The following is a 110639-nucleotide window of genomic DNA, read 5'->3' as shown; positions in this document are numbered from 1 at the left end:
AACCACCTTCTAGCGGAGCACGCACCGGACGGCCAGGCCGTGGTGGGAGCGCCGGCGCACCTTCGCCGGCGCTCCGATCGCCGCGGGTCCCCTCACGGAGAGGGCAACGGTCCCGTGGAACTCGAACGGACCTGGAGGGTGGTCTGAAGCACCACCGTCTGATGAGGCCTGTCCTTCCCGGCGATACGTTCCAGCAACAGACCGACGGCTGTCCGGCCCAGGTCGTACGCAGGCGGCTCGACCGTGGAGAGCGACGGTCCGACCAGGGACGCCCAGGGCACGTGACCGAAGGACAGCACTCCGGTCCGCGGAGGCTGCCTGTCCGCCGCTCGCAGCGCCTCGAGGACGCCGACCGCCATGAGGTCGTCCGTCACGAACACCGCGTCCGGTGGCTCCTCCATCGCCAGCAGGTCGTCCATCGCGTCCCGGCCACCCTCCGGCCCGGAGGCGTACCGGATGAGATCACCCGACCGGGCCTGAGACTCGCCCCGTTCGCGCCGGTGCTCTCCCATGGCGACGCGGTATCCGGTGAGACGCTCCTCCGCGGCGAAGGTGCCTTCCGGCCCGGTGATGCACGCTATGCGGCGGTAGCCGCTGCGCAGCAGGTGCGCGGTGGCCTGCTCACCACCGTGCTCGTTGTCGATCACGACCGCGTCGACCGCGGCCCCCAGAGGCCGCCGGTCGACCGCCACCACGGGCATCCCGGCGAACGGGGACAGGTCGGTGCGGCTGCGAGAGGCGGCGGCGATGATCACGCCGGCCATCTGCTCGGCCAGTGCGGTGTCGAGGTAGCGGCGCTCCTTGTCGAGGTCTTCGTCGCTGTTGCACAGGACGACCGAATGGTTCTTCGACTGTGCGGCGTCCTCAACGCCACGCGCGAGCGAGGCGAAGTAGGGGGTCTCGATGTCCGGGATGATCAGGCTGATCACGCTGGACCGTTGCATCCGCAGGGCCCGGGCCACCCGGTTCGGGGCGAAGCGCAGTTCGGCGGCGGACCGCAGGACGCGCTCGGCGAGCTCGGCGGTGACCCGCCCGCCGTTGAAGACCCGGGAGACGGTCGCGGCCGACACCCCGGCGGCTCGTGCCACGTCATTGATCGTTGCCACAGCGGTGGAGAGCCCCTCATCCGGGCGCGGGAGTCGACCGCGCGCACCATGTGTAGTGTCCAGGAACTGTACGGGCGGAACCCCCGGTCGTGGTACGCCGGCGCCGGATTGCAGGCAGCCAGAACCGCGATCCGACATGGCCGGCCCCGGACCTCACCTTCGGGTCGGCCAGTGCCTGGCCTCAGGTCCTCGAGCAATGACCCAAAGCGGCCCGCCACAGCGGTGGACCCTTGTGACGGCTTCTCTCGCGCCTGCTCGAAAGCCGGCCCGACGCCGCGCGCGAACGGGAGCCGGTCGCAGCTGTCCGTGATGCCGACGGACCCCTACCGGGAAGGTGACACGTACGTGATCGCGCCATCGGCACCGCGGACACCGCGGGCACGCCCGTTCCCGGCTCGCTGCGGTCTCCGACATCGACTGCAGAGGCCGGACCGCTGGCGGCATGCGCCAGGTGCGGCGCTCAGGGCGCTTCGCCACAGATGCGATCACCGGCGTCGCCGAGCCGGAACCGGCCCTCGGACGTGCTGCCGTCGTGCCGCAGCGACAAGGCGATGCTGCCCTTGGTGTAGTCCGGGAACCACACGGCGTAGAGCGTTCGGGCACCGTTCGCGACGGAGCCGACCCGGCGGACTTCCAGGAGTACGCCGCCACAAGTCGCGGACGCCACCTCTTGGTGGTCGGCAGTGAACAAGCGCCCCCAGCCGCCGCCGAAGAGGGTGCCGATATCGGTCACTCCTCTGGGAGTGTCGACGGGCGGGTCCAGAGGCTCGGTCATGCAGGCCCGCTCCCCGACCACAGAGCCGGAGACCGTGGCCCAGCAGAGCCGCTGATCGCGGGTTTCCCAGGCGTGGGCCGCGCCGGTCGGCCATGCCTGGACCAATAGGAAGCCTTGCGCGCCGGGGGCATCCGCGCTTCCGCCGGCCTCAGACCTCGCCACGACGGAACGGGTCCGCTCGATGACCTCGGTCAGGTCCTGAGGCGAGGGAGACGGCGCCGACATGACGGACGAGCTGCCAGAAGGGGCCGGCGCCGCAGAAGCTCCCGCTCCCCCCGAGCAGCCCGTCAAGAACGTGAACAGCAGTACCGCTGCCCCACCGGCAGCCCGAACTTCGTATCGCATGAATCCCCCCGCGTGTGCCCCAAGGCTGAGGCCGTGCCCAGGATTACAGCAGTCGGCCGGGGCAGCTATGCCGTCCGCCGACTAGATTCCTCACACGGTAAACCGGGTGCGCTATGGCCTCCCGGCGGCTAGAACACCTGTTATGACGATCTTCTTCTGCGCGGAATGTGGCGCGGTGCTGACACCTCCACTGGTAGCTCTCCCCGCAGTCCCGGAGCCACCGCCGTACGAGCAGGGGGAAGGTGAATCGCGGAGGTCGCAGCCAACCATGCCCCGGGGGTGCTACGCGATCGAAACCGAGCCGTGGGGCGCTCCCTACGTGCCGTACCTGGACAGTGAGGAAGCCGGTCGAGCGCAGCCTCGCTCCAACTTGAAGGCAGACATGAGGGGATTTCTGAAATCTGCCGGCCCGCGCAATAACATCGTGCTCCACCCCGAGGACGCCATGGACCTGGAAATGGTGGTGGAGGCGAGCATGGGCTGCTGCTCCGGTCCGATCGGTGATCTCGGCCTCAATCGTGCATGCCGCTGCGGCAAGCCCGTCGCCACCCTCTCAGCCGACTGCAGCACGGTCTACGAGCTGCACCTCGACGCCGCATGCGTACGAGCCCAGGAGACGAGCAGCTGAGGCCTCGATCGGAGTCTCGGCCGGTCGACGGCCTGTTCGTCGGAGTGCCGCAGCACGTGTCCGGGATGCTGTCGGCGCTCTTACCGAGGGCGTGTACTCGGACTTGACGACGTAGACCTCCCACGGCTCCTCGCCGGGGGCCGGTCACCCACACCGCGGTGACGTCCTCGATGGGGGCGACGTTGACGCCGAGGTGGTCCAGGCCGGTGTCCTCGTCGGTTTCACCTTCGACGAGGACCAACGTTGAACGCGCCGCCTGGCGCCGCGCTACACCTGCCGGACGACGTGGTAGATCGTCTGGGAGGCGGGGGCCGGGCACGGGGCTTCATTCCAGCCGGAGGTTGCGCGCTGTGCCGGTTTCGGCGTTTCGGCCCTGCGGACGGGGCTGCTGGCCGATACTCGTGGCCCTGGGGCAGGCATCCACAGGTGCGGGCAGTTGGGCCGCTCGTGGGACGTCGGATTTCGGTCTGGGGGAGGTTCGGTGACGGGCATTGAGCTGCCGGCGGGCGCCGCAGTCGGGTACCTGGTGCGCGAGCTGCGCCGCGTGGGGGGACGAGCTGACGCGGAGGTCGATCAGGTCTTGGACGTCGGATTGGACGCCCTCCACGATCTGGTGACCCGGCAGCTCTCGGGCGACACGGCCTTGGAGACCCTGGTCACGGAGGTCCGGCACGGTGACGGCGAGGTCAGCGAGCGGACCCTGCGTCGCATGAGTGACGCGGTGGCCGAGCAGGCCGAGCGCGATGCCGGTTTCACCAACCAATTGAAGCGCCTGGTCGACGAGATGGACAGCCGCGCGACGGGGTCTCACGCGGCCGCCCGGACGATCCACCAGTCGGCCACCGCGTCCGGGAGCAGCACGGTGACCCAGGCCGGCGGGAACATCACGGTCCACCGGAACCAGTGGCCTTGAGCGGGGCGGGGTGGCCCGGTCCCGATGAGCCGGGTGCCGCCGGCCGGGCCCGGCAGCGTGCTGTCGCGTCCGGATTCGGCCGGGTGTTCCAGGCTGCGGGCGACATGGTGGTGTACGAGGGCGGCGAGCCGTACCGGCTCGCGCCGTGGCCGCTGCCCGGGACCGGTGGCGGGGTGCCGTCGGGAGCAGCCCGCGGTGGCGGTGCGGTGCAGCCGAGTGCACTGCTGCAGGCAGGCGGCGCGGTGGTGGACTTCGCGGGCCGCACGGCCGAGCGGGAGCGGGCGCGCCAGTGGCGCGACGCGGCGGGGGCGCTGCGCGTGTGTCTGGTGCACGGGCCGGGCGGACAGGGCAAGACGCGGTTGGCGATGGAGGTTGCGACCGAGTGGCGTGCGCAAGGCTGGGTGGCCTTGGGGGCCTTCCATCGCAGAGACCGGCAGGCTCCGCCGGCCTTCAACGTCCCGGAAGGCCTGGACACGGCCGCGGGCGTGCTGGTGGTGGTGGACTACGCGGAGCGGTGGGACACCGATGACCTGCTGACGTTGCTGGATGACACGAGCGCGGGTGCGAGGCGGGACATCCGGGTTCGGGTTCTGCTGCTCGCCAGGCCGAGCGGGGTGTGGTGGCAGAGCGTCGCCTACCGCATGGAGCACGACCTCGGCGTCCACGCGGAGCGTTTCGAACTCCCGCCGTTGGAGAGCGACCCGACGGTCGACCGGGCGGGACTGTTCTCGGCCGCGCGGGACCGGTTCGCCGAACTGCTGGACGTCCCCCGCGCCAAGACGGCAGGGCTCCCGGCGGGCCTTGCGGTCCGGGAGGAGTACCAACTCGTCCTGGCCGTGCACATGGCCGCCCTGGTCGCCGTTCTCGCGACACGCCAGGGCGATGTGCCGCCGAGCGACCCCGTCGAGGTCTCGGCGTATCTGCTGGCTCGGGAACGCGACTACTGGCTCTCCCTGCGCCACCGCCGTGAGGACCCGCTCGCGGTGACGGCGGACGGCATGGGGCAGATCGTCTACACCGCCACGCTCACCGGCCCGCTCGGTTACGTCGACGGGAAGCGGGCCGTCGTCCGGGCGGGCATCGAGAGCTCGCAACCGCCGGGAGCGATGCTGAAGGACCATGCCCGCTGCTACCCGGCCGCCGCGCAACCGGGAGCGGCAGGCACGGTGCCGGCCACCGTGCTGGAGCCGCTGTACCCGGACCGGCTGGGCGAGGACTACGTCGCCCTGCTCACCCCCGGCCATTCCCACGACCACCCTGCTGACCCGTGGGCCGACGGGGCGCCCGCGCGTCTGCTGGCTCCCGCGGACGGTACTGGCCCGGAAGCCGCAGGCGACGGCCCGGTGTGGACCCGTCGAGCGCTGACCACCCTCGTGGAAGCCGCCGCCCGGTGGCCCCACCTGGCACACACCCAGCTCTATCCGCTGCTCCGCACCCGGCCCGCGCTCGCGCTGCAAGCCGGCGGGGCCGCGGTGGTCGCTCTTGCAGCCCACCCGCACATCGACCTGGATGTCTTGGAGGCCATCGACGAGCTGCTTCCCGAAGAAAGCAGACTGTGGGCTCCCGCCGCGGCCGCTGTCGCCGACAGGCTGCTGGACCACCGCCTGGCAGCAGCGGCCGACGATGCCGAGAAGCGTGCGCTGATCCGCGGAGACCTGGCCAACCGCGTCGCGAACGTCGGCCAGCACGACCGGGCTCTGGCTCTCACCGAGGAAGCCTTCATGTTCTTTCGCGGGTTGGCGAACCGCGAGCCGGCCGCGTCCATGCTGCCTTCTCTCGCGTACGCCGCGGGGAACTATGCCGTACGCCTGGCCCAGGTCGGGCGCGTCGAAGATGCGTTGGCCCGGTCGAATGAGGCCATGCTCTGGTTGTCGATCCTGACGGCGCAGGATCGGGACAGATACCTTCCCGAGCTGGTTCGGGCGACGCGCAACCACGCGGGCCGGCTGGCAGAGGCGGGACACGACGAAGAAGCGCTCAGCTGGTCCGAGGACGCCCTTCACAAGCTGCAAGAACTCGCGGTGCTGTCTGACGGCGTGTTCCACGCCGCCTACCTGGTCGACTTGTTCTCCGACATGTCAGCCCACGCGCAGCTGCTCGTGAAGGCGAAGCGCGATGCGGACGCCCTCACCTGCTCCGGGCTGGCCCTGGGAGCGCTCAGGGACCTCGTCCGGCTGGACCGCGCAACGTTCCTGCCCGACCTTCCGGCGGCCCTGAGTGGCCATGCGACGCTGCTGGAACAGAGCGGACGGCCGCTCGACGCCCTGCCCCACTCCGAGGAAGCGATCGCAGTTCACAGGGAGTTGGCGAGCCTGGACCGGGACGTCCACCTCGCAGCCCTCGCGCACGGGCTGGGGAGGCATGCGGTGCTGCTCTCGGATCTCGGGCGCGAGGCGGAAGCGCTGTGCGTGTCCGAGGAGGCGGTACTCACCTGCAGGGAGCTGGCCGACCAGGACCGCGACGTCTACCGGGCTGCGCTCATCGACTTGGTGGCGCTGCACATGGTGCTGCTGGAAGAGGCCGATCGTCCCGCCGAAGCCTTCGTCTGGTCCGCGGAAGCGGTCGCCGTGCGCCGCGAGAAGGTCGGTCGCGATCACGACTCGAGCAGCCTCGCAGACCTGGTCCGCGCATTGGTCCCGCACGCGACGCGCCTGATGCGACTGGGACGTTTCGACGACGCCCTGGCGTGTTCGCTGGAGGCGGTGTCCGGCGGCCGCGAACTGCAGGGCGGACTGGCCGACACGCTGGGCCTTCCCATCGCCGCAGGCTTCCACGCCTTGTGGCTGGAAGAGGCAGGGCGGCTCGATGACGTCCTCACCTATTCGGCGGAGGCCATCGAGATCGCGCGGGGACGCGTCCGAGCCGACCGTGACGCCAATCTCCCCGATTTGGCGGCCACGGTGGGCAACCACGCGCTGAGGCTCGCGGACGCGGGACAGCAGTCGGACGCGCTGGAACACTGCCGCCAGTCGACCGAAATGTTCGCGGAACTCTTCGAGCGGGACCCCGATGCCCACCGGGTCGGCTACGTACGCAACATGGTGTGCTTGGGCCACATCCTGATCAAGGCCGGCCGGTTCACCGAAGCCGTCATCCCGCTCCTCTACGCCCTGGGCATGGCACCGCAGCTCAAGGAACACGAGCACCCGATCGGAGCCTGGATCACGGATCTCGTACGCGCTGCTCATGCCGGCGCTCCGGACAGTGTCAGGCGTGCGTACCAAGAGTTCACCGGTCACACGATGCCGGACTGGTTCCGGAGACCGCCGGCCGAATGACTGTCAACGACACACCAGACCAGCGATCCGGTGATCTGAAAACAACGGACTGCCCGCCCCCGGAACCAAAACCCGCCGCGTGCCTTCCTCGTGCCGTCACTTCTTGCAGGTGTCCTGATAGGGCACGCCAGATGCGTACCGGGTCGTCCAGTCGTCTTGGGAGAGGCCGGTGCCGACGATCTCGCAGGCCAGGCCGGTGAGGTCGGTGACGGTGGCGGGGAGGTCGCCGAGGTGCCACAGCCGGACGTTGGCGCCTTGCCCGGACACCACGGCCAGGGTCCTGCCGTCGGGGCTGAAGCGGATGTCTTCGGCCGCGGTCTCCTCAAGCGTCGCCGCGCGGGCGGGTCGGGCAGGCTCGGAGACGTCCCAGATACTGACCGAGCCGGCTGCCTCGGCGGTGGCGACGAGGCGGCCCCCGGGGTGGTACGCCACCCGGTGTGCGTCCTTGACCGGCATGGAGCCGACCGGGGCGTGGCCGACGTCCTGACCGACCGGCCACTGGAGGACCTTTTCCCCCTTGAAGTCGTCCGTCACCAGGCGGTGTCCGTCCGGGCTGAAGGCCGCCTCTTCCATCCCCAGCAGCGAGTCGCCGACCGAGGCGCGGGCGTCGGCCGGCGGCTTGGCATGGTGGACCCGGACGGGCGCCGACGGGTTCGAAACGTCCCAGAGGGAAGCCGGCAGCGCGAGCAGCCGGCCGTCCGGACTGAAGACGGTCGGGGTGGTGCCGAGGATGTGGTGTCCCGCCACGGACGCCGACTCGTCGGTTTCGCTGAGCAGTTGGTTGAGTGATTCCTGCAGGTACCGCCGGCCGGGCACGGGCGTGCTCGTGTCCCAGAGGCCGACCCAGGTCTTGCCCACCGGGAGTTCCATGCCCGAGGCGGCCAGCAACGCCGTGCGAGGACTGAACGCCAGCGACGTCACCCCCGTCGGAGTGGCCAGCACGGCCCGCTGCCGGGGCCGGTCGGGGTCCGACACGTCCCAGAGCACGAGCTCGCCGCGTGCGGACCTGGCATCCGCGATCGTGCCGACCGCCAGGGTCGTACCGTCCCGGTCGAAGGCCAGGGCTTTTACCGGATGGTCGGACCCGTTCGTCAGCGGAGGCAGCGGGCGCGGCCGGGCCGGGTCCCGGACGTCCCACTGGTACACGGCGCCTTTGGCCCCGCCCACCACCAGCCTGCTGCCGTCGGGGCTGAAGGCCGCTTCGGCAAGGCCCACATCGCCCGTCGGGAGTTCCGCCGAGGGGCTGGGCCCGGTGCGTAGGGTGGCCCGCCAGCGCGAGACCGAGCGTGAGCCGTCGGCGACGAGGACGTGCTCGCCGTCCGCGCTGTACGTGAATCCGGCGGGCTCGGCGGCACCGGAGAGCGGGGTGGGTCCGGAGGGGCGGGCCGGGTCCGCGATGTCCCACAGCTGGGTCCGCCCCCCTCCGGACGCCGTGACGACGGCACGACCGTCGGGCCGGAAAGCCACCCCGCTGACCTGGGTCGGATGCCTCAGTACGCCGAGCTTTTCGGGAGAGGCCGGGTTCGTGAACCGCCACAGGGCGAGCTCGTGCCCGGAGGCGACGGCCAGCACGGGGGCGGTCGGACTGACGGCGAGGGTGCCCGGCGAGAAGCCCCGTACACGGGACACGGCACGGGGGCGCTGTCCGTCCGTGACGTCCCAGAGCTGCCAGCCGGAAAAATGCGTGATGGAGTCCGGTTCGAACGAGGAGTCCTTCATGGCCAGGTCGGAGGCGGTGATCAGTGTGTGCCCGTCGGCACTGAACCGTACGGTTTCGGCATCGGTCGCCGGGGTCGGCGCGGAGAGTTGGCGTGGCATGACCGGATCGCCGACGTCCCACAGGGTCAGCGTGCCGTCGGCGCCGCCGGCTACGACCGCCAGAGTCTTGCCGTCCGGGCTGAAGGCGGCATCCTGCACCTCTTCCAGGCCCGTACGGAACGGTAGTCGGCGGGGGCGCCGGAGGTCTGCCAGGTCCCACAGGGACAGCTCGTAGACGGGCGAGAGGCCGACGATGTCGCCGGTGAGGACGGCGAGCGTCCGCCCGTCGGGGCTCAGCGAGACATGGGCGACCCTGTCGGGTAGCCCGGTCAGGGTGGCGAGCCGCTGCGGGCGCACCGGGTCCGCGGTGTCCCACAGGTCGACGGACCGGGCGCGGTCGCCGCTGGTGGCGAGCAGGGTGCCGCCTCGGAGGAAGGCGGCGACATCGTTCACCGGCCCGAGGGCCCCGTCGGGTGACGCGCCGTCGAACCGGGTCCGCTGAAGGGTGGTGAGCAGTCCCTGCCGGCCCTCGGGAGTGGGGTCGACCCGCTGGGCGGCGAGGCTGAGCCGCAGTGAGGTGCGGGGGTCGCTGTCGCGCAGGCTCTCGGCCTGCGCCCGCAGGGCCCGGCCCACCGCCAGTACGCGCTGCTCTTGCGCCGCCGTGTCCGACCGGTCGGCGCGGCGGCTCTGTATCTGTGCGGTGACCGTGCCGGCGACGGCGAGGAGTGCGAGAGCCACCAGCGCCGCCAGCGAGCCGCGCACGAGCACGAAGGCCCGTCGGTCCTGCCGGTGCGACGCGTCGAGGAAGCCGGTGGCGGTGGCGGTGGGGGAGAGGCTGTCCCGTCCCTCCCGGGCCGCCCAGTCGCGGGCGGTCTTCAGACGGCTGCCCCGGTACAGGTGGGCGCGGTCGTGGTTGCCGGCGGCCCAGCCGGCCGCGTCCTCCTCTATCTGCTGGCGCAGGAGGTTGTCGGCGCGCCGGACGTTCACCCAGTCCCGTAGCCGCGGCCAGGCACGCAGGAGGGCCTCGTGGCTGATGGCGGCCGTGCCCTGTCGCAAGGTGAGCAGCCGTCCCGCGGTGAAGCCGGACATCACGGCCTCGGCCGCCCGGGTGTCCAGTCCGTCCGTCAGCTGCGCGGTGGGTACGGTCCGCCGTGTGTCGTCGACGCCGTCACCGATCCGGACCAGGCGGCGGAACATGACTTCAGCGGCTTGCCGGCCGAGCGGGTCCAGTCTGCGGTAGGCGTCTTCGGCGCTGTTCGAGACGGCCCGGTGAATGCCTCCGGTGGCCCTGTATCCCGCGACGGTCATGAGGGAGCCGTCTCGTTGCTGCCAGGTCAGCCGCAGCGCGTGGGCCAGGTGCGGCAGCAGCCCGGCGTCGTGTCCCTCCTTGGTGCCGACCCCGCCGGCCGCGTCGACCGCGCCCCCGAGATCGGTCAGCAGCAGTTCGACGAGCCCGCCCTCGAGCCGCAGGCCGACCGCGCGGGCCGGGAAGAGGACGGCCTCGCGCAGCTGCGTCCGGTCCATCGCACCGACGAGGACCTGCCGGTGCTGCAGAGCCTCGGCCAGCGGCGGGTATGCGGCGCACTGGCCGTAGAAGTCCGCCCGCAGGCCGTAGACGACCAGCGCGGGGCCGTCCGCTCGGGCCAGGACGTCGAGCGCGGTGACGAACCGGTGCCGTTCCTGCTCGTCGCTCACCAGGGTGAACAGCTCCTCGGCCTGGTCGACGACCACGACCAGCCGTCCGGCCTCGAGCTCGGCGAGCGCGGCCCGCAGGCGAGCGGCCGACTTCTCCGGCTCGGCCCCGAGTTGACGCTCCATCTCCTGCGGACTGTCGCCGGTCAGCGCGGCCAGGTGCCTGGCCAGCTCGGCTACCGGCCGGGCGGTCGGGGTGAGCACCAGACAGGGCCAACGCCTCGACCCCGGCAACGCGCCACCGGCGAGATCGGGTACGAGGCCGGCCCGCAGCAGCGAGGACTTGCCCGCACCGGAGGGGGCCACCACGGCCAGCGCCCCGCCCTCGCGCAGGCAGTCGTCCAGGAGGGCCGTGAGGCGGGCGCGTAGCTCGTCCCGGCCGAAGTACCAGCGTGCCTGCTCGACTCCGAAAGCACTCATCCCGGGATAGGGGCACTCGTCCCCGGCGTCGGCGTTCGGACCCGTCTGGATCCGGTCCACCCGGTGGCTGCCGTCCCAGTAGTGCAGGTGCAGATCCCGGTCGGCGATGTACTGGTCGCCCCCCGCCATGTAGATGGTGCCGGACCCGGATGCGTAGGCCTCCATCCGGACCTCGGGCCCGCTCTCGTCGTCCGTCGCGGAGCCCGTCACGGGCCGGTGAGGTGCATGTCGCCGCCGGACACGTAGATCCTGGCAGAAGGCGCCAACGGGGGCAGCTCGGCGAGGAGGGCGCGGAGCTCACGCTCCGGCGACGGGTCGCCGGCCAGGAGCCGACGCAGCCGGGCGCGCCACTCCACCGTCAGCTCTTCCTCGGCGCTGCCGTCACCGGCTTGCCGGGCCGTCAGCAACTCGGTGCGGGTCGTGACCAGTTCGCCCTCGATCGCCTCGGCTCGTTCCGGGCGGGCCCGCTGCCACAGCGCGGTGACCGCCACCTTGGCCTGCTCCCAGGCGGCCGTCGCCGGCAGCCCGACCACCGTGGTCGCGGCCGAAGAAGCCGGCACCACCAGTTCCGAATCCACGCCCAAACCCCTCGTCGGTGTGGCGTTCATTGTGTGAGCGAGACGCCCCAACGGCCTCTGGATCAGGCCATTTTGGCTGGTCAAAAGGTCTGGCGAACGCCTCCCCGCATGGAGTTGGACCATCGTGATCGAGGTACTGTCGCCTGGCCTCGCCTCGCCTCGCCTCGCCTCGCCTCGCCTCGCCTCGCCGTCGCCGTCCCGCCGACGGCCTGGCCGCTGGACGCGTGGGACTGCCGTACGGAGAGGACCGCAGCCGTGGGCCGGCTGCCCGGATCGGGGTGCCGTACCTGCTCTACAGGCTCCTAGGCCTGCCGGGCGACCCCAAGGTGCCGCCACGAGAGAGCTGGACGGCTTCCCATGGACCACCCCGTCAGCTCGGCCCTGCCGACGCCCCTGTCCCCACGGGCGCTGCCGCGGTGGGAGGCGGGTTCTCGGCGTGACGCGGCGAAGCAGGCGCTGTCTCCCTGCTGCCGTACGTGCACGCTACGTTGCCCAGAGTCAGTGACGTGGGCGCCCCGGAGAGGTTCGCCGCGCAGCGGGTGCCTGCCCGTCTTCCATCTCCTTCCACCTCCGCCAGTGACGGGTGCTGGCCGTGAGGTCGGCCCGAGGGCGCGGGCCGGGGCCGGCGTGCCGACTGTTGCGTACGCTGGCGGGTATGCAGATGCGCCCCACTCTGAGCTGGACGCCTCCCGCGGGCCTACGGCCCGGCACCACCGATCCGGAGCCGATCGCCGACGCCCTGCGCAACGGCGACGTGCTGGTGCTCAGCGGGGCGGGCATCTCCACGGAGTCCGGCATCCCCGACTACCGGGGCAAGGGCGGGAGCCTGAGCCGGCACACGCCGATGACCTACCAGGAATTCACCGCCGGCGCCCAGGCACGCCGCCGGTACTGGGCGCGTAGTCACCTCGGCTGGCGTACGTTCGGCCGGGCCCGGCCCAATGCCGGGCACCGGGCCGTGGCGGCGTTCGGGCGGCGTGGCCTGCTCTCGGGCGTGATCACCCAGAACGTCGACGGGCTGCACCAGGCCGCGGGCAGCGAGGCCGTGGTGGAACTCCACGGGAGTCTGGAGCGAGTCGTCTGCCTTTCCTGCGGCACCTTCGAATCGCGGCGGGAAGTCGCCAGGCGACTCGAGGACGCCAATCCGGGGTTCGAGCCCGTCGCCGCCGGACTGAACCCGGACGGTGACGCCGACCTCACCGACGGGCAGGTCGGGGACTTCCGCGTGGTGCCGTGCGCGCGATGCGCCGGCGTTCTCAAGCCGGACGTGGTGTTCTTCGGCGAATCCGTTCCGCCCCGGCGCGTCGAGCACTGCCGCGAACTGGTCGGTGAGGCGAGCTCGCTTCTGGTTCTGGGCTCCTCGCTGACCGTGATGTCCGGGCTACGGTTCGTCCGGCAGGCGGCCCGGGCGGGAAAGCCCGTACTGATCGTCAACCACGACCCCACCCGTGGCGACGAGCACGCGCTCACCCGTGTCGCGCTCCCCTTGGGCCCGACCCTCACGGCCCTGGCCGACCGACTGGGTATCCCGGTCGACGACCGGGCAGCAACCTGAGACGACCGGGACGACCCTTCGGTCACCTGCAGCCGTCCGCACATAGCCGGGTTCGCCGGAGCCTTCCCGGGCCACCGGTTCCGCATCGACGACGTACTCGAGCACCACGACCGGTCGCTCGCACGGTGGACCCAGCTCGGCGAGCAGGGCGAGCCCGCCATGGCGGGCGTCAGCACCGCGCTCCACCGCGACGGCCGGCTCGCCGACATCATCGGGTTCTTCCTGCCCGCCTAAACGGTCCCGCAGCCTCGCCGAGCTCCTTGCCGATCACCTGGCGCTGCCGCTCGGCGAGGTCGCCATCCACGGCCACTGGAACAGCTAGCCACTGCGCGGCCCCGGTATCGAGCTCGCGATGGTGAGGGACACCCGCTACCTCCGCGTCGACGGCGCGGCCTGCGCCTCCCACAAGAAGGGCACGGCCGCCGCCACCACCTACTTCACCACGTACCGAGTCGACGGCTACTCCGAAGGCTTCGTGCCGCCCCGGCCCCCGGTTCAGGTGGGGCACTACGAAGACACGTTCCGCGAGGTGGACGGCATCTGGCTGCTCGCTACACGGACCCTGTTCCTCTCCTTCGCCGGCCCCACGGAACGCCTCGACGGACCTGGCCAGTCGTGATCCTCAGGTGCCGGGCTCCGAGTCCCCGGAGCCCGGCACATCGCGGGCCGCAAGCGTCCTGCGCCACGGAGAAGGGCATGCGGAATCGGTCACGGGACAGCCTGTCGTACGCAGGTCGGGGCGTTGCAGCAGCGGCCTGACCCGGAGGTGCAGGCACCTTTGCCGAGTGAGTCAGAGGTGGCCTGCGAAACGCCTCCAGGGGGATGGTCGAAAGCGCCGGCCCTGTGCGGTTCTCTGCGCCCCCTGACGGACAGCTGCCCCTTACGGTGCGTTTCCGGCTCTCAGTTGAAGATGTCCAAGAGGTCCAGCCAGGATCCGTCGTCGTTGGAGGAACGGGCCCGCATTGGGCGCGGATCCGGGTAGGTCTGCGCTGAAGCCCTCGCACGGACGATTTCCGGGCCGCCGCACGCCGCTACCGCGAAGGCGCCGAAAACCTTGGCGAACGCGGCCGGGTCGCGGAACTCCACGCCGAACGCCCGGCCGTCCCGAAGCGGCACCCACACCACCCGGTCGAATCGCGGCCACTCCAGCACCGGCTGGTCGTCCGCGGTCGACCGACCCTCCAGCCACAGGCGTGCCACGTGCAGCAGGTTCACCTTCTCCATGGACAGCCGCTTGCGCCGCACCCGCAGTTCACGCGTCGTGAGCGCGACACGCTGGTCCTTCTTCGGGTACCAGACGACGCCGATCCCGAACGGCACCCACAGCAGGATCCCGATCATCGGCCAGACCAGAGCGTCGCCCCACGATCGGAGCAGCCCGCCATCCAGCAGGTACAGGGCCCCGAAGACCAGAGCCCACTTCGCCGTCATCCGCCAGAACCCGGTGCCCTGCCGGTACAGGACCCGCCGCTTGCTTGCCGTTGCCATGCCCGCACGCTATCCGCAGCCGTACCTGCGTGCTTCGACGTCGGCGCCGTAGTGGGCGGGGGGCATGCCGATGCCTGGGAAAGCCAAGCAGCCGCGCCGGGAACATCCGGTCCGGCCGGCGTCGTTGCATCGACCGGGGGTCTGGCGCTGCGGGGGCGGGAACAATGGCATCCGCCCCGGCAGGGTCCGGCCTCCCGGGATCGCGGAACGCCCGCCGCGCACTCGGACCCATACATGTCTCTGCAGGAGGACTCCTTCATGACTGACCGGCCCTTGACGCTCATGGCAGTGCATGCCCACCCCGACGACGAGGCCACCGGAACCGGAGGAGTCCTCGCGCGGTACGCGGCAGAGGGCATCCGGACGGTTCTCGTGACGTGCACCGACGGCGGTTGCGGTGACGGGCCGGGGGGTGTCAAGCCGGGGGATCCCGGGCACGATCCGGCGGCCGTCGCCTTGATGCGCCGACAAGAACTTGAGGCGAGCTGTGACGTCCTCCAGGTCAGCGATCTGGAGATGCTGGACTATGCCGACTCCGGGATGATGGGCTGGCCGAGCAACGACGCCCCTGGCTCTTTCTGGAAGACCCCCGTCGAGGAAGGCGCTGCCCGACTCGCGGCCCTCATGCGGCAGTACCAGCCCGATGTGGTCGTCACCTATGACGAGAACGGCTTCTACGGCCACCCCGACCACATCCAGGCCCACCGCATCACGATGGCGGCGCTCGAGATGACCGCGCTGACACCGAAGGTGTACTGGACGACCATGCCGCGTTCGGCGATGGAGCGGTTCGGCAAGATCATGCGGGAGTTCCATGAGGACATGCCGGAGCCGGATCCTGCCGAGGCCGCCGCGCTGGCCGAGATCGGCCTCCCCGACGATGAGATCACCACGTGGGTGGACACCACCGCGTTCAGCGGTCAGAAGTTCGACGCGCTGGCCGCACACGCCAGCCAGGGCGAGAACATCTTCTTCCTCAGGATGGGCAAGGAGAGGTTCGGCGAGTTGATGGGTACGGAGACCTTCGTACGTGTCCAGGACGCCACCGGTGCGGCCCTCCCCGAGAACGATCTCTTCGCCGGCCTGCGCTGACGGCACGCGGTGGCGCTCCTGGTACGACGCCCTGGGCCGGCGTACCGCCAGGCAGCGTCCGGCTCCGGCAGGTGCGGTGCCCGAGGTAGTGGAGGAGACCGTCTCCACCTGGGACGGCACCACGCTGTGCGAGCTGAGCACGATTGCCGGCCGGACACTCCATGGCTGTGACCCTCAGCTGGAACCACGACGGCCGCCATCCGCTGACCCGGACGGAACGTATCGGGGACGCCTGACAGAAGGCGGTGGACCGCCGAGGGAGCTGGTCGGAGAGGACGGGAAGATCGCCTGGCGCACCCGCTCGACGGTATGGCGCGCCACCACCTGGAACCGGGACGCGACGGCCTACACGCCGCCGCGCTTCCCGGGCCAGTACTTCGACGCGGAATCCGGCCTCCACCACAACTACTTCCGCGCGTACGACGCGGAGACGGCCCCCTGTTTCCACCGGACCCGCTGAGCCTGCGCCCGGCGCCCCCTCCGGTCGCTTACGTCGGCAATCCGCTCACGTGGTTCGACTGCTCGGTCTGGCTCCGCGTCGGGGCTGCGAAGAGCGCCCCACGGCCCAGGGAACCGTTGCCGGCTCAGTCACGGGTCAGTCCGATCCATCGCCTGATGCGCGGAGTGACTGGCCCAGCGGCGTGAACGTGAACATTTCCTGCAGCAGCGTGCCCCCGACCCGGGCAGCGAGCAGGGCCGGCAGGGGACGGCCGGAGTCGTAGTCGTTCCAGAGGTGCAGAACGAGCATGGGGTTCTCAGGGCCGGCGGTGGCGTAGGCGAGAGCCTTGCTGGTGCGAGGGTTCGGGCCGCCGAAGACAGCGGAAGGTTCTCCGAACGCCGCGACGACGTCAGGCCAGTCCCGGTCCACTGCGCACCAGCCGGGCAGTGCGTCCCGCATGGACTGGTACTCCGCCTCCGACAGCACGCGGTCGAGGGTGAGCCACCCGCGGCGGTGGGCGAACTCCGCGTGGACGGAAGCGGTGTGCGTATCGCGGGCCGGGTCCTGCGGCAGCAGCCTCTCGAAGACGCTCTGGACGCCGTCCGTGTACCAGGCGCCGCACTCGGCGAGGCGAGACTGCTCTTCCGGCCATGCGCCGGCGTCCCGTTCGGACATGAGCAGATGATCCATCAGGAACCAGACGGCAGTATCGAGGTCGCCGTATGCGGCTGGGCGGCGCAGGACGCTCCCGAGCTGCTCGAGGAAGTGAGCTCGTATCTCATGGGACGAGGCAAGGCGTGGAGTGCTCGGCATGGGTGTGAGTGTGCCGGTTCGCTGCGGCGAGCGCGCACGAGCACACGGTGACTGGCCCGGGTGGTGAACTTGCCGGGGACGTGCGGGGCGGTGCCGGCGGCCGGCGGTGTGCGCGCGGCTGGACCGGTGGACTCGCGCCGTGCTGCCCCGGCCGGGGGCACGGCGAGGCGTGAGCCGCGACGGAATCGCCTCTCCCCAAGCGGCCTGCTGTACTTCTTCGGAAGCGGTCTCGTGCCGGCGGCACGAGTTTCTCCGATCATCTGTCACGTTCCGGTGCCCGGGTCCGTCAGTGAGGTGTCGCTGACCGAAAGATGGAAGGACAACACGTTGCTGACCAGCATCATGTACGTGACGCTCTATGTCACCGATCAGGACCGGGCGCTGAGGTTTTACACCGAGCAGCTCGGCTTGGAGAAGCGCATCGACTTCCCGAACCCCGGCGGGCGCTTCCTCACCGTGGGCGTCCCCGGCAGTCCGGTGGAGATCCTCCTGTGGGCGCACGGCGCGGCGGCGGGGCAGCCGGCCGAGCTGGTGCCGGGCGCCACGCCGGGTCCGGTCATCCTGGAATCGGACGACCTGAGGGCGGACTTCAAAGCGTTCCGCGACCGCGGGGTGACCTTCGACCAGCCTGAACCCGAGGACTACGGATTCGGCGTCCGCATCGAGACGGTGGACCCGGACGGCAACCGCATCTCGCTGCGCGAGCGCAGCCGCGCAGCCCGGGCCAACGGCTGACCTTTCGCAGACCCGGTGCGGCGGCCCGGGCCCCGGCTTCGAGCCGCGACCGCCGCACCGGCATGCCCCGGCGGCGGGTCTTGGTGGTGGCAACGCATGCACCGCGCCGCCGCTCACCCGGTGCGGGCATTCGTCGCGGGCAGCCCGGGGGTGGGTCACGTATGCAGGCGGCTGTTGGCGCCGACCACACTGATCGGCCCGTCCGGGTCGTCTTCGGGCAGGACGAAGGCGACCCCTGGGTTCGGTCCTTGAGCTGCTTGCGTTGCAGTTCCGTGTTCTCCAGCCATAGACGGTCGGGGGCGGCTCGGGCATCGTCGCGTGTGCGGCGGCCGTCCGCGGGTGTCACTCCGCGGGCGTGATCCGCCAGCTGCCGTGACATACATCGAGCGTTGCGGTGAGGTCGGCCCGCTGGGGGAACGTGACGCCCAGCCGCCACGGGTCTGGCAGGGCGGCCAGTCGGATGGTGACCAGATCCTCGGTGACGTTGCCGAGGGTTCCGATCCAGTGAGGTGCGGCGGCGATCAGCTGCTCGGGTAGCCGGGGCCCGGGCTCGGGAACGCGCGAGAGCGGCTCCCCAGCGAGTTCGGCGAGGGCGGAGCCGGCCAGCAGAGTCAGCAGCCGCGCCAGGACTGCGGCCGGCAGGGCGGGGTCGCGGGTCTGCAACATCACGTAACAGTCGTCGTGGCCCGAGAACCAGACCCGGGAGTCTTCCAGGCGGCTCAGGAGCGGCTCGTCAATGCCGGTCGTACCGAGCACGAGGGCGAGCTCGTCGAGTTGCTCCGGGGTTGCGTCGGCGGGTACGTCGATCACAGTCAGCTCGTACGGCGACCAGGTGCCGTCGAGGAGACGGGGGAGGAGGCCGCGGTCCATCACCAGGAACTCCTCCGAGAGTCCGTTCGTGCCGGACGCCCAGGACCCGAGGGAGTGGACCGTGCACGGCACGTCGAGCTCGGCCGCGATCAGTGAGGGTCGCAGCGGATGCCAGTGCTCATCCAGGTAGGAGTTGGTCTCGAGTGACACCACCGCCACGGCGTCGTTCGCCACGGCCGCGAGCAGGTCGACCAGCTCGGCCGCCTGGGCTGCACCGGCGCTCACCTGCCACAGGCCCTCGGTCTCACGGATGCTGAAACTCAATGGGAATGGCTGCCGCTCCATGCCGACACTGTTCACGCTGAACGCGCCGTGCTGCCCGACCTCGATCACTGCTCCACCCCCGAGAACCCGCCGGACGCCACTGCCCAGCCGCCGTCATCCATCAGCGCTGGTCAGTGGGGTGGGCCTGACATAGCCGGCCACCCGCGTCCGCCACCAAGCAGCAATCCTCGCCGGCACACTCATCTGGTTCGACAAATGACCGACAAGACGCCGCACAACTCCCGAGGCTTCAGCGGAGCGGGTGGGACCGCTGATGCCGACCAGGCGGGGCGAAGCTCAGCGCGTTCTCGTCGAGAGCATTGCAGACGGTCACCCGACTCGTCTCGAACTCGAAGCTCACGTCGACGTTTCCCTGCGCCAGATCCCTTCCTGTCCACTCGAGCAGTTCGACCCCTTTGAGAGACAGGCCCCGCAGAGCCTTCAGTTCGGGAAGAGGGTCGGAACGCCACTCCAGGTGGAAGCCGGGCCACCGGACGGGGGCACTGGGGTCGATCGTGTTCCACGTGAGGGAAAGGTCGTCGAACTTGTGATGATTGATCTCGACCCGCTCACCTTCGAAGTCGAACAAGAGCGGGCATTCACAGAACCACTCATCATCCTGGCGGTCCCAGACCATCCAGGCTCTCGTCAGGGTCCGGCCGGCAAGACCACGCAAGCGCTGCGCATGCTCCCGCACGACGTCAATGCGGCGGTTCAACCACACCGGCTGATAGCCCGCGATGCCAAAATCGAACATTGCGTCATCTTGTCAGAGCCGCCTCCCGTCGGTTCGACGCAGCCCGAGCGACGGCCGACCGACCACTTCCCAAACACCCCTGGCGGGACAAAACGCTCTTTGAGGACCGGCAGGCCCAGACTCTGCTCACGTAAGCCGAAGGTCAACTGACGGAACAGGCAGGCCCGGCAGGTCCGTCCCGGCTCTGGTGCACAGGGGGTGGCGTGCGCGAGGATCGCGGCCTCGCCACGCGATCATTTCCTTACAGGAGGACGTCCATGGTTCGCCGCATACCCCGCGGTCTCGTCTGTGCGGGCACCGCCACCGCAGCTCTGTTCGCCCTGGCCGGTCCCGTCTCGGCCCTGCCCTCGGCGGCCCCCGCCCCGGCGCCGCTTCCCCGCGCCCGCGTCTTCATGGTCAACCCCGTCCAGTCCTCCGGCGACCAGACGCTGACCGACGGCAAGGACGGCGCCGACACCGTGCCCTCCTCCGCCTACACCGTGGCTGCGCTGCGCAACCTGGACGGCAGCGGTTCGCTCTCCGGGAAGTGGGCGTACGTCCGCTCCGACACCGGCGCGTCCGCGAAGACGGCGGACGCCGCCGGCTACACCCGCGCCGACGACCAGTTCGAGCAGGTCATGGCGTACTTCTGGGTGAACGAGGCGCAGGAGTACCTTCAGGGCCTCGGATTCGGCAGCGAACTGCCGGGAGCCAACGACCGCGCACAGCCGCTGCGGATCAACCAGTGGGGCGCCGACAACTCGTTCTTCTCCGACAAGAAGGCCGAGATCCGCTTCGGCAAGGGCGGTGTGGACGATGCCGAGGACGCCGAGGTGATAGTCCACGAGTACGGCCACGCGGTGCACAACGCGCAGGTCCCCGGCTTCGGCACCTCCCCGGAGGCGGGCGCCATCGGTGAGGCGTTCGGCGACTACCTCGCGGTCGAGGTGGGCGCGCACGCGGACGAGGTCTACGGGTGGCCGCGCAAGGCGGACCTGGCGTGCGTCGCCGACTGGGACTCGACCGGTTACAGCGCGGCTCCGCACTGCCTGCGGCGGATCGACGGATCCAAGGTGTACGCCGACCGGGTCGGGGAAGTGCACGCGGACGGGGAGATCTGGTCGCGCGCACTGTTCGACATCCGCGGCGCGTTGGGCGCCCGGACGGCCGACCGGATCATCGTCAACGCGCAGTTCGGATTCCGAGCCGACACCGATTTCGCGGACGCCGCACGGACGACGATCTCGACGGCGCAGCGCATGTACGGCACGGGCGCGGCAGATGCCGTGCGCGCCGCGTTCGCGGCACGGCAGATCCCCGGGATCGCGTAGCCGCCGCACCGCGTGCGCAACGCCACCGCCCCGGGCCGTCGTCCCGGGGCGGTGGCGGGCCGGCTTCCCCGGCCCGGCTCCCCGGCCTGGATCATGGCGCCGCTGCGGCCATGACGGAGCCGTCGCCGGGTGCCTCCGCGGTGTCGAGGGGGTGCTGCAGGAGGGCGAAGGCGGAGTCCAGGCAGTCCGCGGCGCGGGCCGGGTCGGAGTCGACCTTCCGCATGATCTGCAGGCCCTGCACCAGGTTGAGCAGCAGCCGAGCGCCTTGCCGCGGGGTGACGGCCGCAGCGAGCTCCCCGTCCTGCGCGGCCCGCTCCAGCTGCGCGGTGAACGCCTCCTCGGCGTACCGGAGGTTCCGCCGGGCCAGCTGGGCGACCTCCTCGTCGTGCGGCAGCAGTTCGGCGATGCTGTTGACGCTGAAGCACCCTGCGTTTCCGGAGGCGGCGTCGGCGGCGAGGAGCCGGCCCAGGACGTCCCGAAGCTGGGGCAGCGCAGGCCCCTTGTCATCGAGCGCGGTGCCGAGCAGCCGGGTCTGGTGGTCCAGGTAGCGGCCGAGGGCCCGGACGAACAGCTGGTGCTTGTCCCCGAACGCCGCATAGATCGATCCGCGGCCCAGCCCCAGCTCCTCCACGAGGTCGCTCATCGCGGTCGCCTCGTAGCCCTTGCGCCAGAACAGGATCATCGCCCGGTCCAGGATCGCTTCTTCGTCGAACGTGCGTGGTCTCGCCATGCACCCCACGGTAGCGAAGGTCGGCGGCCGAGTCAGCACGTGGTTGACCGCTCGTTCCATAATCGGCTACGTTATGGAACGAGCGGTCCGGAACTCCCGAAGCGGAGCCGGGCCCACCCGTGAGACTGATCCGTCAGGAGCGAGCGTCGTGAAGGTCGAGATCTATTCGGACCTGGTGTGTCCGTGGTGCTACATCGGCAAGCGCCGCTTCGAGAAGGCCCTGGCCGCCTTCCCGGAGGCCGCGGGCGTCGACGTCGTCTACCGGCCGTTCCAGCTCAACCCCGCGGCCGCCGAGACGACGGAGCCGTCCGCACACGTCTACGAGCGCAAGTTCGGTCGCCCCGCCGCGACCATCTTCGGCCCGCTGACCGGTGCTGCGGCCGCCGAGGGGATCACGTTCCGGATGGACGACGCCCTGGCCACCAACACCTTCCAGGCGCACCGCCTGCTCTGGTTCGCCCGGCGGCACGGGCGCCAGGCCGAGGTGAAGGAGCGCCTGCTGGCGCACTACTTCACCGACGGCGGGAACCTCGGCGACCGCGAGGCCCTCGCGGGGCTCGCCGAGGCGGCCGGCCTCGACCGCGCCGCCGCGCTGGCCTTCCTCGCCTCGTCCGAGGGAGCGGACGAAGTCCGCGCCGAGCTCGCCGAAGCCGCCGATCTCGGCGTCACGGCGGTCCCCACCTTCGTGATCGACGGCACGTTCGTGCTCCAGGGCGCCCAGAGCCCCGAGGCCCTGCTCGACGCCCTGGAGAGGGCCGCGGCCGACCGCAACCCCGCGACCACCGCCTGATTTCTTGCCCAGCCCCACCCCACCCCTCACAGACTTGATCAAGGAGCATCTCATGAAGGCAGCAGTCATCGACCAGTACGGCCAGGTCCGCGACGTCGTGCGCGTCACCGACATGCCCGTCCCCGCCGTCGGCCCCCGCGACGTGCTCATCGAGGTCCGCGCAGCCGGTGTCAATCCGGTGGACCACCTGATCGTCAAGGGCTTCCTGAGCGCGGGTGCGCCGACCGGGCCGCTGGTCATCGGCAACGAGCTCGCCGGTGTGGTGACCGAGGTCGGCGGCGAGGTCACCCGCTTCGCGGTGGGCGACGAGGTCTTCTCCCGCGTCGACCCCCGCCTGGGCGGCGCCTTCGCCGAGTACGTCGCCGTGGACCAGTCGCTGGTCGCCGCCAAGCCGGCCGGCCTGACGTTCGAGGAGGCCGCCTCGCTGCCCCTGGTCGCGCTCACCGCCCTCCAGGCCCTGACCGAGCAGGCCGACGTACGGGGCGGGACGCGCGTGCTCATCCACGGCGCCGCCGGCGGCGTGGGCTCCGCCGCCGTCCAGATCGCCAAGCAGCTCGGCGCCGAGGTCGTGGCCACCGCCAGCGCCGGCAGCGTGGAACTGGTCCGCGAGCTCGGTGCCGACCGGGTGATCGACTACCGGGCCGAGAAGTTCGACGAGACCGTCTCCGGGGTGGACGTCGTCCTCGACACCATCGGCGGCGAGACGCAGGAGCGGTCCTTCGCCGTGATCAAGCCGGGCGGCACGCTGGTCTCGATCGTCCCGATCGCGGACGCCGAGGCCAAGCAGGCCCAGTGGAACGTCCGGGCCCGCAGCTTCTTCATGCGCCCGCACGGCGAGCAGCTGGCCCACCTCGCCGGCCTGGTGGAGTCCGGCCAGCTCCGGCCGATCCTCGAAACGGTCTTCCCGCTCGACGAGGCCTCCGAGGCCCTGCAGAAGGTCGAGCGAGGCGGTGCCCGCGGCAAGACCGTCATCGGTGTCCGCGCCTGACCGCACCCCCGCTCCCGGAGGCCGCCGCCCGCCCCACGGCCGGCGGCCTCCGTGACCTCGTCCAGCCCGGCCTGCATCTGCCCCGCTTCGACGTCTCGCGCAACGTCCTGGGCCAGCAGCATCCGCAGCACACACACGATGGGCGCGACCCCAAGGACGGCCAAGCAGAAGGGCCCGAATCCTTTGAGGATCCGGGCCCTTCTGGGCAGTAGCGGGGACAGGATTTGAACCTGCGACCTCTGGGTTATGAGCCCAGCGAGCTACCGAGCTGCTCCACCCCGCGTCGGTGAACCCCACCCTACGCTACCGCCCGGCCCGCGTTTGACCGGCTTTTCGTGCATGGTGCCGGCGCACAGGTTCCTCCGGGGCGAAAGCAGCCTTGCGGATGGCGCGGCGCAGCTCCTCGTCGCCCGGCCTGCCACCCGGCGCGGGCAGTCCGTCAGGGTCTGCGAACGGGTGCCGCATTGCGGTAGGCGGCCCTGGCGGCCTGGATCCGGCCCGAGGCGGTCTACGGCAAGCGGCGCATCGACGCCGTTTCGCGCGCCGAACCAATCAGCTGCGTACCGCGTCCCCATATCCGCCGTGGGGCGGGCGGTGGCACGGGTGTGACTGAGGGCGACACCTGGCTCCGTCCAAGGGCCGCGGGCGTTCCTACAGGTCGGGAGTCGCGGTTCCTACGAGGGCGGTGTGGATTCCTGCGGGACCGGCGGGTGGGATGCGGCGCGGGTGTCGTCTTCCTCCGCGCGCGGCCAGTATCGGCCTTCGAGGGCCTCGGCGCTGCGGTTGAGCCGGACCAGGACGTCCTCCAGCTCCCGTACCTCCTCAGGGGACCAGTCGGCGACCACCCGGGCCAGGCAGGACTGGTTGGCCTCACGGTCTCCGGCGAGACGGCACCCGCCTTCAGCGGTGATGCGCAGCTTGCGGGCGATGCCGCCGTCCGGGTCCGCGACGCGCTCGGCCAGTCCGCAGCGCAGCAGCGCGGCCGTCTGGCGGTTCACGGTCGAGGTGTCGAGCCCGAAGGCCTCTGCCAACTGTCCGATGGACATGGGGCCTTGTGTTTCGATCCGGCTGAGCAACAGGTACGCCGACCGCTCGAGGCGTTCGGGGTCGCGCTCGCGCCGGGCAAGCACCTGGTGCCGCGAGAGCAACATCAGCTCCCGCTCCAGTTTCTCCATCACTGCGCCTCCCGCTCCTTTCGGCGCTCCATTATCGCCGACCCGTGGACCGGCAGAGCTCTGCCGGGGGGTCTGCGGACGGCTCCGCGCGCGGGCGCGGGCCAGGTCCGCGGCGATATGCATTATGCATAGCGTGTGTACTATGCACTCCTCGTTGTCACCCCGACGAGCCACAGCTCAACCCGGAGGACCCGCATGACCGTCACCACGTCCACCGCCTCCCGCGCGGCCGAGATCCTGTCCCGGCCCGTCACGCTGAACGGCCTGACCGTCCCCAATCGCATTGCGATGGCTCCGATGACGCGGATGTTCTCACCCGGCGGCGTGCCGGGCGAGGACGTGCAGGCGTACTACGCCAGCCGGGCCGCCGCGGGTGTGGGCTTGATCGTCACCGAGGGCACTTACGTCGGCCACGAGTCCGCCGGGCAGAGCGACCGGGTGCCGCGGTTCCACGGCGAGGACCAGTTGGCGGGGTGGGCGAAGGTCGCCGCGGCCGTGCACGAGGTAGGAGGCACGATCGTGCCTCAGCTGTGGCACATAGGCATGGTGCGTAAGAAGGGCGAGGCACCGTACGCCGACGCGCCCGCCGTCGGCCCCTCCGGCGTCCGCGTCGACGGCACCGAGGGGACGGGCAAGGCGATGACCCGCGCCGACCTCGACGACGTCATCGGCGCGTTCGCTGACGCCGCTGCGGAGGCCGAGCGGATCGGCTTCGACGGTGTCGAACTGCACGGCGCCCACGGCTACCTGCTCGACCAGTTCCTGTGGGAGCGCACCAACCGCCGCACCGACGCCTACGGCGGCGACGCGGTGGCCCGTACGAAGTTCGCCGCGGAGATCGTGGCCGCGATCCGCGAGCGCGTCCCGGCCGACTTCCCGGTGATCTTCCGCTACTCGCAGTGGAAGCAGGAGGCCTACGACGCCCGGCTTGCCCAGACCCCGGAGGAGCTGGAGGCGATCCTGGCCCCGCTGGCGGCGGCCGGCGTCGACGCGTTCCACGCCTCCACCCGGCGCTACTGGCTCCCGGAGTTCGAGGGCTCGGACCTGAACCTGGCGGGCTGGACCAAGAAGCTCACCGGCCGGCCGACCCTCACCGTCGGCTCGGTCGGCCTCGACGGCGACTTCCTCCGCGCCTTCGTCGGCGAGGGTGCAGCGCTCGGCGACATCGACAACCTCCTGGACCGCATGGAACGCGAGGAGTTCGACGTGGTCGCTGTCGGCCGGGCGCTGCTCCAGGACCCGCACTGGGCGGCGAAAGTCCTCGGCAACCGCTTCGACGAGCTGAAGCCGTACGACGCGGCGGCGCTCAGGTCGCTCAGCCGGTAGCCGGCCGACCGGTCAAAAGACGGACGGACTGACCGTACGGTTCGAAGGCGACAGCGTGGCAAGGGAGCTGGCTCGTGCACTCCCGCCGCGGGCCGATTCGCCGGCGAGCTGTACGGCATCCCGGGCGCGCGGTTCTCGCCGGCGTCGCCGGAGGGCATCACGATGATCTGGCTGGGCACACCAGCCCGCATGCTCCTGACCGGGATCTCCCCGATGCCCATGCGGGGTCCCGTGTCCACCGACTGGTGGACACGGGGTCCACCGGTCGGGGCTGCCGGGGGAACGGCGCTGCGGACGAGCATCTGAGGCATGAGAAATCGCCCAGTGCGCATGGCCCGTTGGAGCGCCCGACACCCGTGGAGCGCGATCATCGGATGGTTCGTATTCGTCCTCCTGTGCCTCGGCGCCGGCATCGCGACCGGCAGCAACGCGGCGACCACCGAGGACTTCCGGGTCGGGGAGGCCGGGCACGCCGAGTCGATGGCGACCGACGGCGGTCTCCAGCGCCGGCCCACCGAGCACGTCCTGATCCGCGCGAGGTCCGGTCGTCCGGACACGGAGTCGGCCGCTTCCGCGGCCCGTGAGCTGACCGACCGGATGGCCGGGCTGCCCGAAGTCGACGACGTGGCCGCCCCGGTCCGTTCGCAGGACGGCAGCACCCTGCGCGTGACCGTGGTCCTCAAGGGCGCCGAGCTGGAGGGCAGGAAGAACGTCGTCCCGCTCCTCGAACAGACGGCGAAGGTGGCTGCCGGCCATCCGGAGCTGGTCGTGGAGGAGACCGGCTCGCCCGCCATCAGCAAGGGCGTCAACGACCAGCGCGCCGACGACCTCGCGCTCTCCGAACGCCTCACGCTGCCGGTCACCCTCGTCATCCTGCTGATCGTCTTCGGTTCCGTGGTCATGGCCGGTGTGCCGCTGGTGCTGGCGCTCTCCTCGATCGCCGCCACCCTGGGCCTGGCCATGGTCGCCTCCCACGTCCTGCCCGACCCCGGGGTCGGGACCAACATGATCCTGCTCATCGGCCTCGCCGTGGGCGTCGACTACACGCTCTTCTACCTCAAGCGCGAACGCGAGGAACGCGCCCGTGCGGAAGGCCGGCTCAGCCCCGAGGCACTGGTCGAGCTCGCGGCGGCGACGGCCGGCCGGGCCATCGTGGCCTCCGGCCTCGCGGTGATCGTCTCCACCGCGACGCTCTACCTCGCCACGGACGTCATCTTCTCCTCGCTGGCGACGGGCACGATCCTGGTCGTGGCGGTCGCCGTGGCCAGCTCCCTGACCGTGCTCCCCGCCCTGCTCGTGAAGATCGGCCACCGGACCGAGCGCCGGGCCGCCAAGAGGGCCGCGCGGCGGGCGCGCCGGGGCGGGCCGGTCCGTACCGAGCCGGGGAAGGCGCAGAAGCCGGAGAACGGCAGGGTGTTCGCCGCCCTGCTGCGCCCCGCGCGCCGCCATCCCGCGATCACCCTGTGCGTGTCCGTCCTGCTCGTGCTCGGCATGGCGGCGCCCGTACTCGGCATGAAGCTCATCGACCCGGGCAAGGACACCTTCTCCCGCGACATCCCGGCCATGCGGGTCTACGACCGGCTGACCGCAGCCTTCCCGGAGCTCCTGGTCAAGCACGAGGTGGTCGTCTGCTCGGCCCCCGACCAAGCCCCCCAGGTACGCGAGGCCCTGGCGGACCTGGGCCGTCTGGCGCTGGCGGACCCGCTGTTCGCCCGGAACGCCGAGCCGGTGGTGCGCACGTCTGCCGACGGCCGGACCAGCGTGCTCGAACTGGCCGTCCCGTACCCCGCGCCCTCCGGCCCGGCGATCGAGTCGCTCGACCACCTCCGCGGGGCGTACCTGCCCGCCACCGTCGGCGCGCTGCCCGGTGTGGAGGCAGCGGTGAGCGGCGACGTGGCCCGCGGCCGGGACTACGTCGAGCACGAGAGCGGCAAACTGCCGTTGGTCATCGGATTCCTCCTGCTGCTGACCTTCGTGATGACGGTGTGGGCCTTCCGCTCGGTGGTCATCGCCCTGGTCGGCGTCCTGCTCAACCTGCTCTCCGCCGCCGCAGCGCTCGGCGTGCTGGTCCTGGTCTTCCAGGGGACCTGGGCGGAGGGGCTGCTGGACTTCGACTCCCTCGGTGCGATCGCGTCCCGCGTGCCGCTGTTCCTCTTCGTGATCCTCTTCGGGCTGTCGATGGACTACCAGGTGTTCGTGGTCAGCCGGATCAAGGAGGCGAGGGACCACGGGATGACGGCCCGCGCGGCCGTGCTGGACGGCATCGGCCGGTCGGCCAAGGTGGTGACGAGCGCGGCCATGGTGATGGTCACGGTGTTCGCGGCCTTCGTCTTCCTGCACCTGACCGAGATGAAGCAGATGGGCTTCTGCCTGGCGGTGGCGGTCCTGCTCGACGCCGTGGTCGTCAGGATGATGATCCTGCCGTCGGTCCTGCTCCTCCTCGGTGAGCGGGCATGGTGGCCACGGCGCCCCGAACGGCAGGCCGGGACCGCCACCGGGCCCGTCTTCCCGGTCGCCACTCCCTCCACCCGCCCCGTTGGCTAGTCTGACGATCATGCTGCAACGACCTCAGCGCGGTGACCCGTTGTGGATCTGGGCCCTCCACGGGTGGGAGACGCTGTCCTGGGCCCTCATCGCCCTGGTCACCCTGATCACCCTCGTGGGCGGTGCCCCGGCCGCGACGAAATACGGGGTGGCGGCGCTGGTGGCCGTCCTCGCCCTCGGCTACGCGCTCGTGCGCTGCCGTCCCGGCAACCCGGTGCTGCGCCCGTCCGGCTATCTGTGCCTCCTCGTGGCGGCGCTGGGCGGTCTCTCGTACGTCGGGGACGGCTTCGGGGTCTTCTACACCGTGACGCTCGCGCAGTTCGTCATCCACGCGGGCGGCCCCAGGGCAGCGGTCCTTTCCATGGGTCTGGGCGCGGTGGCGATCACGGCGGGCGGCACGCTGCGGGAAGGGCCCAGCCTCGACGTCCTGACCACCAACACGATCTCCTCCCTCGCGGTGTTCGCGGTCGGCGTGCTGATCGCGGTGGTGACGCCCCGGGCCCTGGCACTGCGGGACGAACGGGCCCGGCTGCGGGCGGAGTTGAATGCGGCCCAGCTGGAGCTGGTCGAGGCGTACCAGCGCCAGGGCGCCGCGGAGGAACGCGAGCGCCTCGCCCGGGACATCCACGACACCCTCGCTCAGGGCTTCGCCTCCATCATCGTGCTGGCGGAGGCGGCCCGGTCCGGGCTCGCCGTGGACCCCGGCCGAAGCGCCCGGCAGCTGCAGTCCATCGAACAGACCGCCCGGGAGAACCTCGCCGAGGCGCGCGTGCTCGTCGGTGCGGCCCCCCGCAGCGGCGTGGCCGCCGGATCGGTCGCGACGACGCTCCGCCGCACCTTGGACCGGTTCACCGAGGACACCGGGCTCACCGTCACGGCGGAGCTGGCGGACATCGCGTGCGACCAGCCGACGAGGGTCGTGCTGCTGCGGTGCATGCAGGAGTCCTTGGCCAACATCCGCAAGCACGCGGACGCCTCCACGGTGAGCGTCGTCCTCGCCCGCCACCCGGCCCACATCGAGCTGGAGATCACCGACGACGGACGCGGGTTCGTGGTCGAGGAAGCCGAGGGCTTCGGTCTGGTCGGAATGGGCAAGCGCCTCGCGGAGTCCGGCGGCGGCCTCACCGTCACCAGCTCGGTGGGCGACGGCACCCGGATCCTCGCCGTGATCCCCGTGAACCCGATGGTCCGCACGAACGGTCAGGTGTGACATGACGACAGTGCCCACGGCCCCCGCCACGACACGAGGCCACCGCCTGCGCGTCATCCTGGCCGACGACCATACGGTGATGCGTGCCGGACTCGTCGCGCTGCTGGCCTCCGAGCCCACGATCGACGTCGTCGGCGAGGCCGGGGACGGCCGCGAGGCGGTGCGGCTCGTCGAACGGCTCGACCCGGACGTGGCGCTCCTCGATCTGCGCATGCCCGTCCTCGACGGCGTGGGTGCCACCACCGAGATCGTCGCGAGTGGCGCCCGCACCCGCGTCCTCATCCTGACCACGTACGACACCGACGCGGACATCGAGCGCGGTGTCGAGGCGGGGGCGACCGGCTACCTCCTCAAGGACGCCACCCGCGACCAACTGGTCGAAGCCATCCACGCGGCCTCCCGGGGCGAGACCGTCCTCGCCCCGCGCGTCGCGCAGCGGCTGGTGGCGAAGATGCGCCGACCCGTGCCCGTGGCGCTCACCGCGCGCGAGGCCGAAGTACTGGGCGCGGTCGCCGACGGGTTGTCCAACGCGGAGATCGGACGGCGACTGTTCATCGGAGAGGCCACGGTGAAGACCCATCTCCTGCGGATATTCGCGAAGCTCGACGTCAGCGACCGCACACGCGCCGTGGTCGTGGCGATGAACGACGGGTTGCTCCGACAGCGCTAGGGCACGGTTCTGCCGGTCAGGCCGCGGTGCGGGCGGCTTCTGCTGAGCAACCTGGAGATCGGCACGGCAGGGAACGCAGAAGGGGCTGGCAGGGGCGCTCTACCTCGCGCAGGGCTGGTGGCACCGTGCGCAGGGTCGGGTCTGGCTGGGTGGTGCGGAGGAAGTTCGATCACGCTGGCCAGGGGCTGAGGGGCAGCCGGGAAGCGATCACCTGGCAGGCACCTCCCCCTTCGGAGCCGCCGCAGGCGGCTGGCGGAAGCGCCGGGGACCGGTCAGGCTCCAGAGTGCTGGTACGGCTGCTGCGCCTGCCCGTACGCCTCACCGCCGGGAGCGCCTGCGGCTTGCGCCTGCGACTGCTCGGCCCACTCCTTGGGCACTTCCTGCTCCATACCGCAGAACGTGCACTGAGTCGCAAATTTCGTCGAGATGGGGAACAACGGCACGAAGAACAGCGTGAACTTGGTGACGTACTTCCTGACCGCATGCGCGACAGGGTTGCCGCAGTGACGGCACGTCAGCATGAGGATCGCGAGCTGGTACACGTATGCCGTGGTGCCGAAGATGATCATGCGTGGAGTCCTTAAAACTGGGGCGGGCGGAGGAGGCTGGGGTGAGGCGGCGGGTGTCCGCTCTCCGTGCCGTGTGGTGATTCCATTACGCCCTGGGTGGGGGGTCTGGGTCATGGCCCGGAAACTCGCGGCTTGACAAAGCCGTCACGAAGACCGGCGCAGGCCGGGGCCGGGCGACCGGACCGGTTGCGCTGTGGGGCAGCCACAGTCCTCGACGGGAAGCGCCGAACCTTGATCACGTGCCGTCGAATCTTGACGGACGCGAGGTCGCCCGCAATCCTGAGCCCGGACTCTGACCTGCGGTTTTGTTGAGACTAGCGGAGCTACCCTCTGGTGCTCGACAGTGCGGAAACGCCTCCGGCCGGAGGGCGAGCCGGGTCGTCGTCGCGGTGCGCGCCGTCGAGGTGACGCAGGCCGCGGTGTCGGTGTGGGCGCCAGAGTGTCGTCGCGGGGCCCCGCGCCTGCCGGCCAGGCGCAAAGGGCCCCCGGGGCGGGAAGAGGGGGCAGCTGCGGCCCGGCCGTCGGCGGTGCGGGCCGGGGGAGACCTCGGTGGCCTGGGTAGCCGATCCTGCAAGCGGGGCGACCTCGAGGGAGGCCCCGGGATGGTGGTGCGGCCCCGGTTGATCCGATGCTTTCGCAGGCCGCGAAGTCGAGGCCGGGCTCCGGTGTGCTGGGGGGTGGCGCGGCTTTTGGGCAGAAGTTCGACGGGCACCGTGCGCTGCTGTTCACCCGGGCCGACCCGGGCGGCCGGGTGCTGCTCCAGACCCGCCGCGGCTCCCTGCGCACGCCTTGTACAGCGGGTCCTCGAGGGGTGGCCGTGTGGTGCACGAGGCGTGCGTAGAGGTTGATGCAGCTCAGCAGCAATGCGCTCGACATGGGCAACGGGATCGACCTCGACCCGGCTGTCGCCATCCCAGGCCACGGCGGACGAACCGCCGCCGACACCCGCCAGGGATGAGCGCGGAGCGGTGGTAGTACAGGGTCTGGGGCGAAGCCGTCTGCCGAGGCTTCGCCCCAGACCCACTGGTCATGGCCGGGCGGTCAGGAGGGCAGGGCCCCCTCCGCCAAGACCCGCTTCCCGGCGGGATTCGCGGCTTGCTACCTGTCGACGGCGTCGGTTACGCGCTGCCAGCTGTCCAGGTCTGCGATCCGACCCTCCAAAGCCGGGCGCATGCCCGTCGTGCTGGAGGCGCCAAGAGCCAGGCGCAGCGGCGGGTTGGGGCTGTCGACAGCGGTCCGGATGCCTGTAGCGATCCGCGCCGCGGTGGAGAACGCGGACGCCGGCAGCTCTCCGATGCCCTTCTGGACCTCGCGGACGGTCTGGTCGTAGTCGCTCAGGCCGGCTGCGACATCGAGGTTGGCAAGGAAGGGGGTCGCGGTCAGCCCGGGCTGGATGATCGTGACCTTGATCCCGAGCGGTGCGACCTCGGCCGCCAACGCGTCCGACAGCCCCTCGACCGCGTACTTGGTGGCGGCCAGCAGACCCACGCCGGGATGGGCGGACTGCCCGTAAACCGACGAGCCCTGGAGGATGTGCCCGGACCGCTGGGCGCGGAGCACCGGCAGCGTTGCGCGGAGCACGTTGAGCACTCCGAAGACATTCGTGTCGAACACGGCACGGACCTGCGTGTCGGATGCCTCCTCGACGGCTCCGAACAGTCCGTATCCCGCGTTGTTGGCCACGACGTCGATACGGCCGAACCGTGCGAGCGTGCCTTCCACTGCGTCCCGGACGGCTCGCTCGTCGCGCACGTCCGCCTGGATGAGAAGCAGGCGCTCACCGTGCGCTTGCGCCAGTTCGTCCAGGGAGGAGGTGTCGCGGGCGAGGGCCGAGACGGTGTCGCCGTTCTCCAGTGCCTGGAGCGTCAGTTCGCGGCCGATGCCGGACGTCGCGCCGGTGATCAGCCATGTGCGGAGGGGGGTCTGGTGGTTGGATTTTCCGTTCATGTTGCGACCGTAAGACGTTAGCTCGCAACGAGTCAACCTAGATCGACGGGGAAGTTGCCGACTAGTTGAATTAGCACCGCTCGCCCTGATGTACTGTGGGAGGATGATCACTGCGGCAGCCGGAACTCCCAAACCCAGCCCCCGCACCGTCACGCCGACGGTGGAGACCGTTCTCGCGTTCGTGAACACGCGCGCGGACGGATCGGGCCGCCGAGAGTTGTTCGGGGACGGGGACTCGTTCGCGGCGTGGCTGGCGGAGCGCGACGAGTTCGGTGGCGAAACCGTGGTGACCGACGCTGACGCCGCGGTCGCGCGCGAGCTGCGTGATGCGCTGGTGACCGTGCTGCTCGCGCACTCGGGCGATGAGGAAAGTCTGGGTGAGCCGCTGCTGCGTGCCGAGCGGCACCTGCGACGTGTGGGTTCGCTCTACCCGCTGGCGACGGTGGTCACGGCCGGCGGTGTAGAGCTGGCCTCGCCGCAGACGGGGGTGCCGCGCGTGTTCGGAACCGTACTGGCTGCGGTGACGACCTTCGCCCAGAGCAGCGACTGGGGACGCATCAAGGCGTGCCGGAACCCCCCGTGCCATTTCGGTTTCTTCGACCGCACCCGCAATGGGGGAGGGCTGTACTGCAGTACTGGCTGCGGTTCTCAGGTGTCCATGCGCAAACACCGCCAGCGGCAGCGCCATGGCAGTGGTACGCCGTCCGAAGCGTGAGTCCGCCCTTCCAACGAGGAGGGCGATCACCCCCACCGGCAAGCGAAAGAGTCAGAACCCTGGCCTGGCCGGCCTCTACCGGGCACTCGCCGAGCACGAGAAGTGCCGGGCGCATCCCGGAGCCGTCGAATCGGCCCGAGACCGGAGTGGAAGATCTTGAACTTAGAACGTGCCTGGCCCGAGCCGACTGGCTGGACGCACCCGTCTCAACGTGCGCGAACCCGAACCCTGACGGCTACCACCTAAGTCGGCCGCGGCGGGGGGCTGATAGACCGGCGGCCGTACGATGACCGCATGACCGCCGCGCAGTCGAGGAGCCGGCGCCCTGCCGGGCGCGGTTTCGTGCTGCTCGTCCTCGTGGTGCTGGCCGGTGTCCTGGGCATGCATGCCCTGGCCCCGAGCCCCTTGCCGACGGCGCACGCCGGCACCGGCCACACCATGGTCATGGCGCACGCGGAGGCTGGCTCGGTCACGGCGGGGGACTGCTCGCACTCGGCCGGTGGATCGCATCATCTCGATCACGCGGACGGTACGTGCGCCGCCGCCGGGGTGGGCTCCTCCTATGCTCCGCCGGCGCTCAGTGCCGCCTTCGGCGAGGTTCCCGCCGCCGTAGTTCCGGCCGCGGTGGCGCCGGAGGCGGCGGTGAGGCGGGCGCCGCCTGACCTTTCCGAGCTGCAACTCCTGCGGATATAGAGCGGCCCGCACGGCACTCACTGGTCCGATGACCGGTGCCGTGCTCCCGGCACGCCCTCTACATCCGTACACGCACGCCCTGACGCGGGGCTGCGCATCAAGGAGTTGCATCACCATGAACCGCAACCGTTCCCTCATCCGCCGTACCGCCGCCGTCGCGGCCGCCGCGGCGGCCGCCCTGGTACTGGCCGCCTGCGGCAGCAGCGACAGCGAGGCCGGCCACGAAGGCCACACCTCCGCCTCCCCGTCGGCTTCCGCTCCCGCTGCCCAGGGGCAGCCCAACGCGGCCGATGTTGCGTTCGCCACGGGAATGATTCCCCATCACCGGCAGGCCGTGGAGATGGCCGACCTGGCCCCGACCCGGGCGGACTCGGCCGAGGTGAAGAAGCTGGCCGAGGAGATCAAGGAGGCCCAGGACCCGGAGATCAAGACGCTCTCCGGGTGGCTGACCTCCTGGGGCGAGCAGGTGCCCGCCGAGGGCGCCATGGACCACTCCATGCACGGCTCGGACGGCGGCATGATGACCGCCGAGGAGATGGACGACCTGAAGAAGGCTTCCGGCAAGGCGTTCGACGCCGCCTTCATGGAGCTGATGATCAAGCACCACCAGGGCGCGGTCGCGATGGCCAAGACGGAGCAGAAAGACGGCTCCTACCAGGGCGCCAAGGACATGGCCGGCGCCATCATCACCTCCCAGGCCGCCGAGATCACCCAGATGAACAAGCTCCTCGGCAAGAACTGACCCCTGTCGGCGGGTCTCCCGTCTGGCCCTCCGGTGACACGGAGGGCCAGAGGCCGTGCACGGCTGTCGCTGGCGAGGTGGACGCTCGCGCTCATGCCGCCACGGGACCGTCCGAGCGCATGGTCGACAGGTTCGGACTCGGCGCCCCTTCTTCCTGGTACCGACGACGTGTTGACGGGCGACCTTGACCATCGCCTCAAGCTCGAACTCCACTGGAACCGCCCCGCGTTCCATGCGCGATACTTAGCTCTGTGCCTTGCCCGTCGCCGCTGCCAGCGCAGCCTGCTTGACGCCTGTCGCGCGGCGCCGCTCTCCGATTCGCGAGCCCAGCATCCGCTGCCGCGAAAATATCTCCGTCACCCCGTCCCCTTCCTGGCGGTCGTGTGTCTGTGGAGACTGCGGTTTGGGCCTCAGTACCGGCCATGGCCCGTCGCCAGTCTGGCAGCGGTTGTCACTGACCAGCGGCCAGTCGGCGGGCGGTATGGCCGGTCGATGCGCGGGTCGATGGCTGCCGCGTCGTTGACACCGTGGTCTGCCCCATGCGACAAAGGCCATCTGGCAGTGCGCCTGCCCGAGGCCACCTGGTCGTCGTGCGCGGCTGTCCCTGCTCTCGGCGCGTCGTCTCCGACGACGTGAGGCGAACGCCCTCCTCCACGCTGACTTCTGCAACTGCATCAGCGCTCCAGAGTCATCTGACCGACCACGACGGGAATCCCGACATGACCCTCATGCCCGGATCGCGCGTGCCGGGACGGACTTGGACTGTCCGGCTCACCGGCCATGCCGATCACACCGTGTCCGTCACCTGCAGCAGCGAGGCCTGCCGCATGCCGGCACGGTCGAAGGACACCATGCCCCTGCGGCGCTTCGCCGCTGAACACGTCAGGGCCCACGCCCGGCTTGCCTCGGTCCGCCCCGACGCTGCCTGCTCCTGCGGGGCCGCGCAGTGCGTGTACCACGAGGCCAGCGTCCAATGCAGCGGACCCACGCTCCTCGTCCTCGTGCACAACCCGGCCGTGGGACAGGTCTGGACTCTGGCCGAGGTGTGCCAGGTCTGCGCCTCGCAGATCCCCCACATCTCCATTCTCGCGCGAGCACAGAGCCTGGCCCGAGCAGGTACGTCGCCGACCGTCGCTGCCGCGCCGCCGGCAGCCCGGTCGGCGGTCCCGGGCGGGTTCTCCTCACCGCAGGCCGCCCCCGAGGAGCCCATGGGCCGCCGTCGGCCCCGCCGTCCCGGGTCACGCCGCGTGGGGTGAAGGGCGCTTGCGTTCCATAGGGCCGAGGTCTTCGTGACTGGCGATGTGGTTTACCGCGGCTGTGAGGTGGCCTGCGGTCTTGGGCTGCGGCACGGTGATGCTCCTATGGATCGTCAAGCCATGGAGGCGTTTGGCGCGCCGTAGGGTGCCCTGATGCGGTACTTGGCAGAGTCGTTCATCCTTGGGTCCTTGCGGCGGGGCCGTCCGGTCGAGCAGTTTCTTGGGCCGTGCGGCTCGTCAGAGCGCCCGGGTGTGCGCTATGTAGAGGTTCGCCCGACGAAGACGTCTTATGAGATCCATCTCCATACCGTCGAGGACGTCGGCAGCGAGAACTTCTTGGATCTGGGCGAGTTTCCTCCCTTGGATCCCGATGACGAGGACGACGAGTTCGGTCGGCTCCTGGGCATGGCCGAGGATCCGTTGACCGCGCTGATCGCTGCCGAACAGCACTCTGGAGCCGAGCGCGGTCGGTGGGTCAACGAGAACGTCGTCCAGGACGAGTACGGCGACTTCGTTCGCGCGGGACGGCCGCACGGGGCTTCCCTTGACAGTCATCCGCGGTCTGTCGTGCCAGACGATCTATGAACCCGGGTGGGTGATCAGGCGGCCCGGAGTTGGTCCCGGTCAGCGTGAGCGAGGTCATCGTCTCGGCGGATCCCGCGTTCGAGGGCGGAGACGGTGGCCGGCCAGACGCCGAAGTGGCCTGCTGCAGCGGTAAGGGTGATGTTCTAGGACTGTGGCAGAGGTCGCAGGTCTGCGATGGCGGGAACGGTGACCGGGGTGGTCAAACACCCGAACACCTCCCGGGCGATGGCTCGCTTCAAGAGCCGGATGGTCTCCTTCTTCGTCCGACCTGCGGCGGTTTGTCGTGCCACGTACTCGTGGGTGCGGGAGTCCGCAGACATGCGGACCAGTGCGATGCGATAGAGGGCGGCGTTGGCTGCTCGGTCGCCGCCTCGTGAGAGGCGGTGCCGGTTGGTTTTGCCGCTGGAGGCGGGGACGGGCGCGGCCCCGCAGAGCGCGGCGCAGGAGGCCGCGGTCCGCATGCGTTCGAAGAAGCGCCGTCCGCAGAACGCCACGGCGAAGATCGGCGCGGCCCCGGGGCTTTGGCGAGTCGACGGCCAAACCCTGCGCGGGCTGCGCGAATTGAACGGGCCGGCTGTGCAACGACGGCATGACCCGGCACGGTATCCCTTCGACGTCCTGCCGGCTCAGCCGACTTGGGCGACTCACTAGACTGCCCCGGCGCGCGGGCGACCGGAGGCCAAACGTATGATCTCGCTTTCTCCCCAGAGCGAAGGTCGAAGAACCAGCGATGCCACCCCGTAAAACCCATGGAAAGTACGCCGGTTGGATCGCCACTGCAGTCGCGGTGGTCCTCTCCGTTCCGGTAATCAGTTCCCCCGCTCAAGCGGCCCCCGGAGACCCGGCGACCGCGTCTTCCTTCAACCTCAAGTCCGGACCGGACCTCAGCGGTCACGTGGCCGATCTGAAAGCGGCGTTGCCCACGCAGGGCGTTCAGGATCTGCTCGACCAGGGAAACCGGGTCGCGCGGACGGGCGCGTCCTGCACCACGGACCCGTTCGGCTCGGGCGACGACGGCAAGGTGCTGGCTCCCGCCAGGAAGCTCTGCTGGGATCCCGGCGACTCCGCCACCGAGGAATGGATACCCCAGGGCATGACGGGTGTCTCGGACGCCCAGGCCGACGAACTGTGGGGCTCCCGCAAGCCACTGGTCACCGCCTGGTACGACAAGGTCGGCAGCAAGGGCGTCCGGCTGTCGTTCCTCGACCCCGAGACCGCGATTCCGGGCGACCCCGACGGCCGCCGGTACCGTCACGTCCTCCTCGTGGAGCCGTACTACAACAGCTTCAACCACATCTCCTACAAGGCCGTCGACGTCCACGCGGGCGGCATCGCCTGGTACAAGTACTACCTCTACGTCGCGGACACCATGAACGGCCTGCGGGTCTTCGACATGCGTTCCATCCTGGACCTCAACCCGGACCAGAACGCATCGGTGGACGACACCACGCTGGACGGCCTGAAGAGCAACGTCCGGGACGAAACCCAGATCGGCCGGCAGAACAACGTCTACTACAGCCACACGTACCGGTATGTGATGCCACAGGTGGCCTCGTACAAATTCGTCAGCGCCCAGGGCAATTCCTCCGCGGGGACCTGTGTGGCCACCGGAGCGCCGAAGGCGTCCTACATCTCCGTCGACCGCAGCGACACCGCCGCTCCTGCTCTGATCATGGGCGAGTACTGCGACTCCGACGACGCGCACCCCGAAAAGGGCCGGATCGGCACACTGCCGATCGACGACGGCACCGGCCTTCTCAAGTCGACCAACGGCGTGGTCAGCGCGACGGGCGCGTTCTACCTGCCCCGCGACCTTACCCAGGGCGCGGCACGCTACGACGGCATGTACTACTTCAACCGCAGTTGGACCACCCATAGCGGCAGCCTGCGCCGGGCGACCGTCTCCGGCGGCCGTCTGGCGGACTACGGCGCCAACATCACCAACGCGGTCGGTCCCGAGGACCTGTCCTTCGAGCACGGGCAGGGCGTGCCGGGCGGCGGTACGCAATACCTCTGGTCGCTGACCGAGCACCGCACGGACACCACGGATCCGACCTGCACGGACCCCGGCTCCCCATGCGGCCGGGTGATCTACGCGCACCGGGTTACCGACATTCTGGCCCGGCCTTAACCGGCGCCTCACCCACCGCCGCGGCCGCCGACACGTAGGCGGCCCCGGCGGTGTCCGGCGAGGGCCGGGCCGCCCTTTCGAGCTGGTCGTCGCCTTCACCGCCGCCAGGCCGGCACACACCCGATGCCGCGCTCACCGCGGGGCACTGCTGCTCCGGCCTGAGCCTGAGGTGGGCAGGATGGCGTCGTCCGGCCTGGCATGGCTGCGTTGGGCATGGCCTGGAGAAGGCCGAGCTCGCCGAGGTGCCGTTGCTGCTCGAGGTCCAGGCGGTTCCGGTTCCGGTCGCGGTGCTGGGTGGCGTGCCGCCGTCCGATGTCCTCGTCGTGCCCGGTGATGCCCGGGGCGACGTCCCGCAGGCTCCTGCCGACGGGCAGGGCCTGCTGCAGGTAGGCGTAGTACCGCTGCCAGTTGACCGTCCAGCCCAGCGCGCCCGAGTTCCAGGCGGTGTCGATGGCGGCCAGTTCGGCGTCATGGACGGCGTCCTGCCAGGGTCCAAGGTCGGCGTGAGGGAACCTAGCGGTTCGGGTAGTAGGCCGGGAAACACACGACGCCGTCCGCGCCGCAGATCTCGGCTTCCGGAATCTGGCGCGAGTGCTTCTCGTAGGAGATCAGGCCCAGCTTGCGGCCCGACGCGAAGGTCACGACAGCGTCATGGACCGGGCCCGCCGCCTCTGGCGTCGCCCCCTTGTAGTCGTAGGGGCCGTGCTCGCCCTCGACGACGGCAAGGAAGACGAACAGGCTGGGCTGCTCGCCCGGCTTCTCGTGGTACGACTCGCCCGTCGTCACCATCAGGACGCCCTTGCGCGGCCAGTTCTCCGGCAGAGGCCCGCACTCGATGCCGGCCAGCCCTTTGCGAACGATCGCGGAGCAGTACGTACGGTCGTCCTTCATCCACAGGAGCTCACCGGCATCCGGGCCATCCCTCCCGATCACCGCTACGAAATCGTCGGACGGCATCTCGTGGGACGGCATCGATTCCATGCTCTTGCGGACCGACGCCAACATCGCTCCGTCGGCGAGCGCGGACCGCGCTGCGCCGACCGGAACGGCCGGCCCCGTGACCGCTTGACCGGGTTCAGCCGATTGCAGCGGGGCCGGGCGGCCGGGCTCTGTCGTCAGCGGGCTACGGCACCCTCCGGATCCGGAGTGGGCGGCGGGTTGTGGCAGGTCACGTCCTTCGCGGGCAGCCGTCCCGTCGACAGGTACGCGTTGACGGGTGTGTTGGCGCAGGCCGTGGGGTTGGAGAGGTACACACCGTGCCCCTCACCCCCCAGCGCCAACACCATCCGCGACCCATTCAGCGCCTGGTGCAGCCCTTGGCCGGTGCCGAGCGGGGTCATCGGATCCCACTCGTTCTGCACGGTCAGGACATCGGCCCGCGTCTTCATGGGCGTGGCGGGCTCCAGCGGCCGTTGCCAGAAGGCGCACGGCTTGATGTTCGACGCGAAGTCCCCGTACAGCGGGTGCTTCACCTTGTCCCGCGCCGCGTCCCGCGCGTACTGCTCCGGATCGCGGGGCCAGTTGTTCGTGTCCCCGCACACCACGGCCCAGTACACGGCGGTGGCGTTGCCGGCGGGAGTGGCGTCCGGACCTTCCGACGCCCCTCCCGCGTCGACGCCCGGTCCGGCGGCCCGCACCCCGCCGAGCGGTGACTGCGCGCCGGGCCGCTTCCTGTCGGCGCCCTTCCCGCTCGCGCCTGGACCGGTGCCACCCGGAGCCGTGCCGCCCGGATCGGTGCCACCCGGCGGCAGGGGCGCCTTGTCGGCCGATGCCTTGATGGACTTGATGACGGCCGAGGCACCGTGGGGATCGAAGAAGAGCGACGGATCGGCCCTGATGTAGTCACCCGTCACTTTCTCCCCGTAGTGGATGAAGGGGGCCCGGTCGGCCCGCTCCACCAGCGCCCAGAAGGTGGCCGAGACCGCCTCGGGCGTGGCGCCGAGCCCATAAGTGTCCGAGCGCTCCGCCGCCCACCGCGTCCACCGCTCGAAGGCGGGCTCGGCTTCGGTCCCCCACGCCTGGATCATGCCGCGCCAGACGCGCCCCGGGTCCACGCCGCTGTCCAGGACGAACCGGTCGGTGCGCTCCGGGAACATCTGGGAGTACACCGCGCCGAGGTACGTCCCGTACGAGTAGCCCAGGTAAGAGATCTTCCGCTCCCCTAGCGCGGCGCGGATGACGTCCATGTCGCGCGCCGTGTTGCGGGTGGTGATGTACGGAATCACATCGCCCGAATGCGCACGGCACTTGTCGGCGATTCCGCGCGCCCAGGACACGTCCGAGGCGAAGGTCTCGGGCCGGTACGCCCCGCCGATGCCCACCTCCACTTCGCTCAGATCACCACAGCCGATCGGGCTGCTCTCGCCGACGCCGCGCGGGTCGAAGCCGACGAGGTCGTAGCGGTCGCGGACGTCCTTGGGCATCGCGGCATTCGTCTGTATCGGCCGGTAGAGACCCGAGGTCCCGGGGCCGCCGGGGTTGAGGAGGAGGACGCCACGCCGCTTGGCGGGGTTCTCGCTCTTCATCCGTGATATGGCGAGGTTCAGGGTGCGCCCTTCAGGACGCTGGTAGTCGAGCGGCACCTTGAGGGTGGCGCACTCGTACGCCTCCGGCCGATCGGGGCTGCAGCGGTGCCAGGCCGGCGTCTGTCGCAGGTACGCGGGGGTCGGGGCGGCGGAGGCCGATGGCGTCGCCAGCCCGGGAGAGGCGGCGGCGAGGAGTCCGGCGGTGGCGAGCAGCCGTGCGAAACGTTTCATGCGCGTGGTCCCGTTCGTCAAGTGAAATCGCTTGCGCCTCGACTGTGTTGGACGGGCAGGTCAGACCGGAACCCTCCCAAGAACGACCTTCCGTCCCCCGTACGTACCACCGGAAATCCGGACACATGGCCGAGATTCATCCCCAAGATCCGCGTATCCGCCGGGGCTTCCGGGACGGACCCGCCCGTCCACTCGTAGTCCCCTCCCCCTCAGGGAGGACAACCGACGACACTTCGCGACAAGAGATCTTGTGGACAGGGTTCGCGGCTGACCGCTTGACCGAGTTCAGCCGATTGCGGAGGCCGCTGTCCCGGCCTGTGACGGGTAGGCCCGCATGGTCAGGAGTCGCGTATGCGCAGGAGCCGTCGGCCGATCGTCACCCTGTGCCGATGCCCTGCGGCGGCATGTGCGCGTGACAGGCCAGCCGCACGCCCGCCGCCGTGCACCGCCGGTTCGAGGCCGCGAACCCTTCCACGCCGAGACCGACAACGGCTGCCCGCCCTCGCCAAGCCACAACATCGCCGGTTCCACCCCCGCCGGGCCCTCGACCAACAGCAGACGCCGCTCATGCGCGCCCAGGTGCTCCACCTTCACCCTGGACGCCGAACCAACCCGGCGCGCCCACGGCCTGCCGGGGTCCTCCACCACCCAGGGCCTGCGCCTAGGCGCCCGACTCCGGTGTCCACCACGGCACCTCGAACACCGTCGGCGTGCACTCCTCGGCCAGCCTGAGCCCCGGTGCCGGACCATCAGGTCGCAGAACGTTGCGTGGCGTGCCGCCCACCGCGCCCGGAATCCCAGGCCGTGGCAGGCCCACGGCGTCGTAGCCCCGCACCCCCACATCCCGCCACACCCGGTAGGAGGAGACCGGCGGCAGCCACTCCATCCGCACGGCACCGGTGTCCCCGCGCGTACGTCGCCGGGCCGCTGCTCGTCCGCCGTCCGGCGCGACAGCTGCGGGCCAACCCTCGGGCGCCTGGCCACCTGCGGGATCGGGCTTGTCGGCACGTGCCCGGCACGCACCGCCCATCGGTAGAAGGCGTCCACCCCTGCCACTTCGCGGTTCCAGGTCGACCCGGCGATGCGCGGCCCGTCGCCGTCCCGTCGCCGTCCCGGCGCCGCCAGGTTAGGTAGGCGAGGTGGTCTTCCTCGGCCGCGTCCCGCCAGCCCTTACAGCGCCGCGACACCCACAGGAATGTCAGGAACGCCACGCGCCGGTCCGACCCACGAGGCATCGCCGCCGCCCGATTTCCTCCTGGTTCGCGGAGACGTAAGAATCTGGCGAGCACATGGCGCACGCTGGAAGGACGTCAATTGACATCGGACATAAGCACGTTTGCCACCCCTTCATCCGAGCGCCCGCCCTCCTCTGTACCCGTCGACTGGGCGGCCGTCGAGGACTGGCTCGGACTGCGGCTGCCGGCTGACTACAAGCGGCTTGCCGACCGGTACGGGCCGCTGGACTTCGGTGAGTACGTGTGGATCCACGTGCCATGCGTCCAGCAGGACCGCTTCGACTACGGCGAGTGGCTGCGCGCGACGCACCGGGAGGCGCGGATCGAGGCGCGGGCGCTGCCCGAGGCCGAGCGGCCTGTGCTCCACCCCGAGCCCGGCGGCCTGTTGGCCTGGGGCTGCACGCGGGGCAGCGACGTACTGTTCTGGGACACCTCGGCCTCCGTCGACCCCGACAAGTGGACCGTGGTGGTGCGGCACTCGGGGGCGGTGCCGGGCAGTGGCCTGCTCCGGTGGCACCGGTACGACCTGACGCTCACCGACTATCTGCGGCACACCGTCCGTGACACCTGGGAGCTCCCTTCTCCTCCCGGCCCGCTGCTGGGCCCGCTGCCGGGCGTCGTCGCGCGGACCGCCTTCCTCCCCGACGCCGAGGCGTGGATCCCGCCCGCGCCGGTCCCGCCTCGGCTCACCGAGGCCGAGCGCCGAATCGCGCTGGAGACCGGCACCGGGCTGGACGGGCTGCGGCTGCTGTCGCCGCCACCCGAGCGGCCGTACCTCGGCAACGGCTCCTGGGAGGGGCTGTTCGCCGAGCTGGGCACCCGGCTGCCCGGGGAGTACGTGCGGCTGATGGACAGGTACGGCGCCGGTATCTGGAGCGGGTGGCTGCGTTTCCACACCCCGCTCCGGACCGGCGAGCGGCGTTTCCTCACGCACGTCGAGGACACAGCCGACGCCTACCGGCAGCTCAAGGACGGCAACGCGGGCTGGTACCCGCTGCCCATGTGGCCCCGGCCCGGCGGCTTCCTCCCCTTCGCCAACTCCATCGACGGCGACTACCTCGGCTGGCTCACCGAGAGCGGGGATCCCGACACCTGGCCGCTGATCGTCTGGCCCCGCCACGCGGACCAGGGACCGCCACTCGAAGGCGGCCTGATCGACACCCTCCTCGCCTGGCAGCGCGGCACGCTGTTCACGCATGGCATCGCCGCCCTGGACGAGGACGACGACCCTGTCGAGGTCGCGGACTTCCGCCCCTGGGACGCCCACGCCTACTGGTGATCCCTCGGCCGGCGATCGCCCGGTTGCCCGTCCGGCCGATGCGCCGGAATCAGTCGTAGCAGGGGCCGCTCATGTCCCCGCAAGGATGAATTCCGTCCTCGCGTACGCGTAAGCGGCTTGCGCGGTGCGCTCCCAACTCACCCTAAAACCGCACCTGTTGATGTATTTGGTGACCTTTCGACATGGGCGTGCAGCGTGAGGTGCACGACGAGGTGCAGGCTGCGGGACGGCTGCGGGTCCTGGTGGCGGCCTGGTGGTCGGCGGCGGGTTCGGGTCTGGTCCCGGCGGCGGATGCGGGGCGGGGCGCTTGGTCGCGGGCGGTGGTGGAGTCCGCCGATGCGGAGGAGGTCCGGGCTGGCTGGCCCGTGCAACCTTCTCCGCTGTCCGTGGGGCGAACATCCGACGACCACGGGACGATTGGCTCTCGGGGGGCTGGCAGCGTCGAGGCGGTAGCCCTGCGTGAACCGATCTCGAGCAGGGGGAAACGGCATGGGGGCGAAGGAGTTTTCGCGACGTGCGGCGATCAGCCGATTGGTGTTCTATGACGTGCTGTCGGTCGGCTTCATCGTGTGGATCTGGAGGGATGACGTCTTCGGCGTGTGGGGCTTCTGACGGTTCTGCGGGCGTCCCGGCCCCCCGCCCACCGGCTCGGAGAGCCGGCACCGCCCGCCGCTGAACGCTTGCGGGTGTCCCCGTTGGTCAGGTGGCGGCGGGGCCGGGCGGCACGTCTGCTCATGGCAGGTAGCGGAGACCTCGCCGTAGTCGCCGTGATCACCGCCTGGGCACGGCCGCCGCGCCGTCTCCGTCAGCCTCCTCGCACTCACCTGCTACGAGCGGAAGGGCGGCGGCGGCCTCGCTGCTGCGCTGCGCACGGGGCGGTACGCGACACTTCCGGCTCGATGCCCCATGGCCGGGCCTCGCCGGCGACGTCGAGGGGCCCAGACCAGCGGTCCGGCTAGGCCGCCGACGAGGACGCCGACGCGCTGGCGGAGCTGGCGGCCGGAGGGTTCAGGGTGTCGGTGCGCCAGCTGACCGTGCCGGGCACGGGGCTGTTGGCGGTGCCGGGGGAGGTGCGGGTGATCGACCGGTGGGCCTCGCTCGCGGCGCTGTGCGGGAGGGCTCGTCGTAGTGGTCCTGAGGTATCCAGTCGCCTCCCCCGGATGGGGGAAGGCGGGTGCCGCCAGCGGGGGATGTGGCCGGTCTGGTGAGCTTCGAGGATGGGATTCCTGCTGGCGGAAGGGGAGTTCGGGTGGAACGGTGGGATCTGGTCGGGCGGAGAGCGGCTTATGGGGCAGCTTTGGCGCTGTCGCCGTACATACTGATCAAGCTTTCGTGGGTGGTCGGCTCCCTCGTGGGTGTGCTGCCGGTCGGCAATGGCTTCGGCCTGGCGGAGTGGGTGGTACTCAACACCGTCACGATCGGCATGGCCGCGGTCGGGATCGCGTTGGCGCTCGCCCTGGTGCGGCCGTGGGGGATGCGGATACCGGGGGTGCTCGTCGCGTTCTGCGCGTGGGTGGGGTCGGGGTTCCTCGTCTCGATCCTGCCGTTCGGCGTTCTCAGCACCCTCCTCGGCGGGGGCGGCGGCCAAGGCGGCGGCGAGGACGCGGCCATGCCGGTCTGGGAAGCCGTACTGGTCCAGTTCAGCTTTCTGGGCATGGGGCTGGGGCTTGCCCTTGCGGTCCCCGCGTACCTGGCGCGCCGCTGGCCGGAAGCGTTCACCGGGCAAGTCGGCGACGGGCCGCGCACGACGCCGCCATGGGCGGCTGCCCTCGGTGCGGCGGTCGGGCTGGTCTGGCTCTACTGGGCGGCTGGCGGCACGATCGGAATCGCGCACCCGGCCGAGCGGGTCACCAACTGGTACGCCCTGGGAGCCATCTCCGCCTTCTGGGCGCTCGCCGCCTCCGCCGCCGTCGGGATCATCGCCCGGGCGCGACCTGCTCCCTTGCCCCGCTGGCTGCCCCTGGTGCTCGGGTGGGTCGGATCGGGTTCGCTGTTCGCGTGGAGCGGCTGGAAGCTGCCCATCACGCTGTACGTGGCGTGGGCGGCCCCGGCCGGCATCAACCCGCCCGAGAACCTCGCCGTCGCGGTGGTGCTGCATCTCGGCGCGGTGGTGGCGGGCGCGGCGATGCTGCGGACACTCGTCCGCAACCGTATCCAGTTCGCCGAGTCCCATGACCAGCCCGATGTCGCCACCCGACTTGAGGTGTGAGCGCCTTGGACCGGCGTGTCATCCGCCCGGCTGGAGGACGCCGTTGACGGTCAGGCGGTACGGGGGCCGTGTGGACCGTCTCGGTGGGTTCGTAGGGTCGACGATCGCGGCGACGGTCTCGGCCGTGTTCCCCACCAGCCGGCGGCATCGGGCCGCGGTCAGTTTGACCTGGTGGGACGCGTCGAGGGTGCGTCGGCCGCCCACGCCCGCTTGTGGCCGCCTGTGTAGGCGACGGGGCGGAGACTGATCCCGGCAATGGTCGTGACCTGGTTCGAGCGGCTTGCGGCGCCTCGCGCGCCACATATGACGCGGCGGCCTTGCCCTACGGGACGTTCCAAGCGGAGATGATGGGCTGCCCGTCTTCGGTGGCCAGGAAGCTGAGAGTGCCCGGATGCGGGTGGCCGAGCAGTCGGCTCGCGGACGCGTCGAGCCCGAGCCAGCGCACGGTGAGCACACGCGCCAGATGGCCGTGCGCAACCACGGCGACGTCGCCGTCGCTCAGCAGCGGACGGATGCGGTCCAGCACCGCGTCCGTGCGCGTGGCCACCTGCGCGAGCTGTTCGCCGGGGTGGTCGGCGTCACCGGGAATGACGCCGTCGCGCCACAGGTCCCAGCCCGGCCTCGCCTCGCGGATCTGCCCGGCGGTCAGGCCTTCGTAGCCGCCGTAGTCCCACTCCAACAGGTCTGGATCAGGCTTGGCGCCGGTCAGGCCGGCCAGCTCGGCCGTCCGCATGGCGCGGCTCAGCGGACTGCTGAACACGGCGACCAGACGGCGGTGCGCCAGCCTCGGAGTAAGGGCCCTGGCCGCAGCCTCACCCACGTCGGTCAGCGGAACGTCGGTCCGTCCAGCGTGCTGGCCTGACAGGCTCCACTCGGTCTGGCCGTGCCTGATCACTATCAGCTCACCCATAGCCGCTCACGCTATCTGATCTTGTGGCATCGCGAGAGGATTCCCCCGCCCTCGTCACCTCCGTCAGCCCTGCATCCTCCGCCGAGGACTCACCACTTGAGCTGACTTCTTAGGCGGAGGGCGCGCCGATGTTCTGCATGATCTCCACCTGCGAGCCGCGGGTGTCGGCGAAGCAGATTGCCTCGACGCCGCGCTCGCCGGTGATGTCGCTGCCTTCCCCGAGCACCCGTACGGACGCGAGGAACGCCCGGTGCACGCGCCGGTTGTTGACGTCGATGCCGTTTGGTGAACTCGCGCAGCACCTCGCGGCGCTTGGTGACGAGGTGGTCGCCGCACAGCCATGCGGACCAGACGCGGTCCGGGGGTACGTGCGGCCGGCCTCCGGTTCGTACAGCCCTACGTCGATCGACGACTTCGGCAGCGCCTCCGCGCGCGCCAGGGCCTCGTCGGACGACTCGGTGAGGTACAGCTCCGCGGCCGTCTCCGGCAGCTTGTCCGCGAACGCGCGTCCCTCCTCCACCCTCTGGTGGAACGTCATGACGGTGCACCGGCGTGGGTCGTGCCCGGCGGCGTGCTCCAGGAGCGCGGTCTGCAGGAGCGCCAGGCGCCGGCCCCGAAGCGCCTCCTCCGACAGCCCGAGACGGGGGAGGGGTTCGCGGATCTCGAGTACGTCGATCTCGGACCCGGCGAGGCCCCCTCGATCGCCTCACTCAGGCCGAGCTCGGCGAGCCACGCGTCGTACGTGCCGTCCGGGTCGTTGGCCATGCTCGCGATCTCTGCCTCCTGGCCCTGGGCGCCCGTCTGTGGCCGGGCCGCGGCCAGGACGTGAGGCGTCGCGGTGAGGTAGAGCCGGAAGTCTGCCGGGATGCGGGTGTTGTCGTGGATCTCAGCCCGGGGCCGGCCGAGGTCGCCGGCGGTGCCGTGGGCCTCGTCGACGATGGCGAGGTCGGAAGCCGTCCACCTTCTGTCCGTAGAGCCGCTCTCCGCCGGACAGGGCGGCTTCCAGGGGCCCGCGAACCTTCTGGTGGCTGTCGGGTCCGCCGATTGTTCTCGCGGTCGACGAGGGAGGCGTGCGTGGCGAGGACGATGACGGGCCCTGTCCCGGCCCGCAGGGCGAGCTGGATCGGGTTGGTGGTGGTGCGCACGCCCAGCTCGATCAGCACGGCGTCGTTCTCCAGCGCGCACTCTGCGACCACCGGGGCCCGACGGCCGACGAGGCGCCACGCCTGAGCTATCTGCGCGAGGAGATCGAGGGTCGGGACGTTGACGAGGGTCCGGCCGCCGGGGAAGCAGTCCAGGGCCTCGAGGCGGCCGTGATCGTCTTGCCGGATCCGGACGCGGGCACGATCGTGCCCCGCGCACCCTGAGCGGGTACGGACACCTTGCAGGGAATCCAACCCAATTTCCGGAACGCCGACTTCTGGTCGACTTGATGCTCCCCGAGCTGAATGACAGTCATAATGCCGATTTCTAAGACGAGATGGCACTGATGGGATGAGGGGGGCGGGGGCGCGAGCAGAGAATCCGGGCTGCCCTATGCTCGCTACGTGATCCGCCCTCTTTCAGGTCCTCCTACGTGGAAGCACCTCCTTGCCTCCCTCACGCTCACCCTGCTGATATCGGTCGGCTGGTACGGACTGCAGCCGGTCTATCCCAGCTGCGTCTTCTTCTCCTTTGACGAGTCGCTCAGTCCGCAGCAGGCTCATCAGCAAGCGATCGACAACGGGCAATGCGACCCGGGTTACTCCCGCTGGAAAACGTGGATCTAACGAGCTCGTGCATGGCTCTACATCGCCTACGACTTCGGGCATGAGTATGGGCCGGTGCCTGCCATCTTGATCGAACAGCACGCTGCGGAACCTGAACTGAGGAGCCACCACCGCTTCGGCTTCTTCGCGGAGGCCAATTCGGAGGTCAGTGAGCTGCGGTTCTCGGCAGGTGTGACTATCACCTCGGCCGGGTGCATCGTTGAAGCCATGGCGGATGTCGGCCTTGCACGACCCCTGGGAGAGTTCGGCGGCGATGTCCGCACCCTCTATTTTGAGCGGATCGATCAACTTTCCCTCACGGACGCCCTGAGCCGTTTGGAGGAGCAGGTCACGGCGCTCTGCACATTGGGCGATGTCCCGAATCGCCTGGATTGGTTGAAGGCCGGCGGCCGGCCGCCACGGCTGCTGCGCCTGAGCCGGTTGCGGGTCTGGTCGGCCCACTCGGGGATGGTGGGGCGATGCCGCGCCGCCTGAGCCAGGTGCGGATCGCCCTCGAGCTGTAGCCCTTGTCGCCGAGGACGTTGGCGGGTCGAACCCGCGGCCGTTCCAGTCAGATTCGGGGCTCCCGGATCGCTTCCATCACCGTAATGAACCGAGTGCAGTCAGTCGGTGTCCCGCCTCTAGACGACGAAGCCAGCGGGCGACCCAGAGCATCGCAGACCAGGTGGATCTTGCTGGTCAGGCCACCTCGGGATTGTCCGAGCGCAGGGTCGCGGAGCCCCTTGTTTGAGCCCCGGCGGCATGCCGGTGGGCTCGGACGATCCTGGAGTCGACCGAAACCAGACCATTGACGTCGCCCGCCGCGTCTGCCTTGGTTTGGGCAGTCCGAAGCATCCGCTCGAACGTGCCGTCCGCCTGCGGTCGTCCAGTCGCTTTCGCCCCCGCAACGATGAGGGCAGCAGCGGCTGAACGAATACCGGTGGTGCAGCCGGAAGGGGATGCTGCGAGGCGGAGGGCGTGGAGCGGGGTAAGCCTGAAGGGCTGGGTGTGGGGGCGCCGACGAGGATGAGGCCGAGGGATTAAGAGAGCGTCGTGCCGGCCGGAGAGGAGCGGCCGACGCCGCCAGGGCAGCGGGGGCGGTGAGGAGCACGGTGCTGGTGCCGAGAGCGAGTGCGGTCAACCCTTTTGATCTCAATGACTTGCTTCCTGAGCGCAGTGATGACGCCTGGCATCGCAGCGTTAGTGCGTCAGTTCGAGGAATAGGGCAGAGTAGGCAGTGTGTGAAAGATCGTCAACGAACCCAGGCAGGCGACAAGTGAAGCGATTACGGGCATGGGTAGGCGCGGCAGTCCTGACGATTCCGCTGTTCATGTCACTCGGAGTGGAGGAAGTGCAGGCCGCTCCGCTTACGGATGTGCCGTTGCCGCTACAAAGTGGCGCCGACCAGTTGGTTCGGCCTGGAGAGCAGGTCGGCGTCTCGGTAAGCCTGCAGGACGCCGTCGGCAACGGCGACAGGGTCTTCTCCGAGGCGTTCACGGCGGATGGCCGGATGATGATGAACGATCCGCACGTGACCGCGGTCATGACGATCTCCTGCACCGCTGCGCCCGGGTCCTACGAGGTGCGCATCGGATCAGGTGGGGACCGGAACCCCTCCGAGGTCACGCGGCTCTGGGGGAGTGTCCGGGTGGCTCCGGCTGAGGAGACGGAGCGTGCGGCGTGCGCGAGGCGAGTCTCCGAGCTGCCGCCTGAGTCCGAGGAGGAGCGCTGGCCTGCGGATGTGGAGTGGCCCGCGAGCCCATGGGACGTGCGGTCGGTGCGGGCTGGCGGGGAGATGACGGCCACCGATGGCCTGGAGATGGGCGGCGACGGAGGCGTCACGTTGACCTCGTCGGTGTTCACACGACCAGTGGTCATGTACGGAGCGAGGAGGGCCTCCGCGGTCGTCCGCATCAGGTGCGACGCGAAGCCGGGTCTCTACACCGTGGTCTGGCGAGAGAAGGGGACGCCGTCAAAGGTCTGGGCCCGACTGCGGGTAGAACCCGCAGCCCCTGACTGCCACGACCCTGCCCCTGCGCTGGCCGACAATTTCAAGCGCACAGCCTCCTGGTTGGCGGCAGGCGTCTGTGCTGCCGCGCTTGCAGTAGGGGTACATGCCCTGAAGCGGAGGCGGCGTGCTCATCCTCCCCTGTGATGGTGAAGCGTGGCTGCGCGCTCTGGAAACGAGTGGTAGATGCGGACCTGATCGACCAGGGCCTGCCGGTGCCCAGCAGGCACAACGCCGGCTTCGCCCCCTACAAGACCGAGCCGGCCGCCTACGCCCCTGCCCTCGCACGCTGAACGACGCCGAACGACGCCGACGGCCCGGTGGCCGCCGCCGGGGAGTCCCGCCCCACGTCTGCCACGTCTGCCCGCCCCGACTGGAACCGGAGGCGTGAGCCGGGACGTTGAGAGCGTCGCCGTCGCCGTCGCCGTCGCCGTCGCCGGCCCGGCCGCCGGGGCTGTCGTGGAGGACGTGGTTGTCGTGCAGCCGCAGTCCGGGCCGCATGCACCGCCGTCCGGTGCTGGTCACCATGAGCTGATGACCGGCGCGTCGGGCTCGTGCTGCCGCCAGGCCTCGTTGAGGCGCGCGAGCCGGTCCGCGGCGGCAATGCCGCGCAGGGACGCGACCTTTCCGCCGCTGACTTCGAACGCCACGGCGCCCACGACCCGCCCCTCGATCACGGCGAGGACGGCCGGGGAGCCGTTGACCAGCGCGATATGGAACGCCGGGGAGCCGCCGGCCAGCCGCCGCTTCGCCGGCGTGGGCTTGAAGCCGATCCGCACAAGGGAGGCGACTCGCTCGGGCGTCGTGTACTTCAGTAGCCGCCTGGCCAGTCCGGCACCGTCCGAGACCGCGGTCGCGTCGGCGGTGAGCATCGCCACCAGGCGGTCGGTGCGCCCCGACGCGGCGGCGGCGAGGAACTCCTCGACGATCCGCCGCGCTGACGCGGGGTCCACCTCGCCGCCGCCGCGGCGCTCGGCGGTGACCCGGCGTCGTGCCCGGTGGACGTGCTGCTGGCTCGCGGACTCGGTGATGTCGAGGATCCCGGCGATATCGGCGTGGGGGTACGAGAAGGCCTCACGCAGGACGTACGCGGCCCGCTCGACGGGCGAGAGGCGCTCCAAGAGCGTCAGTACGGCCAACGACACCGATTCGCGCTGCTCGAAGGTGTCGGCCGGGCCCAGCATCGGATCGCCTTCGAGGAGGGGCTCGGGCAGCCAGGCACCGGCCGCACGCTCGTGGCGCGCCTGCGCCGAGCGGAGCCGGTCGAGGCAGAGGTTGGTGACGACCTTGGTCAGCCACGCCTCCGGCACCTCGACCTGTTCACGGTCTGCAGCCTGCCAGCGCAAGAACGTGTCCTGCACGGCGTCCTCGGCGTCGGCGGCCGAGCCGAGCAGACGGTACGCGAGCGAGGCCAGCCGGCCCCGGCCGGCCTCGAACCGATCAATGGCTGCGTTGTCCATGCGCGCCAGCCTAGGCGGCGGCCCTCACACCGGACCGGTCAGGTTCGGTGGCCAGGCGGCGCTTGCGCTTCGGCATGCCGAAGGTCGGGTGGTCGATGCCCCACCCGGCCCCCTTGAGCACACTGGCCTTGAGCCGCGCGGCGGTCCGGCCGCCCAGGTACCAGGACTTGGGCCGGACGTTCCCGTCCACCATCTGGAAGATCGCGTCGCGCCGTCCGAGGCTGATGTGGTTGCCGTGGTACTTCAGCCCGGTGGCCGGGACCTCGCCGCCCGTCAGGCGCGCGATGATCGCGGCGGTCGCCTGCATGTTGGTGAGGCCGGCCGAGGCGCAGGACATCGGCAGCGGCAGGCCGTTCTCGCCGATCGCGTAGGCGCAGTCACCGGCGGCGTAGACGTCCGGGTGCGAGACCGAACGCATGGTGCGGTCGACGACGATCTGGCCGGTCTCGGCGACCTCCAGGCCGCCGGCCGCCGCGATGGGGTGCACGGCGAAACCGGCCGACCACACGGTCACGTCGGCCGGGATGACCGTGGCGTCGGCGGCGATCGCCCTCGTCGGCTCGACGGCTTCGATTGCGGTGTGCTCGTGGACGGTGATGCCGAGCCGGTCGAAGGTCTGGCGCAGGTGGCGGCGGGCCTTCGGAGAGAGCCAGGCGCCCAGCTCGCCGCGCGCGGCGAGTGCGATCGAGAGGTCGGGCCGGGACTCGGCGAACTCGGTGGCGGTCTCGATGCCGGTCAGCCCCTCGCCGACGACCAGCACGGTGCCCCCCTCGCCCAGGCGGGCCAGGCGCTCGCGCAGTCGCAGCGCCGAGGTCCGGCCGGTCACGTCGAAGGCGTACTCGGCCACGCCGGGGACGCCATGGTGGGCGACGGTGCTGCCGAGCGCGTAGAGAAGGGTGTCGTAGGCGACCTCGCCGTCGCCGTCCTCGCCGGTCACGGCAACGGCCCTGCGCCCGGGGTCGACGCCGGTGACGCGCGCCAGGCGCAGGCGCACCCCGGTGCCCGCGAATACGTCGGCGAGCTTGCGGACCGCGAAATCCTGGCCGGCCGCGATCTGGTGGAGCCGCATCCGCTCCACGAAGTCGGGCACGGCGTTGACGATGGTGATCTCGACGTCGGCGGGCGAAAGCCGACGAGCCAGGTTTCCGGCGGCGAAGGCCCCGGCGTATCCGGCGCCGAGGACGACGATGCGGTGCTTCATGGCGATACTCCCGTCTCGTTTGCGTGCCCCTTGAACGAGACGGCGCCCCGATTGCTGACAGGAGCCAGGTGTGATGCGGGTCACTGGGTGAGAGGAGCGGCTGAGTCTCCGTCCGGAACTCGGTGGCCCCGTTCCCGCGTCATGGGACAGCGTTTGTCGACGAGTTTGGGAGGAGTCGGTGATCCGATTGCCCTCTACCGTTCGCGAGTTCTCACAGCAGCGTGGCCTCGGTCGGGTCGTGCGCTCTGGGCGTGCTGTCGGTGCCTGAAGCTAGGGTCCACCTGTGAGTGACTATTACGACCTGTTCCTGGCTGTGGACCTGTCTCCGGATCTGCCCGAGGCGACGTTGCACGAGCTGAGGTGGCTCCTGGGGGAGGCAGAGGCTCCATCGACTCTGGAGTCGGCTGACTGGGAGTCATGGGGGGACCCGTGGGCAGTTTTCGACGGTGGCTCTGCGAGCCGGTCGTTCGGCGGGGTGGACACCTCGATGCTGCTCCGTGCCGTGGACAGGCCGAACCTGGACGGGAGCGTGCCGTGGGCTCTGACCGTCCGGACATGTGTCCACGACGACGAGTTCGGGGTGGTGATGCAGGTCGTCGAGTGGATGCTCCAGCTGGCGACCACGCAAGGATGGGTCGGATTCCTGCGCTACTCGGGTTGGGATGAGATCCAGCATGTCGTGCGGCACGAGGGCGGTTTCGAGGTTGTAGACGTGCGCACGACCAGGAAGCAGATCAGTGTGTCCTGGTCGTAGGCATGGCCCGCGCGCGGGCTGGCCATCTGAAACGGGCCGGATGGTTCAGATGGCGGCGGTAGTAGCAGTTGGCGCTGAGATTGATCGTGGCTCGTGGGCGGTGATCCGCTAGCGCCCCAGTATGACCGGTCAGTTCACCGATGGCCTCCCTCGATCGAGGGAGTACCCTCTCCCGCCTTCTCGCGATGCGCATCCGCGACCCGGAAGCCAGGATCGTTCTCCGAACAGTTGACCGGAGGACGTTTGATGAGCACGCAACGAATAGAGAAGCCGCCGCAGCACACGACATCGACCAACGGCCTGGCCGGGGCTGCCATGGTGCTCGGGGTCATCGGCTTGAGCACGTCGATCTTCTTCATTGGCGGCCTGTTCGGCGGCATCGGTCTGATCCTGGGCATCGTTGCCTTGACGACGGCCAAGCGGACCGGCATCGGCCGGGGCAAGGCCCTCACCGGCGTGGTGACGTCGGCCATCGCGATCGTGGTGTCAGTCCTGGTCGCCGTCTTCTTCGTCTGGTACGCCAACAAGACGCAGGAGTGCTACCGACCCGACAGTTTCCAGCAGTACGAGCAGTGCGTCCACCAGCAGCTCACCGGGAATTGACTGGCGACGGGCGACTTCCCAACAAGGACGGCATCACCGTGCGAAACGCACGGATTGCCTCTCTCATGGCCGTCAGCACCGTGTCGGCATTCCTTTCGGCACTTACGCTGCAGCGACCTCTGGAGCGTCGAGGCGGTGCTGAACCCCCTGCCCCAGGTCCACTGGCGCAACTCCGGCGCCGTCGGCGACGTGCTGGCAACCCCGGCACCGGCGGCCGGGCTTCCCGAGAGCTCGTACCCGGGACGCTGTGTGGTTCACCCCGAGCAGGTGACTGAGTACCCCAGCTGGGACCTTCGTGACGAGCTCCACGACGTACTCAGAGGCCGCTTCGACGCACTGCTCGCCGAAACCGGCCTGCGGTACTCCCACCACCTCGCGGAGGCACCAGGGATCAAGCTGGGCGGCTACCCGGGGTGGACCCAGGAACCGGTATGGCCCGACTGCGAAGGGTGCGGCAGCCGGATGGAGCACGTCTTGACTGTGCGCGCAGGATCTGACCGCCGCCGGCCTCGGTCCAGCCGCCTGAGCCTGACCTCGGATGTCGCCCGTTCAATCATGGAGCAATACCGGCAGGACCCGGGATGCCGCACAACAGTCAGCCATCGAGCCAGTCGCCGACGACGGCGCTTGCGGCGTATCCCACGCTGTTCCACAGGAAGTGCGGGTGGGCGCAGCCGAACATGGAGGCGAGCAGCGCGGTGTCCTCCTTCCAGGTCGGTGGCTGGCCCAGCAGGTGAAACAGCTCGGCACCGACGACTCCTGAGTCGATCTGTACGTCGCGGGCACCCCGGCCACCGTTCAGGGGTGCGGCGACGGCGGCGACGTAGGTGCGGCGCAGGATCTCCCAGACGGTGTCGACATCGCCGTGCCACTCACCGTGCAGGGCCTCGAAGGCGCCAGCTCCGTGTGCAGAAGCTCCGAGACCTGCTCCGATCAGGAGGAGGTGCATGGGAGGTCGGCCAGGGACAGGCGCTGCGTTTCGGTACACGTACGGCCGCCCCGGGCAGACTGCTGGTGCAGTGGCGTTACGCCGGTGAATTGGGCGCCCCGTGCGGGTGAACCTGGCGTCGGGGGCCTGTCTCCGGCGGTGTTGCAGCGGATACAACCGCCCCATGATGATCATGATGCGGGCCGCCATCGCTGCCACTGCTCTTCTCGCCCTGCCCCTGCCCCTGCCCCTGCCCCGCCACCACCGCGCACGCGGCCGCCCGACCCGTGGCCGCGGCCGTGTCGCAGGTCCTGCCGCTCGGGATGGCGGTTTCCGCGCTGCCGTTCGCGCTCGAGAACCGTACGAATTACCAGCGCTCGAGCTTCAAGTACTGGAACGTCGGCGACCTCCCGGACGACGGCTGCAACGCCCGCCAGGAAGTCCTGCTCTCCGAGGCGGTCGATTACCCGGAGATCGGGCCGGGCTGCGCGTTGAGCGGGGGTATGGGGTTGTCGTACTAGGAAGAGGTCACCGTCACCGACGCGTCCCGCATCGACATCGACCACATGGTGCCGCTCGCGGAGGCTTGGGAATCGGGCACCAGTTCGTAGATCGCCCAGAGGCGTGAGGCGTACGCGAACGACCAGGGCCGGCTCGCCTTGCTGGTGGCGGTGACGGCGGCCATGAACCGCGGCAAGGGTGACGAGGATCCCGCGCAGTGGCCGCCTCCGGCGCCGGACGCGCTGTGCCGGTACGGCGCGGAGTGGACCGCGACCAAGCTCCGCTGGGGCCTGGCCGCTGACGGGGCGGAGCGAGAGCGGCTGCTGGACATCGCTGCCGGCTGCGGCGCAACGGTGGTGAAGTCCACGCCTGCCCCGTAGTCCAGGGGGGCGAGCCCTTTTCGCTGCCCCTCAGGCCGTTGTTCCGGCAGGCGCAGGCGCACAGTGGTGGCGGGGAGCCCCGTGGGAGGGCCAGCCGTCGCCGCTGGTCTCGACGGCCGCCGCGCACAGGGGGTCGGCCATGGCCAGGTCGAAGGCGTGCCGCCGCCTGGGTCGCCTCGCGGACACGAATCAGCAGCTCCTCGCCCGTATCCCGGCTGCCCGACGTCGAATTCACGCAGGTTGCCGGCGTTCATGCGCGGCGGGGATTTTCGCCGTCACAGTGGACGGGGCCAGTTCACTGGCGCGATTACATGACAAGTAATCAGTAGCGGTTGAATCGGCGTAATTCCCCTATGATTTCGGCATGTGGCGCTGACATATTCGTGCCCGGGTTGCCTCGCTCATCTCGTGGCACTCATCAGAGGGGAAGGCAGGAATATGGCCAAATTCAGGTACGGAACCGCGGCGTCGGCGGTCGTGCTGGCTGCTTTAGGGTCGCTCGCGGCCGCGGGAGGTACGGCTCACGCGGAAGCGGGTCAGGACAACATCGGCATGCTGAAGCAGGAGAAGACCCAGTGGTGCTGGGTCGCCTCTGGGCTCACCATCGCCAAGTTCCAGGGCTTCGGATCCACACAGACGGACTTCTGCAACCGGGCCCAGCCCTACTACGGCTGCAACAACCAGCCCGCCACGCTCGACGACATGGCCAGGGGCTGGAGCAGTCTCGGCCTGACCCACACTGGCTCGGGCTTGAACAGCGCGGCCACCTTCAGCCAGGTCTACACCGACGTGAAGGCGGCCCGGCCGATCGGCGCCCGCATCGGGTGGGCGTCCGGTGGCGGCCACATGAACGTGGTCTACGGCTTCGACACGTCGAACAACACGATCGGCGTGGCCGACCCGTGGCCGGACACCACCACGTATACGTGGTGGAACTACAACGACTATGTGAGTAACAGCTCGTCGAAGTGGACCCATTCCCGCATCGGTATCTCCCGCTAAGGCAGGCGACATGCGCCACACCGAAATGTCCGGCAAGCGGGCGGGCTCTCGCTACTGCCGCCTGTCCATCGTCATTGCACTGAGTGCATCCGCACTGCTGTCCGTCGTCGGTCCGGCTCATGCCGCTCCGGCCAAGGACCCTCTCCCGGCAGATATCCCCGACTACCAGGCCGCCCTCAACGCGGTGAAGTCCACCGACGTCAAAAACGCCGTCTGCCGCTTCCTGCGCACTCCGGTGCCCACCGGCGGCGCAGGCGGCCCGGTGCAGACGATCCCCGAGACGGCCGAGCCGTGCCAGGGCCTCCCCCTCTTCACGATCAAGGACCCGCTGGCACGGAACGAGATCACCGCCGGGTTCGTCGCGGGCACCGCCAAGCCACTGCCCACCGAGGCGATCAAGCTGACGCAGCTGGTCTCCTCGCTGAGCACCACCGTCAACGGCCGCAACGCGACCGTCATGCTCGCCCCCACCCAGGGCGGCGGCTGGCACCTGGCGGCCATCCGCGACGGCGACAGCGACGCCACCTACGCCGGCAAGGCGACCCTGGGCACGCTGGTCTTCACCGAACCGCAGATCCGCGGCTGGTACCAGCTCAAGCTCACCACCGTGGAGCCACTCAACGACGAGGCCCGCCAAGGCCTGGGCGGCCAGGCATCGGTGTCGCTCAGCGACTACCAGAACCTGGTCAAGGCCCGCTACGCCGACAAGCTGCCCGGCATGCAGTACGACACCAACGGCTACTCCAGCGGCTACAGCTCCCCGCCCAGGACGGACAACACCTCCTCCTCCCTGCTCCTTGCCGGCGGTTCCAGCGCGGCACTCGCCCTCGCGGGCGGCGCCGCCATCCTCCGCCGACGCCGGCGCGCAAGCACTGGCTGAAGACGACCCGCACGCCGCTCCCTCCGTCCCGGCCTGGGCAGCCAGGCGGGACGGAGCTTCGACTGGCCATGTCCTGCGCCGCCCAAGCAGCACTCGGCGCCGGGCTGCAGGGGGCGGCATACGGCAGCAGCAGCCGGGTCTGCTCATCTCCGTCGGGTGAGGCTTCGTCGCTCAGGGACGAGCGCCTGAACGGCACGCTTCTGACCCGGACTTCCTTCGAAGAGGCGGCCTATCCCTCGTCGACCTCCTGGTCCATGGCTTCGTTGGCGCGGTCGATCTCGGCCATGTGCTCCTCCGCCCAGGACCGCAGCCCCGCAAGTGCGGCTTCCAGGGACAGCCCGAGTCCGGTGAGTCGGTAGAAGACCCGCGGCGGTACGGTCGGTTCGACCCGACGCGACACCAGCCCGTCGCGGGTCAGGCTTCGCAGCGTCACGGACAGCATCTTCTGCGAGACGCCGGGCATCCGGCGTCTCAGCTCTGCGAAGCGCACCTCGTCCGGTGCGGCATCGGCGAGCGTCTTGACGGCCATGGACGTCCACTTCGTACCGATGCGGTCCAGCAACTGCCGCGTCGGGCAGTGGGGATCGAACAGATCGCCGCGTATCCCACGACCGGCGGCCCGGGCTCCTCGGGTGGTCACCTGTGACTCACCACCTTCCCTGAAAGTGCCGTCTAGGAAGCGGTCGGACAGTTACCTATCGTTTCTGCGGTCACCAATGGTAACCAGCCGGAGGAGCCGTCATGCCCGTCCCCACCGCACACCAACTGCGTCTCATCGCGACGAACGGCGTCCAACTCAACGTCGCAATCGCCGGGGAAGGACCCGCAGTTCTCCTGCTGCACGGCTTCCCGCACACCTGGCAACTCTGGAGCGGCATCATGGGCCGACTGGCTGGACGGTACCGGGTCATCGCCCCGGACCTGCGAGGCGTCGGTGCCAGTGAACGTGCCGTCGAGGGTTACGACGCAGGCACCCTGGCCGCCGACGTCGAAGGGCTGCTCGACGCACTCGGCGAGCCCTCGGCAGCGGTAGTCGCCATCGATGCGGGCACTGCCCCCGCCGTCCTGCTCGCGCTGCGCCGGCCCGGCCTCGTCCGGCGCCTGGTCGTGATGGAGGCACTGCTCGGCCGCCTGTCCGGAGTCGAACACGTCGTCGGGGGCGGCGCCCCGTGGTGGTTCGGCTTCCACGCAGTCCCCGGCCTCGCCGAGACCGTCCTGGCCGGCAACGAGGCCCCGTACATCGACTGGTTCCTCGACTCGGGGACGCTCGGGCGGGGAGTACCCGACGACGTCCGTGCGGCATTCGTTCACGCGTACACCGGGAGCGAGGCCCTTCGCTGCGCGTTCTCCTATTACCGGGCCCTGTCCACCAGTGCGCAGCAGATCCAGGACGCCGTCGGGACGGCTCGGCTGACCATGCCCACCATGGCCGTCGGCTCTCACCCCGTCGGCACCGGGCTCGAACGCCAACTCCGTCCCATCGCCGATGACCTGGTCGGACACCATCTCCAGGACTGCGGCCACATCATCCCCCTCGACCGCCCCGACGCATTGTTCGCGCTCCTTGCTCCCTTCCTGTCCGCCGATCTGCCGAAGTGACGGGAGCGGGGCCGAAGGATCACGGTCGGCGGTTCGGGCGTCCCAGAGGTGAGTCGTCCAGGACCGCCGGATCACGCTGCGCACGGTGACTGTGTCGGCGAGGTCGAAGACGCTAGGCCAGCAGGCGTGATGGAACTGCCCCGCCCCGGCGTCTACGACGGTCACGCGTCATGGCGCGGACGAGAGGCCACGGCCGCGTACTACGACAGGTGTCTCCAGCGCGCCGTCGATGAGCAATGGGGCGCGGAACAGATCGGATCAGCGTGGAAACAGTGCTCCACGGCTGAGCAGTACACCCTCGACCTCTGGTTCGTGAGGGAATCCGAACCTGAAGACGAGGACGACGCATAGTCTTGGGGTTTTCTTCCCCCGAACACCAGATGGGCCCGTGGCTTCTGTCTGGCCGAAGCCTGCGGCTGCCAGGCCCCGCTGCTCACGGAGCTGAGCGAAGTCTTGACGGAGGCTGCTCGAGCCCCCGAGTCGTAGTCGCTCGGGTGCCTGCGGGCTACCGGGGCACGACCGTGACGCCGCGTCCTTCGAGGAGTTGCACGATTTCCTCGAAGTAGGAGAGCTGGCCCTCCGGATCCTCCGCAACGTCCGCGAGTGCGCGGCGTGCTCAGCGACTTGGTGGCCGAGTCTGTGCATCACGACACCTGTGGTGCTAGCGCTCGATCCGGCAATTCGATAATTCGCTGTGTGGGGCGCTTCTGCTGTGCGCGGTCTCACGTCCCTTGCTGCTGCGTGCGCCTCTATGCCAGGCCCGTTTGCGACAGGCGGGAGAACAGTACGTTGCCGAGGAAGCATGTTCGACGCCAGTGGTTCAGGACACCCCACACTCCGGGCAGGTGGCAGCTCTGGCACCCTGCACCGCCTGGGCGCTCGCGCCTGCCCGCCGCGTCCGCCGCGAGTGCCGCGAACGGCACACCGACGTGCAGAACACGCCGCCGCCTTCACCGTCGGCATCGGTGGGCCACCACAGTCATGGCAGAGCTGCGGCCCGGGATCGTCGTCCGTGACCACGACCAGCCTCAGCCAGGGCGCTCCATCCCTGCCCACGGGACCACCATGGGGGCCCAGTCATGGCAAGCCGAAATGCCGTGGAGCCCACCTGCGTGGCGTGGAATGATCTTGGCGACTGCTGACGAAAGGGAAGGCTGAAGACGTGTACGTACCGTCATCTGCACGAGCTCTCGATGATGACGAGCGTGAGCTCGTGGAGCTGGCACGCCGCACCATAGACGCGCATACGGACGCCGGGCCCGACGAAGACGGGATCCACACGATGGGGGCTGCGGTCATGGCCGCCGACTACCGGATGTTCGCCGGCGTGAACCTCTACCACTTCACCGGCGGACCGTGCGCCGAACTCGTGGCTCTGGGAGCCGCACGAGCCCAGGGCGCCCGCCAGATGCGCTGCATCGTTGCCGTGGGAAACCACGGGTGGGGGGTCATCGGCCCGTGCGGGCGCGATCGGCAGGTCTTCGTGGACTACCACCCCACCATGCGCGTCATCGTGCCTACGCCCGCCGGGCCCAGGTCGGTTCTCGCCGCCGACCTGATGCCGCTGACTCAGCGATGGACCCCGGAAGGCATGAACGGTCTCGACCCATCGCTCTACCAAGACCCCGAGACGGCCGGTCCCCCGATCATCCGGTTCAACCCCCGCTACCTTAAAGACGTCCGCTCTGGCGCCAAGACCAAGACCACGCGCTTCCGGGACCCGGCCCAGCTCGGGCCGGCACGGCTGGTGTTTGAAAGCGACCCCGAAGTCGTCCTGCCGGCAGAGGTGACCGGCATCAGGCACTGCCTGGTCAGCGCCCTCACCAACCAGGACGCCCAAGCCGAGGGGCTGACGACCGCAACCGAACTCCGGGAAGGCCTCAAGGGCCACTACCCAGATCTGGCGGGAACCGACGAAGTCGACGTAATCACCTTCCAGATCAACGACAAGACAGGCGCCGCTTAAACCGCGGAGGCACCAGCGACGACTGGGACGACCGCGGCAGCCATGAAGACGACCGAAGCAGCGAAGAAGACGGCGCCAGCGACCAAGACTCTGCAGCTGGTCGACGCATGATGACGCCCGACCGGTTGGGGCGGGATGCGGCCAAGGACCATGCCAGTGAGTTCTTGCTGCGGGGGTGGTCGCCCCCGCAGAGCAATCCGGCTATCCGGATGCTGATGAGTTGAGGGCACGAGTCAGCTCTCGGTTGGTTGGGCGAGCGGCCTCCAGCTCCTCCGTTCGCTCGTTGAGCGCCCCTTTCGTGTGGGGGAGAAGTTGTTCTAGCAGCGTGATGCGTCGTTGGAGCTGGTCGATGTCGACAGGTGCCCCGAGCCCGGAAGGTGAGACGACAGTGGGTTCTCCAGCTGGCGAACCCGTGCTGCCAGTCGCCGGCCGCCGCGTTCGAGCGCGTTCGCGAGGTCGGTCTGGAGCGATTCCACTCTCAGCGCCAGGAGGGATGCCCCTCGGCGCCGCCGCCGGTGGTGAGCGTACGCTCGCCGGTCTTGTCCGAGCGCACGGCCCAGATCACGGGCTTCTCGTACGGGCCGCGGACGAAGGCCACCCACGTGCCGTCGACGGACCAGGCGGGGTCCATCTCGTGGGCGCTGGTGGCGACCAGTTCACGATCGTTGCTGCCGTCGGCGTCCACGAGGCGGATGTCGCCCTGGGTGCCCGTGCCGTAGGCCCCCGCCGTGTAGGCGAAGGTGGAGCCGTCGGGTGACCACACCGGGTCGAGTGCCGGATGGGGCAGCCGGGTCACCTGCTGTGGGGCGCGGCTCGGGGCGGCGGGGTCGACCAGATGGATCTGCCAGTTCTCGGGCGCCGTCTGCAGACAGACCGCGATGCTCTTGCCGTCCGGCGACCACGCGGGATCCTCGACCTGGCTCCCGCCCGAGGTGAGCTGGCGGGCCGTGCCGTCGGCGACGCCGACCACGAAGAGCTGCTGGACACCGTCCTTCTTGCGGAGCACGGCGAGCTGGCTGCCGTCCGGCGACCAGGACACCCTGCCGCCGGCGACGGAGGTGATCCGCCGAGCGTTCGAACCGTCGGCGTTGGCGGTCCAGACGGCCGTGCCCTCGGGTGTGCTGCGGGTGAACGCGAACGACCTGCGGTCAGGAGACCACTGGGGCAGGGCGTCGCATGCGCCTTCGCCCCCTGCGATGAGCCCCACGGGCTTCTCCATCGCGGCGTCCCGGCGGGCGATGACGCTGTGGCAGGTCCCGGGCGAGCCCGGGGCGGTGTCCTGCCGGATCAGCAGGGGATCGTCCGGGAACGGGGCAGGGGCAGGGGCGGATCCGGTGGGCGTGGCGGCGCCGGGCTTGGAATTGTCCTTGGTGGAGTCGCTCCAGGGCTGCCACACGTACAGGCCGCCGACGACCGCGAGAGAAGCCACGAGCACCGCTGCCACCACCGCGCGACGCCGCCGGGGCCTCTCTGCATCCGCCTGCGGCACCTGCGCAGGGGTGGGGGCGGGGGAGAGCCGCGCTGCGGGTCCCGTCACGGTGCGCGGCTGTTCCGTCCGGGGCTCCGCGACGACCGGCGGGACGGCGTCCGGTACCGCGAGGTCCTGCGCCGTGTCCGACGGGCCGTTCGGCACGGTGGGACGCACCGCCGGTTCCGGGGGCGGGAGCAGTTGCGTTGCCGCCTCCGGCAGCCAGGAGCCACCGTCTGGGTGGCGGACGGTGAGAGCGTCGAGGAAGGCGGACGGGGTGGGCCGCGCCGCCGGGTCCTTGGCCAGGCAGGCGCCGATGGCTTCGCGGAGTTCACCGGGCACCGCGGTCAGGTCCGGCTCCTCGTAAACCACTTTGAAGTGCCTGGCCGCGGAGGGGCCGTCACCGAAGGGGGCGCCGCCCGCCGCCTGGGTGAGCACCACCCCCAGAGCGAACATGTCGACCGCAGGGGTGACCGCGCCACCACCGGTGAGCTGCTCGGGTGCCAGGAATCCCGGCGTGCCGACCTGCAGCCCGGTCTGTGTCAGGGACGTTCCGTCCAGGGCGCGCGCAATGCCGAAATCGATGACGCGCGGCCCGTCCTCCGCGACGATGATGTTCGCGGGCTTGAGATCGCGGTGGATGACCCCCGCTCGGTGGATCGCCTCGAGCGCCTCGGCCAGGCCGGCCGCCAGGACGGTGAGCGTGTCCAGAGGCAGCGATCCGACGCGCGCGAGTACCGCTTGCAGGGTGGGACCGGGCACGAAGGCCGTCACCAGCCAGGGCGGCTCCCCGTCCGGGTCGGCGTCGACCACGGGCGCGGTGTGGAAGCCGCCGACCCGCCGCGCGGCCGCGACCTCGTCGGCGAACCTGCGCTTGAACCCGGGCTCGGTGCTCAACTCGGGACGTACGACCTTGACGGCGACAGCACGGCCGGACTGGGAACGGCCCAGGTAGACCACGCCCATGCCCCCCTGGCCGAGCCGTCCCACCAGCCGGTAGCGGCCCTCGCCGAGCGAGGTGGGATCCCCCGTTTCGAGCGGCTTCACATGTCCCCCGTTTCACACCTTGCGCAATGAACAGCCTCTCCCTACCCGTCGCGCCGTCCACCAGTCAAGCGAGGCCCATGCGGGGACCCGACACGGGTGCCCTTGGCAACCAGTACCCCTGGGCCGCGTACCCGGCCGACTCACTCCAGACTATCGGTGCCCGCCTGCGCCCGGAGGCCCAACGCAGCGTTCACGAGCGCTCCTCCGCTTTGGTGTCCGCGGCGGGGTCACGCTGGACAGGGACGGTGTCCGCGAACGCGGCTGCCTGGATCAGGTAGGCGTCCCGGAAGTCCCCTGTGCCGGTTTCCTCGTCCATGAGTTCAGGTGTGCCTTCGGCACGGTCGACAGCGGCGCCGAGGAACGCCGCGGTGAGGAGCTGTTCGGCCAACACCTTGCAAGCAGCCAGGGTGCTGCTGGAAGACGCGTCTTATGTTGAGCAGTCTGTGCGGCTTGATCCCGGCTCCGCTTGAGGGAAGGCCGATCCTGACGGCGCGGTGTCTCTCACGCGCGGCCCTTTTGCAGCGGGTTCGGACGCGCGTGCTTCTGTCATTCTTGGCCCATGTCAGAACCGGCAGACGCAGGCGGAGTGACTGCACCCGCAGCAAGGCGCAAGCTGCTGATCGCGTCCCTGATCTCGCTTGCGGCAGTGGGAATCGGCGTGTTTCACGTCGTCAAACCCGATGTGAAGATCGACAGTATTACCCTGGCGCTCGCAGCCATCGCGGTGGTGCCATGGCTGGGTGACCTCTTCGAGAGCATTGAACTCCCCGGAGGAGCCAAGCTCCAGTTTCGCCAACTGCAAGAGCGCATGAATGCAACGGAGCAGCGCACGGAGGAGGTCCGGCAAGCAGCCGGTGACGCAGCAAGGCAGGCTCGGGTCGCGTTGGTGACCTCGGGTGGCGACTACGGCGCCGACGGCTCAGCGGCGGAGAAGGTCGCTCGGCTCACCCACGAGTTCACGGAGCTGCGGCGGACTGAACCCTCCAGCCCTGGACGGACCTACCGTCAGGAGCAGATTTTCGCCGAGTTGGCGAGGCTCACTCCCCAGTGGGTCGACATGGACCTGCACGCAGCGCTCGGCTCGGACGACGGCGGGACGCGCCTGACCGCATACGCGCGTCTGTACGCGAAGCCGGAGGCCCAGTACCTCAGAGCACTGGCGGACGCGGCCGTTGGGGAGAACATCCACTTCAACCAGTACTGGGCCCTCCAGGCCGTCGGCGTGGTAATCGACGCCGTCGGCGCCGGCAGTGTCGAACTGGCGACGGTGCGCCGTCTGCGCTCGTTTGTTCCACGGCTCCCGGAAGACAGCGACCGGGCCCGGACCCTGCGTGCTGTCCTCACCAGACTGGACGAAGACGCGGCCTGAGCAGACAGCGGAACGCATCCGGGGGAATCCCTGGCTTCCACCCCGTCTGAGCCTGCGGGTCAGGTGAGGTCGCATGGTTCCCAGCCGGGTGGGATTTGGGTAGGCCGATGAGGGCGTCGATGCCGAGGTGTTCGAGGAGGAGCGCTTTGAGGTGTCGGCCGTCGATGAGTTCGAGTCGGTGGCGTGGGGCGAAATCGCGGCTTGTTTTGCCAAACCAGGCGGTGCGGACGACGATGCCTTTGGACGCGACTATGTGCTGGACCACGGCGGCGTGGGCGCGCACGGTGTCGGCAACATGATCAGAGATCAAGATCCGGCATCGCACCGCCAACCATGTACGAGCTCGTTGGTTAGCGCACTCAGCGCACGAAATCCGTTACTGTGCCGTGGTTGTCGGGAGAGGTCAGGCCCCAGAGGATCAGTCCCACGATGATTGCCAGCAGGATCAGCCCCGGCACGTTCTCGGGCCCCCAACCGACGGGCTGCCGAACCTGTGGGCCGGGTGTGGTGTCGTCGCGTGCAGCGTCGGAGTCGGCGCGCTGCCAGGGCGCGACATCGGCCTCACCCCGGGCGATCCGCGCGGCCACGTGGCGTACGTCGGCCGCGTGGTAGGTCGGCTCGCGGGTCAGGTCCGGGGAGGGCGCAGCCGAGGTACGTACGCTGTTGGCCCGCGCCACGGCCGTGATGCTGATCGGCCTGATCTGCGGCCAGAGCTCCCGGACTTCGGCCTTCGTCAGCCAGCCTTCCCCGTCCTGATGCTCCTGCTCGTCCGCTGCCCCCATGCGAAGTCCGCCCCCTCGCTCGCCGATCACCCCTGGCTTGATACCCAGACCGCCGAAAGATCACCCGGCCGGGCAATCACACTCGAACTCACGCCCACTGCGATCGGTATGGCAACCGCTTCCAAGACGTCGCTTCGCACGGCGTGATCCGTGGGAGGGGCCGCCGCTGTCGGGTTGGGGTGCCGCGACACACCGCCCCGCCTCGGCTCACCTGATCTCCGGCCCCGGCATCGTCCACGCCTATTGCCTGAGTTGTCCCCGTTCGCGGTGCTCGAGCAGCGCAGCCCCTACGTTCGGAGGCGACGGATCAGCCGCACCGGATCGGCCCGGTGTTGAGGCGGTAGGTCACTCCGCCCCGGACCAGCGAACCGCTCACGCTGATGCACTGCCCCGCCGAGTCGAACCAGGTGTACAGCGGCCCGGCGTAGTAGTGGTAATTGGCCGGATGCTCCTTCGGCGGGTCAATGGAGTAGTCGCCGCTCTCGTCGAAGATGGCCAGGGTGATGTGTGAGGCGAGGCCGTCGTAGGGGCTGGACCAGAACTTCACGCAGTTCTTTTTGGTCGAACTGTTCCAGTAGGTGCGCGCGTAGCCGCCCCCGTTGCGCCCCGCCGGACTCTTGGCCCAGTACGTGATGCCGTCCCAGCTGCCGGTGCACTGCTCGGCGGCAGGGGCAGCGGCCGGCGCCGCCTGGGCGGTGGGGGAGACAACCAGACCGAGCAGCAGCGCCATGACGCCGACGCCCAACAGCTGTGGTTTGCGTAACCGCTTCTTCAACCGCTTCATCCGCGTCTCCTAGTGGTAGATGCCGTCAACCCGGTTCGTCCAAGCCGTGCTCGGTACGCTGCGCCCCTCATTGACCCGGCACCCGACGTTTCACGAAATCTCCACCGGATTGCGACGCCCCGCCGAGGACTCCTGTCTGGCAACAGTGGCTCGATACGCGCCCACTGCGCGTCAGTCAACGACACACATCAACCAACGATCAGATGATCGGTATGAGAGGCCGGCGGGCGGCGTATCCCGTCGGTGGCGCGCGAGTTGGGCCTCAACCCGGAGTCGCTGCGGCAGTGGGTCGCTCGGTCGCGGGCGGAAGCGGCCGCTTCGTGCGTGCGCAGCGGCGCGTGCCCGCGCTGCGCTCCGCGGTCCGTTGCCGGGGCAGGTACGACATCCGCCGGTCAGCTGTCGAGTTCACGCCGCCACAGTTCCTCCGTAAGCCGGTCCACCCCCGCCGCGAGGTGGCGGCGGTACGTGGACATCGGCAGGCCGAGCAGGTCCGCCGCACGCTGCTGGGTGCCCGCCGGCTGGAGATAGGTGTGGTGGAGCGCCCGGTGGGAACGCCGGTCGTGTGGGGCCGCCTGGAGCTCGGCGGCCGTCTCCCTGAGTAGGGCGGACAAGGCGCTGGCCAGCTCGTCCGGCTCCGCGCCCTGCCCCGCCCTGGACGCGACCGCGCGTGAGCGCAGCAAGACCGATCCGCGCAGTCCGCCGACCCGCCCCATCCCGCGCAGGGCCTCGCGCACTCCGGCGGCGAACGTCTCGGCGTCGAGTACACGCAGCGTCCCGCCGGGTTCGTCGGGCGCCGCCACCGCCAGCGGATCGGCCGCCGACTCCCGTTCGCAGAGCAGGCTCAGCCAGGCCAGAGGGGGTGTACGGCGCCAGTCGTGGACGTACGTACCGTACGAGCGGCCGCCGACGGTGAAGTCGGATTGCGGCAGACGGTCGAAGTTCGTGTACGCGCAGCCGTCGGCCCAGAACTCCGGCTCGGCAAAGGGGAGGAGGGTGAGCGCGGGCGGCTGTTCCGCGGTGAGGTAGTGGTGGGTCAGCCGCAGGGTGATGAGGGTCTGGACGGCGGAGACGTCCTGGTACGTGTCCCGGGCCAGCCAGGCGCGTACCAGCAGGGCATGTTCGCCCGCGCGCAATCCGCCGTGGCTGGCGAGCCAGCCGACGGCGGCCGCGGCGGCCGGGTCCGCGGTGACGGCCGGGTCGTCAAGGTCCTCGGCGCCGAGGGCGAGCAGGATGTAGAAGCCCGCGGGGGAGGGCGGCGGCCCCTCCGCCTGTACGGTGGCCCAAGTGGCGGCCGGATGGGCCCACCAGCCACGCAGCAGCCGGGCGGACTCCGGCCCCTCGTGGCGTCCGGCCATGGCGAGGAGCGCCGGGAGTTCACTCTCCTCGGTCGCCGTGATCGACAGGGCGTCGAGGTGCGTGGACCCGGCACCCGCGGCAGCGGTGACCGGCGCCAAGAGGGGCCCGACCAGCGGGCTGTCGCGGTGCAGATAGGCGAAATCGGCCAGGACGGCGCGCTGGCGCGCCCGGTCGCCGTCGGCGAAGAGCTGCTGGTAGTACGTACTCGCGCGGCGGCGCAGCTCGGTCCTGCGGGCCGGATGGCGCCAGCCGAGTTCGGTGTCGAGAACGGATCGGGCGAGGTCGTGGGGGTGGATCCCGCGGCTGCCGTACTCGGTGATCGACAGTGTGCACAGCCACTCGAACAGGTCACTCGCGTCGGGCACGTCCACGAGCGCTGCGAGCAGTGGCTCAGTGGTGACAAGGGCTTGGGCATAGGCCTCCAGCGCCGCACGGTGCCGCGGCGTGGGCACCACGTCGAGCAGCGCTGCGAGCAGCGTGTTCACCACGCGGGGCGGTGAGGCCGGGCTGGTGTTCCCGCGGGAGCCGTGGACCCGCACGTCGGCCATGAGGGCGAGCGCCAGCGGATGGCCGTGGGTGAACGCCAGGACGCTCGGATGCTCTGCCTCCGGTACGCCGCGCCGGGTCAGGAGTTCTGCGGCGTCCACGGGATCCAGAGGAGCGAGCGGCATGGAATGGAGGAGGCCGAGCCAGGCGGGGTCGGTCCGCCAGGCGAGCGGCGGCGGCTCGCGGTCGGCGAGGGCCAGCACGCTGTCGTCGGGCAGGTGGGCAAGAAGCCCTTCGGCGGCCGGCACTGCGCCGGGAACATCGACCACGACGAGGCTGCCGGGGGCCACGTGGGCAGGCGCCGACACGTCACCGGTTGCCTTGTCGTAGGCCGGTTCGGCCGGTTCGTGTGCGATGACGGTCACCGGCCGGCCTACGCGGGTGGCCAGCCACGCGAAGTGGTGCAGCAGCGTGGACTTCCCGATCCCGGCCGAGCCGTGCACGTGGACCACCGCGCCGTGCCCGTCCGCCAGGATGCGACGGAAGGCCTCGACCTCTGCCTGACGTCCTACGAAGCCCTTGGCCCGGGCCGCGGCAAAGCGGTCGGCCATCCTCAGCGGTGCCTGCTGTCCCCCCACGGGAACGGTGATACCACCGGCCGGACCGACGGCGGGCGCAACGAGCGGAATTCGAGCGGAAGTCGGTCATCTTCCGGCGTGTCGGACGGACAGCGGTCGCTCCTACCGTGGGCAGTGCCCGGGAGGGCGCGGAGCCACGGTCCGGCACCGGGGCACCCGATGGCACGCGACTCGGCAACGGCCGCGCCCGCCAGCCCCGACCGGCCGTACGGCACCGCATTTCCGGCCGGTCAGCACGTACGTGCAGCCGAACAGTCACCCAGGAGGGGATTCCATGTCCAGCAACATGCCCGCAGCAGCAACATCCGCGACGTCCGCCGCTTCCGCCTCGACGGCACCGTCCCGTACCGCCCGGCGCCGTACCAGCCTGCGGCTCACTGCTGCCGCATCGGTCGCTGCGGTCTGCGCCGCTGCGCTGCTCGCGAGCGCCGGCCCGGCCTCGGCCAGTCAGTTCTTCGGCGGCACCCTGCACCCGGGCGAGCAGCGCTGCATCCAGCAGTACGCCTCCTACCAGGTCCGTGCCGACGGCAAGGCAACCGGCCAGGGCGCGAAGTTCAAGCTCCAGTACAACGGCGCGACGGTCCCCGGCACCGGCTCGCCCGGCCTGGTGACCAACTGGGCCGCCGATCTGCGCACGGTATGGGGCACCTTTCCCGGCGCCGGCTACTACACCGCCTGTGCGACCAACAACGGCACCGCGGACACCAACGTCCGGCTGGAACTGAAGACCGACGGCGAGGTCTTCTGACCGGGCTCCGTCCCGCACCCACCGGTCCCCGCGCCACCTCGGCGCGGGGACCTCCGCACACCGTCCGCCGCCGGTGTCACGGCACCCTGAGCTGCAAGCGCGCTCGGGCCCTGGAACCGTTCCGGCCGGTCCCGCCGTGCGTCTGACGACCTATGGGTGATCCGCCTTCCGTCGTCCGCTCTGGGTGAGGACGGCGGTCTCCCAGGCGGCGGCGACGGCGGCCCGGATACGGAGCGTCGCTTCCGGAACCGGGCCGGACAGGTGCACCGGTGCGCCGATGTGCACGTGCAGGCCCGGCCGCCTCAGCGGCGCGGTCACGGCGCCGGCGAGCTGCTTGACCGGGCCGCCGGAGCACAGTCTGCGCGCGCCCGCCTGGCCCACCGGCACGAGCGGCGCCCCGGTCGCGGCAGCGAGTCGGGCCGGTCCGCTGCGGAAGGGTCCGGGCGCGGCCTCGCCCGAGTCGGCGTGTCCCGGCAGCCGACCCTCGCCGTAGAGCAGGACGCAGCGCCCGGTCGCGAGTACGGCGGCGGCGGCGTCCAGGCATTCGCCGGCGCGGGCGCTGCCGCGATGGACGGCGATGTGCCCCTCGCGGCGCAGCGCCGCCCCCAGCAGCGGTATCCGCCACAGGCCTGCGGCGGCCATCACGACGGGCTCGACCCCGTAGCGCCGCAGCGCCGCGATCACGACGGCCGGATCGGCGAGCGAAGAGTGGTTGGCCACGAGGATGCTGCCGGCGCCGGGACCGGTCTCGCCCTCGGAGGTGACGGTCAGTCTTCCGAACGCGGGTACGGTGGCGGCGGCGATTCGGCTGAGCATGGGCGGCCTCGTTCGGATGGCGCTGAGCTGACACCGCTCATCCTCGGCCACTGCCGAGCGTCCGTCATGAGTAGCTGTACTCACTCCCCTTGGCGCCACACCGGTTGCCTCCGGCGCATGCCGGCCGTCGCGTGGCGGCTGTTCGGCGGCACTACCACCCCTGTGCGCAGGTCAGGGCCCGGCGCTGGCGCTGTCGCGCTGCGGCGGCGGTCCGGCCTCCCAGCAGGTGGGGGAGGCCGGACCGCTCAGGGCGTGTGCCCTGCGGCTGGGTCAGCAGAGGATGGCGTGATCCACTGCTTTCGGCACTGGGGTGGCCGCTCGCAGGTCAGTCCGTCGGTGCTCAGGACTCGCCGTGGTGGTCGGCCTTGTGGTGGTCGGACTTGTCACCGCTGCTGTTGATGCAGGTGTTGCCGAAGGCGGGGTTGAGGATGCCGATGATGTTGACGGTGTTGCCGCAGACGTTGATCGGGACGTGGACGGGTACCTGGAGTACGTTGCCGGACAGGACACCGGGGGAGCCGATGGCAGCGCCCTCGGCAGTGGCATCCGCGGCGGCCATGGCGGCGCTGCCGGCCAGGACAGCGGCGGCTGCGGCGGTGACGACTGCGGCCTTTGCGATACGGGACATGCATATCTCCTGGAGGAAGGGTGCCTGCCGCAGGGATTGCGGCATGGGACCCGTCCAACAGCGTGAACAAGTGGCCGGTTACGAGGATTGGGCCGAAGCAGTGACCTCCGGTCGGTTTGCCGAGTGCTGACCGGGGCGTAGGGGCCGGCGAGGATGTCTTCGTCTGCGTCCTCGGCCGATGAGAGGCGGACAGCGTTCGGTGGTGGCCGCTCCGGCGCCCAGGGGGATCCGGCCGGGGGTGGGGCGGCGTCGTGGGTGTCGCCGACCTCACTTGTGGGGGCGGCCTACGGGGTGGGCGCGTGTCAGGCTGCCTCGACCGCCGACGGGGCCGTCAGTCTTTGTCTGGTTGCGGGACGTGGCCTGTTGCCTTTTGCACCATGGCCTCCAGCTCCGCGCGGTCCAGACCGATCGTCTCCGCGTAGTGGTCCAAGGCCGTGTCCAGCAGCCACCAGGGCTCCCGCGCGTCTTCCCAGGCGCCCCGCCAGATCACGTGCTGCTCGTCGGTCCATTGAGCTGCGTCGCCGAGTTCCTCCTGAAGGCGCGTCAACTCGGCGTGCGCTTCGTCGGTCGCCTCTTGCAGCGGGCCGACCGTGATCCAGCGGGACGAGGACCGGAAGCTTCTTCCCGCCTCCCTCAGGGACGAGTGGCCCGTCGTCGTGGCCCGTACCGGCGCGGAGATCGACCGGGCGATCCGGGCTTCCTGAACCAACGGCGTGGGGCCGGTCCCCGGTGCATGTCACCGGGAACGGCCCCGTCGTGTTCGCACGGGCGCGGCCGCCGGCCGGTACGTCTCCGCTACAGCAGCCACGCCAAGATCCGATGCAGCGGCGAGCAGGCCGCGGCCGCCTTCAAAAGCTGACGTCTCCTGCGAAAGCTCCGCTGCAGCACCAAACGGATCACCGACATGGTGATGAAGGCCGTCGCCGAGGGCGGGCGGCCGAGCTGACCTGTGGCGACTTGAGATCCCCCAGTCCCTCTTGTGCTGCTCGGTTCCGCCGACCCGCCGACCTCCCGACCCGCATGCGCGGGTCGCACCGGTGCTCCTGGCCCTGGTAGCGGCAGCACGGTGATCGAGAACGAGTTCTACGCACATCGAGCGGGCAGCGGCTTGCAAGCCCTGACGTTTTGCGTCTTCGGAATGATTTCTTCCGCAAGGGTTGACGTGGGCGGCACCCAGGCGGATCGTGATCGCCTCGGCCGCACGATTGCTGGAGGTCTCGTGAGCGAGTTCCATACGAGAGTGATGACGCTGCCCAGCGGCTCAGCCGCGGGTGCGGTGCTGACAGGAGCCGGCGCGGATCTGAGCGACGCGGAGTTCCTCGAGCGATACCCGCGCGTGGCTGAGATCCTGGCGCGCTGGGAGCGTGAGGACCTGGACCAGGAGTGAGGTTCGATGCCTCGCCGGGAGCAGCGCCCCTGCCCCCCTCCGCCCGGTGGGGAGACGGCGGCCCCGCCATCCGCCACCACAAGGACTGCGAACGCATCGGACGCATTTGAGTACGTGGGCGCTGGTTGGCGGGCCGGTACCTCTCTCGTGGGGGTACTTCGGCTCTCCTCCTTCGCGGCATGAGGCTGCTCAGGCGGCAGTCGTCGCCGCTTGCGAGGGCCGCCCCCATACCCGGAGAGGGATGCGGAGGGGCGCGAGCGGTACGAGTACGAGGAGCGATCCGTTCGACGGCAGGCCGGCGCACTCGCGCGGGCGATCCGGGTTCCGACCGGGGGGCCGGCGAGGATGGAAGGTCGACGCCAAGCAGTGACCCGGATGATCATTCCATGCCGTCGGCGCCGCCCTGCCAGGCTGCTGCCGGGAGCGGATCCGGGGGTGCGCGGAGCACGTGCGGCCCCGCCGGCCTTGCGGAGCCCCACGGGGTGTCGACGACGTAGCTGCGGACGACGTTCTGCTGCTCGGGTGACATTTCATTCCAATAGGAGCCGATCACCGCATAACCGGCGTGCCGGATCTCGTGCCGATCTCATCGGCGTTCACAGCCCGGCCTCCGGTGATGGGGCCGAAAATCGAGGCGAAAGCATCGAGTGTCAACTGACGGCTGGGTCCATCGACGTATCGCCGTTGGACCAGTACCTCCACGCCGTCGGCTTCTGCTGGGCTGCCGGACGGAAAGGACCGGGCGCCTGTGCACGAGGTCCGTGAGAGGCAGTCGTCACAGGACCGACCCGGCGGCCAGCTCCAGCTCCAGCTGCGGGATGGCCTGGTGACCGGGTGAACGGGTGAACGGGACCGCCGGTCCGTCGGCGCGCACCTGCTACGACCGGCGTATGCCTTGGCCGGGCGCCGCCCACGAGCCGTCGACCGCGCCGACCGCGCTCCGCCGTTTCCCGGTGACTGCAGGTGCAGGTGCCACTGCGGCACACGGTGGAGCGGACGAAGAACATCGTGCGCTGGACAAAGTTGGAGCGGGGCGGGCACGTCGCGGCCATGGAGGAGCCTGACCTGCTGGTGGAGGACGTGCGGGCGTTCTTCTGGCAGCTGCGCGAGAAGGGCCGAGCCGGCATGTCTGCCCATGGCGAATCTGCGGCGGGCAGAGAAACCACATCCGGGGATCTCCCGAGGTCAAGAGTGGAGTGGACGGCACTCCGCATCGACAAGGAGATCAGATGACGCCACTCACCATGCTTCCGCCCCGCGCGGGGGAGGGCGACACACCGCCCAGCCGCTTCGACGACCATCTCGCGGCGCAGCTGCTCGCCCAGCGGATCGTCCTCCTCGGCACCCAGGTCGACGACGTGTCGGCCAACCGGGTCTGCGCGCAGCTGTTGCTGCTGTCGGCGGATGACCCGCGCACCGACATCAGCCTGTACATCAACAGCCCCGGCGGGTCGATCACCGCGGGTCTTGCCATCTACGACACCATGCAGCTCATCCCGAACGACGTCTCGACGCTGGCGATGGGGTTCGCCGCGAGCATGGGCCAGTTCCTGCTGACCGTGGGGGAGCCCGGGAAGCGGTTCGCGCTGCCGAACGCAAGGATCATGATGCACCAGCCCTCAGCGGGCATCGGTGGAACCGCCGCGGACATCGAGATCCAGGCGGAGAACCTCCAGTTCACCAAGCAGGCCATCGAGCGGATCACCGCCGAGCACACAGGGCAGAGCGAGCAGATGATCGCGCGGGACGGGGACCGGGACCGCTGGTTCACGGCTGAGCAGGCCAGGGAGTACGGGATCGTGGACCGGGTGGTGGAGTCGCTCGCCGACATCCGCCCGGCCGCGTCGCGCCGACGGATGGGGTGGTGAAAATGGCGTCGTACACGGTTCCCTACGTCATCGAGCGGACCCCGCAGGGTGAGCGGTCCTACGACGTCTTCAGCCGGCTGCTGAACGAGCGGATCATCTTCCTTGGCACCGAGATCGACGACGGGGTCGCCAATGCGGTCATCGCGCAACTCCTGCATCTGGAGTCGGCGAACCCGGAGCACGAGATCTCGATCTATCTCAACTCGCCCGGTGGATCGATCACTTCGCTGATGGCGATCTACGACACGATGACGTTCGTGCAGGCGCCGATCTCCACGTTCTGCGTCGGTCAGGCGGCGTCGACTGCGGCGGTGCTGCTGGCCGGCGGGGATCCCGGGCGACGGTTCGTGCTCCAGCACGCGCGGGTACTGCTCGGCCAGCCGGCCAGCGGCGGTCGGCAGGGGACGGTCTCCGACCTCAGCCTCGCGGCCAAGGAGATGGTCCGCATCCGCTCACAGGTGGAGGAGGTGCTGTCCCGGCACACGCATCACGACATGGCAACGCTGCGCGCGGACATGGACCGGGACAAGGTGCTCACCGCCGAGGAGGCCGTGGCCTACGGGCTCGCGGACGAGGTGCTGAGCCGACGGCTCGCGTTCGTCTGACCCCGCGTGGCCGTGGCCGAAAGCCGGCGAGCCGGCCGGTACGGCGGTGGATCGCTCCGTCGTACCGGCCGTCGGTTGGGTCAGGCGGCGAGGCAGAGGCCGTCGTACCGCGCCGTGGGCGACGTACGGCCCCGGCCCACCCGGCTTCGGGCGTACCGGGCCAGCTCGTCATCGGCGAGCGAGAGCAGGTCGCCGAGGCCGAGCCCGAGGGCCCGGGCGGCGGCCGCGAGCACCTCGGAGGAGGCCTCCTTGCGTCCGCGCTCCAGCTCCGACAGGTACGGCATCGAGATCCGGGCCGCCTCCGCGACGTCCTTCAGCGTGCGCTCCTGGGCGAGCCGCTCACGCCGCAGCACATCGCCCACGAGGTCGCGCCACAGGGGTTCCTTCGGCGCGGGTGTCCGTGGAGCTCCTTCCGGTCGCTGCGGGGCGCGTGCCGTCCCACCGGAACCGGTCGGCGAGGTCTGCGGGCGCAGGGGGGTGGCGCGGGCTTGGTTCGGCACATGAGTGGTCACCCCTTCAGCCTAGGGATCCTGGGCGCCGGGGGAAGGGAGCGGCGTTCTGCCCTGGGTGAAGTGAAGCCGTGCGGGCTGACTGGAGGTGTCGCGAGCCAGTGAACCTTGCCGGTCACGGCACAAGTAGGGCTTGGATGACGGTCCAGCAGGAGGAGTACTGGGCGCAGCTGCGCCGAGCAGCCGAGCAGAAGAGGGCCGAGCGCGAGGCCGGCCGTCCCGTCTGCGCGGGTGCGGGACGCAGTTCGACAACGGCGGCTGGGAAGCGCCTGCGGCAGGAGCGGTAGCTCTGCGAGGCCGGCCTCACCGCCGGCTGTTGTGGCGGCCCTGGAAGGGGGGCAGCCGGACAGCGAGGGAGACCTCCGTGACGTTGCGACCGCTGGTTGAGCCGGGCGCAACCAGCGGAAGCCGTGTCCGGCCCGGCCGCGCTGCGCGCCGGACCGGCCTGCGAGAGCTACAGGCGCAGTCCGTGCAGATGATGCCCGCACTGCTTTCGCGTGCGATCTGGCTGCGGTGACGGAGTGCGGAGCATTCCGCTCAGGTGAACTCGTCGGCCTTGGGGCCGACGGCAACGTGCAGTTCGTCCTCGTGAAGGCCGTGGGGAATCTCGATCTCGGACTCGGTTGCTTCGTCGGCGTCGATGGAGGCGGAGTTGCCGTCCGTGTGTCGGGCCTTCAGCTCTCTTGAAACAGTGCCTGGGCGGTGCTGTGACTGCCAGTTCCGTCGTGGGAAAGCGCCGCCGGGTTCCGTCACGGGGCAAGGGCGTGACCGGCCTGCCCGGACGCTCAGCCCACCGTCACGGTCGGCTCGTGCCGGACGGGGAAGTTCACCGAATTGGCGATGAAGCAGGCCCGGTGGGCTTCCTCGTGCAGTGCGAGCGCCGCGGCCACCATCGACTCCTCGCTGACGGTGACCCGAGGGTGCACCACGGCCTCCGTGAACTGCCCGCTGTCCCCGGCGGTGGCCATCGTCCCGGTCGCCTCGTCGACGTACGAGGTGACCACCACGCCGTTGACCGTGCAGAAGTGCAGGTAGGAGAGCATGTGGCACTGGGACAGCGCGGCGAGCAGCAGTTGCTCGGGGTTCCAGCGCGAGGCATCGCCGTGGAAGGTCGGGTCGGAGCTGGCGAGGATCGCCGGCAGCTCTCCGGCGGTCACCTCGTGCGCCCGCGAGAAGGCGCGGTAGTGGCTGGTGCCGGTGCCGAGGTTTCCGGTCCAGGTGACGCGGGTGGTGTAGGAGTGCAATCGGGCCATGGCGGCTGCTCCGTCTCTCGATACGGGACTGGGCGGGAGCGCCGCAGGGTGTCCGGGGTGCGGGTGCGGGTGCGGGCGGCGGCTGCGCCGAGCGGCGCGCGGTGCCGGGCGCCGACCTGGATCGTACGGCCGCCCCCGCGGGAGCGGCGACACCCCTCGACGGCCGGCCGCCGGAACGGCCTTACACCCGTGACCTCCGGCCCTTATGGGATGACCGGTCCGCGATGGCCGATCAGTCTCGCGATCATGGTGGACATCCATCAGGCACCCGAGGCCGACATCGACCGCGCTCTGGAACTCGCGTACCTCGTCTTCCATGACCGGCCGAGAAGGAGGCCCGCGCGAGGCAGCACGCGTTGCCGGTCCGGTGCCTGCGGCTTTCACGCCGACCAGTGCGTCGTGGCTGAACCTGGTGGAGCGGTGGTTCGCCGAGCTCACGCAGAAGAAGCTCAAGCGGGGAGTCCACCGCTCGGTCCAGGCCCTCGAACGCGACATCCGGGCATGGCTGACCGACTGGAACGACCAGCCCAAGCCCTTCGTCTGGACGAAGACCGCCGACGAGATCCTCGACAAAGTCGCCGCCTACTGCCACCGAATCTCTCACTCAGGTCACTAGTGCTGCGACCACTTGGGTTCACCAACGACGCGAACGCGCACGCATCAGCAGTGAACGACGTGTCCGCTGGGGCGGCAGACCATTACCAACCGCGGCCTGACATGACCGCCCCGTCCAGTGGAACTGCTCGTCCGGTTCGTCCCGTCGCTCCAGCCGTGACCAGCTGAACAAGCATTTCGTGAAGCGCGTTCCCCAACGGATTGTCCGTCCAGAACGCCCGCTTGACGTGCGTCAACGTCGCAGACTCGTCAAGGATCCCCAGCGAGCGGCCCACCGTGAAGGCCGCACCGTCCTGATCAGTCCAGCCTGGCAGGCCCTCTGAAAGATCAACGAAGCGATCCTGCCGGCAGGCGATCGAACCCGGTCTGGAAGAACCCGGACGGCGCGGAAGAGCCCATGCGTGCCCTCTTGCGCATGCGCTGCGCTTGGCGGATGAGTACTCGAGTTGGCGGGTGTTTCATTCCGCGAGAACGCTGCGACCTCGAGAGGTCGCGGTCACCCGTGCCGACGGGGGCGGTCTTCCTGTCCCGCCAGGGGGGTGGCGGACCAGCCGTGTTCCAGCAGGGTGAACAGGTCGCGCATGGTCCGGGCCGGGTTTTCGCTTGCGCGGGCGATGCTGGGGGCTTCCAGGGCGAAGCGTGCCAGGCCGACGACGGCGGCGTCTTCCGGGTCGAGCCCGGTGACCTCGGCGAGGGCGGCGGCCAGTGTGTTCTCGTGGCGCAGCCACATGCGACGGGCGTAGTCCCGCAGTGCGGGGGTGGATTCGACCAGGACGAAAGTGGGGTCGTTGGTCCGCACGGCGGTTCGGGTGCGCACCATGTGGTCGCGCAGGGCGTGCAGCACGGGCTGACCGGGGGCCCGGTCGTGAACGGCGGCGACCAGGGCGCTCTCGATGTCCGTGTCCAGGTCGAAGACGAGGGCTTCCTTGCTGGGGAAGTGCTTGAAGAGCGTGCTCAGTGAGACGTCGGCCGCCTCCGCCACCTCGCGTACACCGACGTCGTCGAAGCCGCGCTCGGTGAACAGCCGTACTGCGGCATCCGTCAAGGCCTGCCTCGTCTGGGCCTTCTTGCGTTCGCGGCGTCCTGTCGTTGTCTCGGCCATGCCCCCACCTTACCCCCTTGAGGGGATCGGCTCGCAAAGGCGACCCAATGTAAAGTCGGAGCAGTTGTACTTTTGGAGCAGTTGTGTTTCTGTGAGTGGGGACGGCTGACCGGCACTCGGTCGCCGAAACCCGGGACGCGTCCCACACCGCAACAACTGATCCGCCATGCCCTGAACAGGGCGTCGCCACAAGACGCCAGCACCCTCCCCAACCCTTTGAACGGAGCGTGACCCTCATGTCCACCACCGCTCGCATCGCGATCGCCGGTGCCGGCCTCGGCGGCCTCGTCTGCGCACGCGTCCTGCAACAGCACGGCGTGCCGGTCACGGTCTTCGAGCGCGAGACCGCCCCCCACTCCCGCTCGCAAGGCGGCACTCTCGACATCCACGAAGACACCGGCCAGGCAGCCCTGCGCACAGCCGGCCTGTTAGACCAGTTCCTCGCCCTCTCCCGGCCCGAGAGCCAGGAGTGGCGCCTGTACGACCGCCACGCAACCCTGATACGCCACGACCAGGCGGACGAGGACGATCTGAGCAGGCCCGAGATCGACCGTGGCCAGCTGCGCGCGCTCCTGCTGGACTCCCTCGCCCCCGGCACGGTCCGTTGGGGCCACTCCGTAAAGGCCGTCACCCCACTACCCCGTGGCACCGTCCGCCTGCACCACCACGACCGCACAGGCGAAGACTTCGACCTGGTCATCGGCGCCGATGGCGCCTGGTCCCGGGTGCGCCCCGCGCTCTCCGACGCCCAACCCTCCTACGCCGGTGTCACCTTGGTGGAAGCTCACTTCGACGACGTCGACCATCGTCACCCCGGCATCGCCCACCTGGTAGGTCGCGGCACCATGTCGGCCAAGGCAGGCCGCCGCAGCCTGGTGCTCCAGCGGAACAGCAACGGACACGTCCGCGCCTACGTCAACTTCCGCGGCCCCCAGGACTGGCACGCCGGCCTCGACCTCGCAGACACCCAGGCGGTACGGGCGCGCCTCCTCACCCAGTACCAGGACTGGCACGAGAGCCTGCTGCACATCCTGCGCGACAACGAGGGCGGTTTCATCAACCGGCCCATCTTCGTCCTTCCCGTTCACCACTCCTGGCAGCGCGTCCCCGGCATCACCCTGCTCGGCGACGCCGCCCACCTGATGGCACCCGTCGGCGTCGGCGCCAACCTCGCCCTGCTCGACGGCGCAGAACTCGCCCGAGCCGTCATCCACCACCCCACCGTCGACCAGGCCCTCGACGCCTACGAAAGCGTCATGCTGCCCCGCGCCGCCGACAACGCCAGGACCGCCGAGCAGATGCTCACCACCCTCATGCCCGACACCGATTCCGACGACGCCGCCTTCCCCGACAGCCTTTGGCCTGACTCGCGCCCCGCTCACACCAACTGAGCCCGCGGCCGGGCCCCTGCCGAGTTCCTCCGTGAGCACGGCGAACTGGGCGTCGTAAGGAAGTGGGGCGTCCCAAGGAGCGTGACCGGGTCGTCGGCTTGGCTTTCGCGCTCGTGGAGTGTGCGGGCCGTGTCGAGACGTCGAGATCCGGACTTCGTGTCGATGGCCAATCCGGGATCCTCATGCATGGTCACACCAGTGATCAGCTGCCTGCCGAGAGGTCCCCGTCAAGGAGCCGTGCGGTGAGTGCCATGCACCGCGTCCGAGCTGGGGAGAAGCCATAGGGCATCTTGGTCACCGCTGTGAAGGCACTCATCTGGGCGTCCTCCTCGCCGCTGGCTTCGGCGTCGTAGATCTCGAAGAGCTTCTCCTCGGCCACGTCCAGTCCGGCCGCTTCAATGGCCTGGAGCAGGGCCTTGTGGTGGGCGCAGTGCTGCGCGGCGAGTTCCTCGACCTGCGGGTCGTGGGGGTCGACGGTGTCATCGAGGGCGGCGTCGGCCGCGTCGAGGCGGTCTGCCTCGGCCCGTAGGCCGGGATGGGTCGCCAAGGTGATGAACACGCTGGCCTGGATTGCGGCTCCCAGCGGCCCGAAGATCCGTTCTGTGACCAGCAGGGCGTCCAGGTCGGAGGGGCGCAGTGCGCCAGAAGGCAGGTGGCTGAGCCGGTCCGCGACCAACGGGGAGAGCAACCCCAGAGGGCTGCCCACGACCCGCAAGCGCTGGACTAACGCGCGCTGACGCTTGATCTCGGACTCCTGGGCGGCCAGGGTCTCCTCCAGCCGGCCCAGGACGTCCTCAACGTCCCGGGCGTCGTCAAAGGCGGCCCGCATGTCGTCCAGGCTGATGCCGGCCTCGGACATCTTGCGGATCCACAGCAGGCGGATCATGTCGTCGTAGCCGTAGCGGCGGCGTCCGTCTCCGCCTCGCTCGGGCTCCGGCAGCAGACCGATCTGGTGGTAGTGACGAATGGCGCGCGGGGTGGTTCCGGCGAAGGCGGCGGCATCGCCGATCTTGACCTCGCGGGGAGGCGTGGCGGAGGGGTGCATCGCAGACAGGGCCTTTCGTGCTGTGGTGCCCTCGACGACACCACATGCCGCTACGGCATGTGCAACTACACACCACCCGAACCCTGCCGGGCCATCGGGTGGTCCCTCGCCATGGGTGTCCCGTCCCAGGGCAGGCCCGGAGCGGGTCGGCCGCCCCCGGCTCTGCGTCGAACGACCGGCCGGGCGAGCCGGCTCTGGAGAAGTTCCCGGCAGGTCTGCGACAGGGTTTTCCGCCTCCTCAAAAGTTCGGTTCCCGAAGCGGTCGGCCGCTGAAATTCGACAAGCTTGCCGTCCGCTGCCAGGCGAGCGTGCCGGTCGCAGTCCTCAACGAGTGGCTGCGACCAGCACTTCCCCGACAGCCCCTGGGCCGCTCCTCAGGAAGTGTCCGAGTCCGGGCTCGCAGGGGAGGCGGAATCCACGCCGGTTGTCGTCGGCGGCTCGACATGGATCTGACCGTCGGGGCCGGTCGTCTGAGGGAACTCCGGCAGGTGCCGGCTGAGGAAGAGCGCCGGACTTCCCGTGCCTGCCCAGCGGGAGGCGTGAATGATGGGGACCGACCTGTGGATGACGGAGGCGACGTTCGGCACCGGCATACGTCCTCGCTTCGTCAGGGCGCTGTGTACGGCGGCCCGCGCCGCTTCGACCGCGGACGGGGCGACCGATGGGCCGCCGGCCGTGGGCAGTCGGAGAACGGTGACGCCCTTGCGGGCGCTGACCTGAGGAAAGTCGGGCAGGAACCGGGTGAGAAAGTTGCTCAGCTTGCCCGTACCCGCCCACCGGGACGAGGCGACGAGCGGGACGGCACCTCTGATGACGACGCCGACCGCGGGCAGCGGCATCGGTCCTCGTAAGGTCAGCGCACCGTGGACGGCGGCTCGTGCCATCTCGATGTCTGCAGGGCTCGGGCCGCCCCGGCCGTCCGGTGCGGGCGGCGCCGACAGGAAGGGAGCCGGCGAGCAGGGCTCCTCCTGCGCGGTGACCGTCGCCCCCGGGCGGGCAAGGTAGACATCGCCGTCGCCGGAGACGCGGAGGAACTCCTGCAGATGCCGGGTGAGGAAGCGAGCGAGGCTGCCGGTCCTCGCCCACCCGGTGGCGAAGATCTCCGGTGCGGCAGCGAGGATGAGTGAGCCCGCGGCGCCCAGGGACAGCGTGTTCTGCCGTGCCAGTTCTGCCACCACGGCGGTGCGCGCCCGCCGGACCTCCTCGTCCAGGTCCAGCCGACTGGCCGGCGGTGCTTCCACCGACCGCTCAGGGTCCGCCTTCGCCGTCACCCTGCCCACCGGATTGGGCTGCGCCTCCGCGTCGAGCGGAACGCCTGGCGGTGCGGTCGCCGGTGCCTCGGTCTCCGGCTCTCCGGTGGGCGGCGTTCCTGCTGCCCGCCCACTGTTCGCCGGCGCTCTCCTCTCCGGCTCGCGAAATGACTCCGCCCCGGGCGTGACGGCCAGCAGATCGGTCGCACGGGCTCGCAGGAAGGAGTGGTAGATGGGCACGGCGGTGCACAGCTGGTCTCTGCCGTGGACGTAGGAGAGATAGGCGCGGTCGATCAGTTCGTTGACTGCCGCCTCACCCCCGACGCGCAGAGCTTCGGTGGCGGGCAGCGTCTTGCGGGTGGCCGGCATGACGGCGAACAGAGCGAGGATCCGCCGTTCCTCCACGCTGAACAGGTCCCGTCGGCGGCGTTCGTCGGGGTCCAGTTCGACGCCGTCGTCGATGACCATGTTGAGGTGGGGGTCTTCGCTCACGAGCCGGTCGAGATGGTGACGGAGATCGGACCCGGTGATCAGGCGGGAGCCGGTCCGGTCGTCATGGATGTGTCCTTCGAGATCATTGCGGAGACGGGCCCAGAAGTACGGCCGCAGCCCGATACGAGGAACGATCTCCGTCGCGAAATGGCGTGGCGTGACCCCGGCCCGGCGCAGCCACTCCACCCGCGGTCCTGCCGTGCGGTCGGCGAGCGGACCGAGGAAGTACGTGATTCCGTCGGCCCAGGACAGGTCGGCGGGGCATTCGACGGACTGCCAGGTCTTCAACTCGTGCACCGAGCGGTGGAAGCGTTGGACCGTGCCGATGAGTACGAGGTTGCGGCAGACGAGGCTGCCCAGTCGCCCCGCCGTGCGCCGGCCGTCGCTGCCCTGTTCCGGAAGCAGCAGCACGTCCAGTTCGTCGAGGACCACGGCCACCGGTGCACCGCCGTCGCACGCCTGGTCCAGGTCCGTGAGGAGATCGACGAGGTCAGTACCCTCGGTGTCGAGGGTGATACGGAGGTGGCGGCGCGCCTGAACGGCGAGCACACGGCAGATCGCCCGGTTCCACTCGGCGAAGTCATGGACCTTCTTGCGGGTGTTGCTCATGTCGATCCACAGCTGGCCGCGCAGGCGCGGGTCCTGGCCCGCCTGGTAGGCCAGGGAGGACTTGCCGGCCCGGCGGGTACCGAAGACGAGGCTGCCCGCTCGGGGGCCGGAGCCGCCGATGATCCGGCTGAGCCGGGCCAGTTGCTGCTCCCTGCCCCGGAAGAGGTCGGCAGGCAGGGCCGGCAGGGTCACGTTGGTGCCCGTGGCCAGGGGCACGGGCGCCGCGTCCAGTGATACCTGGTGGGAGCCGAGCAGCGCCCGGCTGTCAGGGGAGATCGGCACCGGACTGGTGCAGTAGTTGAACGCTCCTTCCTGCTCGATGGCACAGGTGGCGAGTCGTGTGGGTTCGCCGTCGAGGTGAAGGTAGAGGCCGGTGTGTGGCGAGAGGTTGACCAGAAGTGCCTTGGGCGACTCATGGTCGTCGACGCGTACGGCGAGCAGGTGCTCGGCCGCAGTCTCGTCCTTGATCTCGGCTGCCACTCGTTCTTCCACCGCCGCCCGCACCTTCGGCGGCAGCGTCAGCGCCTGCACCATGCGACCGCTGAGCGCGGGGTCATGGAGCAGCGGGCTGAGCGCTTTGGCCAGGGAATCGAGCAGCGGGGGAGTGAGCGCCGGATCGGCGATCTGGTAGAGCCGCGTGAACCGGCCAGACAGGGACTGGATTCGTACGCCGGTGTCCGGGCTGTGGCGCCGTTGATCCGACACCACGGGGGTCTGCCGGGGCCGGAGCAGAACGAGCAGGTCCACCAGACCGGCCGGTGAGAGGGCGATTCCCCCTTTCGGGTCCAGGGACGGTTCGGCGAGCCATCGGATCCAGGGCATCCGCTGTGCCAGCTCTTCCCACAGTGTCCGCGCCGAGCCGGGAACGGACGTGATCGAGGGTGAGCGCGTTTGCCGCAGCCGGCGCCCCATGAGGTATTCCCGCGTGTACCTGATGATGCGCTGCCAGACCCAGGGTGCCGTCTCGGGAGACGCTTGGTTGAGCGCGAGCAGATAGGTGGTCAACGCGTCCGCGAACACCCCTGCATCAGCGGTACGGGGCCTGGTGAACCGCTTCTCCAACTCCCTTTCCATCACCAGGAGCGCCACCACCTGGTGCCCGTACCGTCGCTCCTCGATGTCTGCGACACCCACGCGGGAGAGGGCCGGTTCGAGGGAGGGCAGCAGTGCCGCGTCCGAACGGACCCGCAGTACGGAGTCCACGACCCGGTCGACGCTGTCGCGATCGACCGGCTTGCGGCCGGGCCCGAGCCAGGCCACGGCCCGCATCCGGGTCACGGCCGCGGCGGCGGCCGAGCCGGGCTTCCGTTGTCGGGTGGCGGCCACGGCGGCCGCCATCCCGGATGCCTGCCCGTCCAGCAGCGTGACGGCCTGACCTTTCAGGCCCGCGGTGACATGGGACATCCGGACAACGGCGTCCAGCACGTCTGCGCGTGGAGCGGCCTCGTACACGAGCATCTGGCCGCGGTCACACAGCGCCAACCGGCGCACCTCGCCCCGGCTCGGCTCGCTCTCACGTACGGCCCTCACGACCACCTTCCAGCCGGAGCCGGTACGGGTGACGGATGCTCCTGGAACGGGTGACCAGCCGTGCTCGTCGTCGGTGACCGCGACCACCGCGCTGTCATCGCCGGCGAGAGCGGACGGTGTCGGCAAGCAGTGTCCTGCTGCCAGCAGTGCGCCGACGGTGAGAACCGGCGTGCCGTCATCGAGCCGTCTGTGAACGCAGCCGAGTACCGGCGCCCCCGCGTCGACGACATGCATGATCCCGCCGACCGGGTGGCCGCCGAGTCGTCGGTGCGCACGAAGGTCGACGCGCTCCTGGGCATCCCTGAACCCAGGTGGCGCACGACGTTCCCGGACTCACCCCGTACGGTGACCACGCCCAGCGGCTGGCCTTCGAGTAGTTGGTCCACGATGGCCGACGGGGCCGGCGAGGTCCTGGCGACGACGGTCAACAGCTGGAGCAGTTCGGCGGCGGCGTCCGCGGGTGTGGACGGCCCCTTTCCCTCTCGTCCCCCAGCCGAGCAGTGATATTCGACGGTCCAGGAGTCACCGCTGTCGTCACCGGCCTGAACCGTCACCGTCAGGGGAACGCCCGGGCTGGACCATTGCGCCGACGCGGGCACCGGCGTCGGCGGGCGACCGGCGCACCGGAGGGGCGCTGTGATCGTCTCCGTCTCCAGCCGGGCGGTCCATCCACTGCCGGCCCCGGCCGTCACGGCAGGGGGCAGGGAGCGCAGCCGGGCCAGGACCTCCTCCCGGGGTACCGGGTCGGAGCCCACGATCACGTCGGTGAGGCATGGATGGTCGGAGTCGACCAGCACGAGCCGCGTCTCCGTCGGGCTCCAGCACGCCACCACCGAGACGTACGCCGGCTGCAGTTCAGCGGGGCTGGGCTGGCACGAGTACCTGCCCTGCCGGATCACCGCCAGCCGGTGGGCATCCTGCCCAGGCCCGCTGCCGCCCGTCACCGCCGTTCACCGCGCGCCCGTGCACGGCGTGCCGCTGCCAGCTCGGCCGACGACACTTCCGGTGGCCGGGGGACGGGGAACGTGTGCTCGAGCAGACGCTCTGCCTCGGGTAGTCGCGGGCGCAGCTTGCCGGAAGCCTGCCACGGGGTACAGACCGTGACCTGATCGAGGGCACCCACCAGTTCGAGGATCAGCGGAGCGTCCGCGTCGCCGGAGGCAAGCACGAATCTGGCCAGCGGGTTGCGCTCGGCGCGCCGCGCGACCTGCGCGGTCATCAGTGCGTCATCGCTGCCGTCCCCGGTGCGCCGTGCCTTCTCCCGGAGTTCCTCGGGCAGATGGAGCCGCTCGCCGCTGGTCTGCGCGCCCACCGTGGCGTCGATACGGTGGTGCGAGCGGCCGACCAGCCACACATCCCCTTCGGACACGTCGTGCTTTTCACGCAGTCCGCGCAGCCAGGCTTGGACGTGGGGCTGGAGAAAGGCCTCCAAGCCGTCCGGGTAGCGGTCGGGATGGACCTCGGCATGGCGTTGGAACGGCATCCGCAGGTTCTCCGTGTCGACGACCAGGAACACACGGTTCAGCAGTCGGTGCACCAGTGGCGCGGGACGCTGCGGATCATCGAACGAGGAGGGCAGGCCGAATGCCTCCGGCGCCCTCCCGCGAGCCAGCTCCTGCCTGAGGTAGTCGATCGGCTGGGTCTGGCGGACCCTGACCTCGGGGCGGGCGGCGAGGCAGGGCAGCAGCCCCGCGTCGAGCAGTCCGGGCAGCTGCCGCTCCTGAACCTCCTCCACCGCCTCCGGCGTCCACCGGCCGTGATCGCGCACCGCCGCGGCGGCCTTCTCCAACAGCCAGGGCCAGCCCCCGCACGCCCGGGCCGCCTCATCCGCCTCGGCTGCGGGAACGCCCAGCTGGATCAGCAGTGCCGTGCTCTCCGCATGGTCCAGCATGGGGAAACGGTCCTGGGTCAAGGACCGGGTCACCAGCTTGGACAACCGCTCGAAGGTGGGGCGTTGCACCGTCCGGGTGAAGTACTCCAGGTCCGCTGCATCGGGCAGCGACGTCAGCAGAACGAGCCCCAAGCACGCCAGCCCGCTGCGTGTCGTCGCCTGGCCCAAACAGAATCTGATGAGCTGGTCGAGGACCTCGTAACAAGCGTCAGGGACCGTCACGCCCCGGCCGTCGACGGCCGCGTCCCAGTCGTCGATCACGATCGCGGGCCCGCGGTCGAGCGTGTCGAGGTGATCCTCCAGGTCCTCCAGGGGATCGCCTTCAGGGCCGGGGATGATGCCCATTTCGTGGAACAGGTCGGACCAGACCTCGTCCACAGACCCGGCCCGGGCGACGCGGCGGACGTTCCAGAGCGTCACTTCCGTGGGCCTTTCCTCGGCCAGCCGGCGAAACCACGTGGTCTTGCCGACTTTGCGGGCCCCGATGACGACGGTATGGATGTACTCACCTCGCCGGTTCGCCGACGCCCACCACTTCGCCCTGCTCCCCGCCCATGCGATCGACACGCAACGCCCCCCAGTGACTGCGTCCGCTGTCCAGAAGGCACATGACGCTACTACTGCGGATGCCGCCATACGGATGAAGCGCTCATTCCCCTCTGCTCCCTCCTCCACTGCTGATAAGGTGCACGCCACCGCTCGGCACGACGCCCTTGACGCCCTGACGAGCGCGGCCCAGCAAACGGCTGATCCGGCGGGGTGTCGACGGCAGCTTGCGCACCCCCTGTGCGTCACCCGCGGACGCTCGACATCCCTGATCAGCAACCCCCGCCCACGTCCGGGCAGCACGCACCCGCTGCTGACCCCGGAGCCGCCGGGGGCCGGCCCGAGACCGGCGCACCCAGGCGGTTGTGCCAGGCCGCACACCGCCGCCGGACGGTGATGGTGCGGCGCTCTGGTTGCGGGATCCGCTGCGACGTGAAAGCAATCCGAAAGTGAGTCCTGTCGGCCCCGTCATGGAGGCCGGTGGCTCGTGCACCGGCGGCCGGGCGCGCCGAGCGTTGCGCCGGTGGCGCATGGGGGCTGGCCCCGGACTGGGGGTGTCCGGGTCCGCAGGGCAGATCCGTTTCAAGAACCCCCATCAGAAGTTGGGCATGCGCGCACTGAATCGTGTGGAAGGTATGTTTTTCGTTGGCGCTGTCAGCCGCTGACGGGCGTGGGGTCAGGCAGCCCCGGGGAGGCGTGGGGACACTGCGTGTCGGCGGGGACGGTGGGAATGCTCATCCGGCGTAGGAGATCCCGTGTGGTGCGCATGCTCAGGGTGCTGCGCCAGGCCAGGCCCGCGTGGCGGGAGCGCAGATGTGAAAGCGCCCGGTTGGCCAATCCGGTCCTGTGAAAACGCTCGTCGAGGACGAGGGCGGTGATGACACCCTGGGCGCAGTCGGAGCAGATCCGGTAGTGGACTTGGCCGACGACCTGGCGCCCATGGACAAGGAGCAGGCATTCCTCGCCCGGCCCGGAGTGGTCTGGGATGTGTGTGGAGAGGAAGTCGATCGCCCGGTAGACGAGGAGCTGGAGTCGCAGGCGGCCGGTGATACTCCCTCGGCGGGAGGGCTTGGCGCCGACGTGCCCGGGCAGCGGCGCCGGGGCTGTGGGGGCTGGGCCGAACACCGTGCTCTTTGGACGCGCGTGTTGTCCGTGCATAGGTCTCGTGTGCCCGGAGCAGCGTGTGATACCCGCCCCGGGTGTCAGCCACATGACCCGTCCGTTGCCGATGAGGAGCTGCGGCCGGTGCGAGCCGATGACGGGCTGCGGGATGACGCCCGGCCTCTACCCGTGACAGCGCTCGCCTTCGCGGTGCGGGTACGGCGAGGTGGTCCTGTCCCAGTACTGCTCGAGGTGGGCGTCGGTTTCTCGCGGGCGCGAGTTCTCGCAGGCTCGAGTCCAGGAATGAGGTGTGCAGCTCAGCCACCCGATCGTGGGCGGTGTCCGCGCTGTCGGGTGGGGGAGCTGTGCGTCGCCAGGGGGCCTTGGCGGCGCCGGCCTCGAGGGCGTCACGCACCGGGCGGGTGACCCGCCGGCGGACGACCAGAGAGCGGCGGCGGTGAGGTGCAGCCCGTGGTGCGCGGCCACGGCTTCCTCCATCGTTTTCCACAGGGGCCTGGCGGCGCCGATCCTCGCGGCGAGGCCGGCGCCGCCCTCGGATGCTTCAGCCGGGCCAGGTGCCGGTCAGGCGACGGGTGGCGGCGGCGCCTGATCGATCGACGGCGGCCTTGACGACGGCGAAGATCGCGCCTTGCAGGGCTGCGGCGATCAGGATTTCCTGCCAGGTGCGGTGCTCGTCGGTGGCGTCAGGGGCGTCGTCGTGGCCGATCATTTTCCACGCCTGCTTGAAAGCCACGCCGGCGATCATGCCGCTCGCGGCGCCGAGGACCAGGCCGACCGGTTTGTAGGCGATCTTGGATGCTTTCATCGGCACCTGCGGTTGCGGCTGCGGCGTACAAGCAGGAAGCAGACGAACAAGGCAGCCGCGGCGATCAGGGGAGTGCGGTTGGCCTTCGCCGTGGTCACGGCCGACCCCGCCTTCTCGCGGACCGGGTCCGGGGTCTTCTCGGCGGCGAGCTGCCCGGCCCGGGCCGCGGCGTCGCGGACCTGCGTCGCGGCCTGGGCTGCCTTGTCCAGGACCGGATCGGGCGTCTTGTCCTTGAGCAGCTGGGTGGCCTGCGCCGCCTTGTCGTGGATTTGGTCGCTCACCAGGTGGGCCTTCTCGGCGGCCTGTTCCTTGATCTCGGCCGCCTTCTCCTTGGCCTGCGCCTTGACGTCGGCCTTGGCTGCCAGCGCCTCCACGGTCCGGCCGAGCTCCTCGCGGGTGTGAGCCACCTGCTCGCGCAGCTCCTCGGGAGTGGGCGTGGCGTCCTTGTCGCCGGGGGAAGGGGTATTCATCGGTGCGCTGCCTCCTTGATCTCGGCCACGTCGGCCTTGACGCTGTCGATGGCTTGCTCCGGAGTGGGGGTGCCGGCCTTGGCGATCTGCTGTTTCCCGGCCGCGGCCATCACGGATGCGATGGCCGCGAGCAGGGCGGCGGTGATCAGGGCCGAAGCCCACACCGGGAGGAGCAGAGCCAGGGCTGCGATGACGGCGGCGACCAGGGCCTGCGCGGCCAGGAAGCCGACCAAGCCGGCCCCGCCGAACAGGCTGCCGCCTACGCCGAAGCGTTTGCCCTTCTGGGTCATCTCCGCCCGGGCCAGCTGCATCTCCTCGCGGACCAGCTCCGAAATCTGCTGCGACGCCCGGGAAACGAGGTCGCCCACCGATTCCTCGGGGCTGGTGTGGTCCGGGTGCCGTCCAACGGCGCTCATCTGTGCTTCACCTTCTCCGCATGGTTCGTCCGTTATGGCGCGGTGGCTGCACGATGGCGGCCGTTCGTATCGCCGGTGGGGCGCCACGCCGCTCCACGGCCCCAATTGGGGGCCGGTGTCGTCCTGTATGGGGGCATCGGCGTTGCGCTTGACGGAGCGATGCCGTTCAGGCAAAACCGGTAGGTCTCGTAGTGCTCGCTGGTCGCGTTGCGATCAGAACGAAGCGATAGCCCTTGCGGTGCCGGTCGTCGAAACGCGCTGCCACGCAGACCCCTCCCGGGTTGATGTGCACGCTGTTGTCACGGCGCGCCTACCCCTCAAGGAACCGGTCACCCGCCTGCGGTGGTGGTCATTCATCCCAAGCGGCGCACCAGGAGGCGGGGTGTCGCCCGGACGACGGCGGCCGCGGCCACGCCGACGGCGGCTCCGGCTGCGACGTCGGAGGGGTAGTGCGCGCCGCTGTGGAGCCGTTCGAGTGCCACCAGCACGGTCGGGACAGCACATGCGGCGCCGGCCCATGGCCAGCAGGACGCGACGGCTGCGGTGAAGGCCACGGCGGCGGCGGTGTGCCCGGAGGGCAAGGAGGAGCTGTCGGGCCGGTCCTCGACATCGTCGTGCGGGATCCACTCTCGGGCGGCCGGCGCCGCTCCACGAGCTGTTTCGCGACCCCGTTCGACAGCACCTCCGCCGCCGCCATGGCCGTGATGCCGGCGGATGCGGCCCTGCGTCCCCGCCCGCCCCCGCCGGCCGCCCACCACAACTTCGTGTGCTCGGCGGCTTCTGGCTGAGCGCCGTGGTTGGCCGCACGGGCCAAGTAGGCCGCTCAGTCACACGATCCTGCGGTGGAACGACTCTGGCAACGGCGGATACGGCGTAGCCACCGCGGTATCCACTAGGGCGGCCGGGACGACCGCGTACGGCAGGGAGCGGCAGCGAGTCAGTGCTCACTGATATCAGTTCGCCTGTCGCTGGTACCCGCAGGAGCGGGCAGCGAGCTGTGGCTCACTGATATCTGTGGGCCGACACGGCCCGCTCCTGCTCCGGGTGCCCGTTTCGGCACTCGTCCGGCCGTGCAGAAAGTCAGGCGCTCTGCCACACCCACAGCTGGGAGTTGCCGCCTGAGCACTCGACGAGTTTGACGGCGTGCCTGGCGGTCGCCCCTTCGCCCAGACAGGTGCCGGTCACATGGTTGATCAGCGTGAACCCCGCGGCCGTGGGGCCGAAGAACCACAGGGCTGCCGGGTCGGTGGACAGGCACGGCTTCATCGTGGCCACACCATTACGGGCCACCAGGCACAGCCGGTCGCCCGCGTTCTGCCGCATGGCGGAGAGCTCGAAGGCTGCGCTGTTCACCAGCCAGGTCTGATAACCGCCACCGTTGCAGTCGGTCGCATACAGCCCGTAGTCGGCCCGGTAGTCCAGACAGCGGCCCGTGGCCACGTTCTTGAAGTGCACGTACTCCGAGGCCGCGTTTGCCGACGTCGTACTCAGGCCACACGCAAGCACAGCGGCCGCGCTCACTGCGAGAACTCTCTTCAGCATCGCCGTCTCCCTCGCTCGCCCGGTGCTACCAATGACGCTGAACAGTAAAGCGCCCATGCCGGCCCCGGGGTGGGCCAACGACGGATTCGAGGGGCTACCGGGTCAACCTCCGCACGTCGGGCGGGGACAGGAGGCTTCCAGGCTGAGCGCCGTAGTTGGCCGCACGGGCCAAGTAGGCCGCTCAGTCACACCGGTCGTGACTGAGCACGACAGTTGGCCTTTGAGTGCCGTAGTTGGCTTGAGCACGGTTGTTGGCCCGTGGCGTGGCTGGTGCCCCGGCGTGTGGGCCTGGTGTCTCCGATGTCAGCGAGCCCGCGTACGGTCTGCGCATGGTTGATCAGAGGCTCTCCACGGCATCGATAAGCGACTTCGCTACCTGGGAACCGGTGCTGCGGCTCCTGATGGCCGATCAGGCGCGGAAGCACGTTGCCAGGTCCGTTCGAGTGGCAGGACGTATAGGCCGAGGCAGCTGGAGTCTGGCTCTGACGCGACGGATGCCACCGCCCGGCCAGGCCGCTCAGGTGGAGGACATGCGGGAGGAGTTCGACGCGGTGGAGCGGGTGCAGAGCGCGCTTGCGCAGGCTGGGGTCGACGACGTCTCGTTCACGGCGGAGATACATCCGGCCGGGAAGACCGTGCTCCGCCTGCTGGGGCCCAGCCCCGCTGTGGAACCTGGCATCGGCACCCCGCACCCGGGTGCGCTCATCTTGGTGGAGGGATCTCTCCCCGAGCCCTGGCGCCGTCTGCCTGAACCGGCACCTGGGGCAGCGCCGGCCTCTTCGGTGGACCTGGAGTTGTTGGAGCGGACGCTGCGTGAGCGATTGCCGCACGCCATCGGCGCGACGGAGGAGGAGATTGCCGCCGCCGAAGCGCGCCTGGGCGTCGCGCTGCCCGACGAGCTCAAGGTCCTCTATCGGGTGACACGGGCACGCTGGGAGGATCTGGGTGACGACGACGAGGCAGCGATACGCGAGTGTGCAGCGGTCGGCTGCGAGCTGTTCGATCTCGACAGCCTGTACGTCGCCGACGCGGCGTCGCGTCACTGTCGCTGGGAGTTCGCGGCGATGGAGGCGGTCGTCACCAGGCCCGACGCCATGGTGCAGGGCCTCGTCGGATCACCCGGCTGGATCGCCTTCGGTGACAATGGCGGCGGAGACCGGTTGGCCGTCGATCTGACACCTGGCCCCCGCGGACACACGGGCCAGGTCATCATGCTTTCCCACGAGGAGAGTGTCGGCGCCGCACTCGTTGCCGACTCCCTCACCGACCTGGTGCTGGGCCGACTCGGCGCGGAGCCCAGCGGACCCCGAGAGCAGCGTCCACCTGCCGTTGCCAGAGTCAACATCGCAAGCCTGCCCAGCCTCCAGGCCGCCGCGCACCCTGGCCTGGAGGCCCTGTCCATCGGCGTGTGGGACGACGCGCCGCTCAGCCTCGCCCCCGTCACCGGACTGCCCCGCCTGCGCACCCTCACCGCCTACCCCGGCACCCTGGCCGACCCGTTGGAGATCACCCAGCTCACCGGGTTGGAGTTCCTGGAACTTGGCCCAGAAGACTGGCAGGTCCTCCTGGACGCCGGAGCCGTACCGCGCAGCCTGTCGGCCGCAGCCATCACGGTGCATGGCAATCAGGACCCCCTGCCGATCGTGGCCATCGCGAACGAGATCCTGGCCCTCTGGGACCGGCCCCAGATCATCCAAACAATCCTCGAAGGAGAACTCGGAACGCCGGCGTAGCCGGCGAGGGCGAGCGACGCGTCGAAGGGACGCACCCGGCCGCTCGCCACATGACCAGGGGACCGCTGCGCTCCGAACAGGATCTTCTCACTGTGCCCCGTAGATGGCCGGAGAGGCCATCTACGGGGCACAGTCACATGAGTCTGACTGAGCGCCCTACCTGGCCCTTGAGCACGATGGTTGGCCCCTGCGCATCCCACTTGGCCTGACCCAGGGTGGAGAACCCCGACGCTCGCAACCGGTCCCGTAGCCGACCGAGGAACCGGCCGGCTCAAGCGCGGGGTGCAGTCAAAGCGTCGGCTCCCCGACGGCTGGAGCGGCGGTCCCAAGGGAAATCGGGTCGACGGCACCTTGCACAGCGGGGGAGTATGCGACGCGACTGATCAAGCGCCCGGAGACGCACGTGGGAAACCGACAAGCGGACATTGATTTTACCTTCCAGCACCCAACCACCATGCGCGCCCTGTTGGAGGTGCTCACCCTCGCGGGCTGGTCCGCCGAGGAGCGTCCCGGCTACATCTCGTACATCGTCAATGATGCAGACGACATGCACAACTGGTACGACAGCACCCCCGATCGCCTCGACGCCGTGGTCGCGGAGCTGGATGCCACGGCGAACCTGCCCTACCGCGTGGCTCTGAACGTGTACCACCCACAGGGCGGGACCGGCGGCATGCTTGTGCTCCAGCCCCAGCGCAGGGAAGTCTCCTTCCTCCCCACGATCTACCGCCGAGGCATCCCGGGCGAGCCGCGATTCACCGACCTGGCCTGGTACCTGCACGCCCTCGTCCCGTCCCTCCTCAGAGTTGGCCTCACAGACTACGAGGCCCGGGAAGACGGCAAGTAGGGACGGAGTACTCCGTGGCTGCCGTTGGGGTACGGCCGATTCTGAGCATCGGATTTGCCACCTGCGTGTGTGAACGTGGTTTTGGATTCGGGTCCCGTCAGTCCCGCCGGCCCTCCGTGGAGGCCGGGTAGGGGCCGGTGATCTCGCCGGTGGCGAGCTCGGCGTGGCGGCGGGACTGGGCGCGCTGCTGCGGCCTGACCTACCGCGCAGCCCGCAACGCGGCCGCGATCTGGACGACGTCCAGATCGACGACGACCTCCTCGGTGTCCCACACTCCGCGCGAGCTGATCGCCAAGCCAATGAAGGCCAGCTCGGCGGCATCATCGCGCAGTTCGTATTCTTCGCGGCTCTCCTGGCCGACCCCACCCAGCTCCTCGCGCTCCCAGGCCGCGACGGCAGACTCAGCCACGGGACGTGGCAACCGCACGCTGATCCGACCGATCTGGGGATCGAGATGAGCCCCGATCGCAGCCAGCACCGTCCGGTCCTGCTGATACCTCACGTACTGCTCGCGATCTTCCACGAGCCGAGAGTACTCAGCCCCTATGCCTGCACCAGCTCAAAGCCGGTGAACGTACGTGGTCAGGGCATTAGATGCGCGGCAGCCAGCCGTCGGCGAAGTCGGAGCGCTCCCGTGTGCGCTGCGCCTTCTCCTCGAGGAGTCGACGGAAGCCTGCCAGGGCGTAGCGCTCCCCGGTGGCCGCTCTGGGCCCGGGGATGCCGGCCACGGTAGCCATGCACTGCTGTGGCTGTGGCTGCCAGCCGGTGACCATGACCCGCAGCTGCATGCGTTCTGCGCGCCGGTGGAGGTTCAGGAGGTGGAGCAGGCCGTCGACGTCCATGGCCGCGACGGCGCGCAGGTCCACCAGGAGATCTCGCTCGTCCATCGTTACGCGGTCCAACGCCCGCTGGAGCACCTCTCCCGCACCCTCGTCGAGCTCCCCAGTGGCGCTGACCAGAATCGAGCTGCCACAGCGCTGGACGTCAACGTTGATCAATGTGCTGCTCCCGTCACCCGAAGGCTCCGGACCCACGGGGCCCCATCCTGCCGCGCCGCGGCGAGGACATGGTGCGCGACGCGCTGAAGCGCCGGCACTCGGGCCCGGGCGGGTTGCACCGAGAGGGGGCTGAACCGTTGCCTGCTCGGTTCTTTCAGCGACGGACCGAAAGTGTGACAGGAGGTGGGAGCCTCCGTGTTCGGCAGCGGGCCGCCGCCCGGTCACCCCGCCTCAGCCGTTCCGGCCTGCTCCGCAGCCCTGCGTCGCAGTACGCCCTCCACACGAGTTCGCCACAGCCTCAGCGGCTCCGGCGGGGAGACTCCCACGAGGGGCGTGCCGGCCGGGGCTCCCTCGTGGCCCCGGCCCGCCTCCTGGTTCTTCTCGTACAAGGTCACCAGGTGGGCGAGCCGGGGCATGTCCCGGCGGAGCCGGTCGGCCCATTCGGGCGTCAGGAAGCCGTGGTTGGCGACGAACCGGCCGTCGTCGCGGGTCGTCGTCACGTACATGAGGTAGCCGTCCTGGGACCAGAAGTATCTGATGTGCGGGTCCGGGCTCCAGCCCGGCGGCGACGGGTACCGCGACAGGACTCTGTCCCGGTCCGCCGCCTGCTCGTGGGCCATCCACGACCGCACCCGCCCCGCGTCCTGGTACTCGTCCTCGGTGAGCTGGACCCCGAATTCCCAGAGCCTGGGCAGCATCTCCCACTGGGCGGCCTCCTGGAGGTACTGGGCCCGCGCCCGGGCGTCCCCCCGGAGGCCGGCGGCAGCCGCGTCGTGCCGACGGCTCTCCAGCCCCCGCTCCTGGTCGAACTGCAGGATCCCCGCCCAGTTGAGCTGTTCCCCGCCGGTCATGCGCGCCTCCCCCCCCCCGGCCCGATTGAACCGGGCCCTCGGCAAACCTGGGTGCCGTTGCTCGGTCAACGGCCCCTTGCCCACCGAATGATCCCCGGCCCGCAGGGCCCGCACCAGGGGGCCCGGGCACTCCCGCCGCGTACCACGACGACCAGCCCGCAGCCGTCCCGCCTCGGCAGCCCGGGAAATCCATCGCCGCCCGGGGCATCAAGCCGTGACGGCCGGGACCGAACCCCGATCGACCAGGGGAGATCACATGCTCAGCATGCCCACCACTCGCGATCCACCGCCTGCTGCGGTGTCAGCCTTCTTTCTCGCCCTCCTCGAAGGGACGCGGGAGGGGTCGGTGTTCATGCACTTGACGGGGACGAAGTGTAGCCCGTCGACGGAGGGCGAGTAGTCCGGCCCCTCACATCCAGGCCAGATCGATGCGGGGCAGGGCGTTGACGGCGGCGTTCGCTGCGGCGATGGTGTCGGCGCAGGTGGTCCTGGTCGGCGCGAGTGGGTCAGCACCGTGACAGCGGGGTGGTGACCGGGGCCGGCCGTTCTTTCCCCAGACCCAAACGGAACCGCGGATCGGCTCACCTTGACCAGCACAGAGAAGTAACCTCCCAGCTCAACGACGGGCGAGTAGCCGTGTCACGCCCAGTCCACCCCCAGCTTCGCGAGGGCGACGAGCTGGTCGGCGGTGAGTTTGTCGCGCCGACTCTTGGTATTGGAAACCCATACGCCCAGCTTCACGACCACCGGCTGCGCCTCACCCTGGACCGCGATCTCCTCGCCGTGCGCGCGGGGCACCGGCCGGTCCGCTCCTTCCCGCTCCACCCACTGTGCGAGCGCCCCCAGGCCCCGCTGGAACGGCCTGCTGCGCCTTGCTCGGCCTCTTCGCCGCACGACCGGCCGCAGGGGCGGGAAGGGGCACCTGGGCGGGCTGTACGCCCAGCGAGGTCAGCCGTTGCTGCCGCTCGGGCGTCAGCCGGGCCCAGGTGGCCGGCTGCTTCTGCTGCTGGAGCCACATGCCGATGTCGTCGCCGTCCATGAGCACGCCGGGCGCGATGTCGGGCAGGACACCGTCGGCGTCGGCCAGGTCGGCCAAGACGCGGTAGTGCCGCTGCCAGTCCAGTGGCCACGGGGCAGTCCCAGTCCTTGTCGATCGCGATCAGCTACGCCGCGCGCTCCGCGGCCCGGTTCGGGTCCTTGCCCGGGCCGTTCTTCGCGCCCTCCAAACGGAGGCTGGCACCCTGAGCAAGAGTGAGACCGGGCCGGACTGTCCGGGATCGCTTCGCTTCCCGTCGTTACGCAGTGGACGGCGCCGATTCCCTATGCTCGTGCCGTGCCCACCTTTTCCCTCGAACGCACGCCCCCGCTCGCCCCCGCGGAGGCGTGGCGCAGGCTGACGGAATGGCCCCGCCACGCCGACGTGGTCCCGCTGACCAGGATCGAGGTGCTCACCGCGCTGCCGACCCACGAGGGAACGCGTTTCGTGGCCCGGTCGGGTGTCGGACCGGTGACCGTTGACGACGTCATGGAGGTGACGGTCTGGCGGCCGCCGGTGGGCGACGAGCCTGGCCTGTGCCGGCTGGAGAAGCGCGGCCGCATCGTCCTGGGCTGGGCGGAGATCGAGGTCTGGCCAGGACCGGGGGGCCGCAGCCGGGTGGTGTGGCGGGAGGACCTGCGCATCCGCTTTCTGCCCCGCCTCTTCGACAGTGTCCTGAACCGGACGGCCCGCCTCATGTTCGGCCGCGCGGCGACCCAGCTGCTCAGGAAGGCCTGAACGACGACGGCTCTCAGGTGACCGAGCCGATGCGCCGCGCCTGCCGGGTCGCCGTGTCGTGATGGATCGGGGTGTGCGCGCCCGTCAGGGATACCCCGCTGCCGCCCCGGCGGCGGGCGATGATCTCCGCGCCGATGGACAGGGCGATCTCCTCGGGCGTACGGGCGCCGAGGACCCACCTCGACCGAATGAGCGGTCGCGTTCGATGGCAGCGAGTGTGCGGCGGGAGACCGAGCGGGAACTGGCCCGCCCGCGCTTCCCAATCGGCCTCGCCGCCTGCGGCCCGCGAGCTGTACGACGGCGGCGTGTCCGCCGGACGGTGGTGACCGGACGACTCGCTCCAGGCCTTGGTCCGGTTCCTGACCGCGTAGGACTGGTGACGACGCGCACAGGATCAGCCCTGTCGGCTTCCGGTTTTCGCCGGAGCAGATCCGCGTGTCCGCAGTGGACGATACCGTGGTGACACCACGCCAGACGACAGCCGAGGAGCCCGGGATGAGGGAGCAGCCGGCCACCGCGCCCGACCGTCAGCCCCTTGACGAGCACGCTACCGCGTCCGTCCTCGCGTACGCGGCCGAGCAGCAGGCAAAGGTCGACGTCCTCACTTCGGTTCTGGAGGACATCGCCGCGAACGGATACCCCGCCCCGGAGACCGACGTCCTGTGGGAGACCGCCCGCGACGCCCACCTGGCCCGCCTCGCCGACGAGCAGCCCCGTGTCGCCTGACCCCTCCGCACGCCGCTCACATGTCGTCATGGTGGAGCCGGCCCTCACCCAGCTCACCAAACTCACCGCGAACGAGACGCACCGCCTGGACCGCGCCATCGTCGCCATCAGCGTCAACCCCGAACTCGGCACCGAGGTGCCCGGCACCCTGCTGCGCGACTACGCAGACGAAGTCGACGGGGTACGGGTCATCTACTACGTGACCGCCCTGCGGACCATCACGATCGTGGCGTACGTCGAAGCCTGAACCTGCCAGCCGCGCCCCGCATCCGCTTGGGTCCGGGGCGCTTCCGTTTCGCTGCCGGTACCCATCTGGACCGAGAGGATCCGAGGCACGGGCCCATTGGACCCGCGAGGGCGAGAGACGAGAAAGCTCCTCACCTCCGCCGCCTCCGGTTCCCGGAGTAACAGGAAACGGTGGGACGAAGGGAAGTGGGTCTATTTACAGGGCTGGCCCCGTGGTCAGTGTATGTATGCCGCCTCCTTACATCCCTCCGGCCTGAAGAGGAGGACGACGAATAGCCTTGGGGCTTTCTCCCCCAAACACCAGATGGGCCCGTGACTTCCGTCCACCGCGCGGGTGCACGGGCCCGTCCAACAGCTGCCTACATGATGCCGACCCGCTCGAAGGCCGGCTCAGGAGAACAGCGTCGCCATCGCCTCCAACAAGTCGTTCGGCGGCTGGACCAAGACGTTCACCGACCCCCGCCTCCGCGCGGCCATCGTCGACCGCCTCACCTTCAACGGCACCATCATCGAAACCGGCACCGACTCCTACCGCGTCGCCAGCACCCGAGCACGCGCCGGACACGCAGAAGCGGGCTGATCAACCGCTTCAATGCCTGGCCGGCAACCATCGGAGACCGGCCAGGCCGACGTCATCCGAGTCGGACACGCCCTGGGACCAAGGGCCCGGCGTCCAAGTGAGCTGCGATGCGCGTGATGGTCCCGGCGTTGCCCTCGAACAGATGCGCCTGCATGCCCGCCGCCTGGGCGGCCTCAACGATGACTGCGACATCGTCGATGAAAAGGCAGTTCTCCGGCCGCACGTCCAAGCTGGCGCATGCGACCTCGAAAGCACGCCGGTCTGGCTTCTCGACGCCGATCTCGTGCGAGTAGACGATCTGCTCCACCAGTTCGTCGAAGTGATACAGCGCCGTCTCCCGCTCCCTGGCGCCGACGAAGCTGTTGCTCAAGATGCCCAGCTTGCACCTTCCGCGCAGCCCTCGAACATAGTCGATGAGCTCCACGTTCGGCATCCCTAGATACTCCGCCCAGAGATCAGCCATGAAGGCTTCAACCCGGGGGCCGTCGAGACCCAAACGGGCCGCTACTTGCTCGTGCACCTCACGCTCGCTGATGCTCCCGACGCTCCCAGCCCGCCACACGTCGTGCATCCGCTCATGGATAGTGCCCATTGGCAGGTCCAGCCGCGCTTCCCACCGGCGCACCCATCCCGTTTCCGGCGTGATCTCCAGCACGCCGCCGATGTCGAGAATGACGCAGGTCGCGATCACACGAACTCCCCCTCTTCGTCCTGGTCTGACCGGCGGACACAGCCCGCCCACTCATGTGGTCGGCGGAGACACTGTCACCTCTCCCTCTGGGGCAAGGTCAAGCGATCTTCGAAGCTTGTGACAGCCCTGTCGCAACCAGCCGACCCGGCTCGCCCCAATCAGCAGGTGCCTTCAAAACTCGTGACGATCCGCGAAGCCGTCGACCGGATGCTGACGTCGAAACTCGTTAACAAACGCTGTCGAAAGGAGTGATCGAAGCCAGGGTCTCGACCGCGCTAATTGGGATGTGTTGCGTCGCGTTGGAGGAGTCTCCGTGTTCAGACAGCGGTTGTTGCGGCTCTGCTTTCTCGCTGTCCGATGGGGTTTTGTCTCCGGTAGGTGGTAAGCGATAAGGGTTGCGATAGCCGCTACCCCGGCAAGCACGGCGGCCACGAGGCGAGGGCCGGTGAAGGCGAGCAACTGACCACCGAGGGCCGCGCCCGATGCTGATCCCAGGTTGTAGCCCGATCCGAGCCAGGCGTTGGCTTCGGTGTGCCGTGAGGAGTCGATGCGCTCGTCTACGAGGAGATAGGCGGGGTGTTCACCGACCGGGTCATCACCACACTGGTCGTCCTGCGATTCCAGCTCCCGCACGCGGCTCTGGCCCTGCTCTGCGGAGTGGACCGCTCCACGATCACCCGGGCTGTCCACGAGGTCCGTCCCCTTCTGGCAGCTCGTGGCTTCGCCGTTCCCGGACATGGCGACCGGCGGCTTCGCACTCTCGCGGACGTGCGGCGCGAATTTCGGGGTCGAGGCCCCTTGGACGCTGATCCCCACGGCCATGGCGGCCGTCCTGGCCTTTCCCCGGTTGCGCAGGACCGGCCCGGACCTCCTCATGAGCCAACTCGGCCCGTAAGACTCTGGTCGCAGGTCTAGCGGCTGAGCATCGCCAGGAGCGTGCGGCGCGCCAGCAGGCGGGTTGCGAGGACGAAGAGGGAGTTCGCCCGCCCCGGGACGACGGTGGGGCCGGTGCGGCGGTCCATGGCGCGCAGGGCGGTGCGTACGACCGCCGTCGGGCTCTGGACCATGGCACCCGGGGCGTCCTGGTGGCGACGGGAGGCCGCCCCGGAGCCGGCCTCCGGATCCGACTCCGGCTCTGTGGAGGTCGGGCCGGGGGAGAGGGCCATGACATGGACGCCGAGGGGGCGTTGCTCGTACCAGAGGGCTTCGGAGAGGGCCGTCACGAAGGCCTTGCCGGCGCTGTAGACGGCGAGGCCCGGGGCCGGGGCGTGCGCGAGGGTGGAGGAGACGTTGATGAGCGCGTCCCCGCGCCGGGCCCCGGAGAGGAAGGCGTGCGCCAGTATGACGACGGCGTCGCCGCTCAGGTGCAGGGCGGCCAGCGCTTCCCGCGGGCCGGTCCCGGTGAAGGGGCCGTGGGGGGCGGTGCCGGCGTTGTTGACCAGCAGCTCGACGGGCCGCCGGACCAGCTCGGCGGCGACCAGTCTCTGGCCTTCGGGGGTCGAGAGGTCGGCGACCAGGTAGCGGTGGCCGGGTCCGAGCTCCTCCACGAGGGCGCGCAACCGGTCCTCGCCCCGGGCCACGGCGGTCACGGTCCAGCCTGCCGAGGCGAGTTCGCGGGCGAAGGTCAGGCCGATGCCCGCACTGGCCCCGGTGACCAAGGCGGCGCGAGCGGGCCGGGCCGCTCGGGCGGCTCGGGCGGTCACTTCTCGGCCCCCGGCACCGTGCCGGGGGACAGCAGGAAGGAGGCCTTCTCCATGACCGGCCGACGCTGCGTGTTCTGGAAGGCCGCGATCCGCCACCGCCCGTCGGCTTCCCGGGTGAGCGTGTACGTCTGGACCTTCGACAGCTCTCCCGGCCGCCCGCCCGTGTAGGTGTCGCCGCGGCTGGTGACGACGGCCGCGTCGGGGCCGAGGAAACGGATGCCCAGGATGGAGTCGGCCAGTTGCGTCCCCTTGACGAAGCCGCCGAAGAGGGCCCGGTGGGCCTCGGTGATGTCGCCGCGGCCCTGGTAGTGGGTGCCGACGTAGGTCGTGTACGTGGCGTCCTGCGTGAAGAGGGCTCCGTACGCGTCGGCGTCGGCCGCACCCCAGGCCGCGGCGAGCGAGGACAACACCCCGCACACGGCGTCGCGGTCGCCCGTACTGGTGCCGGTGCCCGCCGGGGTGACGGCGGTGCACGCCGCGGCGCCGGTGACCTTGACCTCCGAGGCGGAGTCGAGCCACAGGTAGCCCCCCGGCCGTCAGGCCGAGGGCGAGGGCGGTGGCGATGAGGGCGCGCTTGATGGTGCGTCGGCGGGGCGAGGCGGGAGGGGCGGGCGAGGTAGCCGGGGTACCGGCTCCATCGCGCGGAGCGGCGGCGGTGGCGAGGTCGGTGGTCATGTGGGCTCTCCGTAAGGTCGTCGGGTCGGCGAGTGGTGCGGGGCGGCGGCCGCGCACGTCAGTGCTCGGCGGACGGTACGAGGCCCGGGGCGAAGCGGTAGGACACGGCCTCCATCAGCGGCTTGCGCTTGGTGTTCTGGAAGGCGGCGATCCGCCACTGCCCGTCGGCCTCGCGGACGAGCGTGTACGTCTGGATCTTGCCGAGCCTCTCCGGGCGCTTGCTCTTGTAGGTGTCCCCGCGCCCGTTCACCACGGCCACGCCGGGCCCGTAGAAGCGGATGTCGAGGACCTCGTCCGCCAGCCGGGTGCCCTTGAGGAAGCCGGCGAAGAGGGTGCGGTGGCTCTCCACGATGTCGCGGCGCCCCCGGTAGAAGGTCCCGACGTAGGTGATGTACGTGGCGTCCTCGGTGAACAGCTCGCCGTAGGCCTCGGCGTCGTGGCGCTCCCAGGCGGCGACGGACTCGCTGGTGGACTTGCTGATGGGCTGCATGACGGATCACTCCCCAATTGGCTAGACTGATGCAGATACTGATCGAACGCAGTATCTGCATGCATGCAGATATAAAGATAGGAGGCGACCCCGAAAATGGCAACAGGTGGCGGCGCGGACGCACACACAGTCTTCCGGCAGTACCTGGACGCCGTCGGACTCCAGGGTCTGGCCAGCGCCGAGGCGGCCGGTCTGCACACGTCCGAGTGGTACGCGCTCAGCCTCATCACCCTGGAGGGGGGCCTGTCCTCCGGTGAGCTCGCCACCCGTACCGGGCTGACCACGGGCGCGACCACCCGGCTCATCGACCGACTCGCACGGGCCGGTTACGCCCGCCGGGCCGCCGATCCGGGCGACCGGCGCCGGGTCATCGTGGAGCCGGTGCCGGACGCGCTGGACCGCATTGAGGACGTGGTCGGCCCGGCCCGCCGTCACATCGCGGCGGTGATCGGCTCCTACTCGCCGGAGCACCAGGCCGTGCTCTTCGACTACTTCGCCCGCGCCGCGCCCGCGTTCCGCGCGGCCACGGAGGAGATCCGCGGCGCCACCGCGCCCCGGCGAAGCACGCGCCGGTCGGAGAAGCCGGAGGAGACCGGCTAGATGTATTGAACACGAGCGTTGTGGACAAGGGCGGGTCTTGAACATGGCGAAGACCTCCGGTGTGGTGGGAGCTGTCTAGGAACTCACCGCACGGAGGCCTTCGTGTCCCACCGTAATGCCAGGCTGGCCGTTCGCAGCAGGCGGATCCTGGTCGAACGTGTCCTGTCTGCCGTCCGGCCGTCCGGTCGCGCACGTCGCCGCCGAGATGGGCGTATCCAGGCCCACCGCTCACAAGTGGGTCGGCGCTGGCCGGCCGAGGGCGAGGCTGGTCTGTACGACCGTTCCAGCCGCCCAGGCACGACACCGCATCGCCCCGCCGCCGCCGTGGAGGCCCGCGTCTGCCGGCTACGGACCGCGCGCAAGCTCGGCCCGGCACGGATCGGCCCGATCCTGGTCCTGCCCGCCTCGACCGTGCACCGGATCCTCGTCCGGCACCACGTCAACCGCCTGGCATGGCAACACCGCCCGCCCGGCAGCCGGTCCGCCGCTACGAACGCGACCGGCCGAGCGAGCCGGTCCACGTCGACATCAAGAAGCTCGGCAACATCCCCGACGGCGTAGTTGAGACGTTCCCGCGGCGCCGACTGCGTCAGAGTCGCACAGGCGGCCTGGATGGCTCAGTGGTCGCCCGCGTATGTGTGCACGGGACGTGGCAGTGGCTGTTGCCAGTCGCCCAGCCTCGTGAGGAGAAAATGGCGGGCGAGAGAGCGCACGTCGTCCCATGACGAGTCTGTGGCCAGGGCGTTGTCCCAGAGGCCGACGCGGCTGGTGGCATCGATCTGGCCGAGGCGACGGCCGACGGCTCGAAGATCATGGAGATCCTTGGGCTTGAAGGCTCCGCGCTCCGCCAGTCCTTCGGAGACGCGGCAGAGGAGCTCCGCCTCCTCAACGACGTCCTTCGTTTCCAGCTCATGCTTCCCCAGCCAGGCAAGTTGACTCTGGGCGTCGGCTGCCAGGAGGGCCATGAAGCGCAGCGTCCAGGTGTGTAGGTGCGCGTCGCCGAGATGGTTCATTCATGCAGGATCGCACGTGATTCCCGCAACCATGTTCGATGGCATGGACTGCGTCGGGGCTGCATTACCCACCCGGTTCCTGCCTGGGCACGGCCCCTGCTGAGGGCAGCCGCCCTCCTGTGGCGGATCGGGGTCGATACCGGCGGACCGCTGTTCAGTGAGCCGCTGGGAAGTACGGGACTGCCGTCCCTGATCGCCTTCGCCGAGGACTGCAGCATGACGGAGCCCGCCGCCGCTATCTGGCCTGTGTGTACCGCCCATTACGCGCTTGCGTGGGTCAGGGATGAACTCGATCTGATGCAGGGATGCCCGTACCCGCCTCCCCACACGCGAAGAACCATCGAGAGGCAGAAGGGGTGGCTGCCACCGGACTACGGACTGCGCGAGCTTCGCCACCTGCGCTGAATCCCAGCGAATCTCCCCGTAGAGCGGCCACAACAGCTGCCTACGGCTTCGATTTCTCCGTGGTGTCCGGGCTCTCTGTGCCGTACCAGGATCGAAGCTGTAGGTACCGTTCCTTCATGGCCGGTCCGAGGTGCGCCTCGATGCCGTACCCGGGTTGCCCCTCGAAGGGGAGGCTGTAGAGGAACGAGGTCACGATGACCTCGATTGCGCCGGGCACGCGACGCTGCGTCTCTTCCTCCAGGAACGCGAGGACCCGGCGCCAGTCGGGACCGTCCGGGTCGCCCTGCGCCAGGTAGGAGTGCACGGTGTCCTGCACGACGTCCCAGAAGAAGACGTGTGAGAGGACCTCGTGCTCGTTGAAGACGTGGCACTCGTAGGCGTCCTGGAACCCGGGCACCTGAGCAACGAGGTCCTCCACGAGCCGTACGCCAGCAGCATCCTTCTCGGCAGTCCCGTCTGCCTTGGGCTCTCGTACCTCGTTGTCGTCGGCCGTCATGTGCCGGGACGCTATCTCATTGCGTCAGCACCACCGGCGGCCTCTTCAGCGTTGGCCTGCGCATACCCGGTCTCTCGTTCAGTCAAGGGGACAGGTTGCGACACCGCGGGTGGTTGTCCAGCAAGCCGCAGCCGGTGTCCTGTCGGGCGGTGTTCGGTTTTGGGCTGGGCAGGCCGGTGATGGGCGGCTCGCGGGGACAGTCTGGTGCGGTGAATGTGGTGTTCCATGGCTGCGTGAAGGCATGAGGGTGCTGAGCCGGGGGCCGCGTTCGTGGCAGTGGCGGTGCGGGGGACAGCGGGTCAGATGCCCGCTAGCACGGCGCTCAGGGGTCTCGCGCTCGCTGGCACGAAGGTGCTGCCCGGCCTTGCTGTACTGATACGGCGTGGCGTTTGGCCTTGTCGGGCGCTGCTACGAAACCGGTACTTTCCCTCACGGGCGACGGTTCAGGAACCGTAGGTGATGGATACCTGCGCCGATCCGGTGGCGGGGCGGGAAGTGCCGCCCGCCGGGACGAGGTTCGATCCGCCACCGCCGCCGCCGGGCCCGGCGGCGCCGTCGGTGATCAGGAAGCAGCCTCCGCCTCCGCCTCCGCCGTGCCAGCCGCTGCCGCCACCGCCGCCGCCGAATCCGCCCCCGCCTGTGCCGCCGGTACCGGGCGTGCCGTCGGTGCCGGCCCTGGAGCCCTCGGGGCAGGCTGCTCCGCCCTTGCCGCCGAGGGTCTGGGTTCCGCCGCCACCCCCGCCGCCGCTGTCCGGTCGCTCGCCGCCGGGCTTCCCGGTGTCGCCCGCATCTCCGCCGGTGGCCTCGCGGACGGGGTGCCCAATGAAGCTGGAGCCGCCTCCGCCGCCCCCGCCGCCGGCGGCGACGATGAGGCGGGGGTCGGTGCCGGGAACGCCGGTCAGGGCACAGCTCGCGCGCGCCGAGCTGCAGGTGCGGACGTCACTGGCACCGCCGCCGCTGCCGCCGGGGCGCTGACCGGTGACGGCTCCGCCGCCCGTGTCGACGTTGACGTAGTAGGTGGTGCCGGGCACCACGGTGAGGGTGCCGGTGACGGTGGCGCCGGTCCCGCCCGCTCCACCCTCGATGACGGACCGTCCCGGCTCGCCTGTGGCGGTGACGGTCAGTCGGGTGACGCCGGCCGGGACGACGAACCGCTGGTTGGCGCCGGCGGTGAATGTCTTGGTCACGGGCGCCGCTGCGGCGGGCGCCGCGGGCACCACCAGGACCGCCGCAGCGGCGAGCAGGAGCGCGGCCCGTCGGGCCGTGCGTCGAGGGCGTTCGGGTCGCTGCGGGGTCAAAGTCACGATGGGGGACTCCTGGACAGGGCCGTGGCACCCACCCCCCGGGGCGCGCGCGGACGTAGGTCGATGGTCCGGCCCCTGCGCGGGACCGTCCGCCGCGGACCGTCCGGGCCGCAGCGGTCAGGCGTCACGCTCTCCCTCAGTCTCCCCGTATCCCGGTCCGCCCGCCTCCCGGCGTCCCGGTCCGTCCTGGCGTCCCGGATCCCGCAAGGACGGAGCGAGGACGCTCCAAGGACGCCCCTGTCTACGTTGATCAAGTCCTCGGCTTGGCGCCCTTGGGTAGTCCGACCGGTAGAGGTCGGCAGATCTCGGCCTGACAGAGAGGACAGCGATGGGTAGGACGCTTGCAGAGAAGGTCTGGGGCGATCACCTCGTCCCGGGCGTGGAGGGGGAGCCAGATCTTCCGTACGTCGATCCGCACCTGCTGTACGAGGTGACCAGCCCGCAGGCTCTTGAGGGTCTGCGTGCTGGCCTCCGCTGGAGGTGGTGGACGGGGCGGTGTTGATGTCGGAGCACGGCGCGTTCGGGCCGGTCAGCCGATCCGAGTATGAGCCGGCCGAAGGAGAGCGTGGCGCCGGGGACATCGGCCGGTTTCGTGTGGCGGGGCGACGTCCCGTAGGCGCAGTCGCCCAGGGCGACCGTTGGTGCGGCCGATCCAGCCCACGGATCCTTCTCGACCGGCTCGAGCGCATCACTCCCTACGCCCCGGTCTTCGACCTGCGCGAGTACGCTCCGACCACGGTCTGCGCGGCCGTGCCCATCTTGCTCACCCTCCTGCTGGCGGGCGCCCAGCTGCCCGCCGACAGCCCCGCCACCGGCGAAGACGGCCCCGAAGAATCCCCGCCCAACGTACTCAGCCAGACCGCGTTGGACCGGCTCCGCCGTCGCTTCCCCACGCCACTGGTCACCGCAGACACGATCTGCGACGCCGAGCTGTCGCCGGCCCCTGGGCCCCACCTGGCCACCCAAGCCGACAGCGACACGCTGTACCTGTTCGCGGCGGACCCCGCCACCGTCCTCAACCCGGAGAACGCGTACCTGGCCCTTCCCCACACGTACACCGCCCCCGCCGGCACAAGCGCAGGAGCGCCCCCACAGGACATCGACGTCCTCACGGCGAACGACCTGCTCGTCTTCGGCACATGACCCCACTCAGCGTGCCGACCGCGAACGCAAGCCGGCCGGGGCCGGACCACGGATTGCGCAGCCTCGCCGGGGAGGGGGCGGTTGAGGCTGTCGAGGAGGAGGCTGGCGCGGGGGCGTGCCTGGGCAAGGGACGCCGCGGGCCGGCCGACTGCGACGTCGATGCTCACCGTGTCCATCGGATCCCTCGTCTCTGATCGCCGAGGCAGCCTGTCTGCCCGGTCCTCTGCCCCGTACTGGGACGGTTAAGGCGGTGGAGCCCGCTGAGGTCCCCGCCTGGCGGGAGTCGATTACCTCCCCACTGGGTGGACGAAAATCTATGCTGGCCGGAGTAGACATTGGGTTGTGTCCTGGTTATGGTTTCTCTCGTAGCCCAGAGAGACCGAAGGGCCTGGCAGAGATGAACTGCCGGGCAGTAGGACCAGTAGTTGCAGTTCGCAGGACGGTGCGGTGGTGGAGTTTCGAAGCCAGAGCGGTTGCAGGACGGCGACGGGACTGACGACCGGACCGGGTGGCCCGCAGTCATCAGGGGCTGCCAGAAGCAGTACCGCGGTTGACGCAGTGCAGTTCGCAGTACCAGCAGTTGCAGTGAGTGAGCAGTACCTCGGTAAAGGCGTCGGCTGCGGGCGCGCGTACCGGGAAGTTCGGCAGTGGGGTTCTAAGCCAGAGCAGATGCAGGATGGGCAACGGGGCTGGCTGCCGAAGTGTGGCGCTAGGACAGGCCGCCAGCAGTGCGCAGTTGAGCAGTACCAGCAGTATGAAGTCCCCCGCTTCACCAGTAGTTGATCAATGAGGAAGAACGGAGGGGCCAAGCGCCATCAGGATCGCCCGGGCCGCAGTCTGAGCCCGGGTACCGCAGGACATCGATAGTGAGGTGGTCTCCGGTCAGGCAACCGCGATCCCCGCACCCCCGACAGCATCTAGGTCGGGCAGGCGGAAACAGAAGGCCGGCGCAGTACCAGGGCCGGCAGATGGTGTAGCAGTTCCTTCGGGGCCCGGGCGCGAACAAGCGCCCGGGCCCCTCCACGCGTTCCACGAGAGAGGTGCAATGACAGCAGACGACTCGTTCGGCCGTCTCGATGACGACGACTACCCCGCCTACACGATGGGCCGGGCCGCCGAAATGCTCGGCACCACCCAGGGCTTCCTCCGCGCCATCGGCGAAGCACATCTGATCACCCCGCTCCGTTCCGCGGGCGGCCACCGCCGATACTCCCGCTACCAGCTTCGGATCGCCGCCCGCGCCCGCGAACTCGTCGACCAGGGCACCCCTATTGAGGCCGCCTGCCGGATCGTCATCCTTGAGGACCAGCTCGGGGAAGCGCAGCGCCTCAACGCCGAATACCGCCGCGCCGCCGAACCGGTGAACCCAACGGTCGCGGCTTGAGCTGCGCGCCCGCCGGTCCTCGGCGGGCTTGCGCGCGCTGCTCCAAGGCGTGACGCGTACTCGTTTCCTCTGGTGACAGCCCGTTATGGGCGTGTAGCGTCGGG

The 110639-nt window shown here is 70.0% G+C and carries 107 protein-coding genes, 1 tRNA gene and 12 pseudogenes (1 of these 120 running past the window's edge); 56 read left to right on the top strand and 64 right to left on the bottom strand.

Translation table 11 applies throughout. The annotated features are described in order from the left end of the window. A protein-coding gene (locus ACZ49B_RS19990; RefSeq protein WP_468307517.1) for an N-acetylmuramoyl-L-alanine amidase crosses the window boundary here: on the top strand, positions 1-13 show its 3' end. Its footprint begins 2009 nt before the window's first position; 13 of the gene's 2022 nt are visible here — the last part of the coding sequence; the start codon falls outside the window, past its left edge; the stop codon is at positions 11-13. Between the two features lie 79 nt (positions 14-92). On the opposite strand, the gene ACZ49B_RS19985 is transcribed toward ACZ49B_RS19990, so the two are convergent. Together ACZ49B_RS19985 and ACZ49B_RS19980 are read right to left on the bottom strand one after the other, a co-directional pair. Beyond that, positions 93-1106 carry a LacI family DNA-binding transcriptional regulator gene (locus tag ACZ49B_RS19985; protein WP_468307516.1) on the bottom strand — a complete coding sequence of 338 codons (1014 nt, stop codon included), beginning with the start codon at positions 1104-1106 and terminating at the stop codon, positions 93-95. A 460-nt stretch (positions 1107-1566) separates the two neighbouring features. Beyond that, a complete protein-coding gene (locus ACZ49B_RS19980; RefSeq protein ID WP_468307514.1) occupies positions 1567-1881 on the bottom strand; it encodes a hypothetical protein in 315 nt (104 codons plus the stop codon). A gap of 727 nt (positions 1882-2608) precedes the next feature. Here ACZ49B_RS19980 and ACZ49B_RS19975 point away from each other — a divergent pair. The 3 genes from ACZ49B_RS19975 (at position 2609) to ACZ49B_RS19965 (ending at position 7045) form a co-directional block, all read left to right on the top strand. Next, complete coding sequence (locus tag ACZ49B_RS19975; RefSeq protein WP_468307511.1) at positions 2609-2854, top strand: hypothetical protein; 246 nt, start codon at positions 2609-2611, stop codon at positions 2852-2854. 481 nt (positions 2855-3335) lie between these two features. After that, complete coding sequence (locus ACZ49B_RS19970) at positions 3336-3767, top strand: hypothetical protein (protein WP_468307509.1); 432 nt, start codon at positions 3336-3338, stop codon at positions 3765-3767. Positions 3768-3850: 83 nt separating this feature from the next. After that, positions 3851-7045 carry a hypothetical protein gene (locus ACZ49B_RS19965; protein ID WP_468307508.1) on the top strand — a complete coding sequence of 1065 codons (3195 nt, stop codon included), beginning with the start codon at positions 3851-3853 and terminating at the stop codon, positions 7043-7045. A 96-nt stretch (positions 7046-7141) separates the two neighbouring features. On the opposite strand, the gene ACZ49B_RS19960 is transcribed toward ACZ49B_RS19965, so the two are convergent. Both ACZ49B_RS19960 and ACZ49B_RS19955 read right to left on the bottom strand, forming a co-directional pair. Further along, positions 7142-11125, bottom strand: coding sequence for an nSTAND1 domain-containing NTPase (locus ACZ49B_RS19960; RefSeq protein WP_468307505.1), 3984 nt, complete (start codon positions 11123-11125; stop codon positions 7142-7144). Next, positions 11122-11493 (bottom strand): hypothetical protein, encoded by a 372-nt coding sequence (locus tag ACZ49B_RS19955; protein ID WP_468307503.1) that lies wholly within the window; start codon positions 11491-11493, stop codon positions 11122-11124. The genes ACZ49B_RS19960 and ACZ49B_RS19955 overlap by 4 nt, the downstream gene beginning before the upstream one ends. Positions 11494-12148: 655 nt before the next feature. Here ACZ49B_RS19955 and ACZ49B_RS19950 point away from each other — a divergent pair. Together ACZ49B_RS19950 and ACZ49B_RS19945 are read left to right on the top strand one after the other, a co-directional pair. Then, the gene (locus tag ACZ49B_RS19950) at positions 12149-13048 is read left to right on the top strand and encodes an NAD-dependent protein deacetylase (RefSeq protein ID WP_468307501.1); all 900 of its coding nucleotides are present in this window, start codon (positions 12149-12151) and stop codon (positions 13046-13048) included. A gap of 415 nt (positions 13049-13463) precedes the next feature. Then, a pseudogene (locus tag ACZ49B_RS19945) lies at positions 13464-13667 on the top strand (nuclear transport factor 2 family protein); the annotation flags it as partial. A 281-nt stretch (positions 13668-13948) separates the two neighbouring features. Here the strand turns inward: ACZ49B_RS19945 and ACZ49B_RS19940 are convergent. Continuing rightward, on the bottom strand, positions 13949-14536 hold the full coding sequence (locus tag ACZ49B_RS19940; protein ID WP_468307499.1) for a hypothetical protein: 588 nt from the start codon (positions 14534-14536) through the stop codon (positions 13949-13951). Positions 14537-14794: 258 nt separating this feature from the next. Between ACZ49B_RS19940 and ACZ49B_RS19935 the strand changes: the two genes are divergently transcribed. Continuing rightward, positions 14795-15628, top strand: coding sequence for a PIG-L family deacetylase (locus ACZ49B_RS19935; protein WP_468307496.1), 834 nt, complete (start codon positions 14795-14797; stop codon positions 15626-15628). Positions 15629-15704: 76 nt separating this feature from the next. After that, positions 15705-16088, top strand: coding sequence for an RHS repeat-associated core domain-containing protein (locus tag ACZ49B_RS19930; RefSeq protein WP_468307495.1), 384 nt, complete (start codon positions 15705-15707; stop codon positions 16086-16088). A gap of 135 nt (positions 16089-16223) precedes the next feature. On the opposite strand, the gene ACZ49B_RS19925 is transcribed toward ACZ49B_RS19930, so the two are convergent. Further along, positions 16224-16742, bottom strand: coding sequence for a hypothetical protein (locus ACZ49B_RS19925; protein ID WP_468307492.1), 519 nt, complete (start codon positions 16740-16742; stop codon positions 16224-16226). Between the two features lie 465 nt (positions 16743-17207). On the opposite strand from ACZ49B_RS19925, the gene ACZ49B_RS19920 reads away from it, so the two are divergent. Next, the gene (locus tag ACZ49B_RS19920; RefSeq protein WP_468307490.1) at positions 17208-17615 is read left to right on the top strand and encodes a VOC family protein; all 408 of its coding nucleotides are present in this window, start codon (positions 17208-17210) and stop codon (positions 17613-17615) included. Between the two features lie 342 nt (positions 17616-17957). Here the strand turns inward: ACZ49B_RS19920 and ACZ49B_RS19915 are convergent, their stop codons facing one another. Both ACZ49B_RS19915 and ACZ49B_RS19910 read right to left on the bottom strand, forming a co-directional pair. Beyond that, positions 17958-18749 (bottom strand): hypothetical protein, encoded by a 792-nt coding sequence (locus tag ACZ49B_RS19915; RefSeq protein ID WP_468307487.1) that lies wholly within the window; start codon positions 18747-18749, stop codon positions 17958-17960. Positions 18750-18999: 250 nt separating this feature from the next. Next, positions 19000-19506, bottom strand: a complete 507-nt coding sequence (locus ACZ49B_RS19910) for a hypothetical protein (protein WP_468307485.1) — start codon at positions 19504-19506, stop codon at positions 19000-19002. Between the two features lie 257 nt (positions 19507-19763). Here ACZ49B_RS19910 and ACZ49B_RS19905 point away from each other — a divergent pair, with 257 nt between their 5' ends. Beyond that, the gene (locus ACZ49B_RS19905; protein ID WP_468307483.1) at positions 19764-20816 is read left to right on the top strand and encodes a M4 family metallopeptidase; all 1053 of its coding nucleotides are present in this window, start codon (positions 19764-19766) and stop codon (positions 20814-20816) included. Between the two features lie 91 nt (positions 20817-20907). Here the strand turns inward: ACZ49B_RS19905 and ACZ49B_RS19900 are convergent, their stop codons facing one another. Continuing rightward, positions 20908-21546 (bottom strand): TetR/AcrR family transcriptional regulator, encoded by a 639-nt coding sequence (locus ACZ49B_RS19900; protein ID WP_468307480.1) that lies wholly within the window; start codon positions 21544-21546, stop codon positions 20908-20910. A 148-nt stretch (positions 21547-21694) separates the two neighbouring features. Here ACZ49B_RS19900 and ACZ49B_RS19895 point away from each other — a divergent pair, with 148 nt between their 5' ends. After that, a complete protein-coding gene (locus ACZ49B_RS19895; RefSeq protein ID WP_468307478.1) occupies positions 21695-22336 on the top strand; it encodes a DsbA family oxidoreductase in 642 nt (213 codons plus the stop codon). 52 nt (positions 22337-22388) lie between these two features. Further along, complete coding sequence (locus tag ACZ49B_RS19890) at positions 22389-23324, top strand: NADP-dependent oxidoreductase (protein WP_468307476.1); 936 nt, start codon at positions 22389-22391, stop codon at positions 23322-23324. 53 nt (positions 23325-23377) lie between these two features. Here the strand turns inward: ACZ49B_RS19890 and ACZ49B_RS19885 are convergent. The 3 genes and pseudogenes from ACZ49B_RS19885 to ACZ49B_RS19875 form a co-directional block, all read right to left on the bottom strand. Continuing rightward, positions 23378-23485 (bottom strand): annotated as a pseudogene (locus ACZ49B_RS19885) (DUF2975 domain-containing protein); the annotation flags it as partial. Positions 23486-23533: 48 nt separating this feature from the next. Continuing rightward, positions 23534-23607, bottom strand: a tRNA-Met gene (locus tag ACZ49B_RS19880). Positions 23608-23998: 391 nt separating this feature from the next. Next, complete coding sequence (locus ACZ49B_RS19875; protein ID WP_468307764.1) at positions 23999-24499, bottom strand: MarR family winged helix-turn-helix transcriptional regulator; 501 nt, start codon at positions 24497-24499, stop codon at positions 23999-24001. A 195-nt stretch (positions 24500-24694) separates the two neighbouring features. On the opposite strand from ACZ49B_RS19875, the gene ACZ49B_RS19870 reads away from it, so the two are divergent. The 4 genes from ACZ49B_RS19870 to ACZ49B_RS19855 all read left to right on the top strand — a co-directional run bounded on the left by ACZ49B_RS19870 (position 24695) and on the right by ACZ49B_RS19855 (position 30249). Further along, a complete protein-coding gene (locus ACZ49B_RS19870; RefSeq protein WP_468307473.1) occupies positions 24695-25825 on the top strand; it encodes an NADH:flavin oxidoreductase in 1131 nt (376 codons plus the stop codon). A gap of 309 nt (positions 25826-26134) precedes the next feature. Continuing rightward, positions 26135-28369, top strand: a complete 2235-nt coding sequence (locus tag ACZ49B_RS19865) for an MMPL family transporter (protein ID WP_468307471.1) — start codon at positions 26135-26137, stop codon at positions 28367-28369. A 10-nt stretch (positions 28370-28379) separates the two neighbouring features. Next, on the top strand, positions 28380-29579 hold the full coding sequence (locus ACZ49B_RS19860) for a sensor histidine kinase (RefSeq protein ID WP_468307469.1): 1200 nt from the start codon (positions 28380-28382) through the stop codon (positions 29577-29579). Position 29580: 1 nt separating this feature from the next. Continuing rightward, a complete protein-coding gene (locus ACZ49B_RS19855) occupies positions 29581-30249 on the top strand; it encodes a response regulator (protein ID WP_468307466.1) in 669 nt (222 codons plus the stop codon). 272 nt (positions 30250-30521) lie between these two features. Here ACZ49B_RS19855 and ACZ49B_RS19850 read toward each other — a convergent pair whose 3' ends face one another. Both ACZ49B_RS19850 and ACZ49B_RS19845 read right to left on the bottom strand, forming a co-directional pair. Continuing rightward, positions 30522-30818, bottom strand: coding sequence for a zinc-ribbon domain-containing protein (locus tag ACZ49B_RS19850; RefSeq protein ID WP_468307464.1), 297 nt, complete (start codon positions 30816-30818; stop codon positions 30522-30524). A gap of 1098 nt (positions 30819-31916) precedes the next feature. Next, entirely contained in the window at positions 31917-32765 is an 849-nt protein-coding gene (locus ACZ49B_RS19845) for an SDR family NAD(P)-dependent oxidoreductase (RefSeq protein WP_468307461.1), read from the bottom strand. A gap of 103 nt (positions 32766-32868) precedes the next feature. Between ACZ49B_RS19845 and ACZ49B_RS19840 the strand changes: the two genes are divergently transcribed. The 3 genes from ACZ49B_RS19840 to ACZ49B_RS19830 all read left to right on the top strand — a co-directional run bounded on the left by ACZ49B_RS19840 (position 32869) and on the right by ACZ49B_RS19830 (position 34915). Beyond that, on the top strand, positions 32869-33480 hold the full coding sequence (locus ACZ49B_RS19840; RefSeq protein WP_468307459.1) for a CGNR zinc finger domain-containing protein: 612 nt from the start codon (positions 32869-32871) through the stop codon (positions 33478-33480). Positions 33481-33774: 294 nt separating this feature from the next. Continuing rightward, positions 33775-34173 carry a DUF6153 family protein gene (locus ACZ49B_RS19835; protein ID WP_468307457.1) on the top strand — a complete coding sequence of 133 codons (399 nt, stop codon included), beginning with the start codon at positions 33775-33777 and terminating at the stop codon, positions 34171-34173. 115 nt (positions 34174-34288) lie between these two features. After that, entirely contained in the window at positions 34289-34915 is a 627-nt protein-coding gene (locus ACZ49B_RS19830; protein WP_468307454.1) for a DUF305 domain-containing protein, read from the top strand. Between the two features lie 17 nt (positions 34916-34932). Here the strand turns inward: ACZ49B_RS19830 and ACZ49B_RS19825 are convergent. The 4 genes and pseudogenes from ACZ49B_RS19825 to ACZ49B_RS19810 form a co-directional block, all read right to left on the bottom strand. Beyond that, positions 34933-35098 (bottom strand): annotated as a pseudogene (locus ACZ49B_RS19825) (IS5/IS1182 family transposase); the annotation flags it as partial. 604 nt (positions 35099-35702) lie between these two features. Further along, positions 35703-35903, bottom strand: a complete 201-nt coding sequence (locus ACZ49B_RS19820; RefSeq protein ID WP_468307452.1) for a hypothetical protein — start codon at positions 35901-35903, stop codon at positions 35703-35705. 505 nt (positions 35904-36408) lie between these two features. Next, complete coding sequence (locus tag ACZ49B_RS19815) at positions 36409-36726, bottom strand: hypothetical protein (RefSeq protein ID WP_468307450.1); 318 nt, start codon at positions 36724-36726, stop codon at positions 36409-36411. 173 nt (positions 36727-36899) lie between these two features. Beyond that, positions 36900-37268: pseudogene (locus ACZ49B_RS19810) on the bottom strand (transposase); the annotation flags it as partial. Positions 37269-37651: 383 nt separating this feature from the next. Here ACZ49B_RS19810 and ACZ49B_RS19805 point away from each other — a divergent pair. Beyond that, on the top strand, positions 37652-38887 hold the full coding sequence (locus ACZ49B_RS19805) for a hypothetical protein (RefSeq protein ID WP_468307448.1): 1236 nt from the start codon (positions 37652-37654) through the stop codon (positions 38885-38887). 513 nt (positions 38888-39400) lie between these two features. On the opposite strand, the gene ACZ49B_RS19800 is transcribed toward ACZ49B_RS19805, so the two are convergent. Next, entirely contained in the window at positions 39401-39859 is a 459-nt protein-coding gene (locus ACZ49B_RS19800) for a hypothetical protein (protein WP_468307447.1), read from the bottom strand. Positions 39860-40002: 143 nt separating this feature from the next. After that, a complete protein-coding gene (locus ACZ49B_RS19795; RefSeq protein WP_468307444.1) occupies positions 40003-41643 on the bottom strand; it encodes an alpha/beta hydrolase in 1641 nt (546 codons plus the stop codon). Between the two features lie 1314 nt (positions 41644-42957). On the opposite strand from ACZ49B_RS19795, the gene ACZ49B_RS19790 reads away from it, so the two are divergent. The 3 genes from ACZ49B_RS19790 to ACZ49B_RS19780 all read left to right on the top strand — a co-directional run bounded on the left by ACZ49B_RS19790 (position 42958) and on the right by ACZ49B_RS19780 (position 46366). Beyond that, complete coding sequence (locus tag ACZ49B_RS19790) at positions 42958-44157, top strand: SMI1/KNR4 family protein (RefSeq protein ID WP_468307442.1); 1200 nt, start codon at positions 42958-42960, stop codon at positions 44155-44157. Positions 44158-44646: 489 nt separating this feature from the next. After that, on the top strand, positions 44647-44769 hold the full coding sequence (locus ACZ49B_RS19785; protein ID WP_468307439.1) for a hypothetical protein: 123 nt from the start codon (positions 44647-44649) through the stop codon (positions 44767-44769). A 637-nt stretch (positions 44770-45406) separates the two neighbouring features. Beyond that, entirely contained in the window at positions 45407-46366 is a 960-nt protein-coding gene (locus tag ACZ49B_RS19780) for a hypothetical protein (protein ID WP_468307436.1), read from the top strand. Between the two features lie 322 nt (positions 46367-46688). Here ACZ49B_RS19780 and ACZ49B_RS19775 read toward each other — a convergent pair whose 3' ends face one another. Continuing rightward, positions 46689-47276: a histidine phosphatase family protein gene (locus ACZ49B_RS19775; protein WP_468307434.1), complete on the bottom strand. Its 588-nt coding sequence runs from the start codon at positions 47274-47276 to the stop codon at positions 46689-46691. A gap of 124 nt (positions 47277-47400) precedes the next feature. After that, positions 47401-48735, bottom strand: a pseudogene (locus tag ACZ49B_RS19770) (DEAD/DEAH box helicase family protein); the annotation flags it as partial. Positions 48736-49099: 364 nt separating this feature from the next. On the opposite strand from ACZ49B_RS19770, the gene ACZ49B_RS19765 reads away from it, so the two are divergent. The 3 genes from ACZ49B_RS19765 to ACZ49B_RS19755 all read left to right on the top strand — a co-directional run bounded on the left by ACZ49B_RS19765 (position 49100) and on the right by ACZ49B_RS19755 (position 51325). Beyond that, a complete protein-coding gene (locus tag ACZ49B_RS19765) occupies positions 49100-49519 on the top strand; it encodes a hypothetical protein (protein ID WP_468307431.1) in 420 nt (139 codons plus the stop codon). 835 nt (positions 49520-50354) lie between these two features. Further along, positions 50355-51179 (top strand): hypothetical protein, encoded by an 825-nt coding sequence (locus ACZ49B_RS19760; protein WP_468307430.1) that lies wholly within the window; start codon positions 50355-50357, stop codon positions 51177-51179. After that, on the top strand, positions 51179-51325 hold the full coding sequence (locus tag ACZ49B_RS19755; RefSeq protein ID WP_468307427.1) for a hypothetical protein: 147 nt from the start codon (positions 51179-51181) through the stop codon (positions 51323-51325). Before ACZ49B_RS19760 ends, ACZ49B_RS19755 begins: the two co-directional genes overlap by 1 nt. Before the next feature lie 228 nt (positions 51326-51553). On the opposite strand, the gene ACZ49B_RS19750 is transcribed toward ACZ49B_RS19755, so the two are convergent. Further along, entirely contained in the window at positions 51554-52492 is a 939-nt protein-coding gene (locus tag ACZ49B_RS19750; RefSeq protein WP_468307424.1) for a sigma-70 family RNA polymerase sigma factor, read from the bottom strand. 10 nt (positions 52493-52502) lie between these two features. After that, positions 52503-53693 carry an NAD(P)/FAD-dependent oxidoreductase gene (locus ACZ49B_RS19745; protein ID WP_468307422.1) on the bottom strand — a complete coding sequence of 397 codons (1191 nt, stop codon included), beginning with the start codon at positions 53691-53693 and terminating at the stop codon, positions 52503-52505. Positions 53694-53976: 283 nt separating this feature from the next. Here ACZ49B_RS19745 and ACZ49B_RS19740 point away from each other — a divergent pair, with 283 nt between their 5' ends. Further along, the gene (locus ACZ49B_RS19740; RefSeq protein ID WP_468307420.1) at positions 53977-54447 is read left to right on the top strand and encodes a hypothetical protein; all 471 of its coding nucleotides are present in this window, start codon (positions 53977-53979) and stop codon (positions 54445-54447) included. 246 nt (positions 54448-54693) lie between these two features. Next, the gene (locus ACZ49B_RS19735) at positions 54694-55050 is read left to right on the top strand and encodes a DUF4190 domain-containing protein (protein ID WP_468307418.1); all 357 of its coding nucleotides are present in this window, start codon (positions 54694-54696) and stop codon (positions 55048-55050) included. 595 nt (positions 55051-55645) lie between these two features. On the opposite strand, the gene ACZ49B_RS19730 is transcribed toward ACZ49B_RS19735, so the two are convergent. After that, entirely contained in the window at positions 55646-55999 is a 354-nt protein-coding gene (locus ACZ49B_RS19730) for a hypothetical protein (RefSeq protein ID WP_468307415.1), read from the bottom strand. 278 nt (positions 56000-56277) lie between these two features. Between ACZ49B_RS19730 and ACZ49B_RS19725 the strand changes: the two genes are divergently transcribed. Beyond that, positions 56278-56499 carry a hypothetical protein gene (locus tag ACZ49B_RS19725; RefSeq protein WP_468307412.1) on the top strand — a complete coding sequence of 74 codons (222 nt, stop codon included), beginning with the start codon at positions 56278-56280 and terminating at the stop codon, positions 56497-56499. On the opposite strand, the gene ACZ49B_RS19720 is transcribed toward ACZ49B_RS19725, so the two are convergent. Then, a complete protein-coding gene (locus ACZ49B_RS19720; RefSeq protein ID WP_468307410.1) occupies positions 56496-56663 on the bottom strand; it encodes a hypothetical protein in 168 nt (55 codons plus the stop codon). The two genes, ACZ49B_RS19725 and ACZ49B_RS19720, sit on opposite strands and share 4 nt — an antisense overlap. On the opposite strand from ACZ49B_RS19720, the gene ACZ49B_RS19715 reads away from it, so the two are divergent. Continuing rightward, positions 56662-56859 (top strand): hypothetical protein, encoded by a 198-nt coding sequence (locus ACZ49B_RS19715; RefSeq protein WP_468307407.1) that lies wholly within the window; start codon positions 56662-56664, stop codon positions 56857-56859. The two genes, ACZ49B_RS19720 and ACZ49B_RS19715, sit on opposite strands and share 2 nt — an antisense overlap. Positions 56860-56889: 30 nt before the next feature. Here ACZ49B_RS19715 and ACZ49B_RS19710 read toward each other — a convergent pair whose 3' ends face one another. Further along, entirely contained in the window at positions 56890-57045 is a 156-nt protein-coding gene (locus tag ACZ49B_RS19710; protein ID WP_468307404.1) for a hypothetical protein, read from the bottom strand. A gap of 252 nt (positions 57046-57297) precedes the next feature. Here ACZ49B_RS19710 and ACZ49B_RS19705 point away from each other — a divergent pair, with 252 nt between their 5' ends. Beyond that, positions 57298-57861, top strand: coding sequence for a papain-like cysteine protease family protein (locus ACZ49B_RS19705; RefSeq protein WP_468307403.1), 564 nt, complete (start codon positions 57298-57300; stop codon positions 57859-57861). A gap of 10 nt (positions 57862-57871) precedes the next feature. Then, on the top strand, positions 57872-58741 hold the full coding sequence (locus tag ACZ49B_RS19700) for an LPXTG cell wall anchor domain-containing protein (protein ID WP_468307401.1): 870 nt from the start codon (positions 57872-57874) through the stop codon (positions 58739-58741). Positions 58742-58970: 229 nt separating this feature from the next. Here ACZ49B_RS19700 and ACZ49B_RS19695 read toward each other — a convergent pair whose 3' ends face one another. Continuing rightward, positions 58971-59381, bottom strand: a complete 411-nt coding sequence (locus ACZ49B_RS19695) for a winged helix-turn-helix transcriptional regulator (protein ID WP_468307400.1) — start codon at positions 59379-59381, stop codon at positions 58971-58973. 101 nt (positions 59382-59482) lie between these two features. On the opposite strand from ACZ49B_RS19695, the gene ACZ49B_RS19690 reads away from it, so the two are divergent. Together ACZ49B_RS19690 and ACZ49B_RS19685 are read left to right on the top strand one after the other, a co-directional pair. After that, positions 59483-60340, top strand: a complete 858-nt coding sequence (locus ACZ49B_RS19690) for an alpha/beta fold hydrolase (protein WP_468307398.1) — start codon at positions 59483-59485, stop codon at positions 60338-60340. Between the two features lie 1213 nt (positions 60341-61553). Next, positions 61554-62306 carry an ASCH domain-containing protein gene (locus ACZ49B_RS19685; protein ID WP_468307397.1) on the top strand — a complete coding sequence of 251 codons (753 nt, stop codon included), beginning with the start codon at positions 61554-61556 and terminating at the stop codon, positions 62304-62306. 478 nt (positions 62307-62784) lie between these two features. Here ACZ49B_RS19685 and ACZ49B_RS19680 read toward each other — a convergent pair whose 3' ends face one another. Then, positions 62785-64821, bottom strand: coding sequence for a protein kinase domain-containing protein (locus ACZ49B_RS19680; RefSeq protein WP_468307396.1), 2037 nt, complete (start codon positions 64819-64821; stop codon positions 62785-62787). Positions 64822-65011: 190 nt separating this feature from the next. Beyond that, entirely contained in the window at positions 65012-65209 is a 198-nt protein-coding gene (locus tag ACZ49B_RS19675) for a hypothetical protein (RefSeq protein ID WP_468307395.1), read from the bottom strand. 198 nt (positions 65210-65407) lie between these two features. Here ACZ49B_RS19675 and ACZ49B_RS19670 point away from each other — a divergent pair, with 198 nt between their 5' ends. Then, positions 65408-66190: a hypothetical protein gene (locus tag ACZ49B_RS19670; RefSeq protein WP_468307393.1), complete on the top strand. Its 783-nt coding sequence runs from the start codon at positions 65408-65410 to the stop codon at positions 66188-66190. Here ACZ49B_RS19670 and ACZ49B_RS19665 read toward each other — a convergent pair. The 3 genes from ACZ49B_RS19665 to ACZ49B_RS19655 form a co-directional block, all read right to left on the bottom strand. After that, positions 66162-66455, bottom strand: a complete 294-nt coding sequence (locus ACZ49B_RS19665; RefSeq protein ID WP_468307763.1) for a restriction endonuclease — start codon at positions 66453-66455, stop codon at positions 66162-66164. The two genes, ACZ49B_RS19670 and ACZ49B_RS19665, sit on opposite strands and share 29 nt — an antisense overlap. A 94-nt stretch (positions 66456-66549) precedes the next feature. Then, a complete protein-coding gene (locus ACZ49B_RS19660) occupies positions 66550-66972 on the bottom strand; it encodes a hypothetical protein (RefSeq protein ID WP_468307392.1) in 423 nt (140 codons plus the stop codon). A gap of 307 nt (positions 66973-67279) precedes the next feature. Beyond that, complete coding sequence (locus ACZ49B_RS19655) at positions 67280-67756, bottom strand: hypothetical protein (protein WP_468307389.1); 477 nt, start codon at positions 67754-67756, stop codon at positions 67280-67282. A gap of 234 nt (positions 67757-67990) precedes the next feature. On the opposite strand from ACZ49B_RS19655, the pseudogene ACZ49B_RS19650 reads away from it, so the two are divergent. Beyond that, positions 67991-68062: pseudogene (locus ACZ49B_RS19650) on the top strand (transposase); the annotation flags it as partial. Positions 68063-68148: 86 nt separating this feature from the next. On the opposite strand, the gene ACZ49B_RS19645 reads toward ACZ49B_RS19650, so the two are convergent. Beyond that, on the bottom strand, positions 68149-70236 hold the full coding sequence (locus ACZ49B_RS19645; protein ID WP_468307387.1) for a hypothetical protein: 2088 nt from the start codon (positions 70234-70236) through the stop codon (positions 68149-68151). Between the two features lie 274 nt (positions 70237-70510). Between ACZ49B_RS19645 and ACZ49B_RS19640 the strand changes: the two genes are divergently transcribed. Continuing rightward, positions 70511-70984, top strand: a complete 474-nt coding sequence (locus ACZ49B_RS19640; RefSeq protein WP_468307385.1) for a hypothetical protein — start codon at positions 70511-70513, stop codon at positions 70982-70984. A gap of 150 nt (positions 70985-71134) precedes the next feature. Here ACZ49B_RS19640 and ACZ49B_RS19635 read toward each other — a convergent pair whose 3' ends face one another. The 3 genes from ACZ49B_RS19635 to ACZ49B_RS19625 all read right to left on the bottom strand — a co-directional run bounded on the left by ACZ49B_RS19635 (position 71135) and on the right by ACZ49B_RS19625 (position 73137). Beyond that, positions 71135-71800: a lysophospholipid acyltransferase family protein gene (locus ACZ49B_RS19635; protein WP_468307383.1), complete on the bottom strand. Its 666-nt coding sequence runs from the start codon at positions 71798-71800 to the stop codon at positions 71135-71137. Positions 71801-72140: 340 nt separating this feature from the next. After that, positions 72141-72428: a chaplin gene (locus tag ACZ49B_RS19630; protein ID WP_468307380.1), complete on the bottom strand. Its 288-nt coding sequence runs from the start codon at positions 72426-72428 to the stop codon at positions 72141-72143. A 331-nt stretch (positions 72429-72759) separates the two neighbouring features. Then, positions 72760-73137, bottom strand: coding sequence for a hypothetical protein (locus ACZ49B_RS19625; RefSeq protein WP_468307377.1), 378 nt, complete (start codon positions 73135-73137; stop codon positions 72760-72762). A gap of 357 nt (positions 73138-73494) precedes the next feature. On the opposite strand from ACZ49B_RS19625, the gene ACZ49B_RS19620 reads away from it, so the two are divergent. After that, complete coding sequence (locus ACZ49B_RS19620) at positions 73495-73815, top strand: hypothetical protein (RefSeq protein WP_468307375.1); 321 nt, start codon at positions 73495-73497, stop codon at positions 73813-73815. Between the two features lie 379 nt (positions 73816-74194). Here the strand turns inward: ACZ49B_RS19620 and ACZ49B_RS19615 are convergent, their stop codons facing one another. Further along, positions 74195-74344 carry a hypothetical protein gene (locus tag ACZ49B_RS19615; RefSeq protein WP_468307372.1) on the bottom strand — a complete coding sequence of 50 codons (150 nt, stop codon included), beginning with the start codon at positions 74342-74344 and terminating at the stop codon, positions 74195-74197. A gap of 434 nt (positions 74345-74778) precedes the next feature. Between ACZ49B_RS19615 and ACZ49B_RS19610 the strand changes: the two genes are divergently transcribed. From ACZ49B_RS19610 to ACZ49B_RS19600, 3 genes are read left to right on the top strand one after another with little or no spacing between them, the layout of a single operon-like run. Next, positions 74779-75048 carry a hypothetical protein gene (locus ACZ49B_RS19610; RefSeq protein ID WP_468307369.1) on the top strand — a complete coding sequence of 90 codons (270 nt, stop codon included), beginning with the start codon at positions 74779-74781 and terminating at the stop codon, positions 75046-75048. After that, positions 75045-75683 (top strand): ATP-dependent Clp protease proteolytic subunit, encoded by a 639-nt coding sequence (locus ACZ49B_RS19605; RefSeq protein WP_468307366.1) that lies wholly within the window; start codon positions 75045-75047, stop codon positions 75681-75683. The genes ACZ49B_RS19610 and ACZ49B_RS19605 overlap by 4 nt, the downstream gene beginning before the upstream one ends. Positions 75684-75685: 2 nt before the next feature. Further along, on the top strand, positions 75686-76288 hold the full coding sequence (locus tag ACZ49B_RS19600) for a ClpP family protease (RefSeq protein WP_468307363.1): 603 nt from the start codon (positions 75686-75688) through the stop codon (positions 76286-76288). 80 nt (positions 76289-76368) lie between these two features. On the opposite strand, the gene ACZ49B_RS19595 is transcribed toward ACZ49B_RS19600, so the two are convergent. Continuing rightward, positions 76369-76800 carry a helix-turn-helix domain-containing protein gene (locus tag ACZ49B_RS19595; RefSeq protein WP_468307361.1) on the bottom strand — a complete coding sequence of 144 codons (432 nt, stop codon included), beginning with the start codon at positions 76798-76800 and terminating at the stop codon, positions 76369-76371. 134 nt (positions 76801-76934) lie between these two features. Between ACZ49B_RS19595 and ACZ49B_RS19590 the strand changes: the two genes are divergently transcribed. Beyond that, positions 76935-77084: a hypothetical protein gene (locus tag ACZ49B_RS19590; RefSeq protein ID WP_468307358.1), complete on the top strand. Its 150-nt coding sequence runs from the start codon at positions 76935-76937 to the stop codon at positions 77082-77084. Between the two features lie 250 nt (positions 77085-77334). Here ACZ49B_RS19590 and ACZ49B_RS19585 read toward each other — a convergent pair whose 3' ends face one another. Continuing rightward, a complete protein-coding gene (locus ACZ49B_RS19585) occupies positions 77335-77550 on the bottom strand; it encodes a hypothetical protein (RefSeq protein WP_468307355.1) in 216 nt (71 codons plus the stop codon). 32 nt (positions 77551-77582) lie between these two features. After that, positions 77583-78050, bottom strand: a complete 468-nt coding sequence (locus ACZ49B_RS19580) for an OsmC family protein (RefSeq protein WP_468307353.1) — start codon at positions 78048-78050, stop codon at positions 77583-77585. Between the two features lie 379 nt (positions 78051-78429). On the opposite strand from ACZ49B_RS19580, the pseudogene ACZ49B_RS19575 reads away from it, so the two are divergent. Continuing rightward, a pseudogene (locus tag ACZ49B_RS19575) lies at positions 78430-78666 on the top strand (IS630 family transposase); the annotation flags it as partial. Between the two features lie 495 nt (positions 78667-79161). On the opposite strand, the gene ACZ49B_RS19570 reads toward ACZ49B_RS19575, so the two are convergent. Next, positions 79162-79767, bottom strand: a complete 606-nt coding sequence (locus tag ACZ49B_RS19570) for a TetR/AcrR family transcriptional regulator (protein ID WP_468307351.1) — start codon at positions 79765-79767, stop codon at positions 79162-79164. A gap of 236 nt (positions 79768-80003) precedes the next feature. Between ACZ49B_RS19570 and ACZ49B_RS19565 the strand changes: the two genes are divergently transcribed. Further along, positions 80004-81158, top strand: coding sequence for an FAD-dependent oxidoreductase (locus ACZ49B_RS19565; protein WP_468307349.1), 1155 nt, complete (start codon positions 80004-80006; stop codon positions 81156-81158). A 202-nt stretch (positions 81159-81360) separates the two neighbouring features. Here the strand turns inward: ACZ49B_RS19565 and ACZ49B_RS19560 are convergent, their stop codons facing one another. After that, positions 81361-82203: a MerR family transcriptional regulator gene (locus tag ACZ49B_RS19560; protein ID WP_468307346.1), complete on the bottom strand. Its 843-nt coding sequence runs from the start codon at positions 82201-82203 to the stop codon at positions 81361-81363. Between the two features lie 374 nt (positions 82204-82577). Then, on the bottom strand, positions 82578-86210 hold the full coding sequence (locus ACZ49B_RS19555) for a hypothetical protein (protein WP_468307343.1): 3633 nt from the start codon (positions 86208-86210) through the stop codon (positions 82578-82580). 63 nt (positions 86211-86273) lie between these two features. Here ACZ49B_RS19555 and ACZ49B_RS19550 point away from each other — a divergent pair, with 63 nt between their 5' ends. Beyond that, positions 86274-86588 (top strand): hypothetical protein, encoded by a 315-nt coding sequence (locus ACZ49B_RS19550; RefSeq protein ID WP_468307341.1) that lies wholly within the window; start codon positions 86274-86276, stop codon positions 86586-86588. 436 nt (positions 86589-87024) lie between these two features. Here the strand turns inward: ACZ49B_RS19550 and ACZ49B_RS19545 are convergent, their stop codons facing one another. The 7 genes from ACZ49B_RS19545 to ACZ49B_RS19515 all read right to left on the bottom strand — a co-directional run bounded on the left by ACZ49B_RS19545 (position 87025) and on the right by ACZ49B_RS19515 (position 92876). Continuing rightward, a complete protein-coding gene (locus tag ACZ49B_RS19545; protein WP_468307338.1) occupies positions 87025-88542 on the bottom strand; it encodes a P-loop NTPase family protein in 1518 nt (505 codons plus the stop codon). A gap of 633 nt (positions 88543-89175) precedes the next feature. Further along, complete coding sequence (locus ACZ49B_RS19540) at positions 89176-89646, bottom strand: hypothetical protein (protein WP_468307335.1); 471 nt, start codon at positions 89644-89646, stop codon at positions 89176-89178. Between the two features lie 538 nt (positions 89647-90184). Further along, the gene (locus ACZ49B_RS19535; protein ID WP_468307333.1) at positions 90185-90448 is read right to left on the bottom strand and encodes a DUF4235 domain-containing protein; all 264 of its coding nucleotides are present in this window, start codon (positions 90446-90448) and stop codon (positions 90185-90187) included. Next, on the bottom strand, positions 90445-90918 hold the full coding sequence (locus ACZ49B_RS19530; protein ID WP_468307330.1) for a DUF3618 domain-containing protein: 474 nt from the start codon (positions 90916-90918) through the stop codon (positions 90445-90447). Before ACZ49B_RS19530 ends, ACZ49B_RS19535 begins: the two co-directional genes overlap by 4 nt. Further along, positions 90915-91334 carry a phage holin family protein gene (locus ACZ49B_RS19525; protein ID WP_468307328.1) on the bottom strand — a complete coding sequence of 140 codons (420 nt, stop codon included), beginning with the start codon at positions 91332-91334 and terminating at the stop codon, positions 90915-90917. Before ACZ49B_RS19525 ends, ACZ49B_RS19530 begins: the two co-directional genes overlap by 4 nt. 353 nt (positions 91335-91687) lie before the next feature. After that, a complete protein-coding gene (locus tag ACZ49B_RS19520; RefSeq protein ID WP_468307325.1) occupies positions 91688-91915 on the bottom strand; it encodes a phosphatase PAP2 family protein in 228 nt (75 codons plus the stop codon). A 499-nt stretch (positions 91916-92414) separates the two neighbouring features. Continuing rightward, a complete protein-coding gene (locus tag ACZ49B_RS19515) occupies positions 92415-92876 on the bottom strand; it encodes an RICIN domain-containing protein (protein ID WP_468307322.1) in 462 nt (153 codons plus the stop codon). 329 nt (positions 92877-93205) lie between these two features. Between ACZ49B_RS19515 and ACZ49B_RS19510 the strand changes: the two genes are divergently transcribed. After that, entirely contained in the window at positions 93206-94609 is a 1404-nt protein-coding gene (locus tag ACZ49B_RS19510) for an SMI1/KNR4 family protein (protein ID WP_468307319.1), read from the top strand. Between the two features lie 454 nt (positions 94610-95063). Continuing rightward, the gene (locus ACZ49B_RS19505) at positions 95064-95456 is read left to right on the top strand and encodes a hypothetical protein (protein ID WP_468307317.1); all 393 of its coding nucleotides are present in this window, start codon (positions 95064-95066) and stop codon (positions 95454-95456) included. Positions 95457-95655: 199 nt separating this feature from the next. Here the strand turns inward: ACZ49B_RS19505 and ACZ49B_RS19500 are convergent, their stop codons facing one another. The 4 genes and pseudogenes from ACZ49B_RS19500 to ACZ49B_RS19485 form a co-directional block, all read right to left on the bottom strand. Beyond that, entirely contained in the window at positions 95656-95979 is a 324-nt protein-coding gene (locus ACZ49B_RS19500; RefSeq protein ID WP_468307314.1) for a hypothetical protein, read from the bottom strand. 67 nt (positions 95980-96046) lie between these two features. Further along, entirely contained in the window at positions 96047-96454 is a 408-nt protein-coding gene (locus ACZ49B_RS19495) for an STAS domain-containing protein (protein WP_468307312.1), read from the bottom strand. A 221-nt stretch (positions 96455-96675) separates the two neighbouring features. Further along, entirely contained in the window at positions 96676-97305 is a 630-nt protein-coding gene (locus ACZ49B_RS19490; protein ID WP_468307310.1) for a hypothetical protein, read from the bottom strand. 639 nt (positions 97306-97944) lie between these two features. Then, positions 97945-98543: pseudogene (locus ACZ49B_RS19485) on the bottom strand (helicase associated domain-containing protein); the annotation flags it as partial. 95 nt (positions 98544-98638) lie between these two features. Here ACZ49B_RS19485 and ACZ49B_RS19480 point away from each other — a divergent pair. Then, complete coding sequence (locus ACZ49B_RS19480) at positions 98639-99079, top strand: SRPBCC family protein (protein ID WP_468307307.1); 441 nt, start codon at positions 98639-98641, stop codon at positions 99077-99079. 13 nt (positions 99080-99092) lie between these two features. On the opposite strand, the pseudogene ACZ49B_RS19475 reads toward ACZ49B_RS19480, so the two are convergent. Next, positions 99093-99251 (bottom strand): annotated as a pseudogene (locus ACZ49B_RS19475) (XdhC/CoxI family protein); the annotation flags it as partial. A 323-nt stretch (positions 99252-99574) separates the two neighbouring features. Between ACZ49B_RS19475 and ACZ49B_RS19470 the strand changes: the two are divergent. The 3 genes and pseudogenes from ACZ49B_RS19470 to ACZ49B_RS19460 form a co-directional block, all read left to right on the top strand. Beyond that, positions 99575-99805, top strand: coding sequence for a hypothetical protein (locus ACZ49B_RS19470; RefSeq protein WP_468307304.1), 231 nt, complete (start codon positions 99575-99577; stop codon positions 99803-99805). Between the two features lie 28 nt (positions 99806-99833). Beyond that, entirely contained in the window at positions 99834-100052 is a 219-nt protein-coding gene (locus ACZ49B_RS19465; protein ID WP_468307301.1) for a hypothetical protein, read from the top strand. A 390-nt stretch (positions 100053-100442) separates the two neighbouring features. Then, positions 100443-100631: pseudogene (locus ACZ49B_RS19460) on the top strand (ATP-binding protein); the annotation flags it as partial. Positions 100632-100683: 52 nt separating this feature from the next. Here the strand turns inward: ACZ49B_RS19460 and ACZ49B_RS19455 are convergent. Then, positions 100684-101322 (bottom strand): HAD family hydrolase, encoded by a 639-nt coding sequence (locus ACZ49B_RS19455; protein ID WP_468307298.1) that lies wholly within the window; start codon positions 101320-101322, stop codon positions 100684-100686. A 171-nt stretch (positions 101323-101493) separates the two neighbouring features. After that, positions 101494-101955, bottom strand: a complete 462-nt coding sequence (locus ACZ49B_RS19450) for an MFS transporter (RefSeq protein ID WP_468307295.1) — start codon at positions 101953-101955, stop codon at positions 101494-101496. Between ACZ49B_RS19450 and ACZ49B_RS19445 the strand changes: the two are divergent. Then, positions 101899-102117, top strand: a pseudogene (locus ACZ49B_RS19445) (transposase family protein); the annotation flags it as partial. The gene ACZ49B_RS19450 and the pseudogene ACZ49B_RS19445 sit on opposite strands and share 57 nt — an antisense overlap. A 116-nt stretch (positions 102118-102233) precedes the next feature. Here ACZ49B_RS19445 and ACZ49B_RS19440 read toward each other — a convergent pair. From ACZ49B_RS19440 to ACZ49B_RS19430, 3 genes are all read right to left on the bottom strand, one after another. Beyond that, positions 102234-103025, bottom strand: a complete 792-nt coding sequence (locus tag ACZ49B_RS19440; protein ID WP_468307292.1) for an SDR family NAD(P)-dependent oxidoreductase — start codon at positions 103023-103025, stop codon at positions 102234-102236. After that, positions 103022-103444 carry an SgcJ/EcaC family oxidoreductase gene (locus ACZ49B_RS19435; protein WP_468307289.1) on the bottom strand — a complete coding sequence of 141 codons (423 nt, stop codon included), beginning with the start codon at positions 103442-103444 and terminating at the stop codon, positions 103022-103024. Before ACZ49B_RS19435 ends, ACZ49B_RS19440 begins: the two co-directional genes overlap by 4 nt. A 314-nt stretch (positions 103445-103758) precedes the next feature. Further along, positions 103759-104190 carry an SgcJ/EcaC family oxidoreductase gene (locus tag ACZ49B_RS19430; protein ID WP_468307286.1) on the bottom strand — a complete coding sequence of 144 codons (432 nt, stop codon included), beginning with the start codon at positions 104188-104190 and terminating at the stop codon, positions 103759-103761. A 96-nt stretch (positions 104191-104286) separates the two neighbouring features. Here ACZ49B_RS19430 and ACZ49B_RS19425 point away from each other — a divergent pair, with 96 nt between their 5' ends. Together ACZ49B_RS19425 and ACZ49B_RS19420 are read left to right on the top strand one after the other, a co-directional pair. After that, entirely contained in the window at positions 104287-104790 is a 504-nt protein-coding gene (locus ACZ49B_RS19425) for a MarR family winged helix-turn-helix transcriptional regulator (protein ID WP_468307283.1), read from the top strand. Positions 104791-104892: 102 nt separating this feature from the next. Continuing rightward, positions 104893-105347: pseudogene (locus ACZ49B_RS19420) on the top strand (helix-turn-helix domain-containing protein); the annotation flags it as partial. 60 nt (positions 105348-105407) lie between these two features. Here the strand turns inward: ACZ49B_RS19420 and ACZ49B_RS19415 are convergent. From ACZ49B_RS19415 to ACZ49B_RS19405, 3 genes are all read right to left on the bottom strand, one after another. Continuing rightward, complete coding sequence (locus ACZ49B_RS19415) at positions 105408-105803, bottom strand: hypothetical protein (RefSeq protein ID WP_468307779.1); 396 nt, start codon at positions 105801-105803, stop codon at positions 105408-105410. A 445-nt stretch (positions 105804-106248) separates the two neighbouring features. Next, a complete protein-coding gene (locus ACZ49B_RS19410) occupies positions 106249-106704 on the bottom strand; it encodes a hypothetical protein (RefSeq protein WP_468307280.1) in 456 nt (151 codons plus the stop codon). Between the two features lie 443 nt (positions 106705-107147). Beyond that, positions 107148-108008, bottom strand: a complete 861-nt coding sequence (locus ACZ49B_RS19405; protein ID WP_468307279.1) for a hypothetical protein — start codon at positions 108006-108008, stop codon at positions 107148-107150. A 750-nt stretch (positions 108009-108758) separates the two neighbouring features. Here ACZ49B_RS19405 and ACZ49B_RS19400 point away from each other — a divergent pair. Both ACZ49B_RS19400 and ACZ49B_RS19395 read left to right on the top strand, forming a co-directional pair. Then, positions 108759-109151 carry a hypothetical protein gene (locus ACZ49B_RS19400; RefSeq protein WP_468307276.1) on the top strand — a complete coding sequence of 131 codons (393 nt, stop codon included), beginning with the start codon at positions 108759-108761 and terminating at the stop codon, positions 109149-109151. A 1045-nt stretch (positions 109152-110196) separates the two neighbouring features. Further along, positions 110197-110535 carry a MerR family transcriptional regulator gene (locus ACZ49B_RS19395; RefSeq protein WP_468307274.1) on the top strand — a complete coding sequence of 113 codons (339 nt, stop codon included), beginning with the start codon at positions 110197-110199 and terminating at the stop codon, positions 110533-110535. Positions 110536-110639 lie beyond the last annotated feature (104 nt).

The sequence above is a fragment of the Streptomyces sp. NPDC031132 genome, assembly GCF_055570595.1.
The sequence above is the reverse complement of the archived record's forward strand: the minus strand, read 5'-3'. Positions and strand labels throughout refer to the sequence as shown.

Coding starts and splice junctions, on each gene's coding strand:
- ACZ49B_RS19640 (WP_468307385.1), top strand. CDS start 70,511: ATGTCCAGCAACATGCCCGCAGCAGCAACATCCGCGACGTCCGCCGCT.
- ACZ49B_RS19530 (WP_468307330.1), bottom strand. CDS start 90,918: ATGAATACCCCTTCCCCCGGCGACAAGGACGCCACGCCCACTCCCGAG.
- ACZ49B_RS19850 (WP_468307464.1), bottom strand. CDS start 30,818: ATGATCATCTTCGGCACCACGGCATACGTGTACCAGCTCGCGATCCTC.
- ACZ49B_RS19425 (WP_468307283.1), top strand. CDS start 104,287: ATGGCAACAGGTGGCGGCGCGGACGCACACACAGTCTTCCGGCAGTAC.
- ACZ49B_RS19510 (WP_468307319.1), top strand. CDS start 93,206: ATGGTTGATCAGAGGCTCTCCACGGCATCGATAAGCGACTTCGCTACC.
- ACZ49B_RS19470 (WP_468307304.1), top strand. CDS start 99,575: ATGAGGGAGCAGCCGGCCACCGCGCCCGACCGTCAGCCCCTTGACGAG.
- ACZ49B_RS19860 (WP_468307469.1), top strand. CDS start 28,380: ATGCTGCAACGACCTCAGCGCGGTGACCCGTTGTGGATCTGGGCCCTC.
- ACZ49B_RS19410 (WP_468307280.1), bottom strand. CDS start 106,704: ATGACGGCCGACGACAACGAGGTACGAGAGCCCAAGGCAGACGGGACT.
- ACZ49B_RS19900 (WP_468307480.1), bottom strand. CDS start 21,546: ATGGCGAGACCACGCACGTTCGACGAAGAAGCGATCCTGGACCGGGCG.
- ACZ49B_RS19515 (WP_468307322.1), bottom strand. CDS start 92,876: ATGCTGAAGAGAGTTCTCGCAGTGAGCGCGGCCGCTGTGCTTGCGTGT.
- ACZ49B_RS19745 (WP_468307422.1), bottom strand. CDS start 53,693: ATGAAGCACCGCATCGTCGTCCTCGGCGCCGGATACGCCGGGGCCTTC.
- ACZ49B_RS19755 (WP_468307427.1), top strand. CDS start 51,179: ATGGTGAAGCGTGGCTGCGCGCTCTGGAAACGAGTGGTAGATGCGGAC.
- ACZ49B_RS19855 (WP_468307466.1), top strand. CDS start 29,581: ATGACGACAGTGCCCACGGCCCCCGCCACGACACGAGGCCACCGCCTG.
- ACZ49B_RS19795 (WP_468307444.1), bottom strand. CDS start 41,643: ATGAAACGTTTCGCACGGCTGCTCGCCACCGCCGGACTCCTCGCCGCC.
- ACZ49B_RS19635 (WP_468307383.1), bottom strand. CDS start 71,800: ATGCTCAGCCGAATCGCCGCCGCCACCGTACCCGCGTTCGGAAGACTG.
- ACZ49B_RS19865 (WP_468307471.1), top strand. CDS start 26,135: ATGAGAAATCGCCCAGTGCGCATGGCCCGTTGGAGCGCCCGACACCCG.
- ACZ49B_RS19890 (WP_468307476.1), top strand. CDS start 22,389: ATGAAGGCAGCAGTCATCGACCAGTACGGCCAGGTCCGCGACGTCGTG.
- ACZ49B_RS19910 (WP_468307485.1), bottom strand. CDS start 19,506: ATGTTCGATTTTGGCATCGCGGGCTATCAGCCGGTGTGGTTGAACCGC.
- ACZ49B_RS19840 (WP_468307459.1), top strand. CDS start 32,869: ATGATCACTGCGGCAGCCGGAACTCCCAAACCCAGCCCCCGCACCGTC.
- ACZ49B_RS19600 (WP_468307363.1), top strand. CDS start 75,686: ATGGCGTCGTACACGGTTCCCTACGTCATCGAGCGGACCCCGCAGGGT.
- ACZ49B_RS19715 (WP_468307407.1), top strand. CDS start 56,662: ATGAACCGCGGCAAGGGTGACGAGGATCCCGCGCAGTGGCCGCCTCCG.
- ACZ49B_RS19835 (WP_468307457.1), top strand. CDS start 33,775: ATGACCGCCGCGCAGTCGAGGAGCCGGCGCCCTGCCGGGCGCGGTTTC.
- ACZ49B_RS19940 (WP_468307499.1), bottom strand. CDS start 14,536: ATGGCAACGGCAAGCAAGCGGCGGGTCCTGTACCGGCAGGGCACCGGG.
- ACZ49B_RS19660 (WP_468307392.1), bottom strand. CDS start 66,972: ATGGGGGCAGCGGACGAGCAGGAGCATCAGGACGGGGAAGGCTGGCTG.
- ACZ49B_RS19925 (WP_468307492.1), bottom strand. CDS start 16,742: ATGTCCGAACGGGACGCCGGCGCATGGCCGGAAGAGCAGTCTCGCCTC.
- ACZ49B_RS19565 (WP_468307349.1), top strand. CDS start 80,004: ATGTCCACCACCGCTCGCATCGCGATCGCCGGTGCCGGCCTCGGCGGC.
- ACZ49B_RS19735 (WP_468307418.1), top strand. CDS start 54,694: ATGAGCACGCAACGAATAGAGAAGCCGCCGCAGCACACGACATCGACC.
- ACZ49B_RS19875 (WP_468307764.1), bottom strand. CDS start 24,499: ATGGAGAAACTGGAGCGGGAGCTGATGTTGCTCTCGCGGCACCAGGTG.
- ACZ49B_RS19700 (WP_468307401.1), top strand. CDS start 57,872: ATGCGCCACACCGAAATGTCCGGCAAGCGGGCGGGCTCTCGCTACTGC.
- ACZ49B_RS19430 (WP_468307286.1), bottom strand. CDS start 104,190: ATGCAGCCCATCAGCAAGTCCACCAGCGAGTCCGTCGCCGCCTGGGAG.
- ACZ49B_RS19580 (WP_468307353.1), bottom strand. CDS start 78,050: ATGGCCCGATTGCACTCCTACACCACCCGCGTCACCTGGACCGGAAAC.
- ACZ49B_RS19950 (WP_468307501.1), top strand. CDS start 12,149: ATGCAGATGCGCCCCACTCTGAGCTGGACGCCTCCCGCGGGCCTACGG.
- ACZ49B_RS19815 (WP_468307450.1), bottom strand. CDS start 36,726: ATGACTGTCAAGGGAAGCCCCGTGCGGCCGTCCCGCGCGAACGAAGTC.
- ACZ49B_RS19760 (WP_468307430.1), top strand. CDS start 50,355: ATGTCACTCGGAGTGGAGGAAGTGCAGGCCGCTCCGCTTACGGATGTG.
- ACZ49B_RS19560 (WP_468307346.1), bottom strand. CDS start 82,203: ATGCACCCCTCCGCCACGCCTCCCCGCGAGGTCAAGATCGGCGATGCC.
- ACZ49B_RS19655 (WP_468307389.1), bottom strand. CDS start 67,756: ATGAAGCGGTTGAAGAAGCGGTTACGCAAACCACAGCTGTTGGGCGTC.
- ACZ49B_RS19750 (WP_468307424.1), bottom strand. CDS start 52,492: ATGGACAACGCAGCCATTGATCGGTTCGAGGCCGGCCGGGGCCGGCTG.
- ACZ49B_RS19705 (WP_468307403.1), top strand. CDS start 57,298: ATGGCCAAATTCAGGTACGGAACCGCGGCGTCGGCGGTCGTGCTGGCT.
- ACZ49B_RS19630 (WP_468307380.1), bottom strand. CDS start 72,428: ATGTCCCGTATCGCAAAGGCCGCAGTCGTCACCGCCGCAGCCGCCGCT.
- ACZ49B_RS19415 (WP_468307779.1), bottom strand. CDS start 105,803: ATGAACCATCTCGGCGACGCGCACCTACACACCTGGACGCTGCGCTTC.
- ACZ49B_RS19490 (WP_468307310.1), bottom strand. CDS start 97,305: ATGACCGGCGGGGAACAGCTCAACTGGGCGGGGATCCTGCAGTTCGAC.
- ACZ49B_RS19605 (WP_468307366.1), top strand. CDS start 75,045: ATGACGCCACTCACCATGCTTCCGCCCCGCGCGGGGGAGGGCGACACA.
- ACZ49B_RS19775 (WP_468307434.1), bottom strand. CDS start 47,276: ATGGGTGAGCTGATAGTGATCAGGCACGGCCAGACCGAGTGGAGCCTG.
- ACZ49B_RS19395 (WP_468307274.1), top strand. CDS start 110,197: ATGACAGCAGACGACTCGTTCGGCCGTCTCGATGACGACGACTACCCC.
- ACZ49B_RS19845 (WP_468307461.1), bottom strand. CDS start 32,765: ATGAACGGAAAATCCAACCACCAGACCCCCCTCCGCACATGGCTGATC.
- ACZ49B_RS19785 (WP_468307439.1), top strand. CDS start 44,647: ATGGGGGCGAAGGAGTTTTCGCGACGTGCGGCGATCAGCCGATTGGTG.
- ACZ49B_RS19505 (WP_468307317.1), top strand. CDS start 95,064: ATGCGCGCCCTGTTGGAGGTGCTCACCCTCGCGGGCTGGTCCGCCGAG.
- ACZ49B_RS19905 (WP_468307483.1), top strand. CDS start 19,764: ATGGTTCGCCGCATACCCCGCGGTCTCGTCTGTGCGGGCACCGCCACC.
- ACZ49B_RS19800 (WP_468307447.1), bottom strand. CDS start 39,859: ATGCCGTCCCACGAGATGCCGTCCGACGATTTCGTAGCGGTGATCGGG.
- ACZ49B_RS19975 (WP_468307511.1), top strand. CDS start 2,609: ATGAGGGGATTTCTGAAATCTGCCGGCCCGCGCAATAACATCGTGCTC.
- ACZ49B_RS19525 (WP_468307328.1), bottom strand. CDS start 91,334: ATGAGCGCCGTTGGACGGCACCCGGACCACACCAGCCCCGAGGAATCG.
- ACZ49B_RS19830 (WP_468307454.1), top strand. CDS start 34,289: ATGAACCGCAACCGTTCCCTCATCCGCCGTACCGCCGCCGTCGCGGCC.
- ACZ49B_RS19590 (WP_468307358.1), top strand. CDS start 76,935: ATGACGGTCCAGCAGGAGGAGTACTGGGCGCAGCTGCGCCGAGCAGCC.
- ACZ49B_RS19730 (WP_468307415.1), bottom strand. CDS start 55,999: ATGCACCTCCTCCTGATCGGAGCAGGTCTCGGAGCTTCTGCACACGGA.
- ACZ49B_RS19870 (WP_468307473.1), top strand. CDS start 24,695: ATGACCGTCACCACGTCCACCGCCTCCCGCGCGGCCGAGATCCTGTCC.
- ACZ49B_RS19615 (WP_468307372.1), bottom strand. CDS start 74,344: ATGTCACCCGAGCAGCAGAACGTCGTCCGCAGCTACGTCGTCGACACC.
- ACZ49B_RS19720 (WP_468307410.1), bottom strand. CDS start 56,663: ATGGCCGCCGTCACCGCCACCAGCAAGGCGAGCCGGCCCTGGTCGTTC.
- ACZ49B_RS19935 (WP_468307496.1), top strand. CDS start 14,795: ATGACTGACCGGCCCTTGACGCTCATGGCAGTGCATGCCCACCCCGAC.
- ACZ49B_RS19690 (WP_468307398.1), top strand. CDS start 59,483: ATGCCCGTCCCCACCGCACACCAACTGCGTCTCATCGCGACGAACGGC.
- ACZ49B_RS19980 (WP_468307514.1), bottom strand. CDS start 1,881: ATGACCGAGCCTCTGGACCCGCCCGTCGACACTCCCAGAGGAGTGACC.
- ACZ49B_RS19535 (WP_468307333.1), bottom strand. CDS start 90,448: ATGAAAGCATCCAAGATCGCCTACAAACCGGTCGGCCTGGTCCTCGGC.
- ACZ49B_RS19465 (WP_468307301.1), top strand. CDS start 99,834: ATGGTGGAGCCGGCCCTCACCCAGCTCACCAAACTCACCGCGAACGAG.
- ACZ49B_RS19570 (WP_468307351.1), bottom strand. CDS start 79,767: ATGGCCGAGACAACGACAGGACGCCGCGAACGCAAGAAGGCCCAGACG.